This window comes from Alicyclobacillus sp. SP_1 (assembly GCF_024706985.1).
In the GTDB taxonomy this organism is placed as follows: Bacteria; Bacillota; Bacilli; order Alicyclobacillales; family Alicyclobacillaceae; genus Alicyclobacillus_I.
On the sequence record NZ_JAMCCX010000017.1, the window covers coordinates 168,932 to 283,921 of the forward strand.

General features: G+C 53.6%; 117 protein-coding genes, 5 tRNA genes and 4 pseudogenes (2 of these 126 only partly in view). 92 read left to right on the plus strand and 34 right to left on the minus strand.

Features of this window, described 5'->3' with window-relative positions; genetic code table 11:
* The 5 genes from M4I36_RS05235 to M4I36_RS05255 all read right to left on the minus strand — a co-directional run.
* On the minus strand, positions 1-314 hold the 5' end (the start) of the coding sequence (locus M4I36_RS05235) for a polysaccharide deacetylase family protein (RefSeq protein ID WP_258110657.1). The gene continues 319 nt to the left of window position 1, outside the view; only the first 314 of its 633 coding nucleotides appear in the window; it begins with the start codon at positions 312-314; its stop codon lies off the left edge, out of view.
* Between the two features lie 364 nt (positions 315-678).
* The gene (locus tag M4I36_RS05240; protein ID WP_258110658.1) at positions 679-855 is read right to left on the minus strand and encodes a hypothetical protein; all 177 of its coding nucleotides are present in this window, start codon (positions 853-855) and stop codon (positions 679-681) included.
* Positions 856-954: 99 nt separating this feature from the next.
* Positions 955-1,386 (minus strand): glycine/sarcosine/betaine reductase selenoprotein B family protein, encoded by a 432-nt coding sequence (locus M4I36_RS05245; protein WP_258110659.1) that lies wholly within the window; start codon positions 1,384-1,386, stop codon positions 955-957.
* Between the two features lie 169 nt (positions 1,387-1,555).
* A complete protein-coding gene (locus M4I36_RS05250; protein ID WP_308661061.1) occupies positions 1,556-2,095 on the minus strand; it encodes a peroxiredoxin in 540 nt (179 codons plus the stop codon).
* Between the two features lie 43 nt (positions 2,096-2,138).
* A complete protein-coding gene (locus M4I36_RS05255) occupies positions 2,139-2,381 on the minus strand; it encodes a glutaredoxin family protein (protein ID WP_258110661.1) in 243 nt (80 codons plus the stop codon).
* A 173-nt stretch (positions 2,382-2,554) separates the two neighbouring features.
* Here M4I36_RS05255 and M4I36_RS05260 point away from each other — a divergent pair, with 173 nt between their 5' ends.
* Positions 2,555-3,037, plus strand: a complete 483-nt coding sequence (locus M4I36_RS05260) for a Fur family transcriptional regulator (RefSeq protein WP_258110662.1) — start codon at positions 2,555-2,557, stop codon at positions 3,035-3,037.
* Position 3,038: 1 nt separating this feature from the next.
* Here the strand turns inward: M4I36_RS05260 and M4I36_RS05265 are convergent, their stop codons facing one another.
* Both M4I36_RS05265 and queD read right to left on the minus strand, forming a co-directional pair.
* Entirely contained in the window at positions 3,039-3,788 is a 750-nt protein-coding gene (locus M4I36_RS05265) for a radical SAM protein (protein ID WP_258110663.1), read from the minus strand.
* Entirely contained in the window at positions 3,778-4,254 is a 477-nt protein-coding gene (queD, locus tag M4I36_RS05270) for a 6-carboxytetrahydropterin synthase QueD (protein ID WP_258110664.1), read from the minus strand. Before queD ends, M4I36_RS05265 begins: the two co-directional genes overlap by 11 nt.
* Before the next feature lie 163 nt (positions 4,255-4,417).
* Here queD and M4I36_RS05275 point away from each other — a divergent pair, with 163 nt between their 5' ends.
* A complete protein-coding gene (locus M4I36_RS05275; protein ID WP_258110665.1) occupies positions 4,418-5,983 on the plus strand; it encodes an HD domain-containing phosphohydrolase in 1,566 nt (521 codons plus the stop codon).
* An 18-nt stretch (positions 5,984-6,001) separates the two neighbouring features.
* Here the strand turns inward: M4I36_RS05275 and M4I36_RS05280 are convergent, their stop codons facing one another.
* Positions 6,002-6,319 (minus strand): winged helix-turn-helix transcriptional regulator, encoded by a 318-nt coding sequence (locus M4I36_RS05280; RefSeq protein ID WP_258110666.1) that lies wholly within the window; start codon positions 6,317-6,319, stop codon positions 6,002-6,004.
* 270 nt (positions 6,320-6,589) lie between these two features.
* Here M4I36_RS05280 and cobT point away from each other — a divergent pair, with 270 nt between their 5' ends.
* The 9 genes from cobT to M4I36_RS05330 all read left to right on the plus strand — a co-directional run bounded on the left by cobT (position 6,590) and on the right by M4I36_RS05330 (position 15,478).
* A complete protein-coding gene (gene cobT, locus M4I36_RS16685) occupies positions 6,590-8,458 on the plus strand; it encodes a nicotinate-nucleotide--dimethylbenzimidazole phosphoribosyltransferase (RefSeq protein ID WP_308661063.1) in 1,869 nt (622 codons plus the stop codon).
* 47 nt (positions 8,459-8,505) lie between these two features.
* Entirely contained in the window at positions 8,506-9,099 is a 594-nt protein-coding gene (locus M4I36_RS05295; protein WP_258110667.1) for a cob(I)yrinic acid a,c-diamide adenosyltransferase, read from the plus strand.
* Positions 9,100-9,157: 58 nt separating this feature from the next.
* Positions 9,158-9,742: a bifunctional adenosylcobinamide kinase/adenosylcobinamide-phosphate guanylyltransferase gene (locus M4I36_RS05300; protein WP_258110668.1), complete on the plus strand. Its 585-nt coding sequence runs from the start codon at positions 9,158-9,160 to the stop codon at positions 9,740-9,742.
* The gene (gene cbiB, locus M4I36_RS05305) at positions 9,739-10,725 is read left to right on the plus strand and encodes an adenosylcobinamide-phosphate synthase CbiB (protein WP_258110670.1); all 987 of its coding nucleotides are present in this window, start codon (positions 9,739-9,741) and stop codon (positions 10,723-10,725) included. Before M4I36_RS05300 ends, cbiB begins: the two co-directional genes overlap by 4 nt.
* Positions 10,701-11,486 (plus strand): adenosylcobinamide-GDP ribazoletransferase, encoded by a 786-nt coding sequence (gene cobS / locus M4I36_RS05310; protein WP_258110671.1) that lies wholly within the window; start codon positions 10,701-10,703, stop codon positions 11,484-11,486. The genes cbiB and cobS overlap by 25 nt, the downstream gene beginning before the upstream one ends.
* The gene (locus tag M4I36_RS05315; RefSeq protein WP_258110672.1) at positions 11,483-12,607 is read left to right on the plus strand and encodes a pyridoxal phosphate-dependent aminotransferase; all 1,125 of its coding nucleotides are present in this window, start codon (positions 11,483-11,485) and stop codon (positions 12,605-12,607) included. Before cobS ends, M4I36_RS05315 begins: the two co-directional genes overlap by 4 nt.
* The gene (locus M4I36_RS05320; protein WP_258110674.1) at positions 12,604-14,208 is read left to right on the plus strand and encodes a cobyric acid synthase; all 1,605 of its coding nucleotides are present in this window, start codon (positions 12,604-12,606) and stop codon (positions 14,206-14,208) included. Before M4I36_RS05315 ends, M4I36_RS05320 begins: the two co-directional genes overlap by 4 nt.
* A gap of 40 nt (positions 14,209-14,248) precedes the next feature.
* The gene (fabL, locus tag M4I36_RS05325) at positions 14,249-15,031 is read left to right on the plus strand and encodes an enoyl-[acyl-carrier-protein] reductase FabL (RefSeq protein ID WP_258110675.1); all 783 of its coding nucleotides are present in this window, start codon (positions 14,249-14,251) and stop codon (positions 15,029-15,031) included.
* 99 nt (positions 15,032-15,130) lie between these two features.
* Complete coding sequence (locus M4I36_RS05330; protein ID WP_258110677.1) at positions 15,131-15,478, plus strand: cation-translocating P-type ATPase C-terminal domain-containing protein; 348 nt, start codon at positions 15,131-15,133, stop codon at positions 15,476-15,478.
* A 155-nt stretch (positions 15,479-15,633) separates the two neighbouring features.
* Here M4I36_RS05330 and M4I36_RS05335 read toward each other — a convergent pair whose 3' ends face one another.
* Positions 15,634-16,560 carry a 1,4-dihydroxy-2-naphthoate polyprenyltransferase gene (locus tag M4I36_RS05335; RefSeq protein ID WP_258110821.1) on the minus strand — a complete coding sequence of 309 codons (927 nt, stop codon included), beginning with the start codon at positions 16,558-16,560 and terminating at the stop codon, positions 15,634-15,636.
* A 146-nt stretch (positions 16,561-16,706) separates the two neighbouring features.
* On the opposite strand from M4I36_RS05335, the gene menB reads away from it, so the two are divergent.
* The 9 genes from menB (at position 16,707) to M4I36_RS05380 (ending at position 26,954) form a co-directional block, all read left to right on the plus strand.
* Positions 16,707-17,528, plus strand: coding sequence for a 1,4-dihydroxy-2-naphthoyl-CoA synthase (gene menB / locus M4I36_RS05340; protein ID WP_258110678.1), 822 nt, complete (start codon positions 16,707-16,709; stop codon positions 17,526-17,528).
* Positions 17,529-17,584: 56 nt separating this feature from the next.
* Positions 17,585-19,081, plus strand: coding sequence for an o-succinylbenzoate--CoA ligase (gene menE, locus M4I36_RS05345; protein ID WP_258110679.1), 1,497 nt, complete (start codon positions 17,585-17,587; stop codon positions 19,079-19,081).
* Positions 19,057-20,472 carry an isochorismate synthase gene (locus M4I36_RS05350; RefSeq protein ID WP_258110680.1) on the plus strand — a complete coding sequence of 472 codons (1,416 nt, stop codon included), beginning with the start codon at positions 19,057-19,059 and terminating at the stop codon, positions 20,470-20,472. The genes menE and M4I36_RS05350 overlap by 25 nt, the downstream gene beginning before the upstream one ends.
* A gap of 12 nt (positions 20,473-20,484) precedes the next feature.
* A complete protein-coding gene (gene menD / locus M4I36_RS05355; RefSeq protein WP_258110682.1) occupies positions 20,485-22,278 on the plus strand; it encodes a 2-succinyl-5-enolpyruvyl-6-hydroxy-3-cyclohexene-1-carboxylic-acid synthase in 1,794 nt (597 codons plus the stop codon).
* Between the two features lie 2 nt (positions 22,279-22,280).
* Positions 22,281-23,096: a 2-succinyl-6-hydroxy-2,4-cyclohexadiene-1-carboxylate synthase gene (menH, locus tag M4I36_RS05360; protein ID WP_258110683.1), complete on the plus strand. Its 816-nt coding sequence runs from the start codon at positions 22,281-22,283 to the stop codon at positions 23,094-23,096.
* 69 nt (positions 23,097-23,165) lie between these two features.
* Positions 23,166-24,350 (plus strand): MGDG synthase family glycosyltransferase, encoded by a 1,185-nt coding sequence (locus M4I36_RS05365; protein ID WP_258110684.1) that lies wholly within the window; start codon positions 23,166-23,168, stop codon positions 24,348-24,350.
* A 56-nt stretch (positions 24,351-24,406) separates the two neighbouring features.
* The gene (locus M4I36_RS05370; protein WP_258110685.1) at positions 24,407-25,117 is read left to right on the plus strand and encodes a polysaccharide deacetylase family protein; all 711 of its coding nucleotides are present in this window, start codon (positions 24,407-24,409) and stop codon (positions 25,115-25,117) included.
* 12 nt (positions 25,118-25,129) lie between these two features.
* Positions 25,130-25,744, plus strand: a complete 615-nt coding sequence (locus M4I36_RS05375) for a YkoP family protein (protein WP_258110686.1) — start codon at positions 25,130-25,132, stop codon at positions 25,742-25,744.
* On the plus strand, positions 25,677-26,954 hold the full coding sequence (locus M4I36_RS05380; protein WP_258110687.1) for an MGDG synthase family glycosyltransferase: 1,278 nt from the start codon (positions 25,677-25,679) through the stop codon (positions 26,952-26,954). Before M4I36_RS05375 ends, M4I36_RS05380 begins: the two co-directional genes overlap by 68 nt.
* A gap of 58 nt (positions 26,955-27,012) precedes the next feature.
* Here M4I36_RS05380 and M4I36_RS05385 read toward each other — a convergent pair whose 3' ends face one another.
* From M4I36_RS05385 to phoU, 5 genes are all read right to left on the minus strand, one after another.
* Positions 27,013-27,513 (minus strand): flavin reductase family protein, encoded by a 501-nt coding sequence (locus M4I36_RS05385; protein ID WP_258110688.1) that lies wholly within the window; start codon positions 27,511-27,513, stop codon positions 27,013-27,015.
* Positions 27,514-27,541: 28 nt separating this feature from the next.
* Positions 27,542-28,204 (minus strand): CoA transferase subunit B, encoded by a 663-nt coding sequence (locus tag M4I36_RS05390; RefSeq protein ID WP_258110690.1) that lies wholly within the window; start codon positions 28,202-28,204, stop codon positions 27,542-27,544.
* A 46-nt stretch (positions 28,205-28,250) separates the two neighbouring features.
* Positions 28,251-28,955: a CoA transferase subunit A gene (locus M4I36_RS05395; protein ID WP_258110692.1), complete on the minus strand. Its 705-nt coding sequence runs from the start codon at positions 28,953-28,955 to the stop codon at positions 28,251-28,253.
* Between the two features lie 194 nt (positions 28,956-29,149).
* Positions 29,150-29,299, minus strand: coding sequence for a hypothetical protein (locus M4I36_RS05400; RefSeq protein WP_258110694.1), 150 nt, complete (start codon positions 29,297-29,299; stop codon positions 29,150-29,152).
* A gap of 110 nt (positions 29,300-29,409) precedes the next feature.
* Positions 29,410-30,066 carry a phosphate signaling complex protein PhoU gene (gene phoU / locus M4I36_RS05405; RefSeq protein WP_258110696.1) on the minus strand — a complete coding sequence of 219 codons (657 nt, stop codon included), beginning with the start codon at positions 30,064-30,066 and terminating at the stop codon, positions 29,410-29,412.
* 261 nt (positions 30,067-30,327) lie between these two features.
* On the opposite strand from phoU, the gene M4I36_RS05410 reads away from it, so the two are divergent.
* Together M4I36_RS05410 and M4I36_RS05415 are read left to right on the plus strand one after the other, a co-directional pair.
* Complete coding sequence (locus M4I36_RS05410; protein ID WP_258110697.1) at positions 30,328-30,543, plus strand: hypothetical protein; 216 nt, start codon at positions 30,328-30,330, stop codon at positions 30,541-30,543.
* 16 nt (positions 30,544-30,559) lie between these two features.
* Positions 30,560-31,279, plus strand: coding sequence for an NUDIX hydrolase (locus M4I36_RS05415; RefSeq protein WP_258110698.1), 720 nt, complete (start codon positions 30,560-30,562; stop codon positions 31,277-31,279).
* A gap of 186 nt (positions 31,280-31,465) precedes the next feature.
* Here M4I36_RS05415 and M4I36_RS05420 read toward each other — a convergent pair whose 3' ends face one another.
* On the minus strand, positions 31,466-32,122 hold the full coding sequence (locus M4I36_RS05420) for a sterol desaturase family protein (RefSeq protein WP_258110699.1): 657 nt from the start codon (positions 32,120-32,122) through the stop codon (positions 31,466-31,468).
* A gap of 332 nt (positions 32,123-32,454) precedes the next feature.
* Positions 32,455-32,541: transfer RNA gene (locus M4I36_RS05425), tRNA-Leu, on the minus strand.
* Positions 32,542-32,833: 292 nt separating this feature from the next.
* On the opposite strand from M4I36_RS05425, the gene dapF reads away from it, so the two are divergent.
* Together dapF and M4I36_RS05435 are read left to right on the plus strand one after the other, a co-directional pair.
* A complete protein-coding gene (gene dapF / locus M4I36_RS05430) occupies positions 32,834-33,673 on the plus strand; it encodes a diaminopimelate epimerase (protein ID WP_258110700.1) in 840 nt (279 codons plus the stop codon).
* A gap of 148 nt (positions 33,674-33,821) precedes the next feature.
* Positions 33,822-35,261 carry an MFS transporter gene (locus tag M4I36_RS05435; protein ID WP_258110822.1) on the plus strand — a complete coding sequence of 480 codons (1,440 nt, stop codon included), beginning with the start codon at positions 33,822-33,824 and terminating at the stop codon, positions 35,259-35,261.
* Here the strand turns inward: M4I36_RS05435 and M4I36_RS05440 are convergent.
* A complete protein-coding gene (locus M4I36_RS05440) occupies positions 35,245-36,120 on the minus strand; it encodes an MBL fold metallo-hydrolase (protein ID WP_258110701.1) in 876 nt (291 codons plus the stop codon). The genes M4I36_RS05435 and M4I36_RS05440 overlap by 17 nt on opposite strands.
* 213 nt (positions 36,121-36,333) lie before the next feature.
* Here M4I36_RS05440 and M4I36_RS05445 point away from each other — a divergent pair, with 213 nt between their 5' ends.
* Positions 36,334-36,846 (plus strand): hypothetical protein, encoded by a 513-nt coding sequence (locus tag M4I36_RS05445; protein ID WP_258110702.1) that lies wholly within the window; start codon positions 36,334-36,336, stop codon positions 36,844-36,846.
* A gap of 300 nt (positions 36,847-37,146) precedes the next feature.
* On the opposite strand, the gene M4I36_RS16800 is transcribed toward M4I36_RS05445, so the two are convergent.
* Positions 37,147-37,491 carry a transposase gene (locus tag M4I36_RS16800; RefSeq protein ID WP_374985523.1) on the minus strand — a complete coding sequence of 115 codons (345 nt, stop codon included), beginning with the start codon at positions 37,489-37,491 and terminating at the stop codon, positions 37,147-37,149.
* A 66-nt stretch (positions 37,492-37,557) separates the two neighbouring features.
* Complete coding sequence (locus tag M4I36_RS16805) at positions 37,558-38,325, minus strand: transposase (protein ID WP_374985525.1); 768 nt, start codon at positions 38,323-38,325, stop codon at positions 37,558-37,560.
* A 302-nt stretch (positions 38,326-38,627) separates the two neighbouring features.
* Between M4I36_RS16805 and M4I36_RS05455 the strand changes: the two are divergent.
* The 3 genes and pseudogenes from M4I36_RS05455 to M4I36_RS05465 all read left to right on the plus strand — a co-directional run bounded on the left by M4I36_RS05455 (position 38,628) and on the right by M4I36_RS05465 (position 41,273).
* A pseudogene (locus M4I36_RS05455) lies at positions 38,628-39,742 on the plus strand (IS3 family transposase).
* Between the two features lie 141 nt (positions 39,743-39,883).
* The gene (locus M4I36_RS05460; protein WP_258110704.1) at positions 39,884-40,894 is read left to right on the plus strand and encodes a G1 family glutamic endopeptidase; all 1,011 of its coding nucleotides are present in this window, start codon (positions 39,884-39,886) and stop codon (positions 40,892-40,894) included.
* Positions 40,895-40,934: 40 nt separating this feature from the next.
* Positions 40,935-41,273, plus strand: a complete 339-nt coding sequence (locus tag M4I36_RS05465; protein WP_258110705.1) for a hypothetical protein — start codon at positions 40,935-40,937, stop codon at positions 41,271-41,273.
* Positions 41,274-41,454: 181 nt separating this feature from the next.
* On the opposite strand, the pseudogene M4I36_RS05470 reads toward M4I36_RS05465, so the two are convergent.
* Positions 41,455-42,393 (minus strand): annotated as a pseudogene (locus M4I36_RS05470) (IS1380 family transposase); the annotation flags it as partial.
* Between the two features lie 272 nt (positions 42,394-42,665).
* Here M4I36_RS05470 and M4I36_RS05475 point away from each other — a divergent pair.
* From M4I36_RS05475 to M4I36_RS05520, 10 genes are all read left to right on the plus strand, one after another.
* Entirely contained in the window at positions 42,666-43,535 is an 870-nt protein-coding gene (locus M4I36_RS05475; protein ID WP_258110706.1) for an HAD-IIA family hydrolase, read from the plus strand.
* 131 nt (positions 43,536-43,666) lie between these two features.
* Complete coding sequence (nrdR, locus tag M4I36_RS05480) at positions 43,667-44,176, plus strand: transcriptional regulator NrdR (RefSeq protein WP_258110707.1); 510 nt, start codon at positions 43,667-43,669, stop codon at positions 44,174-44,176.
* 21 nt (positions 44,177-44,197) lie between these two features.
* Complete coding sequence (locus M4I36_RS05485; RefSeq protein ID WP_258110709.1) at positions 44,198-47,374, plus strand: adenosylcobalamin-dependent ribonucleoside-diphosphate reductase; 3,177 nt, start codon at positions 44,198-44,200, stop codon at positions 47,372-47,374.
* 130 nt (positions 47,375-47,504) lie between these two features.
* On the plus strand, positions 47,505-47,711 hold the full coding sequence (locus M4I36_RS05490; RefSeq protein ID WP_258110711.1) for a heavy-metal-associated domain-containing protein: 207 nt from the start codon (positions 47,505-47,507) through the stop codon (positions 47,709-47,711).
* A 126-nt stretch (positions 47,712-47,837) separates the two neighbouring features.
* On the plus strand, positions 47,838-48,140 hold the full coding sequence (locus M4I36_RS05495; RefSeq protein WP_258110712.1) for a metal-sensitive transcriptional regulator: 303 nt from the start codon (positions 47,838-47,840) through the stop codon (positions 48,138-48,140).
* A 28-nt stretch (positions 48,141-48,168) separates the two neighbouring features.
* The gene (locus M4I36_RS05500) at positions 48,169-50,355 is read left to right on the plus strand and encodes a heavy metal translocating P-type ATPase (protein ID WP_258110714.1); all 2,187 of its coding nucleotides are present in this window, start codon (positions 48,169-48,171) and stop codon (positions 50,353-50,355) included.
* Positions 50,356-50,461: 106 nt separating this feature from the next.
* Entirely contained in the window at positions 50,462-51,004 is a 543-nt protein-coding gene (locus M4I36_RS05505; RefSeq protein WP_258110715.1) for a hypothetical protein, read from the plus strand.
* 29 nt (positions 51,005-51,033) lie between these two features.
* Complete coding sequence (locus tag M4I36_RS05510) at positions 51,034-51,351, plus strand: hypothetical protein (RefSeq protein WP_258110716.1); 318 nt, start codon at positions 51,034-51,036, stop codon at positions 51,349-51,351.
* A 22-nt stretch (positions 51,352-51,373) separates the two neighbouring features.
* Complete coding sequence (locus tag M4I36_RS05515) at positions 51,374-51,577, plus strand: hypothetical protein (protein WP_258110717.1); 204 nt, start codon at positions 51,374-51,376, stop codon at positions 51,575-51,577.
* Positions 51,578-51,626: 49 nt separating this feature from the next.
* Positions 51,627-52,148 (plus strand): Hsp20/alpha crystallin family protein, encoded by a 522-nt coding sequence (locus tag M4I36_RS05520; protein ID WP_258110718.1) that lies wholly within the window; start codon positions 51,627-51,629, stop codon positions 52,146-52,148.
* Here the strand turns inward: M4I36_RS05520 and M4I36_RS05525 are convergent.
* Positions 52,132-52,428 carry a hypothetical protein gene (locus M4I36_RS05525; RefSeq protein WP_258110719.1) on the minus strand — a complete coding sequence of 99 codons (297 nt, stop codon included), beginning with the start codon at positions 52,426-52,428 and terminating at the stop codon, positions 52,132-52,134. The two genes, M4I36_RS05520 and M4I36_RS05525, sit on opposite strands and share 17 nt — an antisense overlap.
* A gap of 152 nt (positions 52,429-52,580) precedes the next feature.
* Between M4I36_RS05525 and M4I36_RS05530 the strand changes: the two genes are divergently transcribed.
* From M4I36_RS05530 to M4I36_RS05550, 5 genes are all read left to right on the plus strand, one after another.
* Positions 52,581-52,766, plus strand: coding sequence for a hypothetical protein (locus M4I36_RS05530; RefSeq protein WP_258110720.1), 186 nt, complete (start codon positions 52,581-52,583; stop codon positions 52,764-52,766).
* Positions 52,767-52,927: 161 nt separating this feature from the next.
* Positions 52,928-53,527 (plus strand): TVP38/TMEM64 family protein, encoded by a 600-nt coding sequence (locus M4I36_RS05535; RefSeq protein ID WP_258110721.1) that lies wholly within the window; start codon positions 52,928-52,930, stop codon positions 53,525-53,527.
* Between the two features lie 85 nt (positions 53,528-53,612).
* Positions 53,613-54,110, plus strand: coding sequence for a MarR family winged helix-turn-helix transcriptional regulator (locus tag M4I36_RS05540; RefSeq protein WP_258110723.1), 498 nt, complete (start codon positions 53,613-53,615; stop codon positions 54,108-54,110).
* 97 nt (positions 54,111-54,207) lie between these two features.
* Entirely contained in the window at positions 54,208-54,513 is a 306-nt protein-coding gene (locus M4I36_RS05545) for a hypothetical protein (protein WP_258110724.1), read from the plus strand.
* Between the two features lie 64 nt (positions 54,514-54,577).
* Entirely contained in the window at positions 54,578-55,720 is a 1,143-nt protein-coding gene (locus tag M4I36_RS05550) for a glycosyltransferase (RefSeq protein WP_258110725.1), read from the plus strand.
* A gap of 8 nt (positions 55,721-55,728) precedes the next feature.
* Here M4I36_RS05550 and M4I36_RS05555 read toward each other — a convergent pair whose 3' ends face one another.
* Together M4I36_RS05555 and M4I36_RS05560 are read right to left on the minus strand one after the other, a co-directional pair.
* A complete protein-coding gene (locus M4I36_RS05555; RefSeq protein WP_258110727.1) occupies positions 55,729-56,748 on the minus strand; it encodes an LCP family protein in 1,020 nt (339 codons plus the stop codon).
* 179 nt (positions 56,749-56,927) lie between these two features.
* Complete coding sequence (locus M4I36_RS05560; protein WP_258110728.1) at positions 56,928-57,137, minus strand: hypothetical protein; 210 nt, start codon at positions 57,135-57,137, stop codon at positions 56,928-56,930.
* Positions 57,138-57,441: 304 nt separating this feature from the next.
* Here M4I36_RS05560 and M4I36_RS05565 point away from each other — a divergent pair, with 304 nt between their 5' ends.
* Complete coding sequence (locus M4I36_RS05565; protein ID WP_258110729.1) at positions 57,442-57,666, plus strand: hypothetical protein; 225 nt, start codon at positions 57,442-57,444, stop codon at positions 57,664-57,666.
* Positions 57,667-57,709: 43 nt separating this feature from the next.
* Here M4I36_RS05565 and M4I36_RS05570 read toward each other — a convergent pair whose 3' ends face one another.
* Positions 57,710-58,618: an ABC transporter substrate-binding protein gene (locus M4I36_RS05570; protein WP_258110730.1), complete on the minus strand. Its 909-nt coding sequence runs from the start codon at positions 58,616-58,618 to the stop codon at positions 57,710-57,712.
* Between the two features lie 14 nt (positions 58,619-58,632).
* Positions 58,633-59,007 carry a hypothetical protein gene (locus M4I36_RS05575; protein ID WP_258110731.1) on the minus strand — a complete coding sequence of 125 codons (375 nt, stop codon included), beginning with the start codon at positions 59,005-59,007 and terminating at the stop codon, positions 58,633-58,635.
* 145 nt (positions 59,008-59,152) lie between these two features.
* On the opposite strand from M4I36_RS05575, the gene cax reads away from it, so the two are divergent.
* Positions 59,153-60,217, plus strand: a complete 1,065-nt coding sequence (cax, locus tag M4I36_RS05580; RefSeq protein WP_258110732.1) for a calcium/proton exchanger — start codon at positions 59,153-59,155, stop codon at positions 60,215-60,217.
* Between the two features lie 27 nt (positions 60,218-60,244).
* Positions 60,245-60,988: a DUF502 domain-containing protein gene (locus M4I36_RS05585; protein ID WP_258110733.1), complete on the plus strand. Its 744-nt coding sequence runs from the start codon at positions 60,245-60,247 to the stop codon at positions 60,986-60,988.
* Here M4I36_RS05585 and ilvA read toward each other — a convergent pair.
* Entirely contained in the window at positions 60,985-62,217 is a 1,233-nt protein-coding gene (gene ilvA / locus M4I36_RS05590; protein ID WP_258110734.1) for a threonine ammonia-lyase, read from the minus strand. The two genes, M4I36_RS05585 and ilvA, sit on opposite strands and share 4 nt — an antisense overlap.
* Positions 62,218-62,304: 87 nt before the next feature.
* On the opposite strand from ilvA, the gene hisC reads away from it, so the two are divergent.
* Positions 62,305-63,405, plus strand: a complete 1,101-nt coding sequence (gene hisC, locus M4I36_RS05595) for a histidinol-phosphate transaminase (RefSeq protein WP_258110735.1) — start codon at positions 62,305-62,307, stop codon at positions 63,403-63,405.
* Here hisC and M4I36_RS05600 read toward each other — a convergent pair.
* Positions 63,385-63,726, minus strand: coding sequence for a hypothetical protein (locus M4I36_RS05600; RefSeq protein ID WP_258110737.1), 342 nt, complete (start codon positions 63,724-63,726; stop codon positions 63,385-63,387). The two genes, hisC and M4I36_RS05600, sit on opposite strands and share 21 nt — an antisense overlap.
* Positions 63,727-63,879: 153 nt before the next feature.
* Here M4I36_RS05600 and gltX point away from each other — a divergent pair, with 153 nt between their 5' ends.
* The 12 genes from gltX (at position 63,880) to trhO (ending at position 74,068) form a co-directional block, all read left to right on the plus strand.
* Positions 63,880-65,418: a glutamate--tRNA ligase gene (gene gltX, locus M4I36_RS05605; RefSeq protein WP_258110738.1), complete on the plus strand. Its 1,539-nt coding sequence runs from the start codon at positions 63,880-63,882 to the stop codon at positions 65,416-65,418.
* Between the two features lie 46 nt (positions 65,419-65,464).
* Positions 65,465-65,538: transfer RNA gene (locus M4I36_RS05610), tRNA-Gln, on the plus strand.
* A 1-nt stretch (position 65,539) separates the two neighbouring features.
* Positions 65,540-65,615: transfer RNA gene (locus M4I36_RS05615), tRNA-Glu, on the plus strand.
* Positions 65,616-65,621: 6 nt separating this feature from the next.
* Positions 65,622-65,697: transfer RNA gene (locus M4I36_RS05620), tRNA-Lys, on the plus strand.
* A gap of 81 nt (positions 65,698-65,778) precedes the next feature.
* Entirely contained in the window at positions 65,779-67,332 is a 1,554-nt protein-coding gene (locus tag M4I36_RS05625; protein ID WP_258110739.1) for a hypothetical protein, read from the plus strand.
* Positions 67,329-69,149 carry an excinuclease ABC subunit UvrC gene (gene uvrC, locus M4I36_RS05630; RefSeq protein WP_258110741.1) on the plus strand — a complete coding sequence of 607 codons (1,821 nt, stop codon included), beginning with the start codon at positions 67,329-67,331 and terminating at the stop codon, positions 69,147-69,149. The genes M4I36_RS05625 and uvrC overlap by 4 nt, the downstream gene beginning before the upstream one ends.
* 150 nt (positions 69,150-69,299) lie before the next feature.
* On the plus strand, positions 69,300-69,917 hold the full coding sequence (locus M4I36_RS05635; RefSeq protein ID WP_258110742.1) for a succinate dehydrogenase cytochrome b558 subunit: 618 nt from the start codon (positions 69,300-69,302) through the stop codon (positions 69,915-69,917).
* Between the two features lie 13 nt (positions 69,918-69,930).
* A complete protein-coding gene (gene sdhA, locus M4I36_RS05640; protein WP_258110743.1) occupies positions 69,931-71,691 on the plus strand; it encodes a succinate dehydrogenase flavoprotein subunit in 1,761 nt (586 codons plus the stop codon).
* The gene (gene sdhB / locus M4I36_RS05645) at positions 71,688-72,473 is read left to right on the plus strand and encodes a succinate dehydrogenase iron-sulfur subunit (protein ID WP_258110744.1); all 786 of its coding nucleotides are present in this window, start codon (positions 71,688-71,690) and stop codon (positions 72,471-72,473) included. Before sdhA ends, sdhB begins: the two co-directional genes overlap by 4 nt.
* A 16-nt stretch (positions 72,474-72,489) precedes the next feature.
* Positions 72,490-72,651, plus strand: a complete 162-nt coding sequence (locus M4I36_RS05650) for a hypothetical protein (protein ID WP_258110745.1) — start codon at positions 72,490-72,492, stop codon at positions 72,649-72,651.
* A 172-nt stretch (positions 72,652-72,823) separates the two neighbouring features.
* Complete coding sequence (locus M4I36_RS05655) at positions 72,824-72,979, plus strand: hypothetical protein (protein ID WP_258110746.1); 156 nt, start codon at positions 72,824-72,826, stop codon at positions 72,977-72,979.
* Between the two features lie 129 nt (positions 72,980-73,108).
* Positions 73,109-74,068 carry an oxygen-dependent tRNA uridine(34) hydroxylase TrhO gene (gene trhO / locus M4I36_RS05660; RefSeq protein ID WP_258110747.1) on the plus strand — a complete coding sequence of 320 codons (960 nt, stop codon included), beginning with the start codon at positions 73,109-73,111 and terminating at the stop codon, positions 74,066-74,068.
* 142 nt (positions 74,069-74,210) lie between these two features.
* On the opposite strand, the gene M4I36_RS05665 is transcribed toward trhO, so the two are convergent.
* The 3 genes from M4I36_RS05665 to M4I36_RS05675 all read right to left on the minus strand — a co-directional run bounded on the left by M4I36_RS05665 (position 74,211) and on the right by M4I36_RS05675 (position 77,340).
* On the minus strand, positions 74,211-74,864 hold the full coding sequence (locus M4I36_RS05665; protein WP_258110748.1) for a hypothetical protein: 654 nt from the start codon (positions 74,862-74,864) through the stop codon (positions 74,211-74,213).
* Positions 74,865-74,978: 114 nt separating this feature from the next.
* A complete protein-coding gene (locus M4I36_RS05670; RefSeq protein ID WP_258110749.1) occupies positions 74,979-76,517 on the minus strand; it encodes an MFS transporter in 1,539 nt (512 codons plus the stop codon).
* A gap of 7 nt (positions 76,518-76,524) precedes the next feature.
* A complete protein-coding gene (locus M4I36_RS05675) occupies positions 76,525-77,340 on the minus strand; it encodes a GntR family transcriptional regulator (protein WP_258110750.1) in 816 nt (271 codons plus the stop codon).
* Positions 77,341-77,618: 278 nt separating this feature from the next.
* Between M4I36_RS05675 and M4I36_RS05680 the strand changes: the two genes are divergently transcribed.
* On the plus strand, positions 77,619-78,392 hold the full coding sequence (locus tag M4I36_RS05680) for an SDR family oxidoreductase (protein WP_258110823.1): 774 nt from the start codon (positions 77,619-77,621) through the stop codon (positions 78,390-78,392).
* A 57-nt stretch (positions 78,393-78,449) separates the two neighbouring features.
* On the opposite strand, the gene M4I36_RS05685 is transcribed toward M4I36_RS05680, so the two are convergent.
* Positions 78,450-79,433: an aldo/keto reductase gene (locus M4I36_RS05685; protein WP_258110751.1), complete on the minus strand. Its 984-nt coding sequence runs from the start codon at positions 79,431-79,433 to the stop codon at positions 78,450-78,452.
* 209 nt (positions 79,434-79,642) lie between these two features.
* On the opposite strand from M4I36_RS05685, the pseudogene M4I36_RS05690 reads away from it, so the two are divergent.
* Positions 79,643-79,798, plus strand: a pseudogene (locus M4I36_RS05690) (helix-turn-helix domain-containing protein); the annotation flags it as partial.
* 197 nt (positions 79,799-79,995) lie between these two features.
* Entirely contained in the window at positions 79,996-82,710 is a 2,715-nt protein-coding gene (locus tag M4I36_RS05695; protein ID WP_258110752.1) for a transglycosylase domain-containing protein, read from the plus strand.
* On the opposite strand, the gene M4I36_RS05700 is transcribed toward M4I36_RS05695, so the two are convergent.
* The 3 genes from M4I36_RS05700 to M4I36_RS05710 are packed head-to-tail and all read right to left on the minus strand — an operon-like array spanning position 82,703 to position 85,449.
* A complete protein-coding gene (locus tag M4I36_RS05700; RefSeq protein ID WP_258110753.1) occupies positions 82,703-84,340 on the minus strand; it encodes a recombinase family protein in 1,638 nt (545 codons plus the stop codon). The genes M4I36_RS05695 and M4I36_RS05700 overlap by 8 nt on opposite strands.
* Positions 84,341-84,347: 7 nt before the next feature.
* Complete coding sequence (locus tag M4I36_RS05705; protein ID WP_258110754.1) at positions 84,348-84,521, minus strand: hypothetical protein; 174 nt, start codon at positions 84,519-84,521, stop codon at positions 84,348-84,350.
* Between the two features lie 52 nt (positions 84,522-84,573).
* Positions 84,574-85,449 (minus strand): mechanosensitive ion channel family protein, encoded by an 876-nt coding sequence (locus tag M4I36_RS05710; protein WP_258110755.1) that lies wholly within the window; start codon positions 85,447-85,449, stop codon positions 84,574-84,576.
* 193 nt (positions 85,450-85,642) lie between these two features.
* Between M4I36_RS05710 and M4I36_RS05715 the strand changes: the two genes are divergently transcribed.
* From M4I36_RS05715 to clpX, 30 genes and pseudogenes are all read left to right on the plus strand, one after another.
* The gene (locus tag M4I36_RS05715) at positions 85,643-86,095 is read left to right on the plus strand and encodes an SRPBCC family protein (RefSeq protein ID WP_258110756.1); all 453 of its coding nucleotides are present in this window, start codon (positions 85,643-85,645) and stop codon (positions 86,093-86,095) included.
* Positions 86,085-86,948, plus strand: coding sequence for an AAA family ATPase (locus M4I36_RS05720; RefSeq protein WP_258110757.1), 864 nt, complete (start codon positions 86,085-86,087; stop codon positions 86,946-86,948). The genes M4I36_RS05715 and M4I36_RS05720 overlap by 11 nt, the downstream gene beginning before the upstream one ends.
* 174 nt (positions 86,949-87,122) lie before the next feature.
* Positions 87,123-87,812 carry a VWA domain-containing protein gene (locus M4I36_RS05725; protein ID WP_258110758.1) on the plus strand — a complete coding sequence of 230 codons (690 nt, stop codon included), beginning with the start codon at positions 87,123-87,125 and terminating at the stop codon, positions 87,810-87,812.
* Between the two features lie 58 nt (positions 87,813-87,870).
* Positions 87,871-88,692, plus strand: coding sequence for an FAD binding domain-containing protein (locus M4I36_RS05730; RefSeq protein ID WP_258110759.1), 822 nt, complete (start codon positions 87,871-87,873; stop codon positions 88,690-88,692).
* A complete protein-coding gene (locus M4I36_RS05735; protein ID WP_308661071.1) occupies positions 88,689-89,183 on the plus strand; it encodes a (2Fe-2S)-binding protein in 495 nt (164 codons plus the stop codon). The genes M4I36_RS05730 and M4I36_RS05735 overlap by 4 nt, the downstream gene beginning before the upstream one ends.
* Complete coding sequence (locus M4I36_RS05740; RefSeq protein WP_258110760.1) at positions 89,162-91,549, plus strand: xanthine dehydrogenase family protein molybdopterin-binding subunit; 2,388 nt, start codon at positions 89,162-89,164, stop codon at positions 91,547-91,549. The genes M4I36_RS05735 and M4I36_RS05740 overlap by 22 nt, the downstream gene beginning before the upstream one ends.
* A gap of 89 nt (positions 91,550-91,638) precedes the next feature.
* The gene (locus M4I36_RS05745) at positions 91,639-92,151 is read left to right on the plus strand and encodes a (2Fe-2S)-binding protein (RefSeq protein ID WP_258110825.1); all 513 of its coding nucleotides are present in this window, start codon (positions 91,639-91,641) and stop codon (positions 92,149-92,151) included.
* A 4-nt stretch (positions 92,152-92,155) separates the two neighbouring features.
* Complete coding sequence (locus M4I36_RS05750; RefSeq protein WP_258110761.1) at positions 92,156-94,504, plus strand: xanthine dehydrogenase family protein molybdopterin-binding subunit; 2,349 nt, start codon at positions 92,156-92,158, stop codon at positions 94,502-94,504.
* On the plus strand, positions 94,501-95,364 hold the full coding sequence (locus M4I36_RS05755; RefSeq protein WP_258110762.1) for an FAD binding domain-containing protein: 864 nt from the start codon (positions 94,501-94,503) through the stop codon (positions 95,362-95,364). The genes M4I36_RS05750 and M4I36_RS05755 overlap by 4 nt, the downstream gene beginning before the upstream one ends.
* A 46-nt stretch (positions 95,365-95,410) precedes the next feature.
* Positions 95,411-95,974: an AAA family ATPase gene (locus tag M4I36_RS16690; RefSeq protein WP_308661073.1), complete on the plus strand. Its 564-nt coding sequence runs from the start codon at positions 95,411-95,413 to the stop codon at positions 95,972-95,974.
* Between the two features lie 47 nt (positions 95,975-96,021).
* A complete protein-coding gene (locus M4I36_RS16695) occupies positions 96,022-96,363 on the plus strand; it encodes a MoxR family ATPase (protein ID WP_308661075.1) in 342 nt (113 codons plus the stop codon).
* Positions 96,360-97,601: a vWA domain-containing protein gene (locus M4I36_RS05765; RefSeq protein ID WP_258110763.1), complete on the plus strand. Its 1,242-nt coding sequence runs from the start codon at positions 96,360-96,362 to the stop codon at positions 97,599-97,601. Before M4I36_RS16695 ends, M4I36_RS05765 begins: the two co-directional genes overlap by 4 nt.
* Positions 97,602-97,673: 72 nt before the next feature.
* Complete coding sequence (locus M4I36_RS05770; RefSeq protein ID WP_258110764.1) at positions 97,674-98,762, plus strand: XdhC family protein; 1,089 nt, start codon at positions 97,674-97,676, stop codon at positions 98,760-98,762.
* Positions 98,759-99,382, plus strand: coding sequence for a nucleotidyltransferase family protein (locus M4I36_RS05775; protein ID WP_258110765.1), 624 nt, complete (start codon positions 98,759-98,761; stop codon positions 99,380-99,382). Before M4I36_RS05770 ends, M4I36_RS05775 begins: the two co-directional genes overlap by 4 nt.
* 454 nt (positions 99,383-99,836) lie before the next feature.
* Positions 99,837-99,908, plus strand: coding sequence for a K(+)-transporting ATPase subunit F (gene kdpF / locus M4I36_RS16810; RefSeq protein WP_374985584.1), 72 nt, complete (start codon positions 99,837-99,839; stop codon positions 99,906-99,908).
* Positions 99,909-99,932: 24 nt separating this feature from the next.
* Entirely contained in the window at positions 99,933-101,639 is a 1,707-nt protein-coding gene (kdpA, locus tag M4I36_RS05780) for a potassium-transporting ATPase subunit KdpA (RefSeq protein ID WP_258110766.1), read from the plus strand.
* Positions 101,640-101,704: 65 nt separating this feature from the next.
* Entirely contained in the window at positions 101,705-103,759 is a 2,055-nt protein-coding gene (kdpB, locus tag M4I36_RS05785) for a potassium-transporting ATPase subunit KdpB (RefSeq protein ID WP_258110767.1), read from the plus strand.
* A gap of 44 nt (positions 103,760-103,803) precedes the next feature.
* Entirely contained in the window at positions 103,804-104,370 is a 567-nt protein-coding gene (gene kdpC, locus M4I36_RS05790; RefSeq protein ID WP_258110768.1) for a potassium-transporting ATPase subunit KdpC, read from the plus strand.
* 43 nt (positions 104,371-104,413) lie between these two features.
* A complete protein-coding gene (locus M4I36_RS05795) occupies positions 104,414-105,556 on the plus strand; it encodes a universal stress protein (protein ID WP_258110769.1) in 1,143 nt (380 codons plus the stop codon).
* Between the two features lie 34 nt (positions 105,557-105,590).
* Positions 105,591-106,739, plus strand: coding sequence for a universal stress protein (locus M4I36_RS05800; RefSeq protein ID WP_258110770.1), 1,149 nt, complete (start codon positions 105,591-105,593; stop codon positions 106,737-106,739).
* The gene (locus M4I36_RS05805) at positions 106,724-108,262 is read left to right on the plus strand and encodes a DUF4118 domain-containing protein (RefSeq protein ID WP_258110771.1); all 1,539 of its coding nucleotides are present in this window, start codon (positions 106,724-106,726) and stop codon (positions 108,260-108,262) included. The genes M4I36_RS05800 and M4I36_RS05805 overlap by 16 nt, the downstream gene beginning before the upstream one ends.
* A complete protein-coding gene (locus tag M4I36_RS05810; protein ID WP_258110772.1) occupies positions 108,250-108,984 on the plus strand; it encodes a response regulator in 735 nt (244 codons plus the stop codon). The genes M4I36_RS05805 and M4I36_RS05810 overlap by 13 nt, the downstream gene beginning before the upstream one ends.
* Positions 108,985-109,010: 26 nt before the next feature.
* Positions 109,011-109,094 (plus strand): annotated as a pseudogene (locus M4I36_RS05815) (helix-turn-helix domain-containing protein); the annotation flags it as partial.
* Positions 109,095-109,274: 180 nt separating this feature from the next.
* Positions 109,275-109,712 (plus strand): MarR family winged helix-turn-helix transcriptional regulator, encoded by a 438-nt coding sequence (locus M4I36_RS05820; protein ID WP_258110773.1) that lies wholly within the window; start codon positions 109,275-109,277, stop codon positions 109,710-109,712.
* Between the two features lie 33 nt (positions 109,713-109,745).
* A complete protein-coding gene (gene murI, locus M4I36_RS05825) occupies positions 109,746-110,654 on the plus strand; it encodes a glutamate racemase (RefSeq protein WP_258110774.1) in 909 nt (302 codons plus the stop codon).
* The gene (rdgB, locus tag M4I36_RS05830; RefSeq protein ID WP_308661079.1) at positions 110,602-111,201 is read left to right on the plus strand and encodes an RdgB/HAM1 family non-canonical purine NTP pyrophosphatase; all 600 of its coding nucleotides are present in this window, start codon (positions 110,602-110,604) and stop codon (positions 111,199-111,201) included. The genes murI and rdgB overlap by 53 nt, the downstream gene beginning before the upstream one ends.
* 103 nt (positions 111,202-111,304) lie before the next feature.
* A tRNA-Arg gene (locus M4I36_RS05835) sits at positions 111,305-111,381 on the plus strand.
* A 367-nt stretch (positions 111,382-111,748) separates the two neighbouring features.
* Positions 111,749-113,041 (plus strand): trigger factor, encoded by a 1,293-nt coding sequence (tig, locus tag M4I36_RS05840; RefSeq protein ID WP_258110775.1) that lies wholly within the window; start codon positions 111,749-111,751, stop codon positions 113,039-113,041.
* A 129-nt stretch (positions 113,042-113,170) separates the two neighbouring features.
* Positions 113,171-113,758 (plus strand): ATP-dependent Clp endopeptidase proteolytic subunit ClpP, encoded by a 588-nt coding sequence (gene clpP / locus M4I36_RS05845; RefSeq protein ID WP_258110776.1) that lies wholly within the window; start codon positions 113,171-113,173, stop codon positions 113,756-113,758.
* A gap of 53 nt (positions 113,759-113,811) precedes the next feature.
* A protein-coding gene (clpX, locus tag M4I36_RS05850; RefSeq protein WP_258110777.1) for an ATP-dependent Clp protease ATP-binding subunit ClpX crosses the window boundary here: on the plus strand, positions 113,812-114,990 show its 5' portion. Its footprint extends 99 nt past the window's final position; only the first 1,179 of its 1,278 coding nucleotides appear in the window; its start codon is at positions 113,812-113,814; the stop codon falls past the right edge of the window.

Sequence of the window (114,990 nt, forward strand, 5' to 3'; positions counted from 1 at the left end):
AAGACATCACGCTGTAGGCATGACCTTGACAGAGACACGACATCTTCGTGCAGATAGCCGTGATTGCCGAGTTCGTGTCCTTCGCGATGCATGCGTCGGACGATTTGCGGGAACTCGTCACATCGATATCCGAGCACAAAAAAAGTAGCGTGAACGTGTGCGGCGCGCAATTCATCGAGGATTTTTGGCGTGTATCGTTCGCTCGGCCCGTCATCAAACGTCAAATAGAGGGTCTTTGAGGCGTGCTTTGTGTCTGCAAAAGCCGGCGGACAAACGAGAAAGCAAAGACATAGTGCAGACAGAACAGAACGCATCAGGTGCTGTCTTAAGCGCGGTCGAGTTTTGCGGCAAAAACTAGTGTTATGTGCCGTGCTGGGGTTGACAAAATGAGACGCTGAGCCGGCACCAAGCACGTTTATCCGCTGGGTCGTCGTCAATCTTTTCTTCCTCACTTCTCGCGAAGGGTCGCCATTCGCAACTAGCGTTCCCAGTCTCGACGAAGTCATGCGAGAGCTACATCGGTAGGTCCGTTCGCAAGGAAGAGAGGTGGTTGGCTCCGACTGGCTCCGGTTGGCCGAATGGTGGGCAAGGTCACGTTCCGAAGGTGCATCGGTGGGTATGTTTGTAAGAAAGGGAGAGGTGGAAGGGCTTCAAAGCAACGTTCCACCGTGCTCCGTTTTACTGCTCTCGGTAGGATGAGAACTCCACATCGGCGATGACACCAGGCTCTCCTTTTGTCACTAAATGTTCAAGCGCTGCCTTCAAGACAGCAGTCTGCGTCTGCACGTCGTGAGGTCGACCAAGAGAATGCCCAAATTCAAAACCTACAGGATGGATAGCCCGAGACGGGCGCATCAGACTGGACTGCTGAGGGTCCAATGTGACTAGGACAGTCGGTATACCGATCATCTCAATGCCGCGCTGCACCGTGACCACGGTGCGATGGCAGAGCGGTCAGCCTGCGGTCAACAAGACGGCATCCGCGCGGGACTTCTCGACTTCGTTGGCGATGGCCGGAACCGTCTCTTGGTTAATTTGATTTAAGCGCATGGCATAGCCCATCATGGTCAAGTGTTTTTCCGCCAAACCGCCGAGAAAGCCGGTTTCCACCAATTCTCGGAGACGGTCAATAGGGAAGATGGTGTTAATGTCTCGCTTCGGTTCGTCCGTGTTGTAGTGTTCTTTTGGTGCTCCATGCGTTACCGTGAAATCACTACTGTGTGCATCGCCAGGGATGACGCGATATGACGCGTCTCCTGCCGTGTTGAAAGGTTCCTGGGTTGTCAGATGCGCTCCGGCAGTTGACACGACCATGAGCGTGGTCTCAGAAAGGGGCCTCGTCACGGGCGTATACGGAATCGTCTTTCTCGACAGAGATAACGACATGGGAATCCTCCTTTTTTCGGCACGGCGCAATCGACACGCTTACCAGACACCTAAACACCATCTGGTCCACATGAGATAGCAAGAGTCCATACCAGCCGCGGTTCAAGCGGCTGGTATGGAAACATAACGTCACTTAAACGCAGATAGCCTGTCCAATCGTTGAGACGGCCTATGCGTTCAGTTTGCGGAGCACGTCGAAGATGTCTTCGTTATCCGGTTGGTCGTCGATGGGATGCACGTCGATGTATTGAATGACTCCATCCGTGTCAATGACGAACAGTGCGCGTTCGGTCATCCCTTGCTCCCGCAGCACCCCGTACTTCTCGGCCACTGCGCCATGCGGATTAAAATCAGAGCAAAGTGGGTAGGAGATACCACCTATCGACTTCTGCCACGCTTCATGACTGGGGATACTGTCTACGCTGATACCCAGAACCTGGGTATTATACTCTTCGAACCGGGACAGATCGTCCTCGTACGAAGGCATCTGAGCGCCTCAGACAGGGGTCCAGTCTAAGGGGTAGAAGGCAATAAACACGTTTTTCTTTCCGAGGTAATTGGCTAGGTGGATGGTACGTTCGCCAGTTGCTGGCAACATAAAGTCAGGTGCTTTGTCCCCCACTTTTAGGGTGTTGGACTGAGCCGGACCACGAGCCATTGGAAAAACCTCCTTCATGTATGAATTGGAATGCACGGCGGTCAACGCCATTATTTCGCATTCACCGTCACTATACCAGCGTGTCCAGACTGAATCAAAGCGATATCCCGAGCAATGCCTTCATTTTATTCGGTCGATAGCCGACGACGGCTTCTTCTCCAATGATGGTTGTCGGCACCGAGTAGATACCTCTGGACTCCAATTCCTTGAAGTAGTCGTCATTGTTGGTCACATTGCGCTCCTCGAATGGGATGTTCCAGCTCTCCAAGTCAGATTTGATTTTGGCACAGTAACTGCAGCCGGTCGACGAGTAGACGATGACAGGTTCATGTTTCATACGCAAACATCTCCTTTAGCCTCATGGAATTGGAAGGCAAAGTACGGTGGATATCGTTTTGAGATTGAATTATAATAACTACTAAGTGTAAGTTTAAGTCATCGTGAAACACATGTCAAAACTTAGACATAGCAATAGAAGCATCGCGTTTTGACCGATGGGAGGAATTTTACATGAGTTGTAAGGAAGAGGATCATCTTTATCCTTTAGAAATATTGCAGCAAGCGGGTCTGAGACCGACCACACAGCGTGTGGCGATTCTCCAGTTTATGATAGACGAAAAACGTCATTGGACGGCAGATGAACTGTTTCACCAAATGCGCGGTTCATTGCCGACATTGTCTTTGGCGACTGTTTACAACACATTAAAGGCATTTGTGGAATCTGGAGTATTAAAGGAACTGACGTTCGGAGATGCCGCGTCTCGATTTGATCTGAATGTGTCGCCGCACCACCATATGGTTTGTGACCAATGTGGCAAATTGCAAGATATTTATCTCGAGGAAGTTCCGGTGGACTGGATTCAGGAAGCAGAAAAAGATCACCAATTTTACACGAAGGATATTCAGATTGAGCTGCACGGTCTGTGCCAACAGTGCTTTCAGCTTCAGGTGGCAGACAGTTCCAAGCGTACGCTTGGAACGACGGAGGCGTGAGTCATACGCCACGCATCTCCGGGTCCCAAATAAATTTGTGCAATTGTAAATTAATGCGGACAGACTTCATCTTGCTCGCTAGCGTCCATTCCACTAACTGTTTTGGCGAAACGGACGAAAAAACGGGAGACAATAGGACTTGTCCTCTTTGGATGTGTTCGTGGATGACCTCTTTCGCCCGTTCAAAGTCTCTGGAGTCGGCGATGACGAATTTGATTTCGTCGTTTTCTCGCAGGACTTCAAAATTCTTTCGATTCATGGCTACTTCTTCGCCGGAACCAGGGAGTTTGTAGTCCATGATAAACCGTAATTTCGCCCTACAATTAGCCTCGGTCTCTCGCAAATGGTCGAAGGGTCGAAGGTCGACTGCACCGTTCGTCTCTACGTGAAGGTCGCGCACCACGGGGAGGTTGGCCAATTGTCTGACGAGTGCCTGTGATTTTTGTCCGTGAAGGAGAGGCTCTCCACCAGTCAGGCAGACGTGTGCGTTTTGAAATGCCAGCACTTGGTCGGCAATTTCTTGCACGGATGCATAATAGGCTGGACGGGCGGGGGCATAGCTGTATTTGGTATCGCACCAAACGCATCTCAGGTTGCAGTGAAAGACGCGGACAAAAGTGGTAGGATAACCCGCCATGGTACCTTCGCCCTCCACGGTTTCAAACACTTCTACCATCGGTAGCGTCACAGCCATGTCTTCTGAAGAGGAGTCTCGCTTATCTCTGTTTTCAGTTTGACCGTTACTGACCATCGTTCATCCACTCCCTCTTTGCCATCGCGTAGCTGGTCTTCGTTTCATAGAGAATCAATTGCTCGAGCTGTACGGAACGTGGCTTGCATAAGGCATCGACGGCATCGACTAACTGTTCCCACATCCAAACCACCAGGTTTTCTGCTGTCGTATTCATGGGTGGGACGACTTCGTTTAAGTATCGATGGTCGAGTCGACTTCCAATATACCTCTCAAAAAGAGATTTTAGCTCTCCAAAGTCCACGACAATACCGCGCTTATCAGGAATTCCACTAACCATAAATTCCAAGGTGTACGTGTGTCCGTGCAGACTCTTGCACTTTCCTTCGTAGCAGTGAAGATGGTGGGCCGCATCAAAGTGAAACGCCTTGCTGACGGACACCCGTTTGGTATGGTACCGAAGTTGGTGCTCCTCGATGTCTCGATGCAATGTCTGAATATGAGAAGGAACGGTGTACTCGTCCATGGGATGCCTCCTGTTCATCATTCGACAAATTGCGGCCTACGCAGGCAGGAATTGAAAATGCCTAACAAGAATACAACAAACGGCGAAACATCGCACTTGTGTTTGCGGGACTGCTGAAAGTCGAGAGCCAGCGGCAGAGTGGGTGGCAGAGAGGACGTTTTCAGTGCAGTCGTATCGTTTGTTTATGCGTAGATTGGTTCGGAACTACATGATTGGGTCAGCCGTAGCCGTGATGGGTGTGGGCAGCATACTCATCTTCAGCACGCTGAAAATCTCAGCTTACGATGCACGGCTGCTGCTGCTAACGCTTGTCATCAGTATTCCGTTCATGATTATCTCGGAAAGTGCCGTTTTTCGGCGGCACATGAGACCCATTCGGTGGCTGTTTGACGAGCATCACACAGCGAGCGCTCAGGACTACCAGACTGCCTTTCTGCAACTTCACCGCTTGCCGATTTTGGCCGTACGCCGGGTTGCACTGCCTCATTGGTTGGGACTCGCCGGGCCTGCGGTAAGTCTAACTTTGATAGAGATTCTGTATTTTCATCTGACTATACCACTGTCTTACCTAGTCGTTGCTATCATAGGTTCCATTCTGGTCGCCAGTATGCATGCGCTCATCGAATTCTTTTTGACGGCAGAAGCGATTGTTCCGATGCTATCGGAAGTCCAAGAGATGGCGCGTACAGCTCTGGGGATGCATCTCACGTTGGACGGCAAGGTACTCGTCTCCGTGCAATCCAAATATCGGAGTAGCGCGTTGTTGATTGGCGTGTTTCCGCTCATTTTATTTTCCCTCGCAACGCAACTGCGGTTGAATCAGGGACTCAAGACGATGCAACCGAGCGCGTATTGGCAGTGGGCTGGAGTCATCTTGTTGGTTGGCATTGGATTTTCTATTCTCAGTTCGGGATTGCTGGCGCGCGTTGTGCAGCGTCCCATTGTTGAACTGGAGAGCAAGATGGCCAAAGTTCAGCGCGGCAATTTACAGACACGCGCCATCGAAGCTTATTCGGACGAGTTCTCTCGTCTGGTCACGGGATTCAATTTGATGGTCGATGACCTGCAAGCACGCGAATTGCAGACGATGCTCTTGACGCAAAGCTTATTGACGACGTTAGCAGCGGCGTTAGACGCACGCGACCCTTATACGGCAGGTCACTCGCAGCGAGTATCGGATTATTCGGTGGAAATTGGAAAGAGAGCTGGGTTGACAGCCACCGTCCTGAAAGACTTGCGAGAGTCCGCATTGCTTCATGACATTGGTAAAATTGGCATTCCTGATACGATTCTATTGAAGGAAGGACGACTGTCGGCGGAAGAGTTTGAGGTGATGAAATCGCATCCGGTAGTAGGAGAAAGTATTTTGCTGCAAGTCCAGCCTCCCAATGCGATGGCTGCTCTCTTGCCAGGCGTACGCTCCCATCACGAACGGTATGATGGCGACGGATATCCAGATGGGCTCTCGGGTGAACAAATCCCGTTATTTGGACGGATTATGGCGATTGCCGATGCATTTGACGCGATGACATCGGACCGACCGTATCGCCGCGGCATGCCTGCCGAAAAAGCCATCTCTATTTTGAGAGAAGGCCGTGGGACACAGTGGGACCCGATATTCACAGATTTATTTATCGACTGGGCAAACCAACACTTGCTAGCGGGTGAGCGTCCGTCAGCCGCCGCCGCCGCTACTGTTCCAATCGCTGCTGCCACGGAGAGCCCATGAAGCACGGCTGGGCCGCAGTCAGACTTCGACCCAGCGGTCACTCCACGCTTGGACAGCGTCCATGACTGCCTTTAAATCTTTTCCTTTACTGGTCAAATCGTATTCAATCCGAACTGGAGTTTCGGGATATACATGCCGAATTAAAATGCCACACGACTCCAATTCCTTGAAGCGTTCGGCGAGCATGCGGTCGCTCATATTTGGAATCATCTCAGATATATCTTTAAAGCGCTTTGGTCCATCCATCAACACGTGTATGATGAGCCCTGTCCAGCGCTTTCCCAACAGGGTAAACGCAGATTCGAACTTCGGACACAGTTGTTGTTCGTTGCGCATCTTTCATCATCTCCTTTCGATATTCTAGCACATTTGAGAGTTCAATCCCAGTGCTTTCTGCACCGAAAAAATCGTGATTATCCGAGCGGGCGTCGAAGCATCTACCCGCTCGTCTTCCGCCTTCGTTCGAGCAACCGACCTTGGCTGTTCGGCCCTGCGGTGGTTCTGATATGATGAAATCATTGTGCACAGACGCCCTTCACAAGAGTAGGGCAGTCAGCGAGGCGACTCGATGAGCGGCGTGCGATACGAAACAGAGGGGGCTTTCTTTTGACGGGCTTGGAACCTTTGACGGGCTTGGAACCTTTGACGGGCTTGGACAGCGACCTGTCCCGTTTGTCGATTCCCGAAGTGTCTGAGGTGGCATTTCAGCGCTGTCAAAGTCGATTTCGCGACTTGACCATGCCTCTGGCCAGCCTTGGTGAGCTCGAGCGGATGGTATGCCGCGTAGCTGCTATTCGCCGCGAGGTGATTCCTCGCCTGTCCCATCCGGTAGCGGTGTTGTTTGCGGCGGATCACGGTGTTGCTCGTCAAGGAGTATCTCGCTATCGACAGACGGTCACCGAAGAGATGGCAGTCAATGTGCTCATGGGTTCGGCGACTTCCAGTGTCTTGGCTCGCCAACATGGCATCCCGTTGCAAGTGGTCGACGTAGGCTTGTGCCGAGATGTCCGGCACCCTCGAATTATTTCGAAAAAAGTTGCTTGCGGTACGATGGACTTCTGCAGTGGAGAAGCCATGACGGTTTCTGACGCCAAAACCGTCTTCCTTCGGGCTGCTGCTCACGTCGACCACCTTTGCGATGGCGGTGCCGATGCACTCATCCTTGGTGAATTGGGAATTGGCAATACCACGTCCGCAGCGGTTCTCTGCGCAGGATTGCTGACGTGTTCCGTCGAACAACTGGTGGGCCCTGGTACGGGCTTGGACCAAGCAGGACTCTTGCACAAGCAACGGATCGCCCGGACGGCATTGGAACTCCATCATGCGAAGCAAGGTGACCTGTGGGCCTGGATGGCTGCCGTCGGAGGCTATGAACTGGTTGCTATGGCTGGTGCGATGATGGCCGCTGCACACAGGCAGATACCCATTTTGCTCGACGGCATGGTGACTGGAGCCGCGGCATTGTGGGCAGTGCGATTGCAGCCGGCGCTCGCTTTGTACCTGTTTGCCGGGCACGAATCGTCGGAACCCGCGCATGCCGTCGTTCTGCGAGAATTGGGGTTGCATCCGTTGTTGCGACTTGGCCTTCATCTCGGCGAGGCGAGCGGAGCTCTCTTCGCGTGGCCGATTTTGGCGCGGGCGTGCGATGTGTGCGCGGAAACGGCGACCTTTGCAGACGCTCAAGTCGACAATCCGCACGGACCTCATCCCGACGAAAGTGTTCACGGTTCTGCTTCGACTCGCGCAGCGGAGGGCGAGTCATCCGCTGAGCCGCCCAAGACCATGCCGGCGCCACGCGACTTTACGGAAGCCGAGGTGAGTGCCGTGTACAAGGCGGTGGCGGCTCGCAGAGACATTCGCGTCTACTTGCCAGACGCCGTTCCGGATGAAGTTCTCGCGCGTATCCTCTGGGCGGGACACCACGCTCCCTCGGTCGGCTACATGCAGCCGTGGAACTTCATCGTGGTTCGCGACGAAGCGATGCGAGTGGCGTTTCACCAGTTGGCTGACGCTGAGCGCATCCGTGCAGGTGGGCCATACGCTGAGGACAAGCGGCAATACTATCTGCGCCTTAAGCTGGAAGGCTTCCTGCAGGCACCTATCACCCTTTGTGTCACGAATTCGCCGAATCGGGGTGGTCCGCATGTACTCGGACGCCACACGATACCAGAAACGGACTTGATGTCGACTGCCTGTGCGATTGAGAATATGTGGTTGGCCGCGCGCGCAGAAGGGGTTGCCATGGGGTGGGTGAGCCTCTATCAGAAGGCAGATGTCCGTTCCTTGCTCGACATACCCGATGAGGTCGATCCGGTAGCGCTCCTCACACTTGGTTATACACCAGACTTTCCGGCCATCCCGGTGCTCGAGCGAGTTGGCTGGGGAACTCGCCGCAAGGGCGATGAAGTCGTCTACGAGGAGCGGTTTGGCCGTGTTGGCCCTCTATCGAAACACTTCACGTCTGCACTAGATTGAGACGGATCGCATCGTCATTGACTACATTCATCGAGGGGGAATCCCGTGTGAGAATCTACACGCGAGGTGGAGACAAAGGTAAAACGGCTCTGATTGGCGGGGAGCGGAGATTCAAGGATGATGCTCGAGTTGAGGCGTATGGTTCGGTGGACGAGGCGGGAGCGTTTTTGGCTTATGCGGTTTCGCTGCTGCCGAAAGAGGGCTTTGAGGACGTTCATGACGCCATTTTGGCCATTCAGCAGCGGCTCTGGGACGTGGGGGCGGACCTCGCATTGCCAGCCGAGAGCGAAAAATATCATTTTCGAACACCGACGGATGCGGCGTCGGAATTAGAACCGCTGGTGGACAAGTATCAGTCAGAAGCGGAGAAGTTAACTAAGTTCGTCTTGCGCGGCGGTCACCCGGCTGCAGCGACTCTGCATGTCGCCTGTACCGTAGCTCGGCGCGCCGAGCGGCGGATTGTCGCATTGATGCGGCAGGAAGAGATTCATCCGGCAACGCTCATGTACGTCAACCGCCTCTCCGATTTGTTGTTTGTGCTGGCGCGCGCTGTCAATGCGCGGCTTGGCGAAAAAGACGTTCAGTACGAGAATTCCCCCGAAGTTTTTCGCGAACCTGGAAAGAAGCCGGAATCGCGGTGAATTGGAGGAAAACGGCCATACACGCGAAGCGGATCGCACAGAGAGGAGAGAACAGCGCGTGCCCGTGTGTCTGATTACTGGAGGAGCAAAGAGTGGGAAAAGTGACTACGCGTTAAAACTCGCAGAGTCTCATTCCCTTCCCCCGACGTCTTTCAAAGACGCATCCGGCCATCTCCGTAAAGTCACGTTTGTGGCAACTGCCGAGCCGTTCGATGAGGAGATGGCCGAGCGCATTCTTCGCCATCGCAAAGAGCGGGCTGACTGGTTTCAAACGGTCGAAGAGCCACTTCATGTATCCGCGTGGCTCTCTGCAGACGACAGTCGCGTGGTCGTGCTGGATTGCCTAGCAACTCTCCTCGGGAACTGGATGCACCATCGATGGGTCACGGATGAGTCCAGTTTCTCAATCGCGATGGGAGCACTTTGTTCTGCCGTAGCGGAGCATTCAGGACAAGTGATCATCGTCACCAACGAAGTCGGCATGGGCCTCGTCCCGGCTGATTCCGAATCGCGCCGCTATCGCGACTGGCTCGGTCGATTGAACGCCGCTGTAGCTGCGGTGGCCGAGGAAGTCGTGCTACTGGTCGCGGGTGTTCCACTAGTCGTCAAATCACGGTCTGGCCCACATGGACAACAAGCATGAGCGCATGGGGGCCTTCGCTGACTTGGTGGATTCCCGCCCTGGCACTGCTGGTCGACCGTGTTCTTGGCGATCCGCTCGGGGCATTCCATCCGGTTGTCCTGTTCGGCCGCTACATCTCTTGGTTTGAGCGGACTTTCTTGCCCCGCTGCCAACGGTCCGCCGCAAAATTCTGGCTAGGCAGTGTCCTCACGGTCACGACCGTCGTGCTCGCGTATGGAGTCCCATTTGTCATTCTGCGGCTCTGCTCGCATTGGTTCTGGTTAGCGACCTTTCTTCGCATTGTCTTTATTTGGACGACCATCGCCTGGCGCGGTCTGCGCGGTGCCGCACTGGATGTGCTTGATCCGCTCCGGCGTGGGGATTTGTCCGAGGCGCGGTCTCGCGTGGCCCGCGTGGTCGGACGCGATACTCAGCAACTTGACGTCAGTGGTGTGACCCGAGCCGCCGTCGAGACGGTCGCGGAGAACAGCGTGGACGGTATCCTTGCGCCTCTGTTCTTTGCCGCGCTTGGTGGGGCGAGCTTGGCCATGCTCTACCGGGCTGTCAATACGCTCGACTCGATGGTCGGCTATCGGTCGACCAAGTACCTTTATTTCGGCCGGGTCAGTGCGCGGCTAGACGACGTCTTGAACTACATACCGGCCCGCATCTCAGTGCTGCTCCTGACTCCCGCTCTGCTCTGGCTCCAGTTGCCGATGGGCCGGGCTTGGAAAGTTGTTCTTCGCGACGCACACAAACATCCGTCGCCCAACGGAGGTTGGCCCGAGTCCGCATTTGCCGGCGCTCTCGGTGTCCAGTTAGGTGGTCTCAACGTCTATCAAGGGGTGGCATCGTCGCGGGCGCTGCTCGGCGACGCTCACTGCGAACTTCAACAAAAGCACATTTTGCAGTCGGTGAAATTATTGGATGGCATGGTTTGGATAGCCTTTGTTCTATTGGTGATGGGAGGAGGGGTCTCGTGGGTCTTGTTCGCCGGGAAGTGACGAGGCTCGCCAGTGCGATTCAGTTTTTAACCCTTCTTCCGGTGGGCTGGATGTCTGCGAAAGAGGAGATGTCTCTGAGCGAGTTGCGCGCCTCAGTTCGATGGTATCCGCTGGTCGGCGCGTTGCTCGGAGGATGTCTGTATCTTGTGCATGGTCTGTTGGTTCTTCGCACGAGTGACGCCGTGGCAACGATGGTAGGCTTGACGCTTGCTATTCTGCTGACCGGTGGTATTCATGTGGACGGGCTCATGGATACGTTTGACGCCATCGGTAGCCGTCGTCCACGTGAACAGGCTCTCGCCATCATGCGCGACAGTCGAATTGGCGCGATTGGGGCGCTGGTGGCTATGTTGTTTCTCCTCCTCCAGGCGTTCTCTGCCGTCCAGCTTGGACGGTTGAGTCCGTTGTTGTTTGTTGCTGTTTGGTCGTGTTCTCGCTGGAGTCTCGTTTTGTCCATGCAGTTTGGTCCTTCCGCGCGCGGTAGAGAAGGGCTTGGAGCACTCTTTGCTGGCCAAATTCGGCGCCGCGACCTCTTCGGTTCTGGTGTTTTGTGCGCGGTCCTGGTAGCGCTGACAGCATCTCCGCTGCTAGCAGGAGCCATGCTTCTCTGGACAGTGGCTGTCGCGTGGGGGCTGACACGCTGGTTTTGCCGACGATTTGGGGGAATGACAGGAGACACATACGGGGCGACTCTCCTCTTGACGGAGACTACGCTGTACTTGTTCGTGCTCATCTGGCTTGGCCGAGGAGGAGTGGTATGACGAGCGCGTATCGTCACGGCGGGCGGATTGCCGATTATCTCGAGCAAATTCCACCCGAAATGGAGCGGATTTTCGATTTCAGCGCCAATATTCATCCGTTCGGCCCGCCTGAAAAGGTTCGCCGTGCGGTTTTGGCAGCCATCTCCGAGATGGAACATTATCCAGACGCACAGCACCGCGTATTGCGCAAGCATCTTGCAGAGCGTGAAGGGGTAACGCCCCAGTCGGTTGTGGTTGGTAATGGTGCGAGTGAGATTTTGGAATTGTTGGTGCGCGGCTTTTCGGCCAAACGCATGGTTCTTTTAGACCCGGCATTCTCTGAATATCGGGCAGTGTCCCATCGCCTTCATATACCCGTCCTCGGCATTCCGCTGATTCAAGCCGATGACACATTTCGCCTGCCAGCACTCGGCTCCATCGAATTTCGCAAAGGGGACGTGCTGGTTTTAAACAATCCCCACAATCCGACATCGACGTTTTTCTCCACCGCGGAGTGTGTGCCTTTTCTCGAAGACGCCATGTCGCGGGGAGTGCTGGTCGTGTTTGATGAAGCATTCCACGATTTCCTTCTTCACGATGAGGCGTCTCTCGGGCGCAAGCTGCTTCTTGAGGGCCGGGCGGTGGCCGTCGTTCGCTCGGCCACTAAGTATTACGCCATCCCAGGCCTCCGTCTGGGATTTGCACTGGCGCCAGTGGAATTAGCGGAGAAAGTCTATGCCGAACGCGACGGTTGGACGGTGAACGTGATGGCGCTTGCGGCGGGAGTCGCGGCCTACGGTCCTGAGGACGGCGAACTCTCAGATTACTCCGCACAGACGCGTGCCTGGCTGCGTGAAGAGAGTGCATTCGTTCAGGCAACTTGGGGTCGCACGGACGGTGTTCGCTTGTTTCGCATGGCGGCTAACTATTTCTTTGTGGAGTTGGACCGCAGCGACGCATGGTCTCTACAATGTCAACAGGAGCTTGCGAGACTCGGCATGTTTGTCCGTGACTGTTTCGATTTTCCGGGATGCACGCATCACCATTGGCGTGTCGCCATTCGCACCCGGGAAGAGAATGAGCGATTGTTTGAGCGCGTCGAACGCGCACTGCGGCAAAGGAACGAGGGGGTGGGACGATGAATCACGCGACCGTATCGAAGTCAAACATCATGTTGGTCGGAACGGCTTCCAGTGTCGGAAAAAGTGTGCTCTGTACAGCCCTCTGCCGTGTTTTGTGTGATGACGGATTGCGGGTGGTTCCGTTTAAAGCGCAGAATATGTCCCTGAACTCAGCCGTCACTCCGAGTGGCCGGGAAATCGGCCGGGCTCAGGCTCTGCAAGCAGCCGCCTGTCGCACGGTGCCCACCGAGCACATGAATCCGGTGCTGCTCAAACCACAGTCCGGGATGAGTAGTCAAGTCGTCGTTCAAGGAGTGGTACACTCCACACAGACGGCCAAGTCGTACTTTGCAAACGATAAGGCAGAACTCTGGAAAGCCATTGTCGACAGCTTTCAGGTGGTGTCGGCTGAAGCCGACGTCGTCGTGCTTGAGGGCGCAGGCAGCCCAGTCGAGCTCAACCTGAAAGCCCGGGATGTGGCCAATTTCCGCAGCGCGGAGATGGCCGATGCGGCGGTACTTTTGGTGGTTGATGTCGACCGTGGAGGTGTTTTCGCAGCGGCTCTCGGTACGCTCTGGCTGTTATCTGAAAAGGAGCGGTCGCGGGTCAAAGGCATTTTGGTCAACCGCTTTCGGGGCGATCCGTCCTTATTCACGGACGGTGTTCGAATCCTCGAAGACATGTCCGGTCTGCCCGTTCTTGGCGTGATTCCCTACGTCCCAGACCTCGAATTGGATGAGGAAGACTCTGTGTCTCTGGACAATCCGCGGTACCGCCCTGCAGCTACCAAGGAACGGACACTTCGTATAGCCATCGTGCGACTACCGCATCTGGCGAACTTCACGGATTTCGATCCGCTTTTTTCCCACCCACTCGCATCGACCGCATTTGTCACCAACAAGGCGCAGGTAGCCAGTGCGGATGTCGTGATTTTACCGGGATCGAAATCAACTCTGGAAGACCTCGCATGGTTGAACGAGCGCGGTTTGGCAGACGCCATTCGAGAACGCGCGGCGGCGGGTAGCACGGTATTTGGCATTTGCGGGGGATTTCAAATGTTGGGTCAGGAAGTGGTCGATAGAGCGGGGGTAGAGTCTTCCCGCCTTAAGATGGACGGACTTGGGCTGTTGCCGCTGGTCACAGAGTGGTCTGTGACGAAACGAACGGTTCAAGTCTGTGGTGAAGCGTTGGGGAGAAACAAAGGACTGCCGCTTCAGGGCTACGAAATTCACATGGGAATCACGCGTAAAGTCTCGGCCTGCGAGTCTTTCGCACTGGTTCGAGACCGGCGAGGCGAAGAACCTGTACACGAAGAAGGAGCGAGCGTCGAGAACGGGCGAATTTGTGGAACGTATTTGCACGGCGTGTTTGATTCGAGTGAGTTTTTGAATGCTTTTCTCGAAACGGCTCGCGAGCGTGCGTTCGGGACGGGCGAGGGCGAGGGCGAGGGCGAGGGACGGCTCTCATCGTGGTCGGACACGGTCTTCACAGGTTCGCGAGAAGAGCGGTTGAACGCCGAAATAGACCGGATGGCGGCAGTGTTTCGTTCGTCTGTGGACATGAGTAAACTCTATGAGGTCTGCGGGCTGTTGCGACTTGGCAACCTCTCCCCGTCCGAGTAAAATGGACGGGCCAACTTGAAGAGGATGGATGGTGGAACATATGAGCGAAAAGATGGGCACGATAGAGTCAGGGGTGCAGAAAGTCGCACTCGTAACGGGTGGAACGCGCGGCGTTGGCAAGGCGATTGCAACACGCTTTGCGGCAGAAGGGTATGACCTAGCGTTGAATTTTCTGCGGAGCCGAAAGAATGCGGAAGCGACTAAAGCGGAGTTAGAGTCGACCTATGGTATCAAGGTGCACTTGGTAAAATGTAACGTGGGCGACTTGGACAATGTTCGCGAACTGTTTGCATCGGTGGGTCAAGAGTTTGGTCGGCTGGACGTATTTGTCAACAATGCGGCCTCGGGGGTGCTGCGGCCGCTCATGGAGATTGAAGAGTCGCATTGGGACTGGACCATGAATATCAACGCGAAAGCTTATCTCTTTGCGGCGCAACAGGCGGCCTCTTGGATGGAACGGTCGGGCGGTGGGCACATGGTCGCCATCTCGAGTCTAGGGTCGGTGCGCGTGTTGCCAAATTATGTAGCAGTAGGCGTGTCCAAAGCCGCGCTAGAAGCAGTCACGCGCTACTTGGCTGTAGAATTGGCGCCGAAGAATATTGTCGTCAATGCCGTCTCCGGCGGTGTCATCGACACGGATGCACTCAAGCACTTTCCCAATCGCGAGGAGATGCTGGAAGCTGGGGCGAAAAATCCAGCGGGTATGATGGTGGAAACGACGGATATCGCGGAAGTCACGTACTTTCTGTGCACGCCGGGTGCCAAAATGATTCGCGGTCAGACCATTGTGGTGGATGGCGGCATGTCACTTTTGGCTAACTGATGGCTCCTCCGTTTGCGCGTGTCTTTGCAGAGGATTAGACTATACCAGACGCAATCGTTGGCGAGTTGTGGACCATCTGTGTCAGTGAGGTGAGGTATAGTGGCTGGAAAGGAGCTGCGCTTGGTGGAACCTTCCAAAGATAATCTGGACCAATATGGCGATCCACCGAAGTCTCCGCTCAATCCATGGGTGATGCTGGCTTTATTTGGGATTCCAATTCTCTTGTTCCTGGTCATTGTCGTACCTTTTTTGATGGATGCGTATGGAATTCACTCGCAACGGGTGCTCAACTGGACCGTCGCGATTCTCGTCGTACTGTGGTTTGTGGTAGTTACCATCGCGATTTCTCGAAGCAAATATCGACGCGAGAAGAAATTAGCCAAGAAGATGGAAGCATCCGCCACGAGTGGACAGCGTTCGCCGACAGGCGGATCGAACAAAGAATAAGAGAAACCTGGTGGCTTGTCATCCACCAGGAAGTTTTGAAAATGAGCGGAGGTTCGCCGCAGAGAGGCGAGCCTATTTTGCTCTATCTGTTCATGTCACTCGGCCGTGCCGCCGCTGCAGAAGTCACGGAAGCGGTCGAGACCGGTTGACCCTGGCTAAAAGTGAATTTTAGCGACCAACATTCCGGCAAACATCAAAACGCCAAAGCGGAACAACAGATTGGCTGTGCCTTTTACGGCGGCATGAAGTTTGGCTGGCTCCGTGAAGCGGTAGTACAAGCGAGTCACTCCGAATGCGGATGGAGCTGTCAAGAGGACGACGAGTGTCCACGGCGTCAATTGGCCTATTGCAACGAGCAGCAAAATCAACAAATATGTGACAGCAAAGACGGATGCGAAGAGGATGCGACCGCGTTGCCGCCCAAGTAGAATGGCAATTGTGCGGCGCCCGCCGACTTTGTCTTGGTCCATATCGCGAATGTTGTTTGCCAGTAGGATGGCGCCGATTAAAAGGCCGATGGGAATGGACGAAACGACCGCTCGCCACGTGACCGTGTTGGCTTGTAAATAGAAGGCGATAAGGACGATAGTCGGGCCCATGGCAATGGCTGCGGTCAACTCGCCAAAGGGAGTATAGGCGAGTGGGCGAGGACCACCGGAATAAAAGTAGCCGATGGCCATGCAGATGAGACCAATGACGGCCAGCCACCATGTTGTCGTGATGCAGATGTATACGCCGAGCAAGGTAGATACGCTGATAGAAATCCACGCGGACGCGAGGACGGTCTTCGGCGAGACACCATCGCGGACAATGGTTCCAGCAATGCCAACCATGTGCTCGTCATCGAGCCCGCGGCGATAGTCGAAGTATTCGTTGAACATATTCGTGGCCGACTGAATCAGCATGGATGCGACAAACATCGCGGCGAACAGGCCGAAGTGAAAATGATGGTGCGGCCAAGCTAAACCAGTGCCAACAATGACGGGAACAATCGAGGCCGTCAAGGTGAAGGGACGAAATAGTCGCCACCATATACCCAGTTGTGTCCGAATGGACATGGCGTGTCTCCTCGCTTTTTCGATAGAGTCAGGAACATGAGAGTTACATGTATGTTAGCACGGAGCGAGCCATTTTTGATAAGCCGAAACACAAGTTCTATAATGTTGAGCATTGCGATGTCGTCCGCCGCACTCACGGTGGGACGAGCGCCACAGAGGAGGATACACAGATGGGACAACCCAATTGGCAGTTGGTGGCCGAGTTCACCGACATTATATATCAAAAATCGGGCGGAATGGCGAAAATCACAATCAATCGTCCGGAGGTACATAATTCCTTTCGACCGCTGACGGTCAGCGAACTGATTCAAGCGTTTACGATGGCCCGTGATGATGCGGAAGTGGGCGTCATTCTCTTCACTGGGATGGGAGAAAAAGCTTTTTGTGCAGGCGGCGACCAGCGTGTGCGTGGTCACGGTGGGTATGTCGGCGAAGATGACGTGCCACGGCTGAACGTGCTCGAGTTGCAGCGTCTCATTCGTTCCATGCCTAAGGTCGTCATCGCGGTCGTTGCCGGGTATGCGATTGGCGGTGGGCACGTCCTCCATGTGGTCTGCGATTTGACGATTGCGGCCGACAACGCGCGCTTTGGCCAGACCGGACCAAAAGTGGGTTCGTTTGATGCCGGATACGGTGCAACACTCTTGGCACGCACCGTCGGGACGAAAAAGGCGAAGGAAATTTGGTTTCTGTGTCGCCAGTACACTGCTGAGGAAGCTCTGGACATGGGACTCGTGAACGTGGTCGTGCCGCTTGACCAATTGGAAGCGACGGCTGTGGAGTGGGCAGAGGAAATTTTGGAGAAAAGTCCGATTGCCATCCGTTTCCTCAAGATGGCGTTTCACGCAGATACGGATGGATTGGCCGGATTGCAGCAACTTGCTGGTGATGCAACCATGCTCTATTACATGACGGATGAAGCGAAGGAAGGAAAGCAGGCGTTTTTAGAGAAGCGCAAGCCGGACTTCTCCAAATTCCCACGCTTACCTTGATTTCTGAAAAGCGCATGCCAACAGAAAGGCGTCTTGAAGAAAGGTGGGGACAGGTCATGGACGCGACGGCGAGGATGCCGGATTGGTTAAGTCGCCAAGCAACAGTGGGGCCGACAAAGACCGCTCTGGTTTTCGATGAGCGTGCTTACACGTATCGAGAACTGCTCGATGCCAGTCTCCAGATGAAAACCTTATTGCAGCACTCTGGGGTCCACTCGGGTGATCGCGTGGCGGTTCTCAGTCGGTCGTCACATTGGTTCACGCTTGCCGTTCACGGCATCATGCAGGCGGATGCGGTGGTTGTGCCGCTGAATCGCAAACTCCAGAGAGATGAGTTGGCATATCAACTGAGGGACGTGGACGCGACCACCCTCTTGGTGGACGAGTCGATGAAAGAAGTCGCAGAACAGGTCTTAACGGCGGCGGGCGCCGATGCGCGCTTGGTTGAGGCAGAGCACAGTGCCTTTGAGAAGCCGTCCGACCCGCGCGAGTCCCTTACTTTGGACGGCTTGCATTCCATTCTCTACACGTCAGGGACGACGGGATTTCCCAAAGGGGCTATGTTGACGAATGGTACCCAGTGGTTTAGCGCTGCAGCATCCATGCTGACGTTCGGAATGATGCCGGATGATGAATGGCTGATGCCGATGCCGCTGTTCCACGTGGGGGGGCTCGCCTCCTTGATGCGGACTGCTATCTACGGCACCACTGCAGTAGTTCACCAGCAGTTCGACGCGACTCGTGTCCACGACGAACTCGAGCGGCGCCATATAACCATGCTGTCGGTCGTACCGACGATGCTGCAGCGGATGCTCGCGCAGATGGTAAAACCTCGCTACGAGACCCATTTGCGGGCTGTCTTGGTCGGCGGGAGTGGCGTGTCGTCGCGACTACTGCAAACGGCACTCGAGCGGGGATTGCCAGTGCACGCCAGCTATGGTCTGACGGAGGCGAACTCTACGACGACCGTTCTGCGCCCAACTCAGTTGGGCAGTCACATTGGCTCGTCTGGACTGCCGATGCCTGCCGTGCAGGTGGCTATTCGTTTAAAGGATGGAACGGTCGCGCGCGAGCCAAATCGGATCGGAGAAATTCTACTGGCGGGGCCCACCATTATGGCGGGCTACTGGAGGCGACCGGAGGCGACGGACCAGACCATCGTGGATGGGTGGTTGCACACAGGAGACATCGGTTCAATCGCGGAGGACGGCCATCTCACGGTCCTCGACCGCAGGAACGACCTGATTGTCGTGGGCGGGGAAAATGTCTACCCCGCAGAGGTCGAAGGGGTGCTTAGTGCCTGTCCAGGTGTGGTGGAAGCGGGAGTTTTTGGAGCCACCCATGAGGAACTAGGCCAAGTTCCGATGGCGGTCGTGGTGTTGGAAGCGGATCGAGTCGTTCTGGAGGAGGACATGCTCCAATTTTGTCGGGAACGTCTCGCTGCCTATAAATGTCCGCGGTCGATTGCTGTGGCTGAGGAGTTGCCACGCAACGCCTCGGGCAAACTCTTGCGAAGGAAGTTACAGGAATGTATCGCACCGTCAGCAGTCTAATGTATCGCACGGTCTGTTCAGGGTTGGACCAGGTGATTCGGCGCAGATGGCCGGTCCGGGCGGCCTCTGCCGAGGAACGGGAGAGGGTCGTCGTGCCTTTCTCCTGCCCGCTGCAGGGCGCCAAATTGGAGGATTTGCTGCCTCAGTTGCAACAGGAGATGGACCAGATGTACTTGTTCGATCCGCTCCATAAAATGGAGTTTCTCGCTCTCGGGACGTTTGCAGAAACGTCGTATACCGGCCACCGAAGGTTCCATCAACTGGAGCAGGACTGGCAAGAGAGGTCGGCTCGTGTGACGCGGCTCGCGCCGTGTCGCCTGTTTGCGTTGCCGGCATTTTCTTTCGTGGACCGCGAGGATGCCGCTGGCTGGTCAAATTGGCCAGACGCATTGCTGCGCATACCGCGGCTACAACTCGTGGCGTCCGGGGACAGACTGGAGGCGACACTCTGGCTGCACGCAGCCGAGGCGGCCGACGTAGCGCTCGGCAAGAGGTCGGTGTGTGCTCTTTTGCAGGGAGACCTGCGTTCGTTTGCTGATTTACAGACTGTAGTGCCCTGGCGGTTCTTGCAGGTGGAATCGCGTGCCGAGTGGGAAGCGCGAGTGAGCGCCGTCACGAGGACACTTCGAGACGGACTGGAGAAAGTTGTCTTGGCGAGACTCGCGCGGCATCCCGTTCAGAGGCGCCCTTGTGAAGCGGTAGCTGCGCTGCGGCAACGGTACGCAAGCAGTTGGACCTTTGCCGTGGCGCGTGCTGGTGCCTGGTTTGTGGGTGCTTCTCCAGAGCGTCTGCTAAGCGTAGAGGACAGGCGGTTTGAAGTCGACGCTTTGGCGGGGACGCGTGGACGTGGTGCGACTGTGCAGGAAGACACGGCCTTGGCCGAGGAACTCATGGCGAGTGGCAAAGACCGTGAGGAGCACGCAGCAGTGGTTCGGTTTCTGGAAAGCCAGTTGATGCATGTGGTGCGTGCATTGTCCGTCCCTCCGCATCCGCACATCGTGAAGTATGCCAACGTGCAGCATCTCTTTACGCCCGTTTCTGGAGATATGGCGGACGGTGTACAGTTGGCCGACATGCTCGCCACGTTGCATCCTACCCCCGCCGTTGCGGGTTTGCCGAGGCAGGCCGCGCTCGCTCTTCTGCTTGAGACCGAGCCATGGACGCGTGGTTGGTATGCAGGCGGCGTGGGTTGGATGGATGACAGGGGCGACGGGTCGTTCGCCGTGGCCCTGCGCTCCGCCCTTTATCAAGAAGGAGAGATTGCGGTTTTTGCCGGCGCGGGTATCGTTCCGGCTTCGGAGCCGCAGGCAGAATGGGCCGAGACGGAGATGAAAATGCAGCCGATGAGAGACGCGTTTGGCGTCTTCCAGACTGCCGAAATGGATGGATGAGGAGACACCGTGATGGAAAATCATTCGCTCACCAATCTGTATTCGTTTGTACAAGCCCTGAAAGCCGTGGGTGTGGAACACCTTGTCCTGTCTCCGGGTTCGCGCTCCACACCGCTGGCCATCACTGCATCACGGCAGAGGGAGCTGCAGATTTGGACGTTGCTCGATGAACGGTCCGCTGGTTTTTTTGCGCTCGGACTCGCCAAGGGGACGGGACGGCCGACAGCGCTTCTGTGTACGTCCGGCACCGCCGCCGCAAACTATCATCCGGCGGTGATGGAAGCACGCTATGGTAGCGTCCCCCTGCTCGTTTTGACGGCCGACAGGCCGCCAGAATTGCGGGGAACGGGCAGCAATCAAACGGTCGATCAAGTGCGCCTTTACGGAACTGATGTCAAGTGGTTTGCAGAAGCACCCATTCCCGACGGCAGTGACTATTTAGACCGAGCGTTGGCGGCTTTGGCGGCGCGGGCAGTTGCCGTGGCGATGGCGGATCCACCAGGGCCTGTCCATCTTAATTTCCCCTTCCGGGAACCGCTGTTGCCACCGCGACCTGTAGCCTCTCCAACGCCTGTGCGAGCGGCCCAGCGTTTTGCCTCGGCGCGCAGGTTGGAGTCGAGCGCTTGGGAAGCACTGGGACCCATCCTGGTCGACGCATGTCGTCCCCTCATGGTGGTAGGTGCTGGACTGGAACGCGAGGTCTCTGAGCCCATTTTGCGGCTCGCCGAAGCCTGGAGTGCTCCCGTGTTGGCAGACGTTTTGTCCAATTTGCGCGGCGATTCCCGAGCAGCGGTACAGATTGGTTCGGCTGATTTTTTGGCTTCGCACTGGTCTAAGTTGGGACTGCCTTCTCCGGATGTGGTGGTGCGGTTTGGTTCCTCCCCGACTTCGAAAGCGGTGGGGCGGACTTTTTTGGGTGACGCGGGTGCGATGCAGTGGGTGGTCGACAGTTCAGGGCGCTTCACGGACGAATTTTTCACGTCGACTCACTTCTTGGAGACTTCAATTGAGAATTTTGTCGACGATGCGATGCGCTGTTTGACGAGCGGTCAGCGATCAGCACACAGGGACACGAGCCGAAGTGGAGACTTCGCAAAGCTGCGCGACACGTGGAAAAACCAATGGTTACATATGGATGAGATTGCGGAAACGGTGTGTCGCAGACACCTCTTTGCAGGCATGGGTACTCCAGAGTTTGGCGAGTCTGCTACTGTCGAGTTGACCGAACCTCAGGTAGCGGTGCTCTTAGCGGAAGAACTTTCGAATGACGTCACGCTCGTTCTGGGTAATAGTACGCCAATCCGCGACGTGGATGTCTTTGCACGGCAAATTGCAGCAAAAGTGGTCGGTAATCGAGGAGCGAGCGGTATTGATGGTCTGACGTCGACGGCGCTGGGACTGTCTGCAAGTGGTCGACGGGTCGTTCTCTTTCTCGGGGATATTTCGTTCTATCATGATTTGAATGGTCTGTATGCAGCGCAGTCTTTTCGACTGTCCCTGACAGTGGTGCTGTTACACAACGGGGGAGGGGGAATTTTTCGAGGTCTTCCGCAGGCGACAGAGACGGATGTTTTCCATCTCTTTGAGACGCCGCATCAACTCGACTTTTCTAAAGCAGCGGAGATCTACGGTGCATCGTTTGAAACGGTCGGCACGCCGTCCGAATTTCGTTTCGCGTTGCACCGCTGCATGGAGTCACAAGGATTGCACATTCTCCAGGTGCGGACTTCTGCTGCACAGGCGTGGGAACAGCGTAACGCGATTCGAACTGAGGTTGGTCGAGAACTTCAAGCGAGGTGGTCCTAGAGATGTGGGATGTGAAGGACGCCATGATTCGCACCGTACCTTATCGTGTTCGGATGGCAGGAAGTGGACCGCCACTCCTCTTGTTGCACGGGTTCAGTTTGTCTGGAGAGATTTTTTCGTATCTCGCCTCGTCTCTCGGAGCACAATACCGCTTGATTGCACCAGATTTACTTGGTCATGGAGAAACTGGGTCTCCGATTCGACTGTCCCGCTATGGCATTGCGGAGCAAGTTGCAGATTTGGTCGAGTTACTCTCGTCCCTGGAGGCGTCGCCAGCTTTCGTAGCGGGCTATTCAATGGGAGGGCGAATTGCGCTCTCGCTTGCCATGATGGCCCCGTGGACGGTTCGGAAGCTGGTGATTGAGAGCGGATCGCCCGGATTGTCAGACCCAGGTGAACGACAGACTCGCCGTGCGTCCGACGAACGCTTAGCGGAGCGACTGGAGTCGGCGGGGGTGGTCGCGTTTGCTGAGGATTGGGAACGTCTTCCACTCTTCGCGTCCCAGCGTCGAGCGGACGAGCGCGAGCGACACTTGCAGGCGCAGATTCGTCGGCGTCAACATGCGTTCGGGTTGGCGAATTCTCTTCGAGCCATAGGCACCGGCAGTCAGCCTTCTTGGTGGGGATGGTTGCATGAGTTGGATGTGCCGACTTTGCTCGTGACGGGTGCTTGCGACGTCAAGTTTACTGCGATCGCCGAAAGCATGCGGGAGTTGTTGCCCGATGCGCGTCACGTGGTCGTTGCCGAAGCTGGTCATGCCGTGCATTTAGAGCAACCGTCCGACTTTTTGCAGTGCGTGACATCCTTTTTGACCTAACGTTGTACAATGCCGACAAACAGATTTACAATATTGTATAGAGACTTTGATGTAGTGGGGGCAGAGCAGGTGAACGTTTTACTCTTCACCGCCTCGTATGGAGACGGGCACAATCAGGCAGCTCAAGCCATTATGGAAGAAATGGAGCGCTTGGGGATTTCCGTCCAATTAGTCGACTACGTAGATTGGTTGCACCCGGCCGTTCGTTCCTTTACCAAGTTTAGCCTGGTTCATACGGTTACCCGGTTGCCCAGTCTGTATGGGTTGTTTTATCGGTCCATGTCCAAAATTCCCCCGTCGTCTTCGTTGCAACGACGACTGCACCACCTGGGAATGTCAAAAATGCGTCGCTGTTTGCGACAGTTTTCGCCGGATGTGGTGGTGAGTACGTTCCCCACTCCAGCAGGTGTGCTGTCTGAACTCAAATCCAAAGGACTGTTCTCTGTGCCGAGTATTGGCGTTTTGACCGACTATACAGCTCATGGTCAATGGGTTCAGGAGCATACTGACGCGTACTTTGTGGCCACGGAAAATGTGGCTTCGGAGTTGGCGGCTTTGGGGGTCGATCCGCTGAAGATCTTTGCTACAGGCATTCCTGTGCGCTCCAAGTTTCATCCAGACCGAGTTCGCACTTTGCTTGCGAAGAGAGATGTGCTGCGCGAGCGCTTTGGTTTTCAACGAGATGTTCCGCTCGTCCTCATGTCGGGTGGCGGAGAGGGTCTGCTTGGAGACACTCCCGAGTGGGAGCAAGTCATCCGCCACTCGGGCCTGCAGTTCGCGATTCTCTGCGGGCATAATGAACGCCTATTGCGTCGCTATGAGAATCTGGGTGAGCCGCGCGTGAAAGCGTTAGGTTTCCGGTCAGACATTGAAGAGTGGATGGCTGCCGCAGATTTGATGCTGATTAAAGCGGGTGGACTGACTATCAGCGAAGCATTGGCGATGCAGTTGCCGATGGCCATCTTTCGGCCCAATCCGGGACAAGAGCAGAAGAATGCGGCGTATGCCACGGAGATGGGTGCGGCCATGACGGTTGCCAACGTCACCGAAGCGGAAGAATTTTTGCGCAGCGTGGAACGCAATCCGGAACAATTGTATGCCATGCGCCACACGGTGGGTGCTGTGCCGCGCCTCGGTGGAGCGGAAGAAATTGTGTCCACGATTTGCCGGCTGGTCAAGACAGCCGAGCAGGGTAAACCGTCTGGCAAAAGAGAGTTGCGACGAACAGGTTCTGCTTTTCACTCAGTTCGCTGAAAAAGAAATTCCCGCGGAAGGATGTGGGGAAGAATTGCTTGGGGAGATTTTGACATATGAGCATGGTTTGGGTATGGACGATTGTTTTGATTCTTGTTCTAATGATTTTCATTTATTCTGTAGCTCCTGCACTGTGGACTCGCGTGTTTCGACTCTCCAGTGTTTTCAAAGGCCCCGCAAAGCCGGAGGTCTCCCTGACCTTTGACGATGGCCCGCATCCAATCTACACGCCGCAGTTACTGGATGCCTTAGACAAAGGGGGGGTCCGGGCGACATTCTTTGTTCTTGCCGAAAAGGCGGAGTTACATGCGGATATCGTCGAGCGGATGATCAAAAGCGGGCATGACATTCAAATTCATGGAAACACACATCTGTTCGTTCCGTTGCTTGGACCTGTTCGAACTGCGCGTCAGGTTGAAGGCGCGGCTATGAGACTTCAAAAGAAGTTTCATGTTCAGACGAAGTGGTATCGTCCCACTTGGGGGCTATGCAATCTCTACAGCTTTGTATCTTTGAAAAAGAGTGGACATAGACTGGTAACGTGGTCCATCATGGTGGGAGACTGGAAATGTACTCCGGTCGACATGCTTCGGCAGAGAATTGCCAAGCGCCTGCATCCGGGGTCCATCATTGTCTTGCATGACAATGATGAGACGTTTGGAGCAGAGCTTGGAGCGCCGAAGAGCGTCATTGAACTAATTCCGTATTTGGTCGAAGATGTTCATGCCAAAGGTTATCGATTTTCAACATTAGCGGAGTGGTTTTGAGGAGGGATTTTCATGTGGCGATCAATGATGCGCGCAACATGGCAGGCCTTTGAGCATCTGTTCCACTGGGCGTTTCGCTTAAAACCGATTCAACCAGGAGAAGAACATCTGTTTTACGTCGCAAAGCGGCGCTATTATGGTAGGCAGTTCCAAGTTGATGATATCGTGGTGCATCGCTTTGACAAAGTCGTGGAACTGCATATGAACAATGACATGATTGCCGACATCCTTTCTACGGAGACAGAAATGATGCCGATTGTCTTGAGGTTGTTGAAAGAGGCGAATCGCTCTGTGTCGATTCTCGCCCGCCTCCTAGAAGAAGAGGAGTTCCGAGATGCAAACGCCATCTACGGTATTACCTTCATTCATCGTGGCATTCGCCGCTTTGGACTCCATGCCATTCCCTTGCAGACGGGAATTTTACGCTCCATTACGAGATGGCACTTGAAAAACGTTTTTCGGATGGTCAATCCGAATGCGGATGAGATTTTGAAGAATCACATGGATGTCTTTGAACCCAAACTCGTCGCGGCATCGCGGGCGCGTTTCGTGGCTAGACATGGAGTGGCCGCGAGCTCGGCGGCGGTCGCTGAGCAATCCGTGGTTGCGGACCACGTGTTGTCCTGATTCTGTGGCGAAAATACTCTTGTTATACGCATCTTATGGAGACGGACATCGTCAAGTGGCTGCCGCCTTGACGGATGCTTTAGAAGTCGCAGGTCACGAGGTCCATTCGGTCGACATGATGCGCTCGGCAAACCCGGTGTTTGCGGCTTGGACAGAGCGTCTGTATGAACTCCTAACCCGGTATTTTCCTATCGTTTATGGATGGTCCTATCGTTTGACGGCTTCCTTATCCACGCGCCACTGGTTGTGGCGCGTGTTGTCTGTCTCTACTCGCCGGTCTGCGTGGCGCGCTGTGGGTGACTATCAGCCTGACGTGGTCGTGCAACTTTTTTCCGATCACGCTTTACGACCACCCATCCCAGCTTCTTTGCGCATGCCACGTCGCCTCGTCGTCTTGACGGATTATGCGCTACACAGTCGTTGGTTTTATCCGAGCGGCGGGGCATACATCTTACCGTCCGCCCGCCTTGTTGTGCGGGCTCAGCGTGAGTACGGGGTGGAAGACCCGCTGTTGGCACTGGGTATTCCCGTTCGTCGCGAATTTTGGAGTGCTGCAGAGGGGCATTGCGCGCCAAATATCACCCATGCTGGACGGGACGACGGTGGCATGCTGGACCGACATGACTTTTCTTGTGACTCTCCATCGCCTAAGACTCGCGAAGGCTCAACTCCGTATGTATTGGTTCTGACCGGCGGGAGGGGTGTCTTTCCGCAACTCAAGAAAGTCGTACGAACCCTTCGGCAAGAGCGGCGGGAGGAGACCGTCGTTGTTCTGTGCGGCAGAAATCAGACGATGTATGACCGATTAAACGAGGAATTTTCGGGAGATCCTCAGGTTTCGGTACGAGGCTATCTCGCTCACGTTCGGCCGCTTCTCAGTGGTGCCAGTTGGGTCGTGACAAAAGCGGGCGGAGTGACCATTGCGGAATGTTTGGCAGTCGGCGTCCCGTTACTCTTTTTTCGTCCAACACCCGGTCAAGAGTTTGAAAATGCGCGGTTTGTGTCGGAGTCCGGAGCTGGGATTCTCGTAAAGAACCTCTCTCAGCTAGAAACCGCTCTTCGTGGCCTATCATCGGATATGCTGGCAGAATGGCGACTCGCTGCAGCTCGTCTGGGTCAGCCGGAAGCAGCCACCAAGGTGGTACAGTTGTTGGAAAATTGGCAAGGGACAGAGGCCCTGGTTGGCCAACCCGAAACGGTCGGACAATAGACGACAGAGGCCGGGCGGGGTGACCGCCCGGCTTCGTCATGTGCACGCGCATAGCCTCTTATGTTGGGGGCTGCATCTCGCCGAGGGGGAGAAAATGTCCGTACTTGCCTTGGTAGTAAAGAAGAGGGTTGCGCTTGGCTGAAATCTCGGCAGACTCAATTTGGCCAATGAATAGAGCGTGATCACCCGCAGGAACTTCTTGCACTACAGTACATTCTATAGCTGCCAATGCATCGGAGAGAAGTGGCACGCCAAGAGTGCCCAAATGGTGCGGGATGTTCTCCAGTTTATCGTCCAGTTTCCTTGCAAAGTGCGTCGACAGTGCCGACTGATCGCTGTTTAATATATTGACACCAAAGCAGCGGCTGGCGCGAAGCAAAGCGAGATTTTGAGACTGTTCGTCGATGCAGACCAAAATGTACGGGGGAGCTAGGGAGACGGAGCAAAACGCGGAGACCGTCAAGCCACTCTGTTTGTCTCCGTCCGACATCGTCACTACGGTGACGCCGCTCGCAAATTGGGCGAGAGTCTGGCGAAACGCGGTTGCGTCAATCGGCATTCGCCGGACCTCCTCTCACGTGTCGTTTTTAGCCAAACATCATATAGGGTATTTCCGTCTCCGGGAAGTGCAGCGGCACCGCCGTTTTCTCTTGCACTTCTGCAGCAGTGTGGCCGGGTGCGATTTCGCGCAGCCACAAACCGTCAGCTTCCACATCGAGGACGGCATAATCGGTGATAATGCGGTGAACCACTCCCTTACCCGTCAACGGGAGTGTGCAAGAGGGCACAATTTTTGACTGGCCTTGTTTGTTGACGTGCTCCATCGTCACCACGACGCGCTTCGCACCGTGGACTAAATCCATGGCTCCGCCCATACCTTTAATCATTTTCCCGGGTATCATCCAGTTGGCCAAATCTCCGTTTTCGGCGACCTCCATGGCACCCAAAATCGCGAGGTCAATGTGTCCTCCGCGAATCATCGCGAACGATTCAGCGCTGTCGAAGTAACTTCCGCCGGGTAATATGGTGACGGTCTCTTTGCCAGCGTTGATGAGCTCAGGGTCGACTTCGTCTTCGCTAGGATAGGGTCCAGTTCCGAGTAGCCCATTTTCTGAGTGCAAGAGAATGTGGATTCCCGCCGGCAGATAATTGGCAACGAGAGTAGGCATTCCGATTCCGAGGTTGACGTACATCCCGTCCTTGACTTCGGCGGCTGCTCGCTGCACGATTTGATCTCGATGAAGAGGCATATGAGTACTCCTTTCGATGAACGTGATGGTCGAGAAATTGCGGGGCTCAATCTCTCCCAGGTGCTTGAACAGTTCTTCGTTCAATGCGTTTTTCGTAGTGGTTTCCGAGCACCACTCGCTGTACATAGATAGACGGGGTGTGAATCGCGTCTGCAGGTAGCTCTCCAGGAGAGACAATCTCCTCCACTTCGACGATGGTGATACGGCCAGCAGCCGCCATCATCGGGTTAAAGTTTCGGGCCGTTTTGCGGTAAATGACGTTACCGTAAGTGTCTGCCTTCCATCCCTTGATGAGCGCGAAGTCGCCGCGAATGGGTAACTCCAATACGTATTCCTTTCCATCGAGAACGCGAGTTTCTTTTCCTTGTGCAACATCTGTACCTACGCCAGCCGGCGTGTAAAAACCGCCGATTCCAGCTCCGCCTGCGCGAATGCGTTCTGCAAGCGTACCTTGTGGCACCAGTTCGACTTCCAGTTGACCATCGAGATACTGCCGCTCGAACGTCTTGTTCTCGCCAACGTACGAAGAGACCATTTTGCGAATTTGGTGATTGGCGAGCAGCAGGCCCAGTCCCCAGTCGTCTACACCACAGTTGTTGCTCACGCAAGTCAAGTCTCGGACCCCGCTTTGCCGCAACGCTTCTATGAGATTTTCGGGAATACCAACCAGACCAAAACCGCCGACCAAAAGTGTGCTTCCATGAGAAATATCGGAAATGGCCTCTGCGGCAGATGATACGACTTTATTCAATGTTGACTCCTCCTTCCGCAGACTGATACAAACGCGACTCCGACGATAATTACCGCACACAGAAAGCGAAATTGCAAGCGCTTACTACATTTGCGAAAAGGAAATCATTCAATAAAAAGCGAGGATACGGACCGTCGGTCAGCCGCATCCTCGCGTGTTTCTAGTTTTCAATCCATGCGATGTGAAATGGTGCGTCAAACGAATGCGTGAAACGAAAGCCAGCCGATGGTGCCCATGACGAGCAGCGCTGCAGAGGTTACTGCAACACGTTCCAGCATACGCGACACTCGCTCCAATGTCACCATTGGATTCGATGAATTCGTTCGTTTCTGTAAGGTTGCCATTCTACTCCACTCCTTACCAACGAGTCAATGCCATTATATCACGGTAGAAGAGAGTGGCGTTGGTCCGCTCTGGGCAAATGTGACGGGACTTTGTCAAGTTGAGAAAGGCATCAGTTTAAATCAGACCTTTCACCGTAGACGATATAGATGACACTCTCGCCGATGTTTGTCGCGTGGTCTCCAATCCGCTCTAAATATCGACCACAAAACGCCATCGTCATCGCTTGCGTGGCCAGTGCTGGACGTTCTGCAGTCAAGTTAAAGAGATTTTCTGCAATTTGCCGATACAGGTGGTCCACCCGGTCATCCTGGACGGCAAGCTTTCGCGCCCGTTCGCCATCGTTGTCTACGTAGCATTGAAGGGCCTCGAAAATCATCTCGTCTACCACGGCCGCCATCTCTGTGATTTCTGAAGGTGGCTGGGATAGCGTCTCACCAGCGAGCCGAAGAGTGGATTTTGAAATGTCCACAGCGAGATCGCCCATTCTTTCCAAGTCTGACGCAATGCGCATGCCTGCTACGATTCGGCGCAAGTCGGTGGCAACTGGCTGTTGCGTGGCGATGAGGCGAATACACAGGTCCTCAACTTCATGTTCCTGCCGATTGATGCGCTGGTCGCCGACAATAATTTCGTCCGCTAGGTGCAGGTTAGCTGTCTTGAGACTGCGTACCGCCTGCCGGAGAGCCTCCTGTACATCTCCCCCCATACGCAGCAGCTTGAGTTTCAATTCTTTGAGTGCAATGTCAAAACCTTGACGTTGGTGCATGGTGGTCGCCCCTCTCGCCATCTCTTCACTATGCGAGTCTAGCACAAACCGAAGGCGTGGAGATGAAGCGAAACTGGGGTCACAAGACGCCTTGGCCGACAAAAAAGCTGGTTTTACCAGCAGACTTCGACAGCTTTCGACGAGGACCCGTGGTATTCTCAAACAGGTGATTTTGATGGTTTTCGAACCCGTTCACAAAGGGACTTTTCATCCTGACAGACGTGTCGACGTGCGACATAGAAGTGGAGGAATCGACGAATCGTGGTAGACTATCGTCACAAAGCAGACAGCAGTCCGCTGGCTTGGTGCTCCCGCTGTCATCACCTCGTGGCTGCGAACAAAGTGGCGCGTATCATGACGACTGTGTATCGCGTGGAGCCGGATGGGGTATATCCCTTTGGACTGTGTGCCGATCACGCTGCAGAAGCTTCGATGGCTTCCTTAGAGCGGCAGCAAGTGGTGCATGACAATTCTTGAGTAGAACACAGAGGAGGTGGTCGGCATTCTGAGTCATACACCGGCATTACCTCCCTCAGGTCGCCCGTTGCGGAGGGCTGGCACGCTTCTTTTGATTCGCGATGGAGATGCAGGGGTGGAGGTATTGATGCAGCAGCGGTCCGAGAACCTTCGCTTTCTGCCTGGCTACTGGGCTTTTCCCGGTGGCACCGAGAGTCCATCCGATGCGGACACGGCGAGAACCTTCGGTGAGTTGGGGGCGAGTTCTGTTTCGCTTGCAGAGACGCTGGCGGTGACGGCGCTCAGAGAGACGGCCGAAGAACTTGGTGTGCTCTGTGGTGTCACTCATCCGGGCCTACTCTCGGAATCCGAGTGGGAGGGCCTGTGTGAGGGTACGATGGCGTTCGCAAACCTGCTTCAGAGCCGAAGAGAAACGCTTTGTTTTTCCGGAATCCGAAATGTGGGGCGTTGGGTTGGTCCGCACGGGGAACCTGCGCAGTTTGACACGTGGTTTTTTGCATTGCCCTATGATGAATCGCTGCCAGCAAAGTGGAAGAGTGTCGAAGTCGCGACTGCGAAATGGCAGAATGCCGCACAATTTCTCCAGCAAGAACGAGATGGAGCGGCGCGCATGGTGCCGCCTACGCTAGCTATGATGGAAGCCTTGGCGAGTTGCTCAGATGTTCCATCCGTGATGCAGCACATGTATGCGTGTGACCCCACGTTGCCGCAACTCACATGGCTCAGCTCACAATGAAGACATGGGGAGTCTTCATGGAAGACGGTGGGAATTCATGGGTCTATGCATGCCGGCTTTAGCACACCCATCATGCTGCCTTCCCTATGGGACTTTCTGTACCATGTCAATACACACGAAAGCAGACAGGCCTACGAGCCTGTCTGTTCGCTGTTGTACGTTCGATGATTCACGTGCCTACGTGAATTACGGGATGTCATGGCTGGGTTCTTGGAAGACCCCATCTCCGTCTGCGGACTTTCCGTGTTCTCCATAGCGCTTTTTGTCTGCCGTCGAGTATGAGGGGACTGTGCTCGGTTCTGGGTCACTGCCTACGAGCACATCCAGCGTTGCATTCGTCACGCCAAACCAATAATGTTCGTTCTTGAAGTGGTGGAGAAGATGGAATTTTTTCATCCACTTTCCCCACGGAGACAGTGGCACGATGGGCCGATGGGAGACGAAATGCGACCACTCGTAATAGATTTGAGAGAGCGAAAGCGTCAATAAAAAAGCAGATGTTGTGTCGAAGTGACGGGTTACTAAATAAGCAACGACTGCAAAAAATACATATCCGGGAATGTTGTAGTGATTTGGCGTTAACAAGTATTTCAGTTCTTCCGGATGCGAATGGTGTCGCGCATGCCCGTCGTAAGCCTTGGGCATCACTTTGGCGAGTATGCCATGCAAGATAAAGCGGTGCACAATGTATTCGGTGAAGTACCAGACGACTACTCCGCCCGCCAAAGCCAACCAGTCCATGGTGTGAAGTGGAAATGTGAGCGTGCCAATGAAACTGACAGTGCTCACACTGAGCAGAAATAGAACACGTCGATCCGTCAAAAACTCTGTTGCATACCTCATAGGCCACACACTCTCCAGATATCTAGTTGCGCCATCTCTTCCGACAATCTTATCCCATTATAACAGACATCGGTGGTCATGACGCACTTTGGACAAGGAATCTTCGGCGTTTAGGCTCGATTTGACACGGCTGCTCCGATGCGACCATCGCTACCGGGTAACCATCAGAGTTGGACGACATCTTGGGCGGTGAGCATTGAGGAACGACGAGTCCCATTCCAAGGCCCATTCATGAGAAAAATCCCCGGACATCGTCACCCGGAGATTTTTTACAGAGGCGCTCACATTGGATAAATTCTAGAAAATGTTTCGCCAAACTTTTTACTCTCTTATGGTGCGGCCAAGAGGACTTGAACCTCCACGGGGTTGCCCCCACTAGAACCTGAATCTAGCGCGTCTGCCAATTCCGCCATGGCCGCATGATGGCTGGTGTCAATCGGAACATGCAAGAGTGTATCACGCTCGCGAGCGTGAATGCAAGTAGGAAATGTTTGGCGCCCAACTGGACTGTTTGTGGGTAGGCGCAGAGTCGCTACACGTCGCCACGTATGGTTCTGTTGGCGTCAAGTTTGAAGCAGCATCCTAGTCAAGACGAGTCTCTGGTAGCTGCATCGTTTTAGCGTCTCCGAACTGAAGTTTCAAGTCGAAGAAAGTGATATGATGCGGGATGGTAGGTAACGCATCAGACTAGGGGATTGGAGCGATGGGGCCATGAAAGTCACGAAAATGCACGGGCTTGGAAACAACTATATTTATGTATCGGAATGGGACGAAGTCCTCCAGAATGTCGACTTTAGAAAACTTGCGAAAGCAGTCAGTGACGTGCGCAAAGGCATTGGTTCGGATGGCCTGATTGTCGTCTCCAAGTCGTCACTGGCAGATGTTCGGATGCGCATCTTCAATGCAGATGGTTCGGAAGCCGAAAATTGCGGCAATGGTTTGCGATGTGTTGCAAAATATGCCTTTGAACGCGGTTATGTAGGAGATAAACAGGCGTTCTCCATCGAGACCAAAGCGGGTGTGTATGCCGTTCATGTGGAGGTCGATTCTCTCGGAAAGGTCCCACGCGTGACGGTCGATATGGGTGCCGTCAGTTTTGAGCCGAAAGATGTTGGCTACGTCGGCAGGATGTCGTCGGCAGGATTGGCGGAGATTTCGTTGGGGGACGAAACCTATTCAGGACATGTGGTATCGGTTGGGAATCCACATTTTGTCGTGTTTGTGAAGGATGCAGTGAATTTTCCAGTTGCGGAGATTGGGCCATCTCTGGAGAACCATCCACACTTCTTGAACCGGACCAACGTGGAATTTGTGACGGCACAGTCAGCCAACGAATTAGACTTTCGCGTATGGGAACGCGGGTCCGGTATCACTTATGCATGCGGCACCGGGGCATGTGCCAGTGTGGCGGCGGGAATTCGTGCGGGCGTCCTGAAAGAGAACGTGGTTGTGCATCTGCTCGGTGGGGACCTACAAATCTCCGTCCAGGATGGCCGAATTTGGATGACGGGGGATGCGGTCGAAGTCTTGACCGGAGAATATCTTTGGTAAAGGTCTCCTCAGCCTGCAGTTTCAGCGCAAGAGAAGGTGGGTCTACATCGGCTCTGCATCGGCTCCACGATGGGATGATTGTTGTGAACGTACGATTTCGACACAAGGGTGACATCGGTACGATGGGCGAAAGAGGTGTGAGTTGAGTATGGAGGCAAGAGGGAAAGTAGCCATGACGTCTTATCAACGCTTGGCGCTCGTCGTGATTCTCATTGGCGTGCTCATCACGGCGGTAGATACGACGATTGTCGTTTTAGCCCTTCCCAAAATGATGGGGTCACTGCATGCCCAACTGTCTGGGGCAGTTTGGGTCATTCTGTCCTATCTGTTGGTCATTACTTTACTGTCGACACAGGTGGGTCGAATTGGCGACATGTTTGGTCGCGTGCGGTTGTATGAATTTGGATTTCTGATTTTCATTCTTGGTTCGTTACTTTGCGGCATTGCGGCGAGTGAGCCTGAATTAATTGTCTTTCGCGTACTTCAAGGCATCGGTGGTGCGTTTGTCAGTGCCAACAGCGGTGCGGTCATTGCCGATACTTTTCCCCCAGAACTTCGCGGGCGTGCCTACGGATTCAACAGCATTGGTTGGAACTTGGGTGCGATTTTAGGTATTTTGCTAGGAGGATTTATCACTACCTACTTTTCGTGGAGATGGATTTTTCTCATCAACGTACCGATTGGTGGTTTCGCATTTGTTTTGGCCCTTCGCGTCTTGCGCGAAAAAACAGAAAAAGTCTCACGGAGCTTCGACTATTTGGGGATGTTGCTGCTTGGGGCAGGGCTGTTTGGCGTTTTGTTGGCCATGACGCAATTGTCTTCCGGTCACCATGGGTTGTTCACTTGGCTCTTCCTCGCAGTCGGTCTGGTCTTGATTGGGTTGTTTGTGATTGCCGAGAGAATGCAAAAATCTCCGGCTTTGGATTTGTCCCTGTTCAAAATTCCAGTCATCACTTTTTCTCTCTCCGCATCATTCTTTCAGTCACTCGGAAATTATGCGGTGCTCTTTTTACTCATCATGTACTTGCAAGGCGTGCGGTCCCTGACGCCTCTGGATGCCTCCTTGCTACTCGTTCCAGGATATCTTGTGGGCGGCGTGGTCGGCCCGCTCGCTGGTCGTCTCAGCGACCGCATCGGTGTGGTGCTACCAGCGACGATTGGCCTCATCTTGCAGGCAATGGCCATCTTTGTCTATGCGCATCTTCATTCAGACACCGCTTTTTGGGTGGTCGTTGCCGGAAGTATCGTGAACGGTGTAGGATCCGGCGCGTTTTTCCCATCCAACAACGCGGCCATCATGAAGGCTGCACCGCCGAATGCTTACGGAATTGTCTCTGGAATGTTGCGGACGTTTGCGAATATCGGCATGGTCTTATCCTTTGCGATGGCCATTTTGGTGGCTTCATCGAGCATCCCGCGAGGTCTCGTCTACGCCGTATTTGTCGGCACCACGGCCATTCAGAGTCATCTCATGCATGCCTTTGACAACGGTATTCACGACGCATTTTACGCATGCATCGTGATGATGCTGATAGCGATTGTCGGATCCGTCTTGCGCGGACGTCGGCCCGTCAAGTCTGCGGATTGACCGCCTTTAAGAAGTGGTACTGGAGTGGGCTGCCCATGTAAATGCGCTCCAGCAGACCTTGTTGTTCCAGATGTTCTGCGTGAGCGAGTAGCGTTCGACGAGCAAACGGCACAGCCGCTTCTGGCAAGTCTGGGTACAGGCGCTCAAGCATTTCGGTCATGGAAACCGGGGTTTCGGTTGTAGCCATATGGAGTATTTGAGTTTCCCGCTGGAGCCGTCGCTGTTTCATGCGCAGTGCGGCTTCCGCCGCATTGGCGAGCATTTGACCGTGACCCGGGGCTGCCTTCCAATCTGTACGTGTGGCGAGGTCATCCAAGGTCGCGTAGTATGCGTCCATGTGTCCATCGGGCGCTCCAATCCAGACCGTTCCGGCGGCTGTCAGGGAATCACCCACAAGAACCACGCGGTCGCTAGGTATTGCGACATGGATATGGCCGTGGGTGTGTCCGGGTGCGTCAACGATGTCCACACGAAGGTCGTTTACAATAAATTCTCGCAGGAGAGCCGTCCAGGGCAGGGGACGCTCCGCGTGTTCGCGAAGGTATGCCGGGAAGTCCCGCGGGTGCAAGTAAGCTGGAGCACTCACGGTATCGGCCAGTTTGAGGAGTCCGTCGGTGTGGTCTGTATGGTAGTGGGTGGCTATGACTCCAAGCCAATGTTGCACCCCGACCGCTTGAGCGTGTTCAAGCACGTGTTGAATGACCGTGCTGTCGTCCGTACCTGCGTCCACGAGTAGCCCTTGCCCATGAGCTGCAATTAGGTAGGCATTGGTCGTGGCGGCGGGAGGTAGGGTGTTTGTCGGCAGTTCCAGCCGATGCACGTGAAGAGACACTTGCTCGGATGTGACGATTTGTGGCATAGAAGTCCTTCCTTTCGATGGGGGTCCGCCTCGAAACGAGTTGTTTCTAGTCTGGATGCTATCGTCTGCCAGCAGCCGCGTCAATGTCTTCTGCTCCTAGGAACCAGGACAAGAGCCGTGACATATGGATGGGGAGAAGTGGTTGTGCTCTCTACATCGCAGGCAGTAAGCAGAGCAGAACTGCGGACATCCGGTTGGAATGGGGTGTAATACATGGACCACGGGGCACATTCCGCGCTGTTTTCGCAAGCGCTGCAAAATGCAAAGCACACTGTCTATGCACACCAAGTATTGTGTTCGGTTCTTGACGAGATGATGTCCAGCTCCGCAACGGCGACATCGCCGTTAGCAATTTTATTGAAAGAGAATAAGTCTGGGAGTTTGCACAGAGATGTCGTTTGTGGGTCGTTGACTCGGCTTCATTACGTCGAAGGCGCGCCGATTTCGGACCATACAGTGCCTCTTTTGCGGCGCATTGTCGCCCACCTGTACGCTGCTCGGCAGTCGGATTCTGTAGCGTCGTCTGCGCTTCGAGCGTGGTCGGGCCATACGGAGAATGACGAAAACTGGAGGCATCTCGCGCAGCAGTGGAACGACCAACGAGTCCATTGGCTACGTGAAACGGCTCGCAGCCTGCGGACTGTGGTGCCCAATGATGTGTGGGTGGAAGGGAAAGACATGTCTTCCCAGACCTACACAAGTACGGTTGGTACAGCTATGGCCTGAATCCGTGACGTCTATATCAAATTCATTCAATCATTGAATTACTTTCGGAAGTTTGCTGTGTGGCAAGATGGTTCCCAAAGCCCTGGACTTCATGCGAGCTCAAACAGATCCGGCATGAATTTTCACCCGGAGAATCCAAGCTATTGGTTTAGACCGTCAACCGAATGCCAGGTACAGACGCTGGAACACAGCGAACCATGGGTTTCCTCTACCCAATCTGAGATAGTGGCGGCGTGCATGTGTAGTCACCTTGGCGGCCAGTGTCATCAGGTTTTGGATCACGGTTCGAATCCTCCGGCGCTACACTGTGTTTTTCAGCGGCGTGTCTTCTCGCTTCAGGCTTTCTTGCCCAACGATGCGCAGAAGATTGTAGGCGAGTACGGCAAAATGAAGAATAAGCTCATGGGTGGGGAATTTGCCGGATGGAAGCCGCTCAGCGTCGAGATCTGTCTTGATTTCACTGTGGAACTGCTCCATCGTCCCGTGAGCATGGTACAGTTCAATCACCACTGAGGCCGCATCCGGCAGCGAAGTCAAATAGACGTCAACCTCGATCTCGGGCACGAGGAGCATCTGGCCGTGTTTGTCGATGGTGCGTTCAAGGACCTCGAAGACCATCCGGACTGGCTTATCAAGCTTCTTCATGGGGGACATCATCGAACCACGGTAGACTTTCTTCCCCATGCGAGGCTCGCAACATATGCCGTGAGTCTAGGCGGTGTGTAACCATACCTGCGGGCTCTCTCGGCGTAAATTCCGCTTGATGATGAAGTCGGCGTGCGTGTCTTCAGATCGGCAGACAACCAAGTTATCTGCGCTGTCGTTCCCGGAGTCCAATCGAACCAAAATGGGCACAGTGGTGATGCGCTTTGCATAACGAATACTTTCGGCCAGGAACTCTGGGGTGCCTTTCTGGCAATGTGTACTGCCCTCCCGAAGACTGACATGTACACAGTAGCCCTCAAGGCCGAGATAAGCAAAGATGGGGGCGTACCCGTCGTGTCCCTTGTAGGTTCTGGACACGCCTTGTTTCTTGGTCCCTGCATTGTCAAATGGCGAGACATCGATATCCAGTCGAACGTACAGACGATCCTTATCCCGTCCCAGGCGAATCGGCGATACGGTCACGTCGAAATCGTGCAGGAGGTTCGCTGATTCCTCTAGAATAACGGACTCCCAATCGGATTTTGGGGCAGCCCTATCGAGGCGTTGACGCAGCGTGGGACTGGATGGAACGGTGTCAATTTGTAACGCAGCAAAAAAGAACTCATCCTCACGAAACGGCTCAATGTGATCGAAATCGCTCTTGCCTTGACAGAGCAAGCCAAGATAAGAGTAGGCGATGTCACGGTTCGAGCCTGGGTTGCCGAAGGGAACAGCCAACGGGTTAGAAGTCCAAGCGAGTGCTGGGGAAACAGACTTTGGATGTAGTCGAGCTACAGGAGTGAGACGAAATTCCCCAAATGACCCTAGGGTCATTGTCTGAGAACATCACGAAGAGTCCAAGACCCTATACTAGGTTTTCATGAAGTTTTCAAAGAACCGTGTTGTTGGGCCCCGGCTTCCGATCCTCGCCCTTCGGGCTGTGGTGCGGGTTCGGCTACACCCTCCAACTGCTACAACTATCTCGCTGGAAATTCTTTAGTAAGAGGACTCTAAATGGTGTTAGGCTATAAGGGTTGACACGGCGAATCGAGAATGTAAGAATAAGGTGATTCGAGGTGAGCCACGTGACACAGAAATATGATCAGGAGTTCAAGCTCCATTCAGTGCAGCTGGCGATGGAGAATGGGAAGACTACGACCCAAGTGGCCCGGGAGCTGGGTGTATCGCAAAAGACGCTGTATGGCTGGATTTCCAAGTATCGAGAGGATTCATCAGCCCCGTTTGTAGGGAGTGGAAATCTGAGGCCAGAAGCGAAGGCTCTCCGTGATCTGGAGCGGGAGAATCGGGATTTGAGAGAGGAGAATGCAATTTTAAAAAAAGCAGTGCGCATCTTCACAAACGACCGGAAGTAAGGTACCAATTCATCCACAGATACCGCTCCAAGTTTTCGGTTGAGAAGATGTGCAAAGTGTTGAAGGTATCTCGGAGCGGTTACTATGCATGGTGTGAACGTCCGGAGAGTGAACGGACAAAGCGCCGCAAACGCATTACAGGGCGGGTACATCAGATATTCGTGAAATCTCGACGGCTATACGGCAGCCCGAAAATTACGCAGGTGCTACGTCAAGAGGGTGAACGCATCGGTCAGAAGACCGTTGCCAAAATTATGCGGGACAACGAGCTCAGGAGCCGCACCGTGCGCAAATACAAGGCGACCACATACTCGAACCATGATGACCCAGTACAAGAGAACGTGCTGAACCAGGAGTTCGTGGCAGAGCGCCCCAACCAAGTGTTTATGTAAGATATTACCTACACCCCAACTGCAGAGGGGTGGCTTTACGTTGCGAGCCTGATGGACTTGTACAGCCGAAAAATCGTTGGTTGGCGCGCAGATTCGCGAATGACAAAGGAACTATGCATTGCTGCGCTGGAGCAGGCTTATGAGCGCCAGAGGCCCATAGAGCCCGTGTTACATCATTCGGATCGTGGGAGCCAATACGCCTCTCACGACTACCAGAATAAGCTACGAGAGTATGAGATGACCGGAAGCATGAGTCGCAAGGGGAATTGTTTTGATAACGCCTGTATCGAGTCGTTTCACAGTGTGCTCAAGCGCGAGCTCGTCTATTTGGAAAAATTCGAGACTAGAGAGCAAGCAAAGAAACGAATTTTCGAGTACATCGAAGTGTGGTACAACCGGGAGCGCATTCACTCATCGACGGCTTACATGTCACCGGTCGAGTACGAAAAAAGATATTTCCAGATGTTAAGAGACGAAGCAAGTTAAGTGAACGAAACACCGTTTTCGGAATATTAGAACTTACATCTTCTCTGTTTTGGGGTGTCCGTTCTATTGACTTAATACCAAAACACACTATACGAGGAGGGTACAATACTGAAAAATCCCCTGAAAGTATCATGTTGCTCTTTGGCTATTTTTTCGACTTTCACTTTGGCTATTCCGGTTGCCCATGCGGCTACCAATAATCCCACGGCACCAGCAATGCATCATTTCCATACACCACCAGCCAATTTTAATCCTTTAAATGTTTCTGATGCACAATTAGAGGAGTATGGATTTCCTGTTCGCCCTACCAATCCTCAATATCTATCAGGTTGGATTGCTGCAATGAAAACTTTTCGAGTTATGCTAAAACCAACATTCAAAGTACGATATATCAGAAAGACAATGCCGAAAGGTAAATTACTGAATCCCAAAGTTGAAACTACGAGCAATACAATTGAGCATGCAGTAAATCCTATTTGGTCCGGATATTTAGATTACGCTCAAAATGCAACTTACAATTTCACTGATCTCCAGGGAACATTTATTGCCTCACCTATTGATTCTGCATATAGTTCAACGGGTTCTCACTATTCATCTTGGTTTGGATTTGGTGGATATAGCGGACTTGAAGGGCACAATAGCCCGTATGTTTTACAATCCGGAATTTCAGCAACGCTAAATTCTGCAGGAAACACAAGCTTTGCACCATTTTGGGAAATCGGAGGATTTAATTACGAACAAAATCTAGGATATTTAGCTATTTATTCAGGAGATACAATGTATGTCGACATTAGCTACACCGTCAATGCTGGAGGTGATTTTAAGTATTTTGTTGAAAACGAATCTACTGGAAAAGCGGTGTCAGGATACGTTGAAGATTCTTCGGGTTATTATGATGGTACAGAGGCAGAAGCCATCACAGAAGCCAATAGTGTAGACGGGCAGATTAATTGTGGGGATTTCCATAGTGTATCTTTCAATAACATAAGTACTAATAGTATCTCAAACCAGAGATATGGAATTACTGATCAGGATAGCCCATATCAGATTTTCCGTCTTACAGCGGAGGATAGTAACGATACAGTGTTAATTAACGCTTCACAGCCGACTAGTTCATCTAGTTTCGTAACATATTGGCATAACGCGACGTAATATAAAATAATAACTCTTCACAACTTATGGAGGCGATATTTTGAAGTGGATACTTATACTGGTTGCTGTTGTATCGACCTCTATCCTTACAGGATGCTCATCACAAACAGGCAACTCTTCACAAGCTTCACTGCATAGTAATACAACAGGGACGCAACCCACTTGGGGATGGTTGGCCACAATCAATTGGAACAAGAAAACTTGGGATGCAGAAGCTAGCAAAAATTTTATTTCAAAAGTTGGTTCGAAAATCGGAGAAGCAAAGGTTAACGACTATTCTTTTCCCGTTTACAGTGTCCCCGGGGTGAGTCCTTCTATAGAAATTGCTGTTCCATCTGGAAAAGCCAACTGGTATATAACTTACAAGGCTACCAAATAGGCAGGTGTATAAATATAAACCTGAATCCGTGACATCTGTACCAAATTCCTTCGTGCATGAGACTGCTCTCGTCGGTGTGCACGAGGAGATAAGATGATTTGCACGTGTGTCGGCTGAGAGCAGCCCAAACAGATCCGGCATGAATTTTCACCCGGAGAATCCAAGCTATTGGTTTAGACCGTCAACCGAATGCCAGGTACAGACGCTGGAACACAGCGAACCATGGGTTTCCTCTACCCAATCTGAGATAGTGGCGGCGTGCATGTGTAGTCACCTTGGCGGCCAGTGTCATCAGGTTTTGGATCACGGTTCGAATCCTCCGGCGCTACACTGTGTTTTTCAGCGGCGTGTCTTCTCGCTTCAGGCTTTCTTGCCCAACGATGCGCAGAAGATTGTAGGCGAGTACGGCAAAATGAAGAATAAGCTCATGGGTGGGGAATTTGCCGGATGGAAGCCGCTCAGCGTCGAGATCTGTCTTGATTTCACTGTGGAACTGCTCCATCGTCCCGTGAGCATGGTACAGTTCAATCACCACTGAGGCCGCATCCGGCAGCGAAGTCAAATAGACGTCAACCTCGATCTCGGGCACGAGGAGCATCTGGCCGTGTTTGTCGATGGTGCGTTCAAGGACCTCGAAGACCATCCGGACTGGCTTATCAAGCTTCTTCATGGGGGACATCATCGAACCACGGTAGACTTTCTTCCCCATGCGAGGCTCGCAACATATGCCGTGAGTCTAGGCGGTGTGTAACCATACCTGCGGGCTCTCTCGGCGTAAATTCCGCTTGATGATGAAGTCGGCGTGCGTGTCTTCAGATCGGCAGACAACCAAGTTATCTGCGCTGTCGTTCCCGGAGTCCAATCGAACCAAAATGGGCACAGTGGTGATGCGCTTTGCATAACGAATACTTTCGGCCAGGAACTCTGGGGTGCCTTTCTGGCAATGTGTACTGCCCTCCCGAAGACTGACATGTACACAGTAGCCCTCAAGGCCGAGATAAGCAAAGATGGGGGCGTACCCGTCGTGTCCCTTGTAGGTTCTGGACACGCCTTGTTTCTTGGTCCCTGCATTGTCAAATGGCGAGACGTCGATATCCAGTGGGACGTAGGGACGCTCTTTATCCCGTCCCTAATGAACAGGGGAGACTGTGGCTTCAAAATCATGCAGATGAAGCGCAAGAGATCACCTCATAGGTGAGTTTAGGAGAATAAGATTATCTCCGAATCTCTCGATTTTACTCCATCTTTCTACGAATATCTACGGTTTTCAAAGACCCGCGTCACGGATTCAGCTATGGGAAAAGGCGTGGCAGGTCAAGGCGGCGTGGGGAAAGCGACCCATGCAGGGAAGACCAGTCCACAGTAAGAAGAGCGGGAATAGGGGGATCTGTTGTGTCGGATACGTCGTCTTGCGGGATTCATCCGTCTGTCCGCCTTGCGCTTCTCGATCTCGATGGCACTCTATATCGCGGTCACCAGCCCATGGACGGCGCTGCGCAGTTTGTGGAACAATTGCGTTTCCACCATATCCAGCCAGTATTCTTCACGAACAACGCCACCCGCAGTAGAGACGAAGCGGCGCTTCATTTGCGCCAACTTGGCTTTGCCGTCGCGTCGTCAGAAGTGTATTCTTCCGCGATGGCAGCCTCTACTCTCTTGTCGTCGACCTTCGCCCTGACGTGCGGGAGTGTGGTCGCTTATATCGGCCAGTCCGGATTGCGCGAAGCACTTCAATCTTCTGGGTACCATCCCGTTCATCCGCGGGACCCATTGTGGTCTATCGAGAAAGACCAGGCAGCGGCAGTCGTGGTCGGTTTGGATATGGACGTGAGCTATCGGCAGTTGGCCGAGGTGGCGGACGTGATTCGCCGCACGGATGCATTTTTGTTGACCAACGCAGATGCCCAGTTCCCGTCGGAAACTGGGCTGTATCCGGGCAATGGAGCGATTGGCGCGTTCCTTCAGACGGCTTCAAAGAGGGTGCCACGGATTGCCGGCAAGCCGTCGCCACAATTTGCAGAATTGGCCTTGCGTCAGTTTGGCGTCCGCCCAGAGGAAGCTGTGGTGGTTGGTGACAACCTTGAGACGGACATGGCTTGTGGATTGGCTGCAAAGATCAATTCTTTTTTCGTGCGGACAGGAATTTCGACAACTGATGCAGAATTGTCGAGATGGCGTCAGCGCTTCTCCGAAAACGGGCACACCTTATGCGTGTACGATTCGATTGCACAGATTCCGTTCTTGGACGAGCCTTCTCTGTGACTCCTTGAAAAAAGTTTTCCCCCGTATTGTTATAGTCATATCTAGAGCTTATAATTTCATTTGCACACATTTCAACCCCATATCTAGTGTTTTGGATGGAACGGATCGGCCTGTCTGCAGGAGGGATGTTCATGCGTTGCCCGTATTGCGGAACGGACAACTCGCGGGTGCTAGAGTCACGCCCTAGTGACGATGGACTGGCTACACGGCGCCGCCGTGAATGCTTAAATGGCGCGTGTCAAAAGCGATTTACCACTTTTGAACGGATTGAACAGCGCCCTTTCATGGTCATCAAGAAGGACATGAAGCGAGATGTATTTGACCGGGACAAGCTCTTTCGAGGATTGCAAAAGGCGTGTGAAAAACGTCCAATATCGGCGGACGACTTGGACGAGTTAGTCGACGCGATAGAGGTTCGCTTGCGTTCTGAATTCGAGCGCGAAGTGCCTTCTTCTGAGGTCGGCGAACGTGTGATGGAAGCGCTGAGGTCGGTGGATGGCGTTGCGTACGTCCGGTTTGCGAGTGTCTACCGAGAATTTCGCGATGTTGAGACGTTTGCCCACGAAGTCTTGTCTCTGTTGGGCAAGAAAGAGGTTCGCTCTGGTTCGTCACAGAATCACGAGAGCACGACGGATGAGTAGCCCACCTAAGGGAGGAAAACGATGAATACGAAAATGAATGGCAGTATGTTGAGCTTTACGGAGGAAGACGCGTTGCACGCTACGGGTGAACGGATTGTCGCCGACCGCTATCTGATGAAAGATGTCCAGAAGGAGACTTTAACGAACGGATCGCTCGTGGTTGCTGTCTTGGACAAGAAGCGGGCGTATCACGAATTAGCGCGTGTGGTCGAGATACATACGGGCGGTCAGCAGGTGACTGTGGAACTCCGTGACGGGACGCGCGAAGTGCTGCCCATCCAGCAAGTGGACGTCTTGCTCGAAACGTCGCCGCGGCAAATGTGGCGGAGAATTGCTCGCGGTGCGGCTGCGGTGACAGAGCAACCTGAAGCCATGGAGGAAGCGTTTTACCAACTCCAGAGTCGTTGGCGGTATGTACCAGGTGGACGCATCAATGCATCCATGGGGTCCGGGATGAAAACCACGAGTTACAACTGCTTTGTCATTCCGAGTGTTGGACCAACGATGCGCGACTACGCCCAATCGTTTGGGCAGACGCTAGAAATCCAAGCGCGTTCGGGTGGCGTGGGAATGAATTTGACGCGTATCCCTCCGCAGGGCTCCATTGTGCCAGTAGACACCAGAGACCGCAGATCACATCTGCATTTGACGCTGGATGTCTGGCATTCTGATGTGCGCGATTTCATTCAGGCAACGTATCCGCACAGCACGAAAGTTGTTCGTCTCTCGAAGGATTTTCTGCGAGCTGTCGAGGAACATACGGATTGGACATTTCGCTTTCCGGACACGACGGCCCCAAATTACGACGAACTCTGGAATGGCCGACTCGAAGATTGGTTGGCCGCTGGACTGCCGGTGGTCGAGCAGGAAACGGTTCCAGCACGCGACTTGTACGATGAGTTGGTCGCGAGTGGGGTAGCTTTGTGGACCGATGTAGTAGGTACCATTCTCTACCCCGGCGACCAGCGCGGCACCATCGCCGCGACTCTTGGCGACATGTGGGAAAGTATGAAGGAAGGTCGTCGAGTTACGGTCATGTTGTCCTCTTTGCGCCCCCGCTACAGCTACGTTCGCGGCGTCAATGGACGTTCTTCCGGTGCATACTCTTGGGGGCAATTGTTCGACAAAGGCAACGAGGTCTACGGCACGGGTTTTGGACCTGTGGGCGTCGGGGAAATCATGAGTGTGGGCTGCCAATTGACCCTTCAGGGCGGCTCGCGGCGTGGCGCACTGATGTTAATTTTGAATGATCAGCACGCGGACATTTTGAAGTTTATTCGCTGCAAGCAGGTGGACGGAGTCATCACTGGCGCAAACATCTCCGTGGGCATTTCAGAGCGTTTTATGGAGGCGAAAGAAGCGGGATCGACCTGGACCATAGGGTATGTCCCACTCGATGCTGCACAAGCATTTGATGGGGACTTTGAGGCGTGGGAAGCGAAGGGAGGTCTCTTGGAGACGGCAACGACCATGCCTGCGGGGGACCTTTGGAATGAACTGTGCGAATCGGCCTGGAAATCCGCGGAACCTGGTGTCGTATTTCTAGGACGCGCGAATCGGCTCTCCAATTCGTATTACTTCAACCCTCTTGTGGCTACCAATCCTTGTGGAGAACAGCCTCTTCCAGCAAACGGCATATGTAATCTCGGGGCTGTGGTCTTAAGTAAGTTTGCGGTAGGCTTTCGAAATACGGACCGGAGACAGGACTTTGCGGATAAGCAGAAGGAGGAATACGTGCGCAAGCTTTTGGAAGCTCATTTTAACCCGGACGAAGCAGACTTTCTCCTCCATCATGTTCTTTGGGAAGAGTTGGAGTGGGTTACGCGCACCGGACTTCGCTTCCAAGATGCGGTGATTGACGCTACTTATTATCCGTTTGAAGAAAATCGCCAAAATCAATTGAGAGAACGGCGCGTTGGGCTGGGTATTATGGGTCTTCATGACCTTCTCCTCTACTGCGGTTATCGCTACGGCAGTAGAGACTCTGTCCAGTTGATCGATGTCCTGCTCGGACTGATGGCGGAGTGGTGCTACCTCGAATCCGTAGAGTTGGCGAAAGTTCATGGCCCGTTCCCAGCATTTGATGCAGAGCTCTTTTTGAAGTCGGGCTACATGCAGCAAATGGGCGTGGAAAAGCCTCATGTGGTGCAGGCCATTCGAGAGTATGGTGTGCGCAATGTGACGACGATGACCATTGCGCCAACGGGCACGACGGGTACGATGGTCGGCTGTTCGACGGGCTGTGAGCCCTACTATGCATGGACCTACTACCGCAATTCCCGGCTCGGAATGTTTGAAGAGAGTGCGGAAATTGTTCAGGAGTATCAAGAGAGTAACGGATCGACCACGTTGCCTGAGTACTTTGTGACGGCTATGGATCTGTCACCGGAAGACCATGTACGGGTTCAAGGGGCCTTACAGCGGTGGATTGACAGTTCGATTTCAAAGACCTGCAATGCTCCGAATTCCTATACGGTCGAAGACACGAAGCAGTTGTATCAACTCGCCTATGAAGTTGGCTGCAAGGGCGTGACCATTTACCGGGATGGGTCTCGGTCTGAACAAGTTCTCTCGCTCAAATCTGAGGATACAGCCGATGATACCGCTGACTTGAAGCCTATCGAAAGTGCGGAAGAAGTGGCGGTCGCGGGTGCTCCGCAGTATAAAAAACGCAAGCGTCCGGACGTGCTCTATGGGGCGACGTACCGCAAAACCACGCCGCTTGGCAAAGCGTTCATCACCATCAATGATGACGCGAACGAGCATGTGGCGGTGGAGATGTTTGTGAACATCGGAAAAGCGGGTACGGATGTCTATGCAGCCAATGAGGCTCTCGGCCGAGCCATCACCCTGTATCTGCGAGACTCTATGAACCCGAACAAAGAAGCGGAATTAGTGAAGCATTTTTCTGGGATTGGCGGGTCGAATTCTGTCGGATTTGGTAATAATCGCATCACGTCGGTGCCTGATGCCATCGCTAAATCTCTCATTCAGCATGCAGAGACCTTTCCACTTCGGCAGTTGGGCGATGATTCTCTGTCCGTGCATGAGGAAACTGCAGCTTTAGATGGAGTGAGCCGCACCAACTTGCGTCATTATACGGTCGCCAAAGATTGGTGCCCAGAATGTCATCAGCATACCTTGGTGCACACTGGTGGATGTTATGAATGTGAGGCGTGTGGTTTCAGCAAGTGCTGAAAATTGAGAGCCTAAGCGCTTGAGTAAAGGCTGAATAGACTGGGGACAAGCGGAATCTTTCGAGTTTCCGCTTGACTTTTATGCCCTACAGGGGTATGGTACTGGTGTCACGTGTGGAGGAGGATGAGGAATGGCGATTGCGACAATTTCTGTCGTTGGGATGACTTGTGATGGGTGTGTACAGTCGGTTTCGAAGGCGATTGGTAGTGTTCCCGGAGTGTCCAAGGTGGAGGTTAGCCTGGACCGTCACTTGGCTACGGTCGAGTATGACAGCGCACGGACGTCTGAGAGTGTGCTGAAGTCTGCGATTGAAGATGCTGGCTACGATATTGGCTAATGCGCGCTCTGCAAACGGGGCACTGGTCGTCCTGTGGCAATGACGAGGAAGCTTGCACATACAGGCGAGGCTGCTCTGGCGGTCTCGCCTGTATGTGATTCTCCGGGAGAATTGGGAGGTACGGTGATGGTGGATGTTGGAGAAACACCGGAACACAGCTACAGTTCGTCGCGAGACGCGCTGCTGGCGCGTTTGAAGCGGATCGAAGGGCAGGTCCGAGGCATTCAGAAAATGCTCGAGGACGACCGTTACTGTGTGGACATTCTGGTGCAGCTAGCGGCGGTCAAGAGCGCCACACACCAAGTGGCCCTCAGTTTACTAGAGTCTCATACGCAGCATTGCGTCCGCTCAGCGCTCGAACGCGGCACCGATGGAGATGTGAAAATTGAAGAATTAATGGATGTCCTGCGTAAATTCACGAAAACGTGAACGCAGGCAAAGAGGAGAGGTCGAGTTCATGTCGGCTGCACAAGCGAACAAAGAAAGCATGTTGTCTATTGAGGGCATGACCTGCGCTGCCTGTGCAGCGCGGATTGAGAAAGTCGTTCAGCGAGTTCCGGGCGTAGAATTGGTGCAAGTGAACTTGGCATCTGAGAAAGGGCGAGTTGTCTATCGGACAGACACCGCGACCGAACAAGACGTGCTGTCTGCTGTGGCGAAGGCGGGGTATACTGCTCGATTATTGAAAGACGTAGAAGAGTCAGCAGAGAAAGCGCGCCGAAAAAAGCTGCAGCAGGTGGAAACGCGCATTTTTTGGCTCGGCGTTATTTTGACTGCTCCCTTAGTGGCTCAGATGTTGTGGATGACACTTTCAAAAGGTCCCGGATTCTTATCGCCTATTGCCGAATTCCTGTTGGCTACGCCCGTTCAATTTTACGTTGGATGGCGATTCTATCGCGGGGCGTATCACGCGCTGCGGGGTGGTGCAGCGAACATGGATGTGCTCGTCGCGTTAGGCACTTCCGTGGCTTATGTGACGAGCGTGGTGAACCTGTTGCTGTCGTCACCAGACTTGTACTTTGATACGAGTGCGACCATTGTCACACTCATCTATCTTGGAAAAGTGCTGGAATCGCGGGCAAAGGCGAGATCGAGCGAGGCGGTGGCTAAACTGGCCGACCTGCAAACAGGTGTGGCCCATCGACTGACCGACGACGGCGGCGAAGAGGATGTTCCGGCCGACGAGCTAACGAGTGGTTGCTTGGTTCGTGTGCGGCCGGGTGAAAGAGTGCCTGCGGATGGAGTGGTGGTGGAGGGACAGGCGCTCGTTGACGAGTCCTTTTTGACGGGTGAATCAGTACCCGTTCTCCATGTCTCGGGTGAGACAGTCACAGGTGCCAGTATGAATCATCAGTCGTCGTTTGTCTTTCGCGTGACGGCAGCGGGACGAGACACAGAACTTGCGCGTATTATCCGTTTGGTCGATGAAGCCCAAGGAACGAAAGCGCCTGTACAGCGTTTGGCAGACAAAATTTCTGGAATTTTTGTCCCTGTCGTGTTGGGGCTGTCTCTATTGACGTTTGTAGGTTGGGCGTTGTTGGTAGGATGGACACCGGCGATTCTGAGTGCTGTCGCAGTACTCGTCATAGCCTGCCCTTGTTCGCTGGGCCTTGCCACTCCGACCGCCATCATGGTCGGCACGGGAGTTGGCGCCGATGCTGGGATTCTCATCAAAGGTGGTGAGCATCTTGAGCGGGCTGAGCGAGTTCAGGCAGTTGTCTTTGACAAGACTGGCACGCTCACCTCTGGAGCTCTGACCGTCACAGACACAGTCGTACTACCGGGCGTTGCTCTGTCCCTGCATGAACTGTTGGAATTCGCAGCCGCGATTGAAGCGCACAGCCAACACCCAATTGCCTCCGCTATCGTAAAGGCAACTCGCATGTCGAATGCGGATGTCGTCGCTGCGCGAGATGTCGAGGAGACGGCGGGGTCTGGTTTATCTGGCACGGTCAATGGACGAACAGTGCGAGTTGGCCAATTTCGCTGGCTTTCCGCGTTTGCGCGAACGGACGAGGGGGCCACGCAACTCTCTCGATTTGAGGACGAAGGTAAAACGACGGTTGGAGTGGTTGTGGACGACACACTCTGTGGGCTGATTGCACTGTCTGACACGATTCGCAGCGATGCGTTTGAAGCGGTTCAACAGTTGCGGGACATGGGCCTCGAAGTTTGGATGTTGACTGGGGACAACGAGCGCGTCGCATCAGCCGTGGCTGCTGCTGTAGGACTGAAACAGTGGCACGCAGGTGTGCGCCCTGAGGATAAGATTCAAAAAATTAAAGAGCTCCAGGCACGTGGGCTCGTGGTCGCTATGGTTGGGGATGGAATAAACGACGCGCCAGCGCTGGCGGGTGCTGATGTGGGCATTGCGATGGGGAGTGGTACAGACATCGCACTGGAATCGGCGGCTGTCGTTCTCACCAATCAAAGTGTGAGCAGCGTGGCCAAAGCGCTACGCTTGTCGAAAAAGACCATGCGCAAAATTCGTCAGAATTTGTTTTGGGCATTCTTTTACAATGCGGTCGGAATTCCGCTCGCTGCGTTCGGTTTACTCCACCCTGTCTTCGCCGGCGCTGCGATGGCACTGAGTTCGGTCAGCGTGGTGACGAACAGTCTGTTGCTTCGGCGCGTGCGACTCTAAGCGCAGATGCTCCGAGGCTACCCTTGTCTTATCGGCGCAAAGCGTCGCATAGACTTTAAGGAACGAGATGTCTCGGTCAGCATGTCATAGTAAAGCTGGGATGCACGTGCGTTGGTGGGACAAATGGCGACTTTCTTCTAAGCAACGGCGAGTGGCTGCTTTAGAACAGCGCATGTTGCATATGGAACGATTATTGGAACAGAGACACGCGGCGCATGTCGACATTCACGTGGACACGATTCACGTGGATAGTGCGAGCCTCGAGCGATTGATGTTTCGCCTTGGACATCTGGACATTGAGGAACTGAGCGGGTCGCTCAATTTAGGTAATAATTTCGGCAGTCGAGTCGTGCAGAGTGAAGCGGCGTCTACTGATGAACAGGGTGGGAGGGCCGAAAAGAGCCCGCAACCTAGTCAACCCCGTCAAGGTGGTGGACAGCCTCATCCGGCTGTCCACCAAGAGAGGGGGTCGAGGGAGAAAGCTCGCCCGGGAGAGATTCGGTCGACGCAGACTGGTTATACATTTTCGCTTCCAAAGCGAGGTAGCGACTGTGCTCCTACGGCCAAAAGTGTCCCGGTGAACGGGCGTCAACCCGATGGATGGTCAGCCCAATCGGACAGGTCTGAGACGAACCGCAGCGAGCGGTGAACAGAGTCGCAAGGAGGAGACATAAGACTATGGAGCAGTTTCTGTCCCCGTCATTCGCCATTGGTACGATTCGAATTGGGCAAATTGAAGGTGCTTCCTGCATGAACTTAGGGAATAATTGGCCGACAAATTTTCGTAGCTATAAAAAGCACAATCAGGGATTTGGCTCGGTAAGCGGCGATCATTCTGTAGTTCGTGACCTCAGAAGTCTTCTTCATGACCCGGACAACGTGGATACCTTTAGTCTTGTTGGCGATACTCCGCCCGAATGGCTCTTATCCCTCCTCAATCGAGGGGATGAAGAGTTGCGTCATTCCAGCTCAGAAAACGGTGCCGAAGACACATAAAAAACGAAAGGAGAGACTCAGCATGACGAATTTTTTGTTTGGACAATTCGAAGTTGGAACTGTTTCACGTAGTTCGGCCGTATTCTATGGGGAGAATCACCAAGCGAATGTGACGGACGTTCAAAAAAAAAACGAAGCCATCGGAGACGTATCGGGGAGCGATGGGACCGTTCAAGGCAACGTCGGAGTGCTGATAGACGTAGACCTGTCGGATGCTTTTTCGTGAACTTTTTAGGTAAATAGCAGGATGGGTGACGAGAAGCGGGGTGTCCAGAGTGGCGTCAAAGAAAGATGGTTCGTCGACCGGACCGAACAATTCTTACAATCCCTTTGATATGCTTCGCAACATGGGAGACATGCAAAATTTGCGAGGCATACTTGGAGACGATTTCTTCAAAAATATACCTTTTCCCCAAATGCAGTCAAATCCGGGTGAACAGAACCAAGACGGCGACCAAGCGTACCCCTTGGTGGATCTCTACGACCGAGGACACGAGTTAGTCGCGGTGGTCGAGGTCCCCGGTGCCGCAGGGGCGTCCGACATCAGTATCCGAGTTGGCAGTCAGCACCTGAATATTCGGGGGAGGGCGGCCGATTTCGGCGGCCGCGATGACCGACTTATTTTTGCAGAGCGACATCACGGCACGTATGAACGGGACATTGAACTGCCTGTGCGCGTCGTGGTCGACAAAGTCAAGGCTACATATCGTCAAGGTATTTTGATTGTACGTTTACAAAAATATTTGAGTTCGTCCGATCCCGATGACAACTACATCCCCATTACATTCGAGGAGTAAGGTGTTGTTCGACAATTTCTTGTACTTTTTGCACAGCTTCAAACGGCAAATGCTTCACCTGTTCGCCAATCCGCACCGCTTGTGCGTATTCTTCTGAGGACATTTGCCCGTCGAGCAGGTTCATCTGTTTGCGCCGCGCGTATACTTCGTTCGCCGTGACCCCGAAGAGCTCTGCAATTTTAGCATCTGTCAACTGCTGTTCTCTACAGAGTTTCTCTAAACCTTCCCTCGACAAGAGAGGAAAGGGCACCGAGTTTCTGGGGTTCTCTGTCATGGACATAGACCTAACCTCCGTTCTCCAGCGTTCTCACATTTGGTTTTCCACAAACTCCGGAAAATATGTGTGACAAACATTGCTCGTTGATTCAGTGAGCGCTCTGCGTTCAGACTGGCCGTCTTTTGGACAGACTGAAGAAACGAGGAGGGATGGCCATGAAAGATTCACACCGTGTTCCGGGGGAGCCGTTACGCCGTATTGATTTAGCAGCGATTGAAAGACAAGACCATGCGAAAGCTCATTTCTTTGACGTAAGCGGCACAGAAGTTACGAACAAGCAGGGCGCAAATGGGAAAAAACAGCCGAATGGAGACTCATCTTCATTCTCACGGCAAGAGTAATCACGGGCTGCAGAGACAGTTTAGACTGCCGGGCTGGAACAGGACAACATTGCCTGTTCCCTCGGACTTTGTTAGTGTGAAGAGAGGTAAAATAAAGTAGAGAAATGGAAGAGAGTTTGGTGACCGGTTCGGGTAAACGAATTACTTGGCGAGGAATCATTGTGTTTCTTATCGGGATTGGCATCTTGGTCGGCCTACTTTACAGTGATCGAAACCATCAATTGTCCCACACGCTTCGTTCGTGGGGTTGGCTTGGAATTGTGATGGCTATCGTCGTGATGATGTTGTTCTGCGTCACGCCTATTCCGTCCGAGGGTCTGCTTATCATGTATTTGAAGGTCTATGGGATTGCGCCAGGAATTCTCTACGCTTGGCTCGGTTCGACCTTGAGCGCTGTCATTATCTTTTTCGTCGTACGTACGGTTGGGACTCCGTTTCTACGCCGGTCAGTGTCTGCGGAAAAATGGGAGCAGATAAGTGACTGGGTTGAGCGAAGGGGAAGTTTTGGTTTATTGATGGCGCGACTTTTACCAATTCCTGCATTTGTCGTCAACTATGCTGCGGGGGTGATGCCAGCCGTTGGGCTTTGGGGTTACACGTGGACGGCTGCGTTGTCAATTCTCCCTTATTATGTTGGCGCGTCGTTGGTTTTTGAAGGAATCATGAAAAACACGAGCCTGATATTTGTCGGATTGTTGCCCATTGCCTTGGTTGGTTTGGCTGGTTATTGGCTGCATCGAATCTCTACGAAACGTCATTGATTACTTTAGGAAGAAGAGCCATCGAGTGGTTCGCTTGCACTACAAATGATTCAGGAGCTAAAATGAATGAAATGATTCGGACGAGGTGGTCATCATCGGAACGAAAATTTCCAGTTCAATGACACGCACCTTGGAAGACTTGATGACGCGGATGATCCGAGTGTCTCAGACTCATTCGCCCATCAAGAAATTTAATATCACACCGACTCAAGCATATTTGTTGCGGCATCTGCATGCGGATGGTCGAACGAAAGCATCCCAATTGGCGCGCGTGGTGGGATTGAGCCCTGGTGCCGTAACGCAGGTGTGCGACGAATTGGTGCGCATGAAATATGTGGAACGCGTTCGTTCTCAAGAAGACCGAAGAGTTGTCTACCATGAAATCACAGAACAAGGTCTTCGTATTCTCGAAAGTTTACAGACGGAGCGATGTGCATTTATGGCCGAGCTCTTGTCGGAACTCGGCCCAGACGATGCCAAAGACTTTATCCGCATTCTAGACCGTGTTGTCCAGTATATCGAGAGCATGCCACTCCCGTTGCGGGAACATGTGGTGGGTTCCGACCATCCACCGCGAGTATGATGTTTTCTCGTTCCGGGCTATTGCCACATAGACTGTGACTACAGGCCGCCGAAAATCTTCGCATGGTGCGGTGTGCAGTCATTTGGGGGCGATGGTCATGTGGGCGAATGGCGATAACGATTCAAAGAGCGAAGGCTCTTTTTGTAATGAAGTGCACGTGCATGCAGCAGCGTCTATTCCTTATTTTGTCGATGCCGCTTCTTATTTGTTGCCGTGGTCGATGCGTCCAGGAGTGCGAGCGGACAGTTCCTTTCTATATTGGATGGCAGTCACTTATCCTTGTCTCCATCCGTTTTATCCGTGGCCGGAGACCATCAATGTTGTCATGGACTCCGATGGTCATTCATCGGGCGGAGACTTTCCATCCTTTGGGCCGAGCGTAGGCGGGTATTGGTCTCTCTGAAGGGTAGTTTTCTGAAGTACATCGTGATATAGTACGGCGATGCACATACGGGGAGAGTGAGACGGTGGACGTCAGCTTCATCATCCCATCGTTTAACGAGAGGGAAAACATTCGGCCATTGGTCGATGACATACATCGGGCCATGTCGATGGCGTCCCCGGCTTTAGACTACGAGATTTTTTTCGTGGATGACTCGGTGGACAATACACCGGACGTGCTTGCACAAGTCAGTCGTGAAGACGAGCGAGTCCGTTTTTTCCATCGCGAGGGAGGCAAGGGTCTCGCCAGTGCGGTGGTGGAAGGGTTTCGACAGACTGAATCGAAGTACGTGATTGTGATGGACGCGGATTTGCAACATCCACCCGCTCTGTTGCCGAGCATTGTGGAGCGCCTTCAGCGCGGCATTGACATTGTCATACCGAGTCGGTTCGTCAGTGGCGGATCGGACGGAGGCCTAGTGGGAATCCGCAAGGCTGTGTCGTTCGTGGCTCGTCAGTTGGGGCGCATCGCCTTGAAGCGGTTACGTCCCATCAGCGATTGTACGAGTGGGTACTTTGGATTGCGTCGTTCCATCTTGGCGGAGACGGACTTGCAACCCATCGGGTGGAAGATATTGATAGAAATTTTAATGAGAGCACACTACACCACAGTTCATGAAATTCCATACGAATTTCAAGCACGAGACGCTGGCGAGTCAAAAATGAGTTGGAATGAGCAATGGAACTATCTTCGCCATTTGTTTCGGCTCATGTGGTCCAGTGAGGAAGACAGGCGCTTTCCTCTGTTTGCCCTGATTGGACTGGGTGGCGTACTGGTCAATCTGCTTGTGCTTAGCTTTCTCGTCTATGGCTTGGCATCCAATCACATTTTGGCGTCGATTGTGGCGTCCGTCGTCGCTATGGGGAACAACTATCTGTGGAACGACACATTCACATGGAAGGATGTTCGCGGACAAGGTAAGCATCCGGTCCTCCGTATGGCGCTGTTCGTCCTCATCTCACTCGTCAGCATTGTCATGACCACTGGCGTTATGCGCGGTTTGGAGTTGCTACATGTCCCCATTATTGCAGGTCAGACGGTTGGTATTGTGCTTTCTACGATTTGGAGCTACCAGGCAAACAGACACTGGACCTGGGGGCGGTCGCCGATGCAGCGACGGATGCTTCAAGAGTCCAAAATTCGCGTGACCCGGGAAGCAAATTCCTAGCTGGCCCATCATCGGGACAGATTTGGAAGATGCCATGTTTGCGTCTGATGAGGGTCTTGTATAGGATTGCTGACCTCTTTGCCATCAAGGAAAAATTGCCGTGCGACGAACTGTGCCTCGGCTGGATTGACCACCCAGTAACTCAAATCAGTAGGGTCCCGCGGGTCTGGATTGTGGAATGAACCGGGGAGGGTCTCATGAAGAAAGCGATAGGACCGATATTGTTCCGCATGGGAAGATAGGGACAGGATGTCCATAAGTGGAATGTCGGTGTCTAACGCGGACCATGCAGCATGAAGGATGCTCGGTAGCTTCGTGAACGTGCTCGGTTGCATTAATTTGTTATAAAATGCGCGCATGAATTCTTGCTGGCGCTCGGTTCTTCCAACATCACCTAGTGCATCGTGGCGGAACCGTACAAAGCCCAGAGCTTGTTCCCCGTCTAGAGTCTGGAATCCGGGCTCGAGCCAAATCCGATGGTGCTCCTTGTCTCCTGTGTCGTAATGCATTCTTTCCGGAACGTTGATCGACAGTCCGCCGATTAAATTGACGATTTGAATGATTCCTCGAAAGTCAGCAAGCACATATCCATCGATAGGAATTCCCAATAGCCGCTGTACGATCTGTTTGGTCAATTCTGGATTTCCTAGTTGCAGAGATTGATTGATTTTATGATACTTTCCATCTGGGTAAGCCACTTGAGTGTCTCTCGGAATAGAGAGAATCGAAATTCGGTGACGGATGGGGTCGAGGCGAGCCACCATAAGTACGTCTGTATTTCCGCGGTCGTCCTTTGGTCTGGCGTCTGTTCCTATGAGTAATAACTGAATGGGGTCTCGCGTGGGATGTTGGAGGGGGCTTTGGCTCGTTTCATGTGTCTCATGCGCCGCATGTACCGTGTGCATAGGAAAAGAGCGAAGTCCAGCATAGGCTCCGGCTGACGTGGCGACCACGGTGAGCGTGGCACCAACTACCCATTGTAAAACGCGCTTTGTGGAGGATTTTCTTTGTTGCAGGCGTTTTCGCATCCCCATCCTCCTTTATCGCCGTAGATTCCTTGCTAGGAACAATGGCGAACACTGGGGATACTGTACCCGTTGCAAAAGACAAATATACATGTTCTTTGGACCATCCGCTCGGGGCAGGAAAAGAGACTGGAAAAGAGCGGATGGTCCGGCGCCTCACTTCAACTGCTTATCGAGACGTGTTATCCGGCAGCATTCTCATGAGTCCATTCGTGGTGCAATGGATTGCCGCACTCCAAACATATATACCGATATTGTACTTGAATTGTCCGAGCTGGCACGGGCAGGTCTTCGCGGATGACGACACTGGAGTCTAACTCCACAATTTTCTCTTCGCGAAAGAGGGTCGAATTGCATTTCGGGCAAGGGATTGCATGGGCGGGTCCGGCCATCGTTAACTCACTCCTTTTACAGTGCTTCACGCCGCTCTAGTATACCGAATTTGCGAAGTGCCTCCAAACGCTGCCCAGTGAGGGGCTCTTCCGTAGACGTGCCACACGTATCCGCGTGCGGTCTTGACGGGTGTCTCAGGGACCTTTTTGTTGCCATTCGTTGACGGTGTCTTCCCCAGGCAACATTCTCGTGTATACTTAAAGGCGAGACGTGGTACCGAAGAACGTTTGAAAGCTACCGGACATTCGGGCTGCGAGTCTTACCATGACACTTTGGTCGATTGTGTAAAGTCGAGGTGAACGAATGAATTACGGCTTTCCGAATTGGATGTTTGCAGCCATCGCTATTGCAGCATACGAGGCAGGGACGTATATAGAGAGCACTTTGCATGTTCCGCATGTCCAAATGATTTCTTACGTCATTATCGCTGTGTGCCTGCTCATCATGGGCGTGCGTATAGGCGTCCGCTGGCTGGGGCGCCGTGGACAGACGGAAGAGCAGAATGAGGACGACTGGAAATCCTATTGAATGAACGGGAAGAGTGGTACCGTCTGACGCTGTCTTACTTGAGTTATGTTCCGCCACTTTTCGAGAGATCTTCTGAGAGAATATCTTTTCCATAAGGCCCACGAATAGGAGCGTTATTCTCCAGTGTGAATCCATGTTGCCTTGCCAAGTTGGGGTGTAGCAGAGTGAACAGCTGTTCGAGTCCATCAATCAGGCGCTGAGATGGACGGCAGTATAGTCCTTCGGATAAAATGTAGACCCGATTATGAAGATATGCGGGAAGTTGGTGGATGTAGGGTCGTGCGAACATTTTCTTGACAGGTACTTTGTGTTGAGGGATGCCAGTCCAGACTGCTAAGTAAAAGTCCGCGCGTGAACCCCCGACGAGTTCGCCTGTCTCATCTTTCACTTGAGAACCACTGTGGTTGGAGAAGCAGTTGACACCGCCGGCAATCGTGCTGATTTCCGTCAGCCAATTGTCTGCTGCCGGAGAGAAGACGGGGTTGGGCCACCATTCCCAATAAATACGGGGGATGTCAGACTCTTGGACGGCGTTGCCAGACAACTGTCGAACCGTCTCGACTCGGGTCTTCAAGCTTCGAACAGCTTCAACCGCTGTGCGACGAATGCTTTCACTGTTGGTGGCCTCGGACAAAGTCATGATGTCTCGGTAGATGTCGTCCAGAGACTTTGGTGAGAGCACCACATAGTTCATGCCAGTGGCTTTCAGGGAGGATACCACTCGTTCCATGCCCGGAACCGACAGAGATGCTAGTACCAAATCTGGTTTCAACTCCTGCACGCGCTCCATGTTGATATGCAGGTCTGGTCCTAACCTGGGTAAGTTTTGGAGAAGTGGGGCAGGGTAATCAGAGTAGTTGTCAACAGCCACAAGATTTTCTGTGAGGCCTAGAGCATGTATGAGTTCCGTATTGCTTGGGCATAAGGATATAATCCTAAGTGAGGACGACACAGCGTTCCCTCCTTTTAAAGTGAATTCGTTAGAAGGGACTCCATTTGGTTTGCAAACGGCGTGGAAAGTCGGGTATAGAAACACACAGCCTCTTGCTCGACGACGCCACTCGGAAGTACGAGGTGCACTGCGGTGGCAACAATTTTATAAATTTTCGCCCCTGGAGGCAGACCACCGTAAAGACCTGCGGTTGGCAACGAATCGGCATGTTTTGCAAAAGACTCGTCGCACTCCGTCATTCCTAAAATGTTTTCGAGGGCAATACGGTACGTGTGACTGTGACGTTGTTGCACAAACTCTTTTGTTGTCAATTGGAACCGCGTGGTGCCCCGAATCTCACTGCGTTTCAATTCACCGCGCAATGCTTTGACGCGTGTAAATCCGTACAATTGCCGAGACCTCCCTCAAGCGAGTTCTTGTCAACTGTGCTATGGTGAAGTGGCGCTCCAGCCAAGGCTATGTCTCCCATTGTACCATAGAGTGCGGTCGCAGTCTGGGAGCGGAATTGTAGAGGAAGGGGCGGTAAGTTCGCGGATGCGACGTCTCTTAGGGTTTGTTGTCATTCTCTGCATTGTACCGAGTGTGGGTGCGAAAATATTTCATTTTTCTGCGTCGATACAATTTCTCTTCGATTGCATAGCCATCGTCCCCTTAGCGGCCGTGATGGGGCGGGCGACGGAAGCGGTTGCGAATCATGTTGGTCCTCGCATCGGTGGACTCCTGTCGGCGACATTCGGCAATGCGGTAGAGCTGTTAATTGGGTTGTTTGCGCTGATGGATGGCCTGACAACGTTGGTCAAAGCGTCCATAACAGGTTCCATTTTAGGGAATCTTCTGTTTGTCCTTGGACTCAGTTTTTTTGTCGGCGGCGTGCGCCATCCGGTCCAGCGATTCAATTTAAAGACCGCTCGGAGCAATGCAGCCATGTTAATGTTGGGAATACCAATTGCTTTTGTCCTTCCAGTTATTTTTTCTAAAAATAGCCCTGTGGAAGCCATGAGAATGTCATCTGCCGTAGCCTCCGTATCGCTTTGCGTCTATCTGCTCGGTCTCTTCTTCTCCCTTTTTACGCACCGAGAGGTGCTCCTGTCCGCAGATGTCGCAACGACCTCTTCTGATTCATCACAGCATCACTGGAAGCTTACACCAGCGTTGCTTCTACTGGTGGTGGTGACCGTCGTGGTCGGATTGGAAAGCGAGTGGTTGGTGGCTTCTGTCAAGCCGATGGCTGCTTCTCTTGGATGGACACAATTGTTTGTTGGGGTCATTGTTGTAGCGATTATCGGCAATGCAGCAGAACATGCGTCGGCGGTGTGGATGGCGTGGAAGAATCGAATGGACTTGTCCCTAGAAATTGCTGTAGGTAGCAGCATGCAGGTATCGATGTTCATTGCCCCCATATTATTTTTCTCTTCTTTGTTATTCGGGCATCCGATGTACCTTTTGTTTTCCTGGCCAGAACTGGCAAGTTTGACGGGCGCCATTCTGCTGGTGGTGCTCTTGGTCGTGGACGGTGAGTCTAACTGGCTCGAAGGGGCCATGGCGGTTGGCGCCTATATTGTCATGGCTGTGGGTTTTTTTACTTTAGGAAGAGCGTAAGATGGGTTATAGCGAGAGGTGTGAAGGATGATTTTTAAAAAATTAGCTCAGTATTTCGGCGTGGGATTCATGACGGTTCTCCCATTTGCACTCGTCATTTGGCTGGTTGTTTTTGTTTTTAATCAAGTCGACAGTTTGTTTGGAGATTCGGTCAACGTCATCGGCGGCGTGTATATACCAGGGATTGGTGTAGCGCTGGTTGTCGTAGGTATCACCGTGATTGGCGCCATGACTCGTCTCTACATTTCCCGTCAATTGTTGGTTTTTATTGATAAAATGTTCGGCAAGATTCCGCTTATCAAATCGGTGTATTCGATGACGAAAGAGATTGTTGAAAACCTTCTCGGTCAGCGCCGCGGATTTCGCCGTGTGGTCTTAGTCGAATGGCCGCCAGGTGCGGGTACACGAGCACTCGGTTTTGTGACGTCGGAACAGCTCCCCATTCCGATGGACCCAACCCAGACGCGCCTAGCGGTGTATATTCCAAACGCATTTCAGTTCGCGGGACCAACACTGATTGTCGACCGAGACCTTGTTGTGCCGTGCGACATGTCGGTTGAGCAGGCCCTGCAGTTTGTCGTCTCTGGGGGACTGGGGCGCTCTGAAAAGCCGCCGGAACAGTCGCGACCTCCGCGCGTGAAGCGGAGAAACACGCCGTCCGGCGGCACTGGTGACACGTCGCTCGGCAGCGCCGCAGCATCCGATGCGCCGTCGACTTCAGTCGGTCCAGAATCTGTGGAAGCTATCTCTTTTTCTGCTACAGAGGACTAGTCAACGAGTTTCGGGTCATAGCCCTTAGACTGCAAAACGTGAATCAGCTGTTCAATGTGCCGCCTGTCTCGAGTCTCGAGGTCGAGTTCAATCTTTGTCTGGCCAAAGAGAATGTGAGCGCCCATGCGATGATGTTCTACCGTCAGGACATTCGCGTGGACCTCGGCGACCGCATCAAGGACATCGCGCAGCGCTCCCGGTTTGTCCGGAATCGTGACAGCAATTCGCAGATAGCGGCCAGCTTCCGTCAGCCCATGCTCAATGATTTTTGAAAGCGTCGTCACGTCCACGTTGCCCCCAGACAGCACCACCACGACATTACCCAGATTCTCCGGTACTTTATGATAGACTGCCGCTGCCATAGCGGCGGCAGCCGCACCTTCGGTCACGAGTTTGCTCCGTTCCATGAGCATGACCATCGTTCTCGAGATTTCCTCTTCTTCAACCGTCACTACGTCGTCGACGTAACGCTTTGCCAGTGCGTAGGTCAATTGCCCCGGTCGCTTCACAGCAATGCCATCGGCAATCGTCGGTTGACCGGGCACGGTCGCCAGTTCGCCAATGTCTAACGAGTGTCGAAAGCATGCCACATTGGCTGCTTCAATACCAATCAGCCGAACATGCGGAGCTATTTCTTTAAGGGCAATGCCGATCCCGGTGGCCAATCCACCGCCACCCATCGGCACGAGAACGGCGTTGACGGTGGGCAGTGCCTCGTAAATTTCTAAGCCAATGGTGCCTTGTCCGGCGATAATCAACGGATCGTCAAAAGCATGAATGTAGGTGCGTCCACTCTGTTGTTGAAGGTCAAGGGCATGCTGATATGCATCGTCATACGATTCCCCGAACAAGACCACAGTGGCACCATAGCGCTGCGTGGCCGCGACCTTCGCCAGGCTTGCATTTTCCGGCATCACAATGGTGCACTCGATGCCGAGGCGAGTCGCCGCGTAAGCCACTCCCTGAGCGTGGTTTCCGGCTGATGCGGCGATGACTCCGCGTGCGCGCTCGGCTTCATCGAGACTGGATAGTTTGTTATAGGCTCCGCGCAATTTGAACGAGCCGGTCTTTTGGAGGTTCTCGAGTTTTAGATAGATATCATTTTGTGTTAAGGCAGAGAAAGTTGCGCTGTAATCGAGTGGTGTATTTTGGACAACACCGCGAATGCGTTCTTTGGCATGGCGAATATCAACAAGGTTCGGCAAGTATGCTTCCGATGAAGTGGTCATCCGCTGATTCTCTCCCTCATGGTGACTGTGTTACAATGCCTTTATTCTAACAGACGTCGTCGCGTCGTACAGGGGAGGACTTCGTCTATGACCACCTTGGCCCGGCAAGTGCGAGCGGCCATCCTGCAGATTCAGCCGTACGTTGCAGGGTTGAGCGATGACACAGTTCGGCAACAGTTTGGTGGACAAGCTGTGGTGAAATTGAATTCCAACGAGAATGCTGTCGGTCCATCCCGACTCGCCATTGAGGCGATTCTTAGCGAATTGGAGCAAATTCATCATTATCCAGATCCGTCCAGTGACTTGTTGAGGCAAGCGATTGCCGAATTTCATGGCGTTCAGCGAGATCAAGTGTTGGTCGGGAATGGCTCTGACGAGGTCATCCGCCTGATATCGGAAACGTTTCTGTCTGAAGGGGACGAGGTCTTGGTGCCCGCGCCGACCTTTTCTCAGTACCAAGCAGGGGCTTTCTTGATGGGAGCTACCGTGCGGCGCATTCCGCTGTCGCAGGATTTTCAGTATGATGTGGACGCATTTCTCTCCGCAGTGACGAATCGCACGAAGCTTCTTTATCTCTGCTCACCGAACAACCCGACGGGCACAGTCGTGTCCCAACATGCCCTGAGTCGATTGTTGGCTCAGTTGCCTAGTCACGTCTTCGTGGTTCTCGACTTTGCCTACAATGATTATGCGCGCGACGAGACACGTGCGGTTCTAACTCCAAAGTTGGTCGAGGGAGGGCGGGTCATCGCGTTGCAGACTTTTTCAAAACTCTATGGTCTGGCCGGTCTGCGCGTGGGCTATGCAGTCGCCAGTGCAGCTATTTGGGACTATGTGCATCGCATTCGCGAGCCATTCAATGTCAACCGACTGGCGCAGCGAGCGGCCGCGGCGGCATTGATGGATGACCAGCACAGGACACTGTCGCGCTTACTCTGTGAACGCGGGATGGACATGTATGGTCGGTTGGCGGACGTTGGGTACGTGGTGATTCCTTCGCAGGCAAACTTTGTCTCGGTGCGGACGGGAGACGGAGAGCGTACGTATCAACAACTCTTGCAAGAAGGAATTCTGGTCCGTAAGGGTTTTGCAGGGATGGAAGAGTATGTGCGTATCACGATGGGGCTAGAGGAAGAGAATGAGCAGTGCATTCTCGCACTGCTGCGGTTATCCACTGTTTCCTCCTGACGTTTCCGGAGTTCTCGGTTCATCGAGTACCACGGTGCGGTCTGAGCTGACTGGGTTTGAATCCCGAAATCGCCCGGAAAACGCCTGACCTTCCTTCCACTCGGATACCTTTCCTAATTTTTTCTCGTTGGTGGTGGCTCCGTAGGGACCTTCGGGAAACTCCTCAAGTGCCAAGTCCAGCGTATGATGTTGGACTATGCTGAGTTCCGCGCCAGGCAAATCCGTTTCATCGAGCGGGCCCGGACTGTATGAGCCGGAATGGTTGCTCGTGACTGGCACTTCTGGATTGCTTTCCGAGGAACGCTGTCGTTTAGACTTCACATGCTTCACCTCGCTTTGTGGTGTGAGCCTAGTTTTGCTTGCGTTGTAGCAGGTTATCCTGGCAAGTTTTCGGCCAATTTGGGCCCGCAGAGACTCCCAAGTAGCTCGTGTGGTGAGTCGGGGGTAGTGGCCGTAAGGAGGTTTTTCGTCTCGATGAGACCGATGACACAGACAGAAGGGAACCAAAAAGTAACAGGCGAGGTGCGCGTTCGTTTCGCACCCAGTCCCACCGGAACACTCCACATTGGTGGAGCGCGTACTGCCTATTTCAATTGGTTGTTTGCGCGTCAAAATGGCGGAAGCATCATTCTGAGGATTGATGACACAGACCAAGCGAGATCGACTGAAGCATCGTATCAACAGATTCTCCAGTCTTTCGCTTGGCTGGGATTGGACTTTGACGAGAGTCCGGAAGTTGGCGGAGACTACGGGCCATATCGGCAATCGCAGCGCCTTCATATCTACCGTGAGCAGCTTTCGCGCCTTGTTGAAGAAGAAAAAGTGTATCCTTGTTTTTGTAGCGCGGAGGAGCTTACAGCTGAGCGTGAAGCGGCGAAATCGCGTGGTCAGGCAGCGCGCTATTCAGGAAAATGCCGAAATCTCAGTCCAGCGGAAGCGAAGGCTCGCATTGAGGCGGGAGATAAGCCAGTTTATCGGTTACGCGCTCCGCAGACCGGATCGACCGTGGTGTCTGACTTGATTCGTGGCGAGGTCACCTTTGACAACGGGGAACTCGATGATTTCATTGTGTGGAAAGCGGACGGCATGCCAACGTACCACTTCGCTTCGTGCGTGGATGATGTGGCGATGAAAATGACTCACATCATTCGCGCTGACGAACACTTGTCTAACACGCCGCGCCATATCCATCTCTTTCTGGCACTTGGCGCCGAGCTTCCAGTCTTCGCGCACGTTCCAATGATTCTGGCGCCCGACCGCAGCAAGCTGAGTAAGCGTCACGGTGCGACGAGTGTCGAAGAGTATCGGGAGGCTGGCATTCTCTCCGATGCACTGGTCAACTATCTGCTGTTGCTCGGCTTCTCTCCGGAGGACAATCGCGAACTGGTGTCGCGCAAAGAAGCTGTGGAAATGTTTCATTTGGAGCGTGTTGCGAAACATGCTGCCGTCTACGATGTCAAGAAGTTGGAATGGCTCAACGCGACCTATTTTCGCGCCGTTCCAGCTCACACATTGGTTCATAGATTGCTTGAAAAACTGCGCGACACGGGTGATTTCCCGGACGATCCGTCGGCACAAGACCTGGCCTGGCTGCGCACCGCCATCGTGTTCGCCCAAGACCGCTCGCGCAACGAAGCGGAGTTGCAGGAGAATTTGCGGTTCTATTTCCGCGCGCCCGAGAGTTACGATGAAAAGGGTTTGCGCAAGCACTTTCTGAAACCGGGGGTAGAGCAGCGCTTACGCTGGTTGGCCGAGAAACTCTCGCTCGTTCGTCCATTTGATGCGGCGAGTGTTGAAATGCACTATGCTCAATACGCAGCCCATCTCGGTCTCAAGACAGCGGACTTGATTCACCCCACACGACTGGCTTTGACCGGAGTGACGGGGGGGCCGGGGCTCTACGACATCATGGCTCTGCTCGGACGCCGGAATTGTTTGGAGAGACTCTTGTTGGCGGCTGACTATATCGGAGCTCATTGGCCAGAAGACAAAATCGCATCCTCAACCGATTGACAAGGGAGTGGGCCGCCTGTATAATCGTAAATTGTCAGCGCGGCCTTGCCGGATGGTGTAATGGTAGCACGACTGACTCTGACTCAGTTAGTCTAGGTTCGAGTCCTAGTCCGGCAGCCACGGCCCTATCGTCTAATGGTTTAGGACGCCGCCCTCTCACGGCGGTAATAGGGGTTCGAATCCCCTTAGGGTCACCAAAGTATGGGTCATTAGCTCAATTGGTAGAGCATCCGACTCTTAATCGGCAGGTTGAAGGTTCGAGTCCTTCATGACCCACCACAGCGGACGGCTTCGTTATGAAGTCGTCGTTTTTGTTTCGGAGCAGATGTTGCGATTGCGGATGGACAAGGGGGACTGGACATGCGACGTCTGGCGAGAAGTCCGTTAATGCTGCGAGAGCAGTTGGCCGAGGTCCTTCTTGACCAGTATGGGCCGGTGCTGTGGTCCAATCTGTCCTCCGCAACTCCCTCTTCGGAACAGACGGAAAGTGAATTTTTGTCGGTGTTTGTTCGTATTGCCGAAGCAATTCCTAAGTTTCCCCAAGAGTCTATACGCCAGAGAGTCGAAAAGATGCTCTGGAACAGTGAGGCGCCGCTCGCTGGTTTACAGCAACCAACGGGGGAAGAATTGCCGCCCCCGCCGCTTGCCATTCGAAATCTGACTTTGCAGCAGATGCGTGCAGCAATCGTTCGAGCTGAAGCGATGCGTCGACAGCGTGGGCCCATTTGGACACCTCTCGCCCTTCTTTTGGTGACTCTGCTGGGAGGCGCCTTCGTAGCCGTCGGCGTACATTTAGAGGGGCCAACACCAGCCCCCATCCCGTCCAGTCCGGGAACCTCTGCTGGCAGCCCCAAAATCAATCCTCCCTGGACGAGTAGTCCTTTGCGGCTCGTCGCCTTATACTCTCTAGAAGATGTGGATTGGCGGCGCTTTCACTTGCAAAAAGCAGTGGTCGCGGATGGAAAGCTGGTCATCCCAAAACTCAATCTTCCCGCCGACAATTGGCCCAATTTGTCGCTGTCGGAAGCGCCTTTGGCGGTCACGGGTTCCTCATTACCGTCTTCGCTTTCGTCGACCCAAGTGATTGACTTTATTCCACCGTCCACGGCGTCAGTCGAATTGTCGAAGGCGGACCGCACATGGTCCATCTCGTCATGGTCTCTTTACGCCACGGCGAATTGGCTCGTGGCCGAGGTCAATTGGGAGCAGGCGCATGCGCCCTTGCAGCCTCATTTGACGCAGATATACTTAGAAAACATTCGCTCTGGCCAATCGAGCTTGTACCGGACGTATTCGTCTCTCTCGGCACGGGACACGAAGCAGACCCATTATACGTTTGCCGTCGGCGCCGGGCGATTCGTCGTGCAGTCAGCCGTGGCGCAAAAACCCGGACAAACTCCGGTGCCTTTGCCCATTCAGGTGTATCGCTTTGATGGGTCCGATCCGCTCCATGCCCTGCAACACGTAGGGCAGTTGCCGGGCTCGTTTGGACTCATGTCACATCCCGCAGCTACGCCGCAGGGACTGATTTTTGACGAAGTTAGCGATTCAGGCCAGAAGCAGGGAGGGCAAGCGAAGCCGAACTGGACGCTTTTGTCGTGGAACGGACTGGTGGAGCCACTGATGGCTCCTCCTACCGATGGAGCAATGCACTCGGTGCTGTACGACCAAAAAGGCGATTTGTGGTGGGTAGAGCGGAATCTCGTTTCTCCGTCGCGCTCACAATACGGGGTAGTGCTTGGGCGCCTCGAGTCGGCAGATGCGTCCAATCCGTCGGGCCGTACTTACAATCTCAGTGGGCAGGTGACCTTCTTTCACGCCATGAGAAAGTATGTGCTATGGATTCAAGGACGAACATCGGATGACCAAGAGTTGGCGGTCGAAGAAGTTCAGGGAGTGAGTAGCAAAACATGAACGAACAACTGGCGGACAAGTTGCGACTGTTACCCGATAAACCCGGCGTTTATCTGATGAAAGATGAGCGTGGCGTGGTGATCTATGTCGGAAAAGCGAAAGTGCTCAAAAATCGGGTGAAATCGTACTTTACCGGATCGCACGACGCGAAGACGCAGTTGTTGGTATCGCGCATTGCCGACTTTGAATACGTTGTCACCGATACGGTGGTTGAAGCATTAGTCCTCGAGTGTAATTTTATAAAGCAATACTCTCCGCAGTACAATATCATGTTGCGGGATGACAAGACGTACCCGTACATAAAAATCACACATGAGCGGCATCCGAAATTAGAAATTGTGCGAAGGGTTAAAAACGACAAAGCGAAATATTTTGGTCCCTATCCGAATGCTTCTTCTGCGCAGGCGACAAAAAAATTGCTTGACAAGCTCTATCCGCTGCGCAAGTGCAAGACGCTCAAAAAGCAAGTGTGTCTGTATTACCACATTGGCCAGTGCTTAGCGCCTTGCGAGTTTCCGGTCGAGGAAGACCAATATCGAACCATGCTTAAAGAGATGACCTCGTTTTTGAACGGTGGTCAATCACATCGCCTTGCCGAGTTGCAAGAGCAGATGGAGAGTGCTGCGGAGCGACTGGAGTTCGAACGCGCCGCCGAACTCCGCGACTTAATCGCTCACGTGGAGCGGGTGATGCAGGAGCAAAAAATTTCCGTATCGGACCTCGTCGACCGAGATGTGTTTGGCTATTACGCCGAGCGGGGACTCATTTGTTTTCAAGTCTTCTATGTGCGAGCAGGGAAGCTCATTGAGCGTTCTGTATCTATCGTCAAGCACTATGCCGCTCCTGAGGAAGATTTTTTGTCCTACGTCGAGCAGTTCTATCACCAGGGGTCGACCATTCCAAAAGAGATTTTGCTGCCACACGGGATTCCCAGTGAGACGTTGGAGGACTGGCTCGGAGCGAAGTGCCTTCACCCTCTGCGCGGACAGAAACGCCAGTTGGTGGAATTGGCGTGTGAAAACGCGAAAGTGGCACTGACGGAAAAGCTTCGACTGATGGAACGCGATATGGACCGTACTCTTGGCGCCGTCTTTGAACTTGGCGATGTGCTTGCCATTCCCACTCCAACCCGTATTGAGGCGTTTGACAACTCCAACATTCAAGGAACGAATCCAGTTGCAGCCATGGTGGTCTTTGTCGATGGGAAACCTCTGCCAAGCGAGTATCGAAAGTATAAAATCAAGACGGTGGCAGGTGCCGACGACTATGAGTCCATGAGAGAAGTGGTGAGAAGACGGTATTTGCGCGTGCTGAGAGAAAAACTACAGTTGCCAGAATTAATTGTCATTGATGGTGGGAAGGCACACTTAGCAGCTGTCTTAGATGTCTTGGAAAATGAATTAGATCTCGACATCCCGGTCTGTGGACTAGCAAAAGATGACCGCCACCGCACCCATCAGTTGTTTTTTCGCGACGAGGAGCAGCCCGTTCCATTAGACCGTCACTCACAAGCCTTCTATCTGCTCGAGAGAGTGCAGGAGGAGGTGCACCGATACGCGATTACGTTTCACCGTCAAGTTCGGTCCAAAACAGGGCTGCAGTCGGTGTTGGACGGTATTCCGGGGGTGGGACCAGCGCGCAAGCGAGCGCTCCTCAAACACTTTGGGTCGCTTCGAGCGATGCGCACCGCGGATGCGTCAGATTTTCGTGCACTCGGCATTGGTGATCGGTTGGCAGAGACTATCCTTCAACATATACGGATCGACCAACAAGAAAATGAACAAACTGTGAACAACACGGAACCTCATTCTCCATAATTGACGTGCTAGAGACGTGGGTTTTCTTGATCTCGATTTCGACAATCAGTACAATCGATATGGATTTAGAGCGGCGTTACCGATGGCAGCTATGAAGGCTGCCAATGATTTTGTCGGAAAGCGAAGCGCTCTTTGAAGGGGGGAGAAAATGTGGCAAAAGCCCAAAGCCACTCGGAGTATGTCTTGCGGCGTTTGCACACCCTGGCAGGTGTCATTCCCGTTGGGCTGTTTCTAATTGAGCACCTCTTAACGAATGCAACAGCGATTCAAGGGCCAGCCGCGTTTAACCAAGCAGTAGCTGCCATCCAGTCCATTCCGTTTTTGCACTACATCGAGTTCTTTTTTATTTTCGTTCCGCTGACCTACCACGCGATTTTCGGTCTATATGTTGCCTTCGTGTCTGGATACAACGCGACACATTATTCCTGGCGGCGAAATTTACTCTTTGCCCTACAGCGGATTACCGGCGTCATCACGTTTGTTTTTATCATTTTCCACCTCTGGACGACTCGTTTTTCAGGACATGCTGCAACCTATGAAATGGTCCATGAGTTGGTTTCGAACCCTGCATATTTCTGGTTTATGGTTGTGGGCGTCGTTGCTGCGACTTTCCACTTTTCAAACGGTCTGTGGTCGTTTGGGATTCACTGGGGTCTCACGGTGGGGCAACGCGCACAGCGAGTGACCGGCTGGGTCAGTATGGTCGTTTTCGTCGTATTGGCTGGTATCGGCATAGCCGCACTCATCGCCTTTACACACGCTGGCTAAGGAGGGACGCTTCATGAGCAATCAACGAATTATTGTAGTCGGCGGTGGACTTGCTGGCTTGATGACGACGATAAAAATCGCGGAGAGTGGCATGACCGTTGATTTATTCTCACTGGTTCCTGTCAAGCGCTCTCACTCGGTCTGTGCTCAGGGCGGCATCAATGGAGCCGTCAATACCAAAGGTGAGGGAGACTCGCCCTGGGAGCACTTGGACGATACCGTGTACGGCGGGGATTTTTTAGCGAATCAGCGCCAAGTGCTCGGTATGTGCGAAGCCGCTCCTGCCATCATCCACTTGATGGACCGCATGGGGGTCATGTTCAATCGCACCCCTGAAGGCCTGTTGGATTTCCGCCGCTTCGGAGGAACAAAGCACCACCGCACCGCGTTTGCTGGCGCTTCTACTGGACAACAGTTGCTTTATGCGCTGGATGAGCAGGTGCGTCGGCATGAAGTTGCAGGTTTGGTTCAAAAATACGAAGGCTGGGACTTCCTCGGTGCCGTTCTGGACGACGAAGGGGTTTGCCGCGGAATTGTCGCACAAGATTTGCGCTCGATGGAGATTCGCTCGTTCCGTGCAGACGCCGTGGTCATGTGCACGGGAGGCAACGGACTCATTTTCGGCAAGAGCACGAACTCCATGATTAATACCGGATCGGCCCTCTCAGAGCTTTACCAGCAAGGCGTTTATTATGCCAACCCAGAAATGATTCAGGTTCATCCGACCGCTATTCCTGGGGACGACAAGTTGCGTCTGATGTCGGAGTCAGCGCGTGGCGAAGGTGGTCGAGTTTGGACATACAAGGACGGTAAACCGTGGTATTTTCTTGAAGAAATGTATCCGGAATACGGGAATTTGGTGCCACGCGACATCGCGACGCGAGCGATTCACAAAGTCTGCGTGGAGATGGGGCTTGGCGTCGATGGTCAGAATCAGGTATATCTGGACTTGTCGCATATGCCGGCCGAAGTGCTCAACGTCAAGCTCGGAAACATTTTGGACATCTATGAAAAGTTCGTGGGCGATGACCCGCGAAAAGTTCCGATGCGGATTTTCCCAGCCGTTCACTATTCGATGGGCGGGCTTTGGGTCGATATCGACCAGATGACCAACATCCCCGGTCTGTTCGCTGCGGGCGAATGTGAATTTCAATATCATGGTGCCAATCGCTTAGGAGCGAACAGTCTCTTGTCTTGCATTTATGGGGGCATGGTTGCGGGTCCTAATGCGGTTCGGTACGCGAGCCATGTGCGCAAGGCGGCTGACTCTCTGCCGGAGTCTCTCTACGACCGTTTTGAGAAGAAATATACGGATGAGTTTGAGGAGATTCTCCAGATGGAGGGCGACGAAAATCCGTATCAGTTGCATCGCGAGCTTGGCGATTGGATGAATGCGAATGTCACGGTCGTGCGCGAGAATGATAAACTGAAGCAGACAGACGACAAAATCATGGAGCTGCAAGAACGTTTCAAGCGAATTGGCGTTGTGGACAAGTCGCGTTGGGAAAATCAAATGGCACAATTCACTCGCCATTTGAAAAACATGTTGATTGAGGCGAGAGCTGTCACGAACGGGGCGTTGCTTCGCAATGAGAGTCGTGGCGCGCATTACAAGCCAGAATTCCCAGACCGTGATGACGAAAACTTCTTGAAGACGACTTTAGCGACCTACACTCCGGAGGGTCCGAAAATCACTTACGAAGACGTGGACGTCTCTCTGATAAAACCTCGCCTGCGCAATTATGCGGTGAGTAAGGAGGCCACAAAAGAATGAGTGTTCCTACCACAGAGGTATCGGCAACGGAAGCACCGACGAGACAGGTTCATCTCATCATTGAGCGTCAAGACGATCCAAACTCGCCGCCATACAAAGAAGAATTCGTGATACCGTATAAGACAGGCATGAATGTGATTGCTTGTCTGATGGAGATTCAACGCAATCCCGTGAGCAAGTCGGGCCGCAAGGTAGCTCCTGTCACTTGGGAGATGAACTGCCTTGAGGAAATATGTGGAGCCTGTACCATGGTCATTAACGACAAACCCCGGCAGGCGTGTACCACACTTGTGGACAAATTAGAGCAGCCCATTCGCATTAAGCCTGCGCGGACGTTTCCCGTCGTTCGGGATTTGGTGGTGGACCGCAGTCGGATGTTCGAAGCCTTGAAGAAGGTTAAGGCTTGGATTCCTATAGACGGGACTTACGACCTTGGTCCTGGCCCGAGAATGCCTGAGGTAGACAGGCAATGGGCGTATGAGCTCTCGCGCTGTTTCACTTGTGGTGCTTGCGTGGAAGCATGTCCCAATGTGAATGACCGTAATTCCTTCATCGGACCTTTCGCCATATCCCAAGCAAGGCTGTTCAATGCGCATCCGACGGGTGCAATGCACCGGGAAGAGCGATTGACAGCTTTGATGGGCGAGGGTGGTATTCAAGAGTGCGGTAACTCCCAGAACTGCGTACAAGTCTGTCCAAAGGGGATTCCGCTAACGACCTCCATTGCTGCGATGAATCGACAGGTGACGTATCACGCCATCGGAGCATGGTTGCATCGCTAAGCTACGCAGGACGGCTATGGACCGATTTTATATCATCGGCAGGCAGGCTGTATCGCTGTATACAGTCAATAGCCCTGCCGATGTCCTTTACAGCGAACAACAGGTATGCTGTCCGGATGGCGGGCAGTGCCTGTTGTTTTTGTGTGTTCCGGTGTTTGGAGATGGACGGACGGCCTGAAGTGACGATGCTCATCTCCACACTTCGGCGTCCATGAAGATTGGCAGAATGACGAGATTGCATGCTCTTTTCGAACTGCCCACCTGTTTAAGAACCGCACTCTATGGGAAGGTTAAACAGAAGAGAAAGGTGTGAGGTGCGATTGCGTCTTCCCCGGGCAATGGAGGCAGGCATGTTTGTGGCAGCGGCGGCTCTGACTTCGTGGACGGCGACTGCAGCTATCCACGACCATAGTACAAGCACCTCTCCGAACGGCCCTACCATCGGTACGGTGCTGCACGACGTTGAGGTGTGGTGGCAAAAAGAACGAGCGGATGCCGAAAAGTGAGCATGGAGAATGACACAGCAGAGTCGCAGGCGGACCCGGCCATGGACGGTGCAGGGAAACAAGAGGTGAGATGTGAGCAATGCTACATCGTTTTCACCGTGGTATAATCACGGGTAGAGGTGACGAGGATTGTTGGACTATCGTCTATTGCTTTACTACAAATATGTGCAGATACCAGACCCACAGGAGTTTGCCGAAAGCCACCTGAGACTGTGCGAGGAACTTGGTCTTGTGGGACGAATTCTAGTGGCAACCGAAGGGTTAAATGGCACTGTGTCGGGTCCTGTGTTGCAGACGGCGGCATATCAGCAAGCCTTGCGAGAGGACCGTAGGTTTACCGACATTGCGTTTAAAGAAGATGTTGTGGACGCACCACCCTTTGACCGATTGCGCATTCGCGTCACGCGTGAGATTGTGCGTTTTGAGGCCGATGCGCCCATTCATCCTGAAGTTCGCACAGGGGTTCACATCAGCCCGAAGGCATTTTATGAGATGATGTCCCAAGACGACGTCATTGTGGTGGATGGAAGAAATCGCTACGAGTCGGAGTTAGGCCACTTTCGCGGGGCATTGTTGCCGGATGTTGAAACGTTCCGGGACTTTCCAGCGTGGGTGAATGCCCATCAAGAGGAACTCGCCGGCAAGAAAATACTGACTTACTGTACGGGTGGCATACGCTGTGAGAAGTTGTCTGCCTATTTGCTCGATCGCGGTTTTTCCGATGTCTATCAGCTGGATGGCGGGATTGTGCAGTATTCTCAGGATCCGGCCATTCGAGGGCGTGGCTTCGAGGGTCGATGCTACGTCTTTGACGAGCGCATGAGCATTCGTGTCAATCACACGGAAGAGGATGTGCTGATTGCAAAATGCGAGCATTGTGGTGAACCAACGGATGCTCACATCAATTGTGCTTATTTGGACTGCCATCGTCGGCATTTATGTTGTCGTACGTGTCATGAGCGTTACGCAGGTTTTTGCTCGGACACGTGTGCTCGAGAAGCCGTAGAGCGACATCGCGTGGACCCACGTTCCACGCTCATCATGGAACGAGAAGAGTACCTCGCGACATCCCCCATTCGTGCATACTGACAGTGAACGAGTCGCGAAGCCAAAGCCTGAGACCGAGCGCATAGCTTGACGGGCTTGATTGAGAGCTGGAAGCGAGTTCCCGAAGAGAGCTGTGACGCACTCATCGGATCGCCCGGCGACACATGGTCAACGCCATGCATCGTCAGTGCGAGATTGCGTCGGCTGAGAGAAGAAGCAACTGGTGTACACGCTCGCTCAGTCGTCGATACGTCTCAGAGCCCATGTGCTTAAGCCGCTTGTCTGCAGGTTGGCCACATTCGTCCGCAAATTGCTGTCCGATGGCTTCTGCTACAGCCGCCTTGGAATTTGCTTGCTGGGCGATGGCGGTATAGCGGTCTAAGCGCGTTTGGATGTCGTCTGTGTAGGGTGCCGCATCCCGAAAATACCCCCAAAATTTGCACAGAATACGCTCGGAGATGGACGTGTCGGGCAACTTTTTGTGGACGGAGTACTCTAAGACAAACGTCTGTAAGTAGAGATACTCACGGTGAATGACATCGGCTGCTGCAAGCGTACTCGGAAGATGCGGCGCGGTGGGTTGAAGCCAGCGAAACAACTGATACCCGATGTCTTCCGCCGTGGCTGGCGGATTCTCTTTCGCGTCGGCGACCATTCGCGCGAGCTGATATGGTTCATCCGCTCCGTGCGCCATACCTCCCGGAGGAATGTTGGCGATGGTGAACTTGTCTTTGGTAAATCCCCACAAATCGTATTTCGGCAGTACTTTGCGGAGTAACCCCGTCAAGAGAAAAATAAAAATGAACAACCCCAGATACCAAATTGCCTCAGATGCCATGCCACATCCTCCCATCAGGCCGCTGGAGAGACGTATCAGCGGATTCTCCTTCTTCAGAGGATGAACTATGGCATGGCATCTTATGCTTTCGAGTGGGACGTCCTCGAACGGTGATTAATGGAATCCGGACAATTGTTCCATCGTTTCTTTGTCGATTTTATGCCCCGATTGATTCGACTTTTTACTGGACGAAAGTATCATTGCAATGAACGCGACGATACCTGCAATGATAAATGCCCAGTGATAGGCCTCGCGCATCTGATGCATGGTTGCGGTCGCTGGGCTAGCGGCACCGATGATGCGCAACATCACCTGATACGATACACCGCCAAGTGTGATTCCAAGTCCCATACCGAGTGTCCGAGCCATGTTCAAAATACCGCCCGTTACACCGAGACGATTGGGTGGAGAACTGCTCATGACGCTGCTGTTGTTGGGCGGTGTAAACAGTCCGAGACCCGTTCCGACCAAGAACAATCCGACAATCAAGAACAGGTGAGTGAGGCTACCACCCATAAACGCAAGCGCCAGGCATCCGAGCGCACTGGCCAGCATGCCGCCCATGGTCAGAAGTCGCGTCCCATAGCGGTCCGCTAGAGCGCCAGCCAATGGTGTGAAAATGGTCAGTCCAAGCGGCACGATGGTCATGTAGAGACCGGATGTCAGCGGGTTCAGATGGGAGATGTGGTCAAGAAAGAAGGGACCTAAGAGAATGACTGCGTACATACAGGCGAAGGACATGACCCCAGTCGTGTTGCCGACTGCGATTTGCGGTATTTTGAAGAGCTTTAGGTCCAACATCGGAGCCAGCCGCTTGCGCTCCAACATGATGAAGGCGGTGAGTCCGATGACGGCGACAATCAATGCGGTCATGACCGTGATAGCCGTCAATCCTTGTGCATTCACTTCTTGGATAAAGTAGAACAAGCCGACTAAAGCGGGAACGAGCAACGCTGCTCCCCAGTAGTCGAATGGCTCCTTTTTCTCCGTGGATTTTTTATCCTTCGGCAAAAGCAGGATACCTAAAATAGTGCCGATAATGCCCACGGGCACGTTCACAAAGAAAATCCAGCGCCATCCCAAGGTCGATAGGATAACACCGCCGATAGCAGGACCAAACGATAGTCCCACACCTTGAGCGCTCCCTTGAATTCCGATGGCCTTGCCACGGTCGTGTTGTGGTGTGGCGGCGGTGATGATGGCGACGCTATTCGCTTGCAGCATGGCCGCACCAATGGCCTGCAAGACACGGGAAGCATTCAGAACGGCGAGAGATGGGGTGATACCACAAAGAAATGACCCTACGATGAAGACCGTGAATCCAATGGTGTACATCCACCGCCGCCCAAGAATGTCGGCGAGTCGTCCGAGGGGCACAATAAGTGCCGCGAGCGTCAAAAGATACGTCAGACTAACCCATTCGACCGAACTCATGGTGGTGTGAAAACTGCGCTGCATCGTGGGTAGCGCAATGTTGACGATACTGGCATCGACGGCTGCCATAAACGCGCCAATGCAGACCGTTGCGACGACAAACCAGTGGTATCCCTTACGATTGCTGACGGATGCTAGTGGCAACCGCTCGAGAAAGCTCTTTCCTTTTGTTTCTGAGTTAGAGTCAATCGGTGGTTTCGGGTCTCGATGTGCGCTCATCGACTCTTCATCCTTCCGTTACAGAATCAGAGAGGCCTTGCCGCTCCAGTTGAATTTCATGACCACGAGAGGTTTCCTCGCCAGCAAGCGGCTGGAGTCTGCTCTTTCGAAGGAGCTTCACCTCATAGCGATAACGTTCGCCAGGGTAGTGGACAATCGAGTACTCCACAGGATCACCACAGTCGTTTTGAGAAGTGCGCTCTACGACCAAAATGGGTGCACCAGGAAGAATTTGCAACCTCTCCGCATGCAGTGGTTGAGCCAAGTCGGCATGGAGCGTCTGCACTCCCGATGCAATTTTCACGCCATTTCGCTCAAAAAAGCCGTACACGTGCTCGAACGTCTCGTCGCCCCGTTCCCAGGCTCCAATGTCTGCTTGGTCAGGAAGGCGTAGATAAGAAATTTCTTGAAAGTGTACTACGCCTTGAATGTCTGCAATGCGATGGAGATACAGAGTCGGTTCCTCTTTGGACCATGGTAGTGTGTCCGGACTCTCCTCTTTCACCATTCGACGAATGGATAAAATGTTGATGTTGACGGATTCTCCACGCTGCCGCAACTCTTCGGCAAAGCCGTACAGGCTCGAGGCGGTAAACGACGCGCGAGCATCAGCCACGAATGTTCCCTTACCTTGCTGGCGCGTGACGTAGCCCATCGATACGAGGTCGCCGATAGCTTGACGAACCGTAGTGCGACTGACGTGAAAAAGCTCCGACAATTCTGCTTCGGAGGGAAGCATTTGGCCGCTTGGCCAGCGACCAGCCTCGATGTCCTCCATTAATTGCCGCTTCATTTTTTGGTACATCGGAATACCGTCTCTCATGATACCGCCACCTCTCTTTCGAGACGTTTCATCCAGGAGAGCATGCAGGAGAGCATGCAGGAGAGCATGTTTGATTAAGAATATAACATCATTACAAGTCCTTAAGTATTATACTTCATCTCCCGAGTGATTCAAGAGCATGGCCATTCCCGTGAGCCTGCGTCGCTTGGAGGGTGCCCGCGTTTCGTGGAATTGCAAGGCCGCCTATGCCACAATGGACGGGCATAGGTGGCCTGCGTCCGAGTCAACGGCGCATGAGTCAGAAGGGGGAATGAATGGTGTCGGTTCTTGACAGGTTTCGTTTGGATGGCAAAATTGCGCTGATTACTGGCGGTGGACGTGGACTTGGTTTGCAGATTGCGCGCGCTTATCAAGCGATTGGCGCAACGGTTGTGCTTGGCTCGAGACGTTTATCGGCTTGTGAGGAGTCTGCACGAGAGCTGCAAGAAAGGGGCGGACGAGCGCTTGGCCTTGAGTTAGATGTGACCGATGAAGGCTCTGTCAAAGACGTCGTCAAGCGCGTGGTTTCTGAGTTTGGCAAGATTGACATTTTGGTGAACAATTCGGGCGCCTCGTGGGGAGCCCCTGCTTTAGAGATGCCTTTGGATGCGTGGAAGAAAGTGATAGACACGAATCTCACAGGCACGTTTTTGATGTCTCAAGCTGTGGCGAGGGTCATGAAGGACGGGAACGGCGGTAAGATCATCAACATCGCTTCTGTCGCCGGACTTCGCGGAACGGACCCAGAAGGGCTCGATGCGGTTCCTTACAACGCTAGTAAAGGCGGCATTATTACATTAACGAAAGACCTTGCAGTGAAGTGGGCGAGATATGGAATTTATGTCAATGCCATTGCACCAGGATTCTTTCCGACAAAAATGACCAAAGATGTGTTGGCAGCGCGCGGAGATCACATCTTGTCCGGAATACCCTTGAAGCGCTATGGGTCGGATGAAGACTTACAGGGAGCCGCAGTGTATTTTGCATCGTCGGCGTCCGATTACACGACTGGCCAAATTCTCTGCGTGGATGGTGGAACCACGGCGCGTTAGCGGCGTGGTTCAGAGCCTTCCCATTCGTATAGCTTTTTACCACTTGTGTGCCGATGGTTACATGGACAAGACTTTTCGGCTTTCGGCGTCTATCCTTGCGAGGTCGCTTTCGGTTAGAGAAAATTGGAGAGTTCCTGCGTTGTCCCGTGCTTGGTATACTTTGGATGCTCCTGGGATAGCAACGACGGTGTGCCCGTGTCTGCTCACCAACCAGTTGAGTGCGATTTGACTGACGGTTTTGCCGTATTGCTCAGCGATGGATGCCAATGTCTCGATGAGATTGCGTGTCGACTCAATCGCCGCTCCACGAAATTTGGACTGGAATTTGCGTGGCCCCGTCAGTGGACGAGAATCAGTGCTATCTTGGTGAAAGCGGCCGGTCAATAGGCCTTGTTCCAACGGCGAGTAAGCGATGATAGTGATGTTCAGTTCCTTCGCTACTTCCAAAACACCATTGCGTTCGATTTTGCGGTCGAGCAAGCTATATTTGACTTGGTTGCTTGCCAAGGGAATTCCGTGTTTGGCCAATATTTTATGGGCTAGGCGCATCTGCGAGGCGTTGAAGTTACTCACACCAACTTGTTTTATTTTTCCCTCGTGGACGAGTTGAGCCATAGCGTCCATCTGACTGCGCATGCTGGCTAAAGCATAGGGCTGGTGAATTTGATAGAGGTCAATGTCGTAAGGGGCCAGACAGTTTGAACGCGTATTGATGGACGACAGCAGATGTCCCGTGCCGCGGGCCATGGGCCACCACTTGGTCGCAATCGTCACTTGTCCGGGTTGAACTCGATTTTCGACCAAAGCGTGCGCGAGCGACTTTTCTGACTCTCCGCGTCCATAGAGCTCCGCAGTGTCAAACCAGTTGATGCCTCCCTCCAAACTGGCTTGAACGATATCTTGAATCGTGGACAGTTCCAGAGTTGGCCAAAATCTCCCGGCCATCCCTTTGCCTAGACTGAACTGCCAACATCCCAGTCCAATCGCGGAAATAGTTGGACCCGTTGGGCCAAGTGTTCTCGGTGCCAGTGGCGTGGACATGGATGAACCGCCTTTCTCAAGGAACGATGAGGTGCCAAACGGTATTTTTATCATTATAAAGCCTTATGAGCAGGAAGAGTGGAATTTGCACAGGGAATGTACCCTGCCCATAATCCAGGTCTTCTGACACGCGGCAGAACGTGCCATCATACTATAACCCTGACTGTATCCCACTCTTGTACTGAATGCGGCAGGGAGGGATAAATGGGATGTCACCGGGTAATGACTTACATTCGAAGTCACTATTGACGAACCGAGAGCGGGAAGTATTTGAATTGCTTGTGCAGGACAAAACGACCAAGGACATTGCGTCCCAATTGTTTGTCAGTGAGAAGACTGTTCGAAATCACATCTCTAATGTCATGTTGCCAGTGGTGGAGTGAGCTGTTAGTCGCCACGAATAGACACTCTTCGACAAGTTGGGCCGGAGTGGGTGTTGTGACGTATTACAGTCATGTTACAATGAGTGGCATAGCAGGTAAGCTTGGTGACGTTTGTCCTGAGCGCAGGGAACATTGGCCGCGTGCCGATGCATCTGCATTGAGGGAGGTCAACAGATACCATGCGGTTGGTATTAAGTTGGAAAAGGTTTGTTTTGACGATTGTCTTTGTTTTTGTCGCTATTGTGCTCCTAGTGGTGGGTGGGTCGTTACTGTTGGTTCGGTTTATGCCGTTTAAGCGACCACAGTTAGCTGCCATCGAGCAGCCCACCGAAGTATACGACCGATTCGGCAAGCCGTATCTCACGTTATCCAGTCAGAGAATGCCGAATTTGACGTACGCGCAAATTCCTAAAGTTCTTCAAAATGCGATTGTCTCCACTGAGGACCATAGTTTTTGGACCAGCAGTAGCATCGACGTCAAAGGCATTTTACGCTCCGCCGTCGTAGACATGACCACAGACAGTTATGCCGAAGGCGGAAGCACCATTCAAGAGCAGTTGGCGAAAATCTTGTATCTCACCGATAAAAAGACCTTGATTCGAAAGTTGAAACAAGTCCTTCTTGGGGTGGATTTAAGCCGCTACTATACCAAGCAAGAAATTCTAGCCATGTATGTCAACCATGTTTTTATGGGCGAGAATGCGGTTGGAATGAATGCAGCGGCATGGCGCTACTTTGGAATTAATTTGGCGAAAGACCCAAAGGCGTTGACGTTGGATGATGCGGCTCTGTTGGCGGGAATGCTGCAAGCCCCAAGCGGCTACAATCCACTCTTGCATCCAAAGGCAGCTTTGGCACGTCGCAACACGGTACTTGAAAACATGGTACGGTACGGCGGCCTGAGTCCCAAAGTAGCTGCGAAAGCGGCCAAACAGCCCATCCATGCCTCGTACCATTCTCTTCCGGGAGACCCATGGACCGAGCATCCTCTATTTACCAACTTCTTATTCAGTTACGCCGCGAAGCAAGGTATCTCGGAAGCAGAATTGCTGCAAGGCGGGTTGAAAATTTACACGAGTATCAATCCAACAGTGCAACACGCGTTTCACATCGTCTTTTGGAGCACCAATTACGACCACTTGTGGCCGGGTCCGACGAAAGGGATTGTGCCAGAAGGTGGCGCTGTTGTGCTCGACCCCAAGACCGGGGGAGTTCTTGGCGCAGCAGGGTCGCGTAAGCAAGGATTCGTTCGCCTCGGGCTTGACCGAGTGTATTCCTATAGTCTACCGGGATCGACCATTAAACCCGTGATGGATTATGGCCCCGCTATTCAGACCGGTAAATGGGGACCGACGTCCATTCTCGATGACCAGCCGCAGAATTTTGACGGAGACTATGACCCGCAAAACTGGAATTACAACGCTCCTCACTATGCCACCTTGCAGTATGGGCTGGAGGATTCCCAGAATGTGGCTTCGGTCTGGCTGTTGAATGCTATTGGCATTAAGACGGGTGCGGACTTTGCTATGCGCGATGGCATTCATTTGACGACGGCGGATCAACATCATCTGTCGATTGCCATTGGCGGAATTCAACACGGTGTGAATCCCTGGCAGATGGCGCGTGCCTATGAACCGTTTGACAACGGTGGGGTGCAGATGGCACCGCACCTGATTGATTCCATTGTCAACGACCGTGGTCAGGTCATCTATCAATTTCAGCGTTCGGCTAAAACCATCATGAGCCCGAGCACTGCTCGGACGATGACGAGTTTGTTACAAGACGATGTGGATTATGGCATCGACGGAGTGATTGGCGTAAAGGGCTGGGGCACCGCCGGTAAGTCGGGGACACAGCAGTATTCTTCCGTGGGCCATTCCACTTGGGTGAGTGACGGCTGGTTTTGCGGGTATTTGCCGAATATGGTTGGTGCGGCCTATGTGGGCTACGATAATTCGGACGCTGCGCATCACTTGCTGTGGAACGCGACGCACGTAGATCCAGCCTGGAATGCTGGCATGATTTTGCATGAGGTCTTTAAGTTGTCGACGGAGCATATGCAGCCGGAGCACTTTGCGCAAGGGCCATTTCCGGAAAGCCAGGGAGAGCGGCTGGCGGCTTATCATTTGCCCACGCCGATTGCCCATCCGATGGCGGTATGGAGTTCTGCGACGAATGGTGTCGAGTTGTCTTGGACGTCGAAGTCTACCGTTCCAGTGGATTTTGTGGTGACGAGGAAGACGTTATTTTCAGGGACGACCTCGATTGCCCAAAACGTTCCGAGTAGTACTAGCACGGGCGGAGTGAGCAGCACAACTGGAGCGAGCAGCACGACAAGTTCCAATGCCACTGGTGCAGGAAACGGGTCGACTTCTTCGAGCGGATCGGCAAGTGCTGCTTCGCCTTCCAATGGGTCGGCGGCGCAATCTGGGGCGACGGTTCGATTAGGAAAGACGGCGAAGACGTCGTTCTTCAACGCTGATGTGAGCGAGAATGGAGCATACGTCTATACCATCCAAGCCGTTGGCCCGGATACAGGATTCCCAATTGGGCCGGCGGTCACTGTGACTTATGGTGAGAGCAACATCCAGCCAGCGACGACGGGTCCGGGAACAGGAGCGGGAGCTACGGGAACGGAGCCTCCGGGCGGACCGGGACAGAATCCGACGAGCGGCGGAGCAGGTGGTACACAGAGCGCACCGGGTGCAACGAATCCTGCGAGTGGAGCCAATGGGTCCGGGGGCAGTAACGGATCGACCAGCACGGGCGCACCCGCATCGACTCCGCCGAATCGTGGGAACGGCGCGCCACCCAGTTCTCCGCCGGCGACCGCGGGAGGAGCAAAAGGACCGGGCAATGCTGGCACAGGCACACTTCAGCCGTCTACTACCTAACGGCAGGATGGTTCGCTCGCCATGTCCAGAGAACGTCGACGTTGGCGCCATGGTCGACCCAGAGGGCCGCGACGAATACATCGAGGAACCGTCGCTGACTTACCACAGTGTATTCGTGGAGATGGTCGGCCAGAGTAATGACCCTAGAGACGACTGTCTCTAGGGCTTTGTTTTGCTCGGCCTCAACGGCTGCCGTTTTGTCGATATCCTCGGTGGACAGGCGCTTCATTTCGGCACGCAAGTATGCCTCGGCCCGCCGCAACTCAGCTTGGCTGTTTTCGATGACAGCGGGCGAAAACAGACCCTGCTGCATCGCTTCTAGGTTGTTGCGCTGAGCCTTCAAGTTCCTTGCCAACTCTTGTTCCAGGGTGTAAAGACGCCGATTGGCAGCCTCTGCTCCGCTTGTGCCGGAGATGGCGCCACGCTCGGTTGCCTGTAAAAGAACGCTCACCAACGGGGCAATTTCATTCGCACAGGACAGCAATTGCGCTTGCAGTTGCTGCAAAACGGCGCCAATCACGTCCTCGTATCTCAACTTCGCGTGATTTTCACAAGCTTTTGGACCAAGACGTCGTACTCGAGAACAAACGATGTAGCGATAGGTCCGCGATTTTCGGGGACGACTGCTGACAATGACCATCTTGCTTTGGCATTCGCGGCAGTAGAGTTTGCCAGCCAACAGATTCGAGGTTTGTTTCAGCCCCTTGTTTTGGGATTTGTCGTCCATTAAAGACTGGACCGCTGAAAACAGCGGTAAGTCGACAATCGACGGATGTGCGTGTTCGACGGAAATCCATTCATCTTCGTCGCGGGTCTGCAAGCGCGTAATACGACTGTCCGCTTGTCTCGATTGCGTAACATCGGGCAGACTCGTGTAACGATGAGCGACAATCGTTCCGATGTAGACCGGATTGCGCAGCATGTTGCGGACAGTAGACGCCTGCCAGAGCGTCTCGCGGCGCGCAGCCAAGACGCTCGCCGTCGGCACGTGGCGGTCGTTTAAAATGCGGGCAATGGCCTGGCAGCCAAGACCCGACTGATACATTTGGAAAATGTCTACGACAATCGGTGCCGTCATGGGGTCGAGACGCAAGCGTCCGTCTGATCCCTTTGCATAGCCAAAAGGGGCAATGTTACCCGTGTGCCGCCCACGCTTAGCGGATTGACGCAGCCCGCGCTGAATGGCTTTCGACATCTCTTGGCTCTTGTGCGCGGCGAGCATGGCATGAACGGTAAAGACCATTTCCGAGTTCCTGCCGTCGATGGCTGAGTCGTATCCTTCTTCAATGCTGACCATGCGAATGCCGTAGACGGTTTCGAGTCGCTTCTTCATCTGTAAGGCGTCACTTAAGTCGCGGCTAAATCGAGAAATTGCGACGAATAACACCACATCGAACCGGCCGCACCGGGCGTCGTGGAGAAGACGCTGGACCTCTCTGCGCTGCTCCATCTCCGTACCGGAGACGCCCGCATCGTTGTAGATAAACTCGGACGAGACGGTCATGTCATGTTCTTGTGCATATTCTTTGCAGGTCGCAATTTGATTGTCAGGAGAGTCTTTTTGGGCGTCACTGTCGGTCGACACGCGTACGTAGATGGCGGCTCGCTGACCCGGCGTGGAGAATGGCATGAGGCCGTCACCAGTCCGATTCGTTGCGGTCGACGTCGAGTATGAGATGGCACAGTTGCGACAAGACCTCCTGCCATGACGTTCCGTCGATCCGATGCCAATAGGTGATGGTCTGGCCGCTCGGCAAGCGCAACTGCTCTGTCGGCGTCCATTCTGCGGTCCACGATGTGCGCTCTAGCATCTCGGTTACACCCCCCAGTCACTTCAATACATATGCGACTGGGGCTCGTCTGTCATTCTTTCGATTCTGATGGGGCTTCCTGCATCCAGATTTGCCGTTGAAACGGAACGGAGAGATTTTTTTCAGCGAATCGCTTCTGTAGCTTTTGATAGGCGAGTCGCTCTGCGGAAAATTGATTGTAAGGCTTACATTGCAGCGTGGCTTTGACGGTATACGTCGAACTATTCAATTGGTTGACGCCGAGAATTTGAATATCGCCGATAGCATTTGGATCCTCTTGACGAACTTCCTGCAGCACCTCTTGGACAATGCCGAGGGCTTCTTTTGCGTCCGTGTCGTAACCGATGTCAAATTGCACGACCGCCAAATTGGTGTCTTTCGAGTAATTGGTCACTTGGAGGATGGTTCCGTTCGGAATGTAAACAATCTCTCCCGTCCAGACTTGGATAGACGTCATGCGCAGACCCACCGCAATGACTTTACCTGTGACATTGTTCGCGCCCGACATATTGTCCACCATAACCCAATCGCCAATGCCATATTGGTCCTCAAAGAGAATGAAAATACCAGCAAAGAAGTCTTTGATAAGCGTCTGGGCACCAAAGCCAATGGCCAAACCAGCCACTCCGGCGCCAGCAATCAGTGCGGCGATGTTGACTCCAAACAAAGGAAGGATTGTGAGTAGAATGATGAAGTAGAGCGTGTACTTTAAAATGTTGCTGAACAGCGATTGCAGCGTCTGGCGTCGCCGGTCGTCCAATCGAGCTTGCAGGCGCAAAAAGTGGTGAATCATCCGTGTGCCAATCTTTAAGAACAATAATGCGGCGATGTAGATGAGAATGGCTAAGATGATATGCCAGCCAATTTTCTCGAGCGTGGTCGCCTCGCGATTCGCGAGTTGCTGTAAATACACTCCAAAGTGATGCATCTGGGACATCCTCCTCTATGACTCCTGTTCCAATACCGTACCATGGACGCCAGAAAGCAATCAAATGGGCGTACTCTCTCCAAATTCTGTGGAAAGCGTTATACTGATGAAGACGACGCGACATCAGTCTGTGTCCTCTGAATTATTGAAAGATTTGGTTGACTTTCGGGAAGGCAGATGGAGGGGGACGCGTATGCAGATATCGGGTTCGAAACACTTTCCGACGACGCCACAAAAGACGTATGCACTCTTGACCAACCGGGAGGTATTGATGCGCGCCATGCCCGGACTCAAGTCGCTGGAACCGAAGTCGGAGAGTTATTACAACGCCGAGTTGGAAATTGGCGTCGCCGGCATTAAGGGCCGCTACAAAGGATATCTTGAATTGCAGGACGTTCGTCCAGGCGAAGGTTACAAGATGGTCCTTCACGGTGAAGGGCCGATGGGTTTCATGGATTCCACCGTTCTTGTCTCGCTGGAACCAGCGAGTGATGGTGAAGGAACAGAATTGACTTACAGTGGCGAAGCAAAAGTCGGTGGAACCGTCGCGGGTGTAGGTCAGCGCATGCTCTCGGGCGTCGCGAAATTAATCATTGGGCAATTCTTCAACGGACTGCAAAAGGAAGCGAAGGCTGGTGGTGCGTAAGCCGGGCGGATCGGACGTTGGTGTCGCGGTGGATTGGTATGGTCAATTGACGAAGGCGGGTTATGAGGCAGAGCCGGAATTGGTTCAGATGCTGGAGGTAAGCCAGCATCTACATCGTCCTCTGTTGCTCGAAGGCCCAGCCGGAGTTGGGAAGACTGCTTTGGCCGCGGCGCTCGCCACAGTGCTGCACAGACCCATGATTCGCCTCCAGTGCTATGAAGGACTGGAGGCATCGCAGGCACTCTACGACTGGAATTACCATCGGCAAATGGCCGCCTTGACTCGGCATTCGGACGAAGATGTGTTCACTCGCCCGTATTTGCTGTCACGGCCGTTGCTTCAGGCGTTGGAATGTCCTCAGGGTGCGGTCTTGTTACTGGATGAGGTTGACCGGGCGGACGAATCGTTTGAAGCACTCTTGCTCGAATTTCTGTCTGACTTTCACGTCACCATTCCCGAACTCGGAACGCTCTCTGCCAAGGTCGATCCGGTCGTTCTCCTCACCTCGAATCGCACCCGGCCGCTCAGTGATGCGTTGCGCCGCAGGTGTCTCTATCATTTTTTCGATTGGCCGAGCAAAGAGCGGGAGTGCGCTATCGTCCAGTTGCATTTCCCCGAGCTGTCCGACGTTATGTGCGGTCAGTTTGTGTCCGCCGTGCAGTTCTTGCGCTCTTTGAACCTCGTCAAAATTCCCGGAATGGCCGAGACGTTGGACTGGGTGGCGGCGTTTTTGTGTGGCGACCAAGAGTGGACGGTTGCTTGGATTGCGGGTACGCTCGGATGCGTGTTGAAAGACCCGCTCGATTTAGCCAAGGTGCGGCCGCGACTCGAAGAGTTGTGGACGGCTACCTGAAGGTCCGTCGAAAGAGGAGATGCCGCATCTGACAAACTGCGGGCGCCGAATACTTTCAGCGAACTCGGCAGGACGTCCAATTCAGAGGTCGATCCGTTCACGCACGTCGACCAACCGATCGCTGTGCGGGCGAGCCTAGCGGCGGGGGGCGAACTGTCCCATGGGATGTTTCTGATGCCGAACGAACGCTGGCACGACTTGCCGCCGCGCTTGCCGTTTTTGCGTACCGTTTACGGTCGGCCAGCTATCGTCGACGTCCGGGCCGCTTTCTTCGATGTTCGCCGTACGGTCAGGTTGTGGATGCGAACAGGACGCCTAGGATGGCAGTGCGAACCGCAGACGCGACCGAAAGTGTGGGAGAGGCTCGTAGTGTTCTGGGATGTGTCGGGATCGATGAAAACATTTCTCGAGGATTATGGGCAACTCTGGTCCCGCCTGGCGTTGACGCACCCGCGCATGGGAATTTTCGCGGTGGGTACGGAGATGAAAGACGTCACGGCGACCTTTCGTGCCAACCAGGGTGGTCACCTGTACGAGCACTTGCGCCGTTTCAAGACGCTTTGGGAAGGCGGGACTAACCTCGGCGCCGTGCTCACGCAGTGGCTAGACGAGTATGGGGATGTGTGGCTTCGAGGCAGTGTCGCCGTGTTGCTCGTCAGTGACGGTTGGGACCGGGGCAGCGAAGTCGAGTTGGAAACCGCGTTGGTGGCACTGGTGCGCCGCAGGGCGCGCCTCTACTGGCTCAATCCTTGGCAAGACAGCCTCGGCTTTGAGCCGCGAACACGGGCGCTGCAGGTGGCGCAGCCGTACTTGTCTGGCATGGCCTCTGGACTCAGCGTGGCGAGCCTAATCTCTCTAAGCTAGTCACCGAAACGACGTGCCAGTCGATTTAACTTCAGCAAGTGAGGAAAGGATGGGACGGTTGAAACCGAATTCTTTTGCTTACTATCGACCGAACTCGGTGGCGAGTGCGCTGCAGTGCTTGGCGACACAACCGGACGCGAAAATTCTGGCCGGAGGGCAAAGTCTTGTGCCAGCCATGAATTTTCGCCTCAGTCGCCCGGCCTGTCTGATTGATATTAATGGGATTGAGGCATTAGCTCATGTAGAAGTGTGCGCAGACAAAGTAGTCCTTGGCGCACTCGTGCACCATCAACAAATCCACGAACATCCGTCCATCCGTCAGCACTTTCCGGTGCTTGCCGAGGCCGCAGGGGAAATTGGGCACTTGGCGATTCGCAATCGCGGTACCCTCGGTGGTTCCTTGGTTCATGCCGATCCCGCTTCTGAACTTCCGGCCGCCATGGTCGCGCTGCGCGCGGTGATGGAGGTGGCTGGAGTCGACGGGACGCGCAGGATACCGGCCGCCGAATTCTTTGTGGGCTGGATGACGACGGCACTCGATACGGGGGAGATGCTCGTCTCCGTCCACGTGCCACTGTCCTCGTCCAGTGTCTACGGATTTGCCGAATTTGCGCGCAGACCTGGCGATTTTGCCTACGTCGGCGCATTTGTCGAACGCGCTGCCAACGAGTCGGGCGCTGTCACCTGGTTTGGTGTGTCCGATAAACCGGAGTATCGACCGATGTCCGCGTTACCGCGCGACGCAGCCGCTCGTCAAGCCGAGTGGCAACAGCTCGCCGCCAAGTTAGAGGTTCTGGATGAACCACGGATGCGTCGGAAGTTGGCGGTCGTTTTGGCCGAGCGCGCCTATCAGAAAGTGGAGGAGGCGAAGATTGGATGAGTGACGCGGTGATATCGGCCAGCGGAAGGACTCCAGTGCGGATGGAAGTCAACGGGGTGGCCGAGACGGTCTATGTGGAACCACGTTGGTTGCTGTCGGATGTGTTGCGCCACCAGCTCGGGCTCACGGGCACTCATGTGGGCTGTGAGCAAGGCGTCTGCGGCGTATGCACGGTCTTGCTCGACGGCGTGCTGGTTCGCAGTTGTCTCCTGTTTGCGGTGCAAGTGGATGGGCATCGCGTCACCACGATTGAAGGTGTGACCCCAGACGAGGGCCTCAGTCCGATACAAGCGTCCTTTCAACGTCATCACGGACTGCAGTGCGGGTTTTGCACACCCGCGATGGTGCTGACTGCAGAAGCACTCTTGCGGACCCATCCTAATCCCAGCGAGGCGGACATTCGCGATGCGTTTTCCGGAAATATCTGCCGTTGCACGGGTTATCAATTCATTGTGGACGCCATTCGAGGATGCAGCGAGGAGGAGCGATGACGGTGCGCTTTGAACAGTCCAAACCACAATTCACCGGAGCGCGAGTCGAACGCGCGGAAGATGCGCGCCTCTTGACGGGCCGCGCCCGTTATTTGGACGATCTCGATTTTCCCGGCACACTCGAAGTGGCTTTTGTGCGGTCGACGCACGCGGCGGCTAAGCTGGTGTCGGTCCATGCCGAAGCGGCTTCGCGGATGCCCGGCGTGCGTATGGTATGGACCGCAGCGGACATCCATGTCACACTCGATAGTCCCGAGTTTGGGGTGAACCAACCCGTACTCGCGAAGGACGAGGTGCGCTACGTTGGCGAGCCCGTGGTCGCCATCTTTGCCGACTCTCGCTATGCTGCAGAGGATGCGGCGGATACCGTCGAAGTGACGTATGCAGATTTGCCTCCGGTTTTACATATTCGCGAAGCTTTGCAGGCAGAGACGCGGCGCGTCCATGCAGAGAGACCGAATGTCATGTATCACCAAGAGTATCAGACGGATGGATTTGAGGAGGCGTTTGGAAACGCTTTGCACCATCTGTCGGCGACGTTCACACTGCATCGCCAAACCGCGGTTCCGATGGAGACGCGTGGCTGCATGGCTGCTCCGGACGGCGCAACAAATCGGCTTCATGTCTACGTTTCCCACCAGTCTCCGCATGGATTTCGCGCGGATTTGTGCAAGTTTCTCGGCGTTCCGGAACATGCGGTGCGGGTCATTGTGCCGGAAGTCGGCGGGGCGTTCGGCATCAAAGCGATGTTTTATCCGGAGTACGTCGTCGTGGCCTTGGCCGCGCTGCGGTTGCGGCGCCCTGTTAAGTGGATTGCCGACCGCAGCGAGTGTCTATTGGCCGATTGTCACGCGCGAGACGGCATTCACGATGTCGACGTCGCTTTTGACGGGGATGGGCGCATTCTCGCCCTTCGCGACCATCTGATGGGGGACAGTGGCGCATATCCGGCCGTGCCGTTCTGTGGCTCCATCGGAGAGACGAGTTTGGCCGCACGGATGCTGACAGGCCCCTACAAAATACCCCATCTCTCGTTCACCATTGACTGCACGTATTCCAACAAGGCGCCGCTTGGTGCATATCGAGGCGTTTGGGGTCCGCCCGCATCGTTTGTCCAGGAGGGCGTGGTGGACCGCGTGGCGCGCGCCCTGCACAAAGACCCGGTCGCTGTGCGGCGCATCAACTTGCTACAGCCGGAAGACTTTCCGTATCGAACGGCTTCTGGATTTGTGTACGATCCGGGTTCTTACGCCGAGTCCCTAGAGACTGCTTTGGAATTAGTGGACTATGATGGTTTTCGCAAGCGGCAGCGGGAAGACCGGTCACGAGGCGTCTACCGGGGGATTGGCATTTCTGTCTTCGTAGAGCCGACGGCGATGGCTGCGTCTGAGGCGGGTGATATTCCATATGAAGCGGCGACCGTGCGCATGGAACCGACCGGAACCGTGACGGCAGCGCTCGGACTAGGCCCGAGCGGGCAAGGCCACGAAACCACGATGGCCCAGTTGATTGCGGATGAATTGGGCGTGGACGTGCGAGACGTTGTCGTGTTGCATGGTGACACGGACAGTGCTCCCTATGGGGGTGGGACGGGCGGAAGTCGCTCGGGAACCATTGGTGGCGGAGCAGCGTTGACGGCAGGGCGCAAGTTGCGCGACAAGTTGCTTGCATTGGCGGCACACCTGTTGGAGGCGGACGTCGCGGACATCGAGTTGAAAGACGGGGCCGCGCACGTGGCGGGTGTGCCTGCCCAGCGCTTGACCGTTCAGCAACTGGCAACAGCAGCGTATACGGATGTCAATCGGCTGCCAGAAGGTATGAAACCAGGGCTTGAAGTGATGGCTCGTTACCAGCCAACCAGGCCTATCACGTTTTCGAACGGAACGCATATTGCGGTTGTCGACGTGGACGTGGCGACGGGGCAGATACAGACCGTGGACTATGTTGTGGCCAATGACTGCGGGGTGCTTATCAATCCGACCATCGTCGAAGGACAGATTCACGGAGGTGTGGCCCAAGGTATTGGCGAAGCGTTGCTTGAAGAATTGAAATACGACACTGAGGGACAACTGACGACGGTCTCACTGTCCGACTATCTGCTGCCGACAACGCACGACATTCCGAACATTCGCATTCGCCACCTGGTAACGCCGTCGGAGAGCAAAGGCGGGTTTAAAGGAATGGGTGAAGGTTCGCTGATTGCTGCACCCGCAGCAGTCGTGGCGGCAGTCTCGGATGCGCTTGAACCGTTTGGCGTGATGGTGTCGTCAATGCCTGTCACACCTGACCAAGTGCTCGAATGGATTGACGCGGACCAAGAGAAAAAAGTGGATTCGGTTGACTCCAAAGTATATTTTGAGAATTGAGATTTTTTCATAGGAGGGGTAGACTGAAAGCGCATTCACACAGACACGTGCTGGAGGTGTAAGTAGTGGCGGGAAAGGCACTGAAACGGATGGTGAAGCTCGACGTCAACGGAACTTGTTACGAACGAGAATTAGAGCCGCGCGACCTTTTGGTTCACGTACTCCGCGACGAACTGGGGTTGACGGGAACGCACATTGGCTGCGATACCAGCCAGTGTGGGGCGTGTACGGTGTTGGTCGATGGAGAGGCAGTGAAATCTTGTACGATGCTCGCGGTACAGGCTGAAGGGTGTTCGGTTACAACGGTGGAAGGTCTTGGGAAAATGGGTGCCCTCCACCCCATCCAAGAAGGGTTTTGGGAAGAGCACGGGTTGCAGTGCGGATTTTGCACCCCGGGAGTCATGATGGCAGCCGTTGGTCTGTTGGCGCAGTACCGAGAGCCCACGGAAGAGCAAATTCGTGAGGGGCTCGAAGGGGTTATGTGTCGATGCACGGGTTATCAAAATATCGTTCGGGCGGTCGCTAACGCAGCGGAACGCATCAAAGCCACAGAAAGTGCGGAGATTCAGGCAGCAGTGGCGCACGTCGGGGAGAGGAGCTAGGGCGATGGCGACGGTACTCGGACAGAGGCTACGGCGCAAAGAAGACCCGCGTCTCATCACGGGCAAAGGCCAATATACGGACGATGTCCAATTGCCTGGATTGGTCTATGCTTCCATTTTACGAAGTCCGCACGCCCACGCCCGCATTCTCCGCGTGGATGCCTCCCTTGCGAGAGAGATGGATGGTGTGTTGGCCGTCTATACTGGCGAAGATTTGGAAGGCAAACTAGGGACCATTCCAACCGCATGGTTGCCACCGGATTCGGACATTCGGACGGTACCGCATTCCGCCCTCGCCGTCCATCGCGTCCGCTATGTCGGAGATGGAGTCGCTTTGGTCGTGGCGAGCAGCCGGTCCATTGCTGAGGACGCGCTCGACGTTATTTCGGTGGACTACGAGGTGTTGCCAGGCACAGCCGACCAAGAAATCGCCATGAAGCCGGATGCAGCCCAGCTTCATGAAGACGCGCCTGGCAATGTCGCTTTTCACTGGCAGGTTGGCCATGCGCCGGACGATGTCTTCGCTCATGCAGAGGTTACAGTGCGCCAGCGCATTCGCCAGCAGCGTCTGATTCCGAATCCCATGGAGCCGCGTTCGGCTGTCGCACAGTACAACGAGAGTACGGGTGACATGACCATCTGGGCGACTTCTCAAAATCCACACATTCACCGCTTCTTGCTGTCGGGCATTCTCGGCATTCCCGAACATAAAGTACGGATTGTGGCGATTGACGTGGGTGGAGGTTTCGGTGCGAAGATTGCGTGCTATCCTGACGAGGCTTTGGTCGCTTTTGCGGCTCGCGAGCTGGGTCGTCCCGTCAAATGGACCGAAAGCCGGCGCGAGCACTTTTTGGTGACGACGCACGGGCGGGATCACATCGAAGATATTGAACTGGCAGGCAATCGCGATGGAACGTTGGTGGGGATTCGCGTCAAAGTGCTCGCTAATATGGGGGCGTATCTGTCCACCGCAGCACCGGGGGTACCAACCATTCTCTTTGCGTTGATTCTGCCCGGGCCGTACACCATTCCCTATGCGGCTGCGGACGTCTACGGAGTCTTTACCAACTCCACGCCGACCGACGCGTATCGTGGTGCCGGTCGTCCCGAAGCCACCTATTTGTTGGAACGTATGGTGGATCTCTTTGCTCGTGAAATTGGGATGGACCCGGTCGAGGTGAGGCGGAAGAATCTCATTCCTCGGCACCAATTTCCATATCATAACGCGATGGGACTCGAGTATGACAGCGGCAACTACCACTTGGCACTGGACAAAGCACTCGAGATGGCTGGCTATGAAGAGTTCCGACGGGAGCAGTCGCGACTACGTGAAGAAGGCAAACTCGTTGGTATTGGCTGCACCACCTATGTGGAGATTTGTGGGCTCGGCCCGTCTCAAGTGGCAGGTGCGGTCGGTTTTCAAGGAGGGCTGTGGGAAAGTAGTCAAGTGCGGGTGCATCCGACTGGGAAAGTGACGGTCTTTACCGGATCGTCCCCGCATGGACAAGGAGAGGAAACCACCTTTGCCCAAATTGTTGCGGACCGACTGCATATACCGATGGCGGACGTAGAAATCGTCCATGGGGATACGGACCGCATCTCGATGGGGTGGGGGACTTACGGTTCTCGCTCTACACCCGTCGGCGGCAGTGCGCTCGCGGTGGCCACGGAGCGAGTGGTCGAAAAGGCGAAGAAAATAGCCGCGCACATGCTCGAAATCGGCGAGTCCGATGTGGAGTTCGACGAAGGGCGCTTTCACGCTAAAGGGGCACCGGGGCGAAGTGTCAGCTTTCAAGACGTCACACTGCAAGCCTACCTCGCCTGGAACTTACCTGCGGGCGTGGAACCCGCGTTAGAAGGGCGCGCTTTTTACGATCCGGTCAATTTCACCTACTCTTTCGGCACGCACCTGGCTTTGGTGGAAGTGGACAAAGACACGGGAGAGGTAGAACTTAAGCGCTACATCGCAGTGGATGACTGCGGCCGTGTGCTCAACCCCCTGATTGCCGAAGGACAGGTGCACGGAGGTATTGTCCAAGGCGTGGGCCAGGCGCTCTATGAGGGAGCTATCTACGATGAAGATGGACAGCTGATGACCGGAACTTTCATGGACTATGCCATGCCCAAGGCGAGGTTTTTCCCAACTTTTGAAACGGCCTTTACGGAGACACCATCGCCTCACAATCCGCTCGGTGTCAAGGGGATTGGTGAAACGGGAACTATCGCGTCCACTCCTACGGTGGTCAATGCGGTCATGGATGCATTGCAACCGTTCGGTGTTCGCGACATTCCCATGCCGCTGACGCCAGAGCGAGTTTGGGGTGCCATGCAGAAGGGAGGAATGGAAGCGTGATTCCCAGTGCATTCGACTACCGCCGTGCTTCCAGTGTGGAAGAGGCACTCTCGTTGTTGCAGTCTACAGAGGACGCCAAATTTGTCGCTGGTGGACACAGTTTATTGCCACTTATGAAGATGCGCTTCGCCAGTCCGGGAATGTTGATTGACATCCGTTCTATCCAGGAGTTGCAGTCGATTCGCCGCGACGGCAACCGAGTCGTGATTGGTGCGCTCTGCACGCATCGTCACATTGCGAACGACGAGACTATCGTACAGGCACTTCCCGCGCTGGCAGAGGCAGCTGGTCGTGTTGGTGACCTCCAGGTGCGAAATCGGGGCACGATTGGCGGCAATCTCGCGCATGCCGATCCCGCTTCCGACTTGCCCGCTCTCGCTCTGCTCTACGGTGCCACGATTCATGCTGAGGGGCCGGACGGTCCGGAAGATTATCCGGTCGAGGAGTTCTTCTTGGGACCGATGACGACTGCGCTACGACCAACTCAGTTGTTGCGTTCCGTGTCTTTTCCTGTCCCGGACAGGGGATCGGAAGTATACGAAAAATTCGCTCATCCAGCGTCTGGATATGCGGTGGTCGGAGTGGCGGCGTGGGTCGCGACGGATGCAGGAGGCATCATTCAAGACATTCGTGTCGCGTTGAACGGCGTGGGCTATTGCGCCTATCGGGCGACTTCGGTAGAGCAGGCTCTTTTTGGCCGCGAAGCGACGGAAGAGCTCTTAGAGAAAGCGTCTCATTTGGCTACGGAAGAGGTTGAGGTACTGGAAGATGTATTTGCGTCCGAGAACTATCGGCGCCACGTAGCCGCGGTGTTCACCAGGCGTGCTATCCGTCGAGCCCTGGATAAGGCAACTCGGTAGACGCGACCGGCGGCGCTCGCGTACTGGCGAGGAAGGGGGAACTTTCTTGAAGTCACCGTGGTCCAGCAGTGAAGACGTACGCATCGCTTTGGCGGAACACGGGTACATCGCCGAATCGTCTTTGGCGACCGTCCTCCATCTGGCGCTGGTATTGGAGCGCCCGCTGTTTTTGGAAGGCGAGGCGGGGGTGGGCAAGACTGAAGTGGCCAAGGTTTTGGCTTTGGCGCTGGGTCGTCCGCTCTTGCGCCTTCAATGTTACGAAGGCATCAATCGCGAGAGTGCCCTGTACGAATGGAATTACCCTCGACAACTGCTGCATCTACGCGTCGCTGAGGCGGCGCGGCAGGGTGTATCCCATGACGAGGTCAGGGATGAGAAGTGGCGCCGAGACATGGAAGAGGAACTGTTTCAGCCAGAGTTTCTGCTCAAAAGGCCGCTGCTCGCGGCCATCTTTGGGGACGGTCCGGCACCCGTTCTGCTACTCGACGAGGTAGACCGCAGTGATGAGGAGTTTGAAGCTTTCCTGCTCGAAGTACTGTCGGATTTTCAAATTTCCATTCCGGAACTTGGCACGATTCGCGCAAAGGAACGCGCCCCATCGTGCTCTTGACGTCGAATCGCACTCGCGAGGTACACGATGCCTTGAAGCGGAGGTGCATGTATCACTGGTTGAACTACCCTGACTTTGCAAAAGAATACGCGATTGTCCGTCAAAAAGTTCCAGGCTTGTCCGAAACATTGACCGCCAAAGTATGCCTCTTTGTGCAACAGCTCCGAGAGGCACCGTTATTCAAACTGCCGGGATTGGCAGAAACCATTCACTGGGCTGAGGCTCTGCATGTCTTGGCGACCACCGAATTAAGCCCGGAACGCGTCTGGGAGACGATGGGGTGTCTCATCAAATACCGAGACGATTTGGATTATTTGCGCAGTCAAAGTGACACCGAAGGACGTTCAGTCCAGCGATTGTTAGTCGATATTGGAGTGACGATGGGATGAGCCGAGAGGAAGAATCGCATCGTCTCGCATCGCCGCTTCTCGCATCCATCGATGCCAATTTGCTTTCCTTTACTCGAAGTTTGCGCCGCCTCGGTATTCCCGTCAGTGTCGACGAGGAATGGCTGGCACTGTGCGCGTGGTCGCATCTTGCACTCGACCATCCGGATGACTGCTGCGCCGGGTTGTGTTCCATATTGGTGCACCGCAAAGAACACATTCCGCTCTTCGAAGCCGCATGGCATCAGTTCCTCCTTCTTCTCCGACATCGGCATCCAGCCATTGTGGCGGAGAATACGTTGACAGCTAATATCGCACAGCTTCGTCAGAATCTCCATCGCCACCCGCAAGTGGTGTGGATGGGGGCAAAGAGGTACGATGAGAAAGCCGATTCAGCGGACGGCAACCGCGGTGCCGACCTTGCAGTGCACACGGGAGCGAGTCGACGCGCGCTGCTTCGTGATGCGGATTTTGCAAAACTGACCGAGGCAGAGCAACAGGAGATGACGTCCTTTGTCACGAAGGCAGGTTGGTGCGTGAAACCCAGTCGCCGCTTTCGAAGAAATGCGTATCGGGGTCAGTTGGACGGGCAACAGACCTTTGCACAAGCGTGTCAGCGCCAAGAGGTGTTGCGACTGTCGAGGCGGCTGCCGAGAATTCGGCAACGGCCAGTGGTGTGGATCATCGACGTCAGCGGATCGATGGAAGCATACAGTCGTCTGTATCTTCGTTTCGCTCACGCCTTGAGACGGCTTGGCGTAGCTCTGGAAGTGTTTGTGTTCAGCACGCGTCTGACACGTGTGACGGGGCTCCTTAAAGTCGCCAATCCTGACCAAGCACTGTCCCATACGTATGCGTCGACGCCAGATTTCGCCGGAGGAACCCGATTGTCGGAAACGCTGACCACATTTTACCGCGACTATGCGCGCCGTGTCCTCCGGCGGGGATCCGTTTTGCTTTTAGCGACGGACGGTTTTGAGATGGGTGACGTACGTCTCTTGGAAGATGCGTTGCACCGCTTGGCGAAACTAACGCCGCGTTTACTCTGGCTTAATCCACTGACGGTCGACCCGCGCTACACGCCGACAGCCGAAGCGGCCAAAGTGCTACTCGAGTCTTCGGATGAGATGGTGAACGCGTATTGCTGGAGTGCGCTCGAACAACTGTGGACCAAGCTTTGTACGTCGCCCGTTCGCAAGCCTACTCGGCGGCAACGGACTCATGTGGGTGTACCCACGTGAGGCAGAAGTTCTTGGTCGCTCTCCTTCTCAGGGACGTCCGTCGTGAATATCGGGGATTGCGAGGTGAGTCTCATGCAGGATATCGTGGAGCACTTGAGGTCGTGTGTTCACGAGCGCAAAACGGTCGTTTTGGCGACGATAGTCGCCACGGATGGCTCGGTCTATCGGCGTGCGGGGGCTCGTTGTCTTCTTTACCCGGATGGACGAACGATTGGAATTGTCAGTGGCGGATGTGTCGAACAAGACCTGTTAGAGCACGCCGCAAGTGTCTTTGAGTCAGGGCGGCCCAAGTTGGTGGAATACGACTTTCGCGCAGACGACGGGCAGCCGTGGGGATTGGGCCTAGGCTGTAACGGAGCACTCACGCTCTGGATTCAGCGCGTTCAGCCGAGCGCTGGGGAGCCACTTGCAGAGAAGCTCTTGGACGCACTGGAAGAACGTCTGACCCGGACTGTCCCATCGCGGTGGGCGACCGTTCTCGAGTCAAGCGACGAGGCGAAGTATCCGCTCGGGACGTTGCTGGAGCTACCTCAAGAGATAGTGCCAAACGACTCTGAAACGTGCTCTCTACAGCGTGCAGAACTTGCAGGCGTGTCTGTCCTACTGTTTGTCGAGAATCTCTCTCCGCGTCCGCGACTCGTCGTCTATGGTGCTGGAGCGGATTCCGTGCCACTGCTCCACATCGGCAAATTCTTGGGTTGGCATGTGACCTTAGTGGACCATCGAGATGCGTGGTTGGACAGGGAGGCGAATTGTCTCGCGGATGAGCGCATCTTGGTTCGGCGTGATGGTTACGGAACCGTCGCTCCGCCTGCTTCGGCAGCCGCGGTCGTGATGACTCATCACTACGAATCGGACCGTCAGATACTCGGCCATCTGCTACCACTGCAGATGCTCTATATAGGGCAACTCGGACCTCGTCACCGCACGGCACGGATGCTCTCGGAATTGGTGAGTTCCGGACAGCGACTGCTGGACGATGATTTAGAGAAACTTCACGCACCGATTGGTTTGGACGTGGGGGCCGAAACACCGGAAGAAATTGCGCTCTGTGTCAGTGCGGAAATTTTGGCTCGAAGGAACCGTCGCGATGGAGGTCCTCTGCGTCATCGCTCTGGTCCTTGGAATATGTGTTCACCGATTTTGGGTAATCGCTCATGAAGGACTCAGTGCCCATCTGGGTGGTCGTTTTGGCCGCAGGGCGCTCTCTACGTATGGGCCGCACGAAGCTCACGCTTCCTCTCGAAGACGGAACACCGATGATTCGTCACGTGGTCCAGGTGGCTCTCGGTGTGACATCGGTGAGCGGGGTGGCTCTCGTCCATCGCCCAAGCCTATTGGAAGTATGGAATTCAGTGCAGGATTTATCGGTCCACTCGGTTCCGACTGGCGAGGAAGACCCATCGATGGGCTATTCCATGCAGGAAGCTGTGCGGTTTTTACAGTCCGTGCGGGCGAGCGCGGCCGTCTTCTTGGTCGGCGACGAACCAGATGTTCAATCCGATTGGATAGAGCGAGTGGTGAGCGCGCATCGACAGACGGGAGCGAAGATGGTACAAACGCAATTTCTTGGCCGTAGAGGCCATCCCGTATTGTTTCATGCCGACTTCTTTCCTGCATTGTCGGCTGTGGTCGGGGACGAGGGTGGTCGCTCGGTACTGCGGCGGTATGTTCATCTCGTGGAATATGTGCGGGTGGATGAGCAACCTCCAGTCGATTTAGACACCCCGGAAGATTATCAACGGTATTTGCTGAGGTCTACATCAAGTCAAAGACCCTAGCATGGAAGCAGAACTGGACAGCCCGGCGATGAGCGTAGCGCTCATCGCCGGGCTGTCTCTTTTTTGTTGGTCTTTGCAGACAGGATGATTGAGTTTCGGCACAAAGTCATGATGTGTTTGAACAATCGGACAATATTAAGTGATAGCTTTGCAATTTCTAAACGGACTTTTGGTGTCTCTTCATACATTTTCAACGTTCGCGAACTCTACAATGAAGGCGATACATCGGCGAGTGCCGGAGAGTTGCAGCAGAAAGGGAGTGAAGGTGCATGGGGGATGTCCTGTCCGTGGTTTTGTTCGCTGCCGTCTTTGGCATTCTTGGATGGCTTGTTCGTGTTTTCGATAAAACTTGAGCCTCGTTGTTTACCGTATGTTTTGGTTTGGGTGTGACAAACGTCGCGCTAGGTAGGTCCTCTGTGTTTCTAATCACTTTCGGGAGGTATGTCGTGTGTGGGTGTTGGTCGTCGTTTCAGCACTGCTGGTCGCCTATCTGACGTACGTCATCTTTCATCCAGAAAAATTTTAGACCATGGAACGGGGGTGAGTGTCTGTGACCATTCAAGGTTCTTTTCAGATTCTGTCCGTCATGGCCATTCTGTTGGCGCTGGCGATTCCTTTGGGAGTTTATATCTATCGAGTCTTCACCGGTCGACGGAGCTGGTTTGAGCCCGCAGTAGCGCCAGTGGAGCGAGTTCTCTATCGGTTGATTGGTGTCGACCCAACGGTCGAAATGGATTGGAAAGCGTATATCAAGTCGCTGCTGCTGTTGAACTTCGTGATGTTGCTCTTTGCATTTCTGACATTGCGTATTATGGGACATTTACCGGTCAATCCAGACCACGTCCCCTCCATGCCGTGGGCGCTAGCCTTTAACACGGCGGCGAGTTTCACCACGAATACGGACTGGCAGAACTACGCAGGTGGCTCGCAAATGACGTATTTTGGACAGATGTTTCCGATTGTATTTCTGCAGTTCACCTCTGCGGCAACTGGTCTTGTGTCCGCTATCGCCTTTTTACGCGCATTGGCGAACAGTCGCTCAAAGAATCTCGGGAATTTCTGGGTGGATATCATTTTCGCGCTGACGAGAATTATGTTGCCCATCGCCTTTGTGTCCGCGATTGTCCTGATTGCACTTGGTGTGCCGGAAACGTTTCTTGGCTCACAGACCGCGCACACGCTTCAGGGTGCTACGCAAATCATTCACCGCGGACCCGTGGCTGCCTTGGAAGCCATCAAACAACTTGGAACCAACGGTGGTGGATTTTTTAACACGAATTCGGCGCATCCGTTTGAGAATCCGAATGCGCTCAGCAATGTTATTGAAATTCTGTTGATGGGTTTAGTATCGACCGCGTTGGTGACTACGTTTGGCATGTTTTTGAAAAATCGCAAGATGGCGATTGTACTTTACGTATTCCTGACGTCGCTGCTGCTCATCGGAGCGTTCGTCGTGTATGGAAGCGAAGCAGCTGGAAATCCCATCTTGACTCATCTACTCGGCATTCGCGGACCGAACATGGAAGGCAAAGAAGTTGCCTATGGATTGCCGTTGACGAGTATGTTTGTCAGTTCAACAACCGCTTATTCTACAGGCGCGGTCGATGCTATGCATGACAGCCTGACCCCACTCGGCAGCATGGTTCCATTCGCATTCATGATGTTCAACATGGTGTTTGGTGGGAAAGGTGTCGGTATTCTCAACATTATTTTGTTCCTTATCATCACCGTCTTTCTGTCTGGCCTGATGGTCGGGAGAACACCAGAGATTTTTGGGAAGAAGATTGAAGCGAAAGAAATTAAACTGGCAACGTTTGCGCTACTCGTGCATCCGTTCGTCATTTTGGTGCCCACTGCCATCGCCCTACTCACGAAAACTGGTGTCGCGTCTATGGGTAATCCGGGCTTTCAAGGATTTTCGGAAGTTCTGTACGCATTCACATCGGGTGCGGCGAACAACGGTTCTGCCTTTGCCGGACTCAACGGGGACACCACGTTTTACAACATCGCGATTGGTCTTGTCATGATGTTTGGTCGATATGTGTCAATCATCGCGATGCTCGCCATCGCGGGGTTGTTGACGATGAAGCCTATCATTCCGGCCAGCAGTGGAACACTCCGCACCGACACGTTTTCATTTGGCTGGGTGTTCATGGCTGTCGTGTTTATCGTAGGCGCTTTGACCTTTTTCCCGGCACTTTCGCTCGGGCCCATTGCAACACAAATTCAAATGTGGTCTCTACATTTAGCGCACTAGCGAAGCGCGTAGGGCATGGATACAGAACCTCATTTCGCAAAATTGTCTCTTGAGGAGCGTTGAACATGGGAAAAACGTCGACCAAGACCTTGTCTTCCGACATCGTCAATCGGGCATTGCTTGACTCGTTTGTCAAGCTCAATCCGAAAGTGATGTTCAAAAATCCTGTCATGTTTGTCGTCGAAGTGGGGTTTGTCATCACACTTTTGCTGTCGATGGACCCGAACATCTTTGGCGGGAACTACCACACTCGACAGCAGATGTTCAACCTCGCTGTTTGCATCATTCTGTTTTTGACGCTATTGTTCGCCAACTTTGCGGAGGCTATCGCTGAAGGCCGAGGCAAAGCTCAAGCAGAGTCGCTGCGCAAAACGAAAACAGACCTAATGGCCACAAAGAAAGGCGGCAATGGCTCCTGGGACCTAGTGCCTGCCAGTACGCTTCGCCAAGGCGACGTGGTTCGCGTGCAAGCGGGTGAATTAATTCCGACGGACGGTGAAGTCATTGCGGGCCTTGGTAGCGTGGATGAGTCGGCCATTACGGGTGAGTCTGCTCCAGTCATCCGCGGTGCGGGCGGCGACTTTAGTTCCGTCACGGGCGGCACAAAGTTGCTCTCTGACGAACTACAAATTCGGGTCACAGTCAATCCGGGCGAATCGTTTCTGGACAAGATGATAGCGCTCGTCGAAGGTGCAAGTCGGCAAAAGACGCCAAATGAGCTGGCATTATCCGTGTTGTTAGCCGGATTGACGCTGATTTTCTTGATTGTCGTGGTCACGCTAGACCCGATGGCCGGGTATGCTGGACGACTGATTAACATTGCCACTCTCATCGCGCTACTCGTCTGTCTCATTCCCACAACGATTGGCGCACTGCTGTCCGCCATCGGCATTGCCGGCATGGACCGGGTCATTCGCTTCAACATTGTCGCGAAATCCGGAAAAGCAGTCGAAGCGGCAGGGGATGTCAATACACTCATCCTCGACAAAACAGGAACAATCACCATCGGCAATCGGATGGCCAGCGAATTCGTGCCAGTGGGGCAGCATTCGCAACAAGATTTAATGAAAATAGCCGTTTTATCGTCGTTGTTTGATGAAACTCCTGAAGGAAGATCTGTTCTCCAACTAGCGCATGAGAATGGACTGGACGTGAAGCGCGAGGCATATTCAGACGCGGAGAATGTTGAATTCAGCGCGGATACACGGATGAGCGGACTTAATCTGACAGACGGTACCACCTATCGGAAAGGCGCTGTGGACGCCATCAAGACGTATGTGCAGTCGCTTGCCGGGCATATTCCTTCAGACTTGGATGCGAAGACGGAGCGCATTGCAAAAGAAGGCGGTACGCCTCTGGCGGTGGTTCACGGAAATGAGATCTACGGACTACTCTACCTCAAGGATATCGTCAAACCAGGCATGCGCGAGCGGTTTGCGGAACTTCGGAAAATGGGCATCAAAACTGTCATGTGTACGGGGGACAATCCATTGACTGCCGCCACTATTGCGTTGGAAGCGGGCGTTGATGACTATATTGCGGAAGCGAAACCGGAAGACAAAATGAGACTCATCATGGAAGAGCAGCAGCAAGGCAAACTCGTGGCCATGTCTGGCGATGGAACAAACGATGCGCCTGCGCTCGCGCAAGCGGATGTCGGTCTAGCCATGAATACAGGAACCACAGCAGCCAAAGAAGCCGGCAACATGGTTGACCTCGACTCAGACCCCACTAAATTGATTGAAGTGGTGGCTATTGGTAAACAACTTCTCATCACCCGAGGCGCCATTACGACGTTTTCCATCGCGAATGACGTGGCTAAATATTTCGCCATCATTCCGGCCATCTTTGTCGCGTTCGTACCGGAATTGAAGGTCTTGAACATTATGGACCTGAGTACGCCGCAGAGCGCCATTTTGTCAGCGCTGATTTTTAACGCGGTGATCATTCCCGCGCTCATCCCGCTCGCCATGCGCGGCGTCAAGTACCGCCCAGTCACCGCGACGACCATGTTGATTAGGAATATTCTTCTTTACGGCGTGGGCGGAGTCATTGTTCCGTTCATCGGCATTAAGCTCATCGACATGCTGATTACAGCACTCGGTATGGCACACATTTAAAATGCCCTCTGTATGAGAGGATGAACAATTTAGGAGGGAATAAAGTGGCGAACGTATGGAGGTCCATTCGCTTCACCGTGATTTTGGGTATTTTACTCAGTGTCATTTATCCGCTCTTTGTCACGTTGATTGGAAATCTGGTCTTTCCCTTTCAAGCCAAGGGGAGTATGGTACGGCTCCATGGACACATTGTTGGGTCTCAGTTGATTGCCCAAAAAGTGACGAATCCAGGCCTGTTTTGGCCGCGGCCGTCTTTTGTGCACTATGCTGCCAACGGGTCGGGCGCTTCCAATTACGGACCGACCAATCCGCTGTTGGTCAAGTCGGTGGCGGCCAATCTTAAGCACGATGGTGTCTCTCCGAGCGTTCCGGTCTCCGAGATTCCACCGAGCATGGTTGAGTCGTCCGGATCCGGCCTTGACCCGGATATTACAATTACGGATGCTTTGTTGCAGATTCCCCGTATCTCCAAAGCAACCGGAATCCGTGAAGAGAGTTTAAAACAGCTCGTCGCCAAAAAGGAAACGGGTTTATACTGGGGACTGTGGGGTACCCCGATGGTCAACGTGATGGAATTAAATTTGGCCCTAGAACGTCGCTTGTCTCAATGAGCGAGAGGCAGGGCCGGAAGTCGTCAGGAAGGGGGGAGGACGGATGGAGGAATCCTATCCTTCCCACGCGTCGATGGGAGCTTTCCATGCAAGTCCGGCAAGAGCGCAAGGTCGATTGAAAATTTTTATTGGAGCAGCTCCTGGAGTTGGTAAAAGCTACACCATGTTGCGTGAGGCGAAAACCTTGCGCGAACGTGGTGTGGATGTCGTCGTTGGGTATATGGATGACCATCACCGCTCCGATACAAGAGCGCAGATGGAAGGTCTCGAAGTCATTCCGCTGGCTGAAGTGGCGTACCAAGGACGCCTCTTCGAAGAGATGAACGTCCCGGCCATCGTTGACAGACGTCCCGGCTTGGTGGTCATTGACGAACTGGCACACAGCAACGTGCCTGGTTCTGAGCGAGCCAAACGGTACGAAGATGTCGAGTATTTGCTGGCACTTGGCATCGATGTGATGACTGCTGTCAATGTTCAGCACCTCGAACATGTGCGTAAGGAAGTCGAAGATAAAATTGGCATTCGTGTCCGCGAAGTGATTCCTCAATCGTTTTTAAAGAAAGCGGCAGAGATACAGGTCATTGACGTCACACCGGAAACGCTGCGCCAACGTCTGCGCGACGGTAGCATTTATCCGCCCGACAAGGTGGAGCGGGCGCTGAGTCATTTTTTTCGGAAAACGAATCTATCCTTGCTGCGCGAGATTGCGCTTAGAGAGGTCGCAGACGATGTCGACGAACGTCTTCAAAATTCGGTCGATCGCGCTAAAATTCCTGGCCCGATTGGAGCCAAAGAGACTATCATGGTGTGTGTAAGCTATGTCGACCGCTCTTCAAAGTTACTGGAAAAGGGTGCGCGGATGGCTTGGCGAATGAATGCCGAGTTGCTCCTATTGACCATCACGGACAGCGACGGAGCTTCTGCGTCGCCCAAAGAGACGACGCGATTGCAGAAGTTCCGACAGTTGGCGGACCAGTATGAGGCAGAATTAGTCGTGGAGAAAAGAGAAGACAGGCACACAGGCGAGGTCATTCTGGCAGTAGCCGAGCGTTTGAACGTAACGCAGATTGTGATTGGCCAGCCGCGCGGGATGGCGCGCTGGCAAATATGGCGCCATAACCCAGTGCGCTTTTTGATGCAGCGTATGCGTTACGTTGACTTGCGGATTGTCGGGTGGAAGGAATAACTCGAGGAATGTCATGAGAAGGTGGGGATCGGGGATGGCGAGACGTTCCACGAACTATACGTCTGTGGCTTACAAAGCACTTCGTCCGGGACGGCTCATCATTTATGTTGGCGCGGCACCGGGTGTGGGGAAAACCTACAAGATGCTGCAAGATGCGAATGATTGGAAAATGAAAGGTATCGATGTCGTCATTGGCTGGCTCGAAACGCATGGCCGCACCGGTACGGCGGAACAAGTGCAAGACCTTGAAATCATTCCCCGGAAGGTCATTCGCACGGGGAATCGAGTCTACGAGGAATTGGATACAGAAGCCATCATGGCGCGCCAGCCTCGCATTGTTCTAATTGACGAACTAGCGCATACGAATGCGCCGGGAAGTGCTCGCGAAAAGCGCTACCAAGACATTGAATATCTGCTCTCCCATGGAATTCATGTCGTGACCACGGTCAACATTCAACACTTGGAGAGCCTTCATGACAAAGTCGAGCATATCACGGGAGTGCAGGTCCGGGAGCGTATTCCAGACTGGTTTATCGATCTCGCCAATGAGGTCAAAATGGTTGACGTAAGCCCGGAGACCTTGCAGCAGCGCCTCATCGATGGTCAAATTTACTCATCTGACAAAATTGACCAAGCTTTGAATCATTTCTTTCGCCTCTCGAATTTGTCGGCTTTGCGTGAAATTGCGCTGCTCGAGGTGGCAGACGACGTCGAGCAGCGCTTGCATGACCAGATTTCCCGGGAGAAGGGCACGGCCGAGGCGGAAACGGTAGAGAGCACACTCGTGTGCGTCAACTCTCGGCCGCATTCCGCAAAGTTGATTCGGCGAGGCTGGCGCATAGCGGATCGGCATCACTCCATTTTATACGTCCTGGTAGTGGTCAATTCCCGAGAGATGACGGAGCGGGAGAGGCAGGAGTTGAAGCGCATCGAACGACTGTGTGAACAGTTTGACGCAATTTTCATGACGCGCGAGGTTCATGAACAAGGGGTCGGTCGAACCATCGTTGAGGTTGCGGAAGAGTTGCATGTAGCTCAGTTGGTGATTGGTCAACCCATGCCTGGTCGCACCTGGTGGGAACGGCTGCGCGGCAACCCCGTGGACTATGTGCTTCAGCACGCAGAGTTCGTCGACTTGCACGTGGTGTCCAATGAGCGCGGCGCGCGGTGCCAGACATCATGATTCCCTATGTCAAAGTGGCGGTTCTGTTGGCCATCCTGACGGTTGTCCTGCACTTTACTGGGATGTCGCTCGATCCGGTCAATATGGCCATGCTCTATCTGCTTCCGGTACTGCTCAGCTCGGTGCGCTTTGGCCTTGGTCCCTCTTTGTTTGCGGCGACGATGGGCGTCGGTTTGTTTGACTTCTTTTTTGTCCCGCCTTATGACAGTTTTGCGGTAAGCGACTTGAGATTTTTGATTTCTTTTGCGGTTTTCCTGACAATCGCTATTTTAACGGCGACTCTGTCTGCGCGTCTGCGAAGCCAATTGAACCAGGCCAAACGGCAAGAGCGGTTTACGGCGGAGCTCTACGAAGTCAGCCAAGGGATGGTCGGTGCTAATGACCTAGCATCGCTCCTGACCATCCTCGCTGAACGGATGTCAGCGATTCTCGGGGCGGAGGTAGCTTTTTATTCGGTCGACAGCTCGGAGCAACTCGTGTATCAAGACAAGTTGGCGTCATCAGAGAGCGGAGCTTTAGCTGAGGACCGGCAGTCGATGTTGACCATTGCCAGGTGGGTCTATCAAAATCAGGTAGCGGTGGGTCGCGGCACTGAAACCCTGAGTGAATCGAATAAAACGTTTCTCCCACTGACGAGTCGCGGCAAAGCGTACGGGGTCATGGTCTTGGAAAGTGGCCATGAAGCGTCTATGAAAGGCGTGCAGGAGAAACGGTCGCTGGTCAATGCGATGTGCGCTTTGGCAGCGGTCGCGGTTGAAAAGATGAAACTGCAGCAAGAAGCGAAAATGGTTCACTTGACCGCCGAGTCTGAACGCATTCGAACTGCCGTCCTGGATTCTATTTCTCATGAGTTGCGCACGCCACTCGCGACCATCACCGCTGCGGTGAGTGGTCTGTTGGAGGAGGATGGCGCGTATGACGAGCGGGATCGTCAAGATTTGTTGCTCGCCATTCGCGAAGGAGCAGGGCGGATGAATCGTTTGGTTGCGAATCTCTTGAACATGGTTCGGCTGGAGAGTGGGATGTTGACGCTCAATCGGCAGTGGTGCGTCTTGGAAGACATTCTCGGAGTCGCTTTGACACGCACTCGCGAGGCGGTGCACGGACATCAGGTTGAGGTGCGGGTAGACTCGGGCTTTCCACCAGTCTACGTCGATGAGGTATTAATGGAGCAACTCTGCGTTAATTTGCTGAGCAACGCGTTGAAGTATTCGCCCTCTGGAACTAAGGTCTCCGTGGATGCTGAATGGATGGGACAAACTGCACGCATGTCTATATCGGATGAGGGACCAGGTGTGGTTGAGAGCGACTTGCAGCACATCTTCACCAAGTTCTATCGCGCCCTTCCGACTCGACATATTCCCGGCACAGGTCTAGGTCTAGCCATCTGCAAAGGCATTATTGAGGCGCACGGGGGAGCTGTTTATGCGGTCAATCGCCAGCCGCGCGGTCTCACTATCTGCGTGGAATGGCCCATTCCGGAGACCGTGGCGCTGGAAGGAGAACAGATATGCAGTCTGTGATGGAAGGGCGTCGGCGCATTCTCGTCATTGACGACGAACTAGCCATTCGTCGCTTGTTGCGCGTCATCCTGGCAGCGCACGGATATGAGTTGTTGGAGGCGAGTACCGGGAGCGAAGGGTTGATGTTGGCATCATCCGCCAATCCGGAGCTGATTTTGTTGGATCTCGGTCTTCCTGACACAGATGGTCTCGAACTGTTGGAGAGATTGCGTGAGTTTTTGGCTACACCGATTGTCGTCCTGAGCGTCAAGGAGCATGAGGCGGTGAAAATCCGGTCTCTGGACTTGGGAGCAGACGACTACGTCACGAAGCCGTTCAGTTCCGGTGAATTGATGGCCAGGATACGGGTAGCACTTCGGCATCGGCAGCCACTTCCAGACGCGGATAACCCATGCCTTCAATTTGGGCGCCTCATGGTCAATCTTGCGCTTCGCACAGTCGAGGTCAATGGGCAGCCGATTCACTTGACGCCACTTGAGTATGACCTCTTGCGGACACTCGTGCTTCACGCTGGACGAGTATTGACGCATCGCCAATTGATTCAAGCGGTATGGGGGAGTTCCTATTCTCAGACAGACGGGCAATACCTTCGTGTACACATTGCAAATTTGCGCAAAAAGATTGAAGAAGACGTGACTCGACCGACTTTGTTGATGACCGAACCAGGCATCGGTTATCGATTTGCAGCGCTCGACGAGTTGCCAAGTAAAGATTTTTCTTGAAAAGTATCGCCACTACTGAACCGATGACTAATGTGATGAAAAAACTTAACGTCAAAGGTCGTTCGCAAGCGGTGGTGGAACTGGTGCGCTTGGGAGAATTGGCGATATGACGACAGGACCCCTACACACGCCTGCGTAGGGGTAGTTTGCTTCTCAGCTGCTGCGGATAAACGGCCTGTCGTCGACGGTCATCAGCCAGCCTTGACACGTGAGGAATGTTTCATTGACCCGTGTCGACTCGGGTGATACAATTTCGTCATTCTTCGAAGGACAGTTGGGGTGCGAAATCCGTGGATGTTTCATTTTCTGAGAATGTGGTGGACATTGAACTACGACTGCGCCAAATTTCCAGTATTGTTCGGCGTAGGGGTCGAATTATTCTTGAAAATTACGGAATTACGCCTCCTCAGTTTGATGCACTGGTCATTCTCAATCGCGATGGCGACTTGACGATTGGAGATTTGAGTAATCGCCTTTTTTTGGCATACAGTACGACGACCGACTTAGTGGACCGGTTGGAACGCGCTCATTTTGTCGCACGACAGCGTGATACGGGAGACCGCCGCGTGGTGCGCGTGCAACTGTTGACGTATGGTGCGGATTTGATTGAAAGAGTGTTAGATGCTCGCCGTGCCTATTTAGCGTCTGTTTTGGAGACAGTTTCTTCTGAAGAAAAGTCACGAATATCCCAAGTGTTAGAGTTACTTAATGCGAAAATGGCGGACTAGAGTTTTTCTGGTCGATAGGGAGAGATACATACGGTGTCTTCAGACGCGCCGATTGGAGTGTTTGATTCGGGAATTGGCGGTCTGACCGTCGTCGGAGAAATGATTCGGCTTATGCCTTTTGAGAATATGGTCTATGTAGGAGACCACGCTAGATGTCCCTACGGAGACAAGGACGCATCTCAAGTGCGTCAGTATGCTCGCGAGATTTGCGATTTTTTTATGTCTCTGCACGTCAAGTTGATGGTCGTCGCCTGTAATACTGCGACGGCCGTAGCATTGGACGATTTGCGTGCACGTTATGACGTTCCCGTCCTCGGAGTGGTGGTACCGGGAGCGGAGGCTGCGGTTCAATCGACTCACAATCGCAAAATCGGCGTGATTGCAACCCAATTGACCACAGAGAGCGGCGTTTACAAAGACGCGATTCACGAGCGCATGAAGGATGCCACCATAATTGGACAAGCCTGTCCCACGTTTGTGCCGATGGTCGAACGGGGAGAGTGGAGCGGTCCGTCGGTCGAAGCGGAAGTGCGGCGGTCTCTCGAGCCGCTCCTCACACACGGCTTAGATACACTGATTCTCGGTTGCACTCACTATCCAATGTTAGAATCCGTCATCCGCAGCCAGATTCCCAATTCAATGAAGATAGTGTCTTCTGCGACGGCGATGGCCGAGTCCGTGCATCGGTTCCTGACATCGGCTGGCCTGCTTCGAGACTGTCCGCAGGTAGGTGGGGTTCAGCACGACTTTTACACCACGGGAAATCCAGCGTCTATGAGCCACGCTCTCGAAACGTGGTTGTCGCGCCGGCCTGAAGAAGCACGTGTCATCACTTTAAGAACAGTACAGGATGGTCTGACAACTTTGGGGACGGAGGTTGAAACGTCTCATGATGGAAGTGTGTATTGCGTCTCAAAATCGCCACAAAGTCCGAGAGTTTGAAGAGATGCTCCACGGACAGTTGCTCGTGCGGTCCCTTCCGGATGGTTTGCCGGAGGCTCCTGAGGATGGGACGACGTTTGCCGAAAATGCTTTACAAAAAGCGCGGTTCTATGCGGCACTCGTGCAGATGCCAGTGTTGGCGGACGATTCTGGGCTGTGTGTCGCGAGTCTCCATGGAGAACCGGGCGTGCTGTCTGCGCGCTATGCTGGTGTACACGGCGACGATGAGGCCAACAACGCCAAATTGTTGCGTAGGCTGGCAGAGCATGCGGAGGACCGCTCCGCCGAATTTGTTTGTGCACTTGCGCTCGTCTCCGCAGCAGGTCAGACACTGTGTTCGGCCATCGGAACGATGTCTGGTGAGATTGCCCTTGAGCCTCGCGGCGCGCATGGCTTTGGGTACGATCCGCTGTTTATTCTCCCTCATCTTGGAAGGACATTTGCGGAACTGTCGCCGCCAGAAAAGCAAGCACATTCACATCGCAAAGCTGCTTTAGATGCTCTCCTCGCCAAGTTACCGGTTCTCGATTGGGGTGACATGGAGTGAAGTAGCGGCAGCTTTTCAGGGAACTTTGCAGCCTTCCTCTGCCCCTTGCAATTCAACCGTCGATTTCTTACACTGATATGTAGCCAAATCGGCGCACCGTCATGTCTCAGTAGCTCAGCAGGATAGAGCAACAGCCTTCTAAGCTGTGGGTCGGGGGTTCGAATCCCTCCTGAGACGCCACAATCCAAAATATGATGCAGCCTTGTCGAAACGGCCATCCAATCGGGTGGCCGTTTCGACAAGGCTCTGTGGGTATAGTGCTATAGTGCGCCCGGACATGTAAAGAGGGGTTGGTGACGACGAGCACATTCTCCAAGGTGTGCATATCCTATCCAACGATGAGTCATGCGGAGTACGGGTATGTTTGACGTCCTTCTAGGATTTCGATGCTCTGGAACATATCGAATCGTCCATCTGTCCTGTTGCGGTTGCCTTGTTTGCAATATGCGTGGTAGAATGGCATCCGTATCTTGTTGAGAATAATCGGGACGGGTTCTATTGGTTCGTCCAATTCGGATTGCATTGGGCTGTAGGGAGGATATATGGAATGACAGCGAAGTGGGAAAAAACCGGCAATAACGTAGGCGTCCTGGAAGTGGAACTGCCTAGTGAGGATTTTGGCTCGGCTTTGGACGAAGCATTTAAATCTGTGGTGAAGCGCGTCAATGTTCCTGGATTTCGTAAGGGAAAGGTTCCGCGCAAAGTTTTTGAGTCAAAGTTCGGGGTAGAGTCTCTGTATCAGGAAGCCGTAGACTATCTCTTGCCGCGGGCCTATGACGCTGCCATTCGGGAGACAGGCATTGAACCGGTCGACCGTCCTTCCGTCGATTTGCTACAAGCCGAGCGCGGAAAAGCGTTTCATTTTAAGGCGCAGGTCACGGTGAAACCTGAAGTGAAGCTTGGCCAGTATAAAGGTTTAGAGATTGAAGACAAAAAGTTCGAAGTCACGGATGAGTCTCTCGAAGAGGAACTGGACCGCATTCGCTTGAGTCACGCTCAAATCGAGGTCGTGGAAGACGGGACCGTAGAACAGGGAGACACCGTCAGCATTGATTTTGAAGGAATGGTCAATGGTGAGCCGTTTGAAGGTGGAGAGGCGGAAAACTTCGAACTGGAAATTGGCTCAGGAATGTTCATCGCTGGTTTTGAAGACCAACTGATTGGCATGGCGCCTATGGAAACACGGAAAGTCAATGTGACTTTTCCGGAGGAATATCATGTCAAGTCTTTGAGTGGACAGCCAGCGGAGTTTACCGTCGTATTGCACGACATCAAACGAAAAGTGATGCGCGAGTTGGATGACGAGTTTGTTCAGGAAATCAGTGACTTTCAGACCGTCGAGGAATTCAAAGCGGATGTCAGCAAGTCTTTGGAACAGCGTCTCGAAGCGGAGCATCGTCGATACTTGGAAGACGCTTGTGTCGCTTTGGCAGTCGCCAATTCAGAGATTGACTTGCCGCGTGTCATGATTGAGCATGAAATCGACGTACAGGTGGATAACTTTGCGCGTCAGTTGCAATATCAACAAATCCCGCTCGATGCTTACTTGGAGTTTACGGGTACGACGATGGAAGAGTTGAGGTCGCAGTTTGAAGCCGGAGCGGAAGAGCGCGTTCGGACGGAACTTGTGATAGAGGCGATTGCCAAAGCGGAGAACTTGAATCCGACCGAAGAAGACATAACGGCAGAAGTGGAGAGAATTGCAAATCAGGCTCAAATGGAAACAGACCGTGCTATGCAGCTCTTGATGATGCGTGACCCCGGTCTCCGCCAAATGATGCTCGAAATGCGCAATAGTAAAACGGCTGAGTTCCTCGTTGCAAATAGCATCATTGCTTGATTTCAGGTACAATGTTCTCGTGAGAATGAAGCGTCGCTTCTCCGATAGATGGACACAAGACAAGGCACGGCATCGTGCCTTGTCTTGTCACAGCCGACTTCGTGGGCGCGCAAAGGAGGTTTTCGGTGCATGAGCTTGACACCGATTGTCATCGAGCAAACCAGTCGGGGCGAACGGTCGTACGACATATATTCGCGACTGTTGCGGGACCGTATCATTCTGTTAGGCACGCCCATTGACGACTATGTTGCGAATTCTATTGTCGCGCAGTTGTTGTTTCTTGCTGCAGACGACCCAGAGCGAGACATACAGCTATACATCAACAGCCCGGGTGGTTCCGTGACGGCTGGCATGGCCATCTTTGACACCATGCAGCACATTAAGCCGGCAGTGTCCACGATGTGCGTTGGGATGGCGGCCAGTATGGGTGCATTTTTACTTGCTGCCGGGGAAAAAGGAAAGCGCTTTGCCTTGCCGAATTCGGAAATTATGATTCACCAGCCGCTTGGCGGCGTACAAGGACAGGCGTCCGACATTAAAATTCACGCTGATTGGATTTTGAAGACGAAAGACAAACTAAATACCATCTTGTCCGAACGCACAGGCCAGCCTTTGGCAAAAGTCGAACAGGACACAGACCGAGATAACTTTCTTTCTGCGGAAGAAGCCAAGGAATATGGGTTGATTGACGACGTGATTCAATACGGGGCCAAGTGACGTTGTGGCAGGGAAGATTCCCAGAGGCGCGACTGTAGGGGAGGGAATGCGTCGTGTTTAAATTTAACGAGGAAAAGGGTCAGTTAAAGTGCTCTTTTTGTGGGAAGACGCAAGAGCAAGTTCGTAAGTTGGTTGCAGGGCCGGGCGTGTATATCTGCGATGAATGCATTGAGCTGTGCAATGAAATTGTTGAAGAGCAGCTTGGCGAAGACGATGAATTTGAACTCAAAGATGTGCCAAAGCCGACGGAAATCAAGGCCATTCTAGACCAGTATGTGATTGGTCAAGAGACGGCCAAGCGCTCTCTGTCGGTGGCTGTATATAATCACTACAAGCGCATCAACATGGGAACTGGCAAGGGGGATGACGTCGAACTCTCTAAGTCCAACATCATGTTGCTGGGTCCAACTGGTAGCGGCAAGACGCTTTTGGCGCAGACTTTAGCGAGAATTCTGAATGTGCCTTTTGCCATTGCCGATGCTACGTCTTTGACAGAAGCTGGGTATGTCGGCGAAGATGTCGAGAATATTTTGCTAAAGCTGATTCAAGCGGCAGACTACGATGTAGAGAAGGCGGAGAGAGGCATTATCTACATCGATGAGATTGATAAAATCGCCAGAAAGTCGGAAAATCCATCAATCACCAGGGATGTTTCTGGAGAAGGGGTTCAGCAAGCCCTTTTAAAAATACTCGAGGGAACCGTGGCGAGTGTTCCACCGCAGGGAGGGCGAAAACATCCTCATCAGGAATTCATCCAGATTGACACGACGAATATTTTGTTCGTGTGTGGCGGTGCTTTTGATGGGATTGAACCCATCATCAAGCGGCGCTTGGGTCGCAAGGTGATTGGTTTTGGAGCAGCGGCTACGGCTGCTGGACCAGTTGACAACGGAGATTTGATGACGAGGGTCTTACCAGAGGACCTATTGAAGTTTGGCTTGATTCCCGAGTTTGTAGGCCGATTGCCGGTGGTTACCACATTGGAAGCACTGGATGAAACGGCTTTGAAGCGTATTTTGACAGAACCAAAGAACGCGTTGGTTCGTCAGTTCCAAAAGTTACTTGACTTGGATGGAGTCACTCTTGAATTTCAGGAAGATGCACTCAGTGTCATCGCCAAAGAGGCTATTAAGCGAGGCACTGGCGCCAGAGGGTTGCGGGCGATTATTGAATCCATCATGCTTGATGTGATGTACGAACTGCCCTCTCGGGAGGATGTACAACGTTGTATC

Bases quoted from the DNA above. Each gene is read 5' to 3' on its own strand.
- M4I36_RS05435 (WP_258110822.1), top strand. From the start codon at position 33,822: ATGGAGGCAAGAGGGAAAGTAGCCATGACGTCTTATCAACGCTTGGCG.
- M4I36_RS05745 (WP_258110825.1), top strand. From the start codon at position 91,639: ATGGTGAAGCTCGACGTCAACGGAACTTGTTACGAACGAGAATTAGAG.
- M4I36_RS05495 (WP_258110712.1), top strand. From the start codon at position 47,838: ATGGTGGATGTTGGAGAAACACCGGAACACAGCTACAGTTCGTCGCGA.
- cax (WP_258110732.1), top strand. From the start codon at position 59,153: ATGCGACGTCTCTTAGGGTTTGTTGTCATTCTCTGCATTGTACCGAGT.
- queD (WP_258110664.1), bottom strand. From the start codon at position 4,254: ATGGACGAGTACACCGTTCCTTCTCATATTCAGACATTGCATCGAGAC.
- phoU (WP_258110696.1), bottom strand. From the start codon at position 30,066: ATGCACCAACGTCAAGGTTTTGACATTGCACTCAAAGAATTGAAACTC.
- M4I36_RS05585 (WP_258110733.1), top strand. From the start codon at position 60,245: ATGATTTTTAAAAAATTAGCTCAGTATTTCGGCGTGGGATTCATGACG.
- ilvA (WP_258110734.1), bottom strand. From the start codon at position 62,217: ATGACCACTTCATCGGAAGCATACTTGCCGAACCTTGTTGATATTCGC.
- sdhB (WP_258110744.1), top strand. From the start codon at position 71,688: ATGAGTGTTCCTACCACAGAGGTATCGGCAACGGAAGCACCGACGAGA.
- sdhA (WP_258110743.1), top strand. From the start codon at position 69,931: ATGAGCAATCAACGAATTATTGTAGTCGGCGGTGGACTTGCTGGCTTG.
- M4I36_RS05525 (WP_258110719.1), bottom strand. From the start codon at position 52,428: ATGTCCATGACAGAGAACCCCAGAAACTCGGTGCCCTTTCCTCTCTTG.
- kdpB (WP_258110767.1), top strand. From the start codon at position 101,705: ATGGGAAAAACGTCGACCAAGACCTTGTCTTCCGACATCGTCAATCGG.
- M4I36_RS05555 (WP_258110727.1), bottom strand. From the start codon at position 56,748: ATGCGAAAACGCCTGCAACAAAGAAAATCCTCCACAAAGCGCGTTTTA.
- M4I36_RS05675 (WP_258110750.1), bottom strand. From the start codon at position 77,340: ATGAGAGACGGTATTCCGATGTACCAAAAAATGAAGCGGCAATTAATG.
- uvrC (WP_258110741.1), top strand. From the start codon at position 67,329: ATGAACGAACAACTGGCGGACAAGTTGCGACTGTTACCCGATAAACCC.
- M4I36_RS05370 (WP_258110685.1), top strand. From the start codon at position 24,407: ATGAGCATGGTTTGGGTATGGACGATTGTTTTGATTCTTGTTCTAATG.
- gltX (WP_258110738.1), top strand. From the start codon at position 63,880: ATGAGACCGATGACACAGACAGAAGGGAACCAAAAAGTAACAGGCGAG.
- M4I36_RS05705 (WP_258110754.1), bottom strand. From the start codon at position 84,521: ATGCTAGAGCGCACATCGTGGACCGCAGAATGGACGCCGACAGAGCAG.
- M4I36_RS05530 (WP_258110720.1), top strand. From the start codon at position 52,581: ATGAAAGATTCACACCGTGTTCCGGGGGAGCCGTTACGCCGTATTGAT.
- M4I36_RS05795 (WP_258110769.1), top strand. From the start codon at position 104,414: ATGGAGGAATCCTATCCTTCCCACGCGTCGATGGGAGCTTTCCATGCA.
- M4I36_RS05280 (WP_258110666.1), bottom strand. From the start codon at position 6,319: ATGCGCAACGAACAACAACTGTGTCCGAAGTTCGAATCTGCGTTTACC.
- M4I36_RS05765 (WP_258110763.1), top strand. From the start codon at position 96,360: ATGAGCCGAGAGGAAGAATCGCATCGTCTCGCATCGCCGCTTCTCGCA.
- M4I36_RS05545 (WP_258110724.1), top strand. From the start codon at position 54,208: ATGTGGGCGAATGGCGATAACGATTCAAAGAGCGAAGGCTCTTTTTGT.
- M4I36_RS05315 (WP_258110672.1), top strand. From the start codon at position 11,483: ATGACGAGCGCGTATCGTCACGGCGGGCGGATTGCCGATTATCTCGAG.
- M4I36_RS05350 (WP_258110680.1), top strand. From the start codon at position 19,057: ATGTATCGCACCGTCAGCAGTCTAATGTATCGCACGGTCTGTTCAGGG.
- M4I36_RS05420 (WP_258110699.1), bottom strand. From the start codon at position 32,122: ATGAGGTATGCAACAGAGTTTTTGACGGATCGACGTGTTCTATTTCTG.
- M4I36_RS05385 (WP_258110688.1), bottom strand. From the start codon at position 27,513: ATGCCGATTGACGCAACCGCGTTTCGCCAGACTCTCGCCCAATTTGCG.
- M4I36_RS05625 (WP_258110739.1), top strand. From the start codon at position 65,779: ATGCGACGTCTGGCGAGAAGTCCGTTAATGCTGCGAGAGCAGTTGGCC.
- tig (WP_258110775.1), top strand. From the start codon at position 111,749: ATGACAGCGAAGTGGGAAAAAACCGGCAATAACGTAGGCGTCCTGGAA.
- M4I36_RS05240 (WP_258110658.1), bottom strand. From the start codon at position 855: ATGCGCCCGTCTCGGGCTATCCATCCTGTAGGTTTTGAATTTGGGCAT.
- rdgB (WP_308661079.1), top strand. From the start codon at position 110,602: ATGATGGAAGTGTGTATTGCGTCTCAAAATCGCCACAAAGTCCGAGAG.
- M4I36_RS05695 (WP_258110752.1), top strand. From the start codon at position 79,996: ATGCGGTTGGTATTAAGTTGGAAAAGGTTTGTTTTGACGATTGTCTTT.
- M4I36_RS05670 (WP_258110749.1), bottom strand. From the start codon at position 76,517: ATGAGCGCACATCGAGACCCGAAACCACCGATTGACTCTAACTCAGAA.
- M4I36_RS05245 (WP_258110659.1), bottom strand. From the start codon at position 1,386: ATGTCGTTATCTCTGTCGAGAAAGACGATTCCGTATACGCCCGTGACG.
- M4I36_RS05800 (WP_258110770.1), top strand. From the start codon at position 105,591: ATGGCGAGACGTTCCACGAACTATACGTCTGTGGCTTACAAAGCACTT.
- M4I36_RS16800 (WP_374985523.1), bottom strand. From the start codon at position 37,491: ATGAAGAAGCTTGATAAGCCAGTCCGGATGGTCTTCGAGGTCCTTGAA.
- M4I36_RS05380 (WP_258110687.1), top strand. From the start codon at position 25,677: ATGGAGTGGCCGCGAGCTCGGCGGCGGTCGCTGAGCAATCCGTGGTTG.
- M4I36_RS05260 (WP_258110662.1), top strand. From the start codon at position 2,555: ATGAGTTGTAAGGAAGAGGATCATCTTTATCCTTTAGAAATATTGCAG.
- M4I36_RS05445 (WP_258110702.1), top strand. From the start codon at position 36,334: ATGGACCACGGGGCACATTCCGCGCTGTTTTCGCAAGCGCTGCAAAAT.
- M4I36_RS05320 (WP_258110674.1), top strand. From the start codon at position 12,604: ATGAATCACGCGACCGTATCGAAGTCAAACATCATGTTGGTCGGAACG.
- M4I36_RS05510 (WP_258110716.1), top strand. From the start codon at position 51,034: ATGGAGCAGTTTCTGTCCCCGTCATTCGCCATTGGTACGATTCGAATT.
- menH (WP_258110683.1), top strand. From the start codon at position 22,281: ATGTGGGATGTGAAGGACGCCATGATTCGCACCGTACCTTATCGTGTT.
- M4I36_RS05515 (WP_258110717.1), top strand. From the start codon at position 51,374: ATGACGAATTTTTTGTTTGGACAATTCGAAGTTGGAACTGTTTCACGT.
- nrdR (WP_258110707.1), top strand. From the start codon at position 43,667: ATGCGTTGCCCGTATTGCGGAACGGACAACTCGCGGGTGCTAGAGTCA.
- fabL (WP_258110675.1), top strand. From the start codon at position 14,249: ATGAGCGAAAAGATGGGCACGATAGAGTCAGGGGTGCAGAAAGTCGCA.
- M4I36_RS05740 (WP_258110760.1), top strand. From the start codon at position 89,162: ATGCAGCGAGGAGGAGCGATGACGGTGCGCTTTGAACAGTCCAAACCA.
- hisC (WP_258110735.1), top strand. From the start codon at position 62,305: ATGACCACCTTGGCCCGGCAAGTGCGAGCGGCCATCCTGCAGATTCAG.
- M4I36_RS05265 (WP_258110663.1), bottom strand. From the start codon at position 3,788: ATGGTCAGTAACGGTCAAACTGAAAACAGAGATAAGCGAGACTCCTCT.
- cbiB (WP_258110670.1), top strand. From the start codon at position 9,739: ATGAGCGCATGGGGGCCTTCGCTGACTTGGTGGATTCCCGCCCTGGCA.
- M4I36_RS05500 (WP_258110714.1), top strand. From the start codon at position 48,169: ATGTCGGCTGCACAAGCGAACAAAGAAAGCATGTTGTCTATTGAGGGC.
- M4I36_RS05685 (WP_258110751.1), bottom strand. From the start codon at position 79,433: ATGTCCACGCCACTGGCACCGAGAACACTTGGCCCAACGGGTCCAACT.
- M4I36_RS05750 (WP_258110761.1), top strand. From the start codon at position 92,156: ATGGCGACGGTACTCGGACAGAGGCTACGGCGCAAAGAAGACCCGCGT.
- menD (WP_258110682.1), top strand. From the start codon at position 20,485: ATGGAAAATCATTCGCTCACCAATCTGTATTCGTTTGTACAAGCCCTG.
- M4I36_RS05400 (WP_258110694.1), bottom strand. From the start codon at position 29,299: ATGGCAACCTTACAGAAACGAACGAATTCATCGAATCCAATGGTGACA.
- menB (WP_258110678.1), top strand. From the start codon at position 16,707: ATGGGACAACCCAATTGGCAGTTGGTGGCCGAGTTCACCGACATTATA.
- M4I36_RS05700 (WP_258110753.1), bottom strand. From the start codon at position 84,340: ATGCCATTCTCCACGCCGGGTCAGCGAGCCGCCATCTACGTACGCGTG.
- M4I36_RS05565 (WP_258110729.1), top strand. From the start codon at position 57,442: ATGAATTACGGCTTTCCGAATTGGATGTTTGCAGCCATCGCTATTGCA.
- M4I36_RS05490 (WP_258110711.1), top strand. From the start codon at position 47,505: ATGGCGATTGCGACAATTTCTGTCGTTGGGATGACTTGTGATGGGTGT.
- menE (WP_258110679.1), top strand. From the start codon at position 17,585: ATGGACGCGACGGCGAGGATGCCGGATTGGTTAAGTCGCCAAGCAACA.
- M4I36_RS16695 (WP_308661075.1), top strand. From the start codon at position 96,022: ATGTATCACTGGTTGAACTACCCTGACTTTGCAAAAGAATACGCGATT.
- M4I36_RS05255 (WP_258110661.1), bottom strand. From the start codon at position 2,381: ATGAAACATGAACCTGTCATCGTCTACTCGTCGACCGGCTGCAGTTAC.
- M4I36_RS05710 (WP_258110755.1), bottom strand. From the start codon at position 85,449: ATGCATCACTTTGGAGTGTATTTACAGCAACTCGCGAATCGCGAGGCG.
- M4I36_RS05485 (WP_258110709.1), top strand. From the start codon at position 44,198: ATGAATACGAAAATGAATGGCAGTATGTTGAGCTTTACGGAGGAAGAC.
- dapF (WP_258110700.1), top strand. From the start codon at position 32,834: ATGAAAGTCACGAAAATGCACGGGCTTGGAAACAACTATATTTATGTA.
- M4I36_RS05560 (WP_258110728.1), bottom strand. From the start codon at position 57,137: ATGGCCGGACCCGCCCATGCAATCCCTTGCCCGAAATGCAATTCGACC.
- M4I36_RS05725 (WP_258110758.1), top strand. From the start codon at position 87,123: ATGCCGAACGAACGCTGGCACGACTTGCCGCCGCGCTTGCCGTTTTTG.
- M4I36_RS05735 (WP_308661071.1), top strand. From the start codon at position 88,689: ATGAGTGACGCGGTGATATCGGCCAGCGGAAGGACTCCAGTGCGGATG.
- clpP (WP_258110776.1), top strand. From the start codon at position 113,171: ATGAGCTTGACACCGATTGTCATCGAGCAAACCAGTCGGGGCGAACGG.
- M4I36_RS05810 (WP_258110772.1), top strand. From the start codon at position 108,250: ATGCAGTCTGTGATGGAAGGGCGTCGGCGCATTCTCGTCATTGACGAC.
- M4I36_RS05715 (WP_258110756.1), top strand. From the start codon at position 85,643: ATGCAGATATCGGGTTCGAAACACTTTCCGACGACGCCACAAAAGACG.
- M4I36_RS05655 (WP_258110746.1), top strand. From the start codon at position 72,824: ATGTTTGTGGCAGCGGCGGCTCTGACTTCGTGGACGGCGACTGCAGCT.
- M4I36_RS05665 (WP_258110748.1), bottom strand. From the start codon at position 74,864: ATGGCATCTGAGGCAATTTGGTATCTGGGGTTGTTCATTTTTATTTTT.
- M4I36_RS05440 (WP_258110701.1), bottom strand. From the start codon at position 36,120: ATGCCACAAATCGTCACATCCGAGCAAGTGTCTCTTCACGTGCATCGG.
- M4I36_RS05770 (WP_258110764.1), top strand. From the start codon at position 97,674: ATGCAGGATATCGTGGAGCACTTGAGGTCGTGTGTTCACGAGCGCAAA.
- M4I36_RS16805 (WP_374985525.1), bottom strand. From the start codon at position 38,325: ATGACCCTAGGGTCATTTGGGGAATTTCGTCTCACTCCTGTAGCTCGA.
- M4I36_RS05390 (WP_258110690.1), bottom strand. From the start codon at position 28,204: ATGCCTCTTCATCGAGATCAAATCGTGCAGCGAGCAGCCGCCGAAGTC.
- M4I36_RS05775 (WP_258110765.1), top strand. From the start codon at position 98,759: ATGAAGGACTCAGTGCCCATCTGGGTGGTCGTTTTGGCCGCAGGGCGC.
- M4I36_RS05375 (WP_258110686.1), top strand. From the start codon at position 25,130: ATGTGGCGATCAATGATGCGCGCAACATGGCAGGCCTTTGAGCATCTG.
- M4I36_RS05650 (WP_258110745.1), top strand. From the start codon at position 72,490: ATGGACCGATTTTATATCATCGGCAGGCAGGCTGTATCGCTGTATACA.